The sequence below is a fragment of the Labrys sedimenti genome (assembly GCF_034424805.1).
Lineage (GTDB): Bacteria > Pseudomonadota > Alphaproteobacteria > Rhizobiales > Labraceae > Labrys > Labrys sedimenti.
Genome location: NZ_JAXOUF010000003.1, coordinates 56,240 through 168,155 on the forward strand (window position 1 = coordinate 56,240; position 111,916 = coordinate 168,155).

Sequence of the window (111,916 nt, forward strand, 5' to 3'; positions counted from 1 at the left end):
ACTATGTCCGTCCCGTCGTCGACACCTCGCTCGCCTTCGCCATCGAGGGCGGGCGCCATCCCGTGGTGGAACGGGCGCTGAAGCGTGAGGGCAAGCCCTTCGTCGCCAATGATTGCGAGCTCAGCGGCGAGGGCGAGGGCAGCAAGGCCGCCGGCAAGATCTGGCTGCTCACCGGTCCGAACATGGCCGGTAAGTCGACCTTCCTGCGCCAGAATGCCCTGATCGCCGTGCTGGCACAGATCGGTTCCTTCGTGCCGGCGAAGTCGGCCCATATCGGCGCGGTGGATGCGCTGTTCTCGCGCGTCGGCGCCGCCGACGACCTGGCGCGCGGGCGCTCCACCTTCATGGTGGAAATGGTGGAGACGGCGGCCATCCTCAACCAGGCCGGATCGCGTGCCCTCGTCATCCTCGACGAGATCGGCCGCGGCACCGCAACCTTCGACGGCCTCTCGATCGCCTGGGCGGCGATCGAGAATCTCTCGGCCGTCAATCGCTGCCGCGCCCTGTTCGCCACCCATTATCACGAGCTGACCCAGCTGACGAAGAAGCTGCCCCGGCTCGCCAACGCCACCATGCGGGTGACCGAATGGCATGGCGACGTCGTCTTCCTGCATGAGGTGGTGCCCGGCGCCGCCGACCGTTCCTACGGCATCCAGGTCGCCAAGCTCGCCGGCATGCCGGCCGCCGTGGTGGAACGGGCGCGAGCCGTGCTGGCGCAACTGGAAGCGACCGACCGCCAGGCTCCGGCGGCCCGCCTGGTCGACGATTTGCCTCTGTTCGCCGCGGCCCCGCGGGCACCGGCCCAGCCTGCGGTCAAGGTGCCGGATGAGGTCACGGAAGCCCTCGACGCGCTCGATCCCAATGACATGACGCCTCGCCAGGCGCTCGACGCCTTGTTTTCCTTGAAAGCCAAGCGCGATAGCGCCAAGAAGGGGTAATTGGAGCGCGGACATCTTGTCCGCATTGCCGCCATCCACGCCTGGTAACGCCGCATCCGCAGGATGGGAAGAGCGGACAGGATGTCCGCGCTCCGATACTCTCCTTCCTAGAGCAAAGTGTGTTTAAGTGTGAACGCCCATTTGCTCTAACTCCTTGTTCCAACGCGTCTTTGCGATTCGAGGTGACCCCCCGTCAAATCGCAAAACGCTATAAGGCCTGCAATGCTCGACAAGCCCGATCGTGAGCTCCACCTCGTCCTCGACCGCATGGCGCTCGAAGCCGAGATCGACGCCTTGGCGCTGGAGCATGAGGGCAATGCCGACGCCCTCAGGCTGGCGGTGGTCACCCTGCTCAAGGCCACCCTGCGCGACGGCCGCGAGACCATCCGCACCTGGTTCAGCGAGGACCGCCTCGGCACGGCCTGCGCCCAGCGCCTGTCCTGGCTCGAGGACGAGATCATCCGCGCCAGCTATGCCTATGTGACGCGCTACGTCTATACCACCCACAACCCCACCGCTGGCGAGCGCATGGCCGTCATCGCCGTCGGCGGCTATGGTCGCGGTACCCTCGCACCGGGCTCGGACATCGATCTGCTCTTCCTGTTGCCGGCCAAGCAGACGGCCTGGGGCGAGAGTGTCACCGAGGCCATCCTCTATGTCTTGTGGGACCTCGGGCAGAAGGTCGGCCATGCCACGCGCACGATCGACGAGTGCCTGCGCCTCGCCCGCGGCGACATGACCATCCGGACCGCCTTGCTCGAGGCGCGTCCGATCCTCGGCGACATGGGGCTGGCCAGCGAGCTTGCCGCCCGTTTCGACCGTGAACTCGTCCAGCTCACGGCGGCCGAGTTCGTGGCGGCCAAGCTCGCCGAGCGCGACGACCGCCTGATCAAGGCCGGCAATTCGCGCTACCGCGTCGAGCCCAACGTCAAGGAAGGCAAGGGCGGCCTGCGCGATCTCAACACGCTCTACTGGATCGCCAAATATGTCTATCGCGTCAGGGATGCCGCCGACCTCGTCGAGGCCGGCCTGTTCACCCGGCGCGAATATCGCCAGTTCACCCTGGCCGAGGACTTTTTGTGGGCGACGCGCTGTGCCCTTCATTTCCTCACCGGCCGCGCCGAGGAGCGGCTGACCTTCGACATCCAGCGCGAGATCGCGGCTTTTCTGGGCTATTCGGATCGCGGCGGCCTGCGCGGCGTCGAGCGCTTCATGAAGCATTATTTCCTGGTAGCCAAGGATGTCGGCGATCTCACCGCCATCGTCTGCGCCGCACTGGAGGCACGGCAGGAAAAGCCCAAGGCGATGCTGGATCGCTTCATCGCCCCCTTCCGCCGCAGTCAGCGCCAGGCCCTGATCGGCACCAAGGATTTCGTGATCGAGACGGGCCGGCTCAACGTCGCCAACGACCAGGTGTTCGCGCGCGATCCCGTCAACCTGATCCGCCTGTTCCACCTCGCCGACCTGCATTCACTCGCTTTGCATCCCGACGCGATGCGTCTCGTCACCCGCTCGCTCAAGCTGGTGAACGCTTCGCTACGCGAGAATGTCGAGGCCAACCGGCTGTTCCTGGAGATCCTGACCTCGCGCAATGCTCCCGAAACCGTGCTCCGGCGCATGAACGAGGCCGGCGTGCTCGGCCGCTTCATCCCCGATTTCGGCAAGGTCGTGGCGATGATGCAGTTCAACATGTATCACCGCTACACCGTGGACGAGCATCTCCTGCGTTCGGTCGGTGAGCTCGCCGACATCGATCGCGGCGAGGGCGGCGACGAGCATCCTCTCGTCAACGAGATCATGCCGACCATCCAGAACCGCACCGCCCTCTATGTCGCCACCTTCCTGCACGACATCGCCAAGGGCCGGCCGGAGGACCATTCGCTCGCCGGTGCCAAGATCGCCAAGCGATTGGGGCCCCGCCTCGGCCTGACGCCAGGCCAGACCGACACGGTGTCCTGGCTGATCGAGCAGCATCTGGTGATGTCGATGACGGCGCAGTCGCGCGACATCTCCGATCGCAAGACCATCGAGACCTTCGCCGGCACCGTGCAGACGCTGGAACGGCTGAAGCTGCTGCTCATCCTCACCGTGGCGGATATCCGGGCGGTGGGGCCGGGCGTGTGGAACGGCTGGAAGGGCCAGCTCCTGCGCTCGCTGTTCTGGGAGACCGAGCTGGTGCTGGCCGGCGGCCATTCCAATGTGGACCGGCGCGCCAGCGTGCAGCTGTCCCAGGACGAGCTGAGGGCAGGCCTGTCCGACTGGAGCACGGCGGAGATCGATGCCTATGTGGCGCGCCTGTATCCGCCCTATTGGCTCAAGGTCGACCTGCCGCGGCGGCTGCGCCATGCCCGCTTCGTGCGTGCCGTGCGCGAGCGCGGCGAGACGCTCGGCACCGAGGTCGCCACCGACGCCTTCCGCGGCGTGACCGAGCTGACCATCCTCGCCCCCGACCATCCGCGCCTGTTGTCGATCATCACCGGTGCCTGCGCCGCTTCCGGCGCCAACATCGTCGATGCCCAGATCAACACCACCACGGACGGTCTCGCGCTCGACACCATCTTCGTCAGCCGCGAATTTCCGCAGGATGAAGACGAGCTGCGCCGGGCCGGCCGCATCGCCCAGGCGATGGAGCAGGCACTCACCGGCACCATCCGCCTGCCGGATGCCGTGGCCAAGCGCAGTGCCATCAAGCCGCGGCAGAAGGCCTTCCAGGTCGCGCCCGAGGTGGTGGTCGACAATGAATGGTCGAACCGGCACACCGTGGTGGAGGTCTGGGGCCTCGATCGTCCCGGCCTGCTCTACGACCTCACCACGGCGATCTCGCGGCTCAACCTCAACATCGCCTCGGCCCATATCGCCACCTTCGGCGAGAAGGCGGTCGACGTGTTCTACGTCACCGATCTCACCGGGGCGAAGATCACGTCGGTACAGCGTCAGGACAGCATCCGCAACAATCTGCTGGCGGTGTTCCGGCGCGAGGGGAAATCGGGCTGAACGGGCTGCAGGCCGGCGCTGTGCAGCGGCCTTTCCGTGATTTTTGAGCGAAGTCCTTATTGCAGCCTCTGCACCAGTTGCTGGTAGAATTTCTGCGAATCCCTGCCCATCGGAAGGTCGTTCTGGGCATCGGGGCCAACCAGGTCGGCGGTGACCACGCGAGCCCGGTCGCGCAGGGCCGACCAGTCCGGCAAGGCCCATTGGGCCTGCGTGATGGTCGAGAGGATGTAGAGCACATTGTAGCGCCCCGTCAGCGTCAGGCTCTGGACGGCGGGTCGGGCCAGCATGTTGACGAGGGCGCCGACCAGCATGCGCTGGTCGTCGGGCGAGACCGTCCCGTCGCGCAAGGCCCGCACGAGATTGTCCGTGGTCGCCCGCCGCACGTCGCCATCGGGACCATCGATCAGGTTGACGTTGGCGAGCAGTTGCTCCCCGGCCGTCAGCTGGGGCATGGGTGGCGGCTTGTAGGCGCGGGACTGGTCGATGGCCTGCGTCAGCACGGCATTCGAATCGCGCAGATACATGTGCTGGGTTGGATTCAATGTCGGTGATGGTGTCTGAGCCAGGGCGAGCTTGGCCTGGGCTTCCTCGAGCGCGCTTTTCAGCGCCAGGAGCTGATCGTTGAGGTCCTTGAGTTCGGCTGCATGCTGAAATCGCTCGGTCTGGAGCCGAACGTCGGCCGCTAGGAAACGCTGGGCCCGTTTGTCATTGTCCGCCGACAATTCCTCGGCCTGTCCGCGCAGGCGATCGGCTTCCTTGCGTGCATCGTTCTCCCGAAGGAAGGAGATGAGCGCGAGGATGGCAAAGGCGACGGACAGGACGAGCGTGACGATGAAGCCCATGCGAATATGGCGCGTCCGGCGTTCGGCCGCCGCGCTCGCGCTGACGAAGGCCTCGATCTCAGGGTCCTTGTCGCGATATCCGGCGGCTTCCACCAGGGCATTGCCGGTGAGCAGGTAGCCGGGCGCCCGGTTCGATCGGCGCCATTGATAGGCCAGGGCGCCGATGCGAATCTGGGAGCGGGCATCCTGCGCCGTCGCTTGTCGCTTCGGTTTCCTGGCCGGTGGTGTGCTTGCTGGCGAGGGCGGTTCTGGCGAGTCGAGATAGGGCGCGAGCGGCAGGTCGAGATCCGGCCTCGCGCCGTTCGTCGACCAGGTCAGCAGTTGCGTGCTCCAATAGTCGATGATGCCCTGGGCGGCCTCGCGGTCCTCCTCCTTTCCAAGCCGCGCGCCGGCTGCCGCGATACCATCCCGGAAATCGGCAATGCGATCGCGAAAGGCCTCGATTGCTTCCGGGCTATCGTCATTGCGCTGGCTGCTGGACCTGAGCAGTTCGAGATGTTCATGGCTGATATCCGCGAGGCTTGCGAAATCGTTCGGCGGATGAGCAGGCGTCTCGGTCATGGCACGGCCCCCAGAATGCTCCTCAGGCGGTCGCTGATCTGGAAGATGCTATCGAAATCCGCCTTCAGCCGGCTGTCGAGCGCAAAGAACTGAGCGCTGGCATTCTTCTGGAAACCCGAAAAGGACCGCTGCAGAGCCCGGATCGCCGGGGCGCTCTTGAGGTTGAACGCGGTATCGCGCTGCGCGATCTCGACATCCTGCAGGCAGGCGTCGATCTTGTCGCAATCTTCCGCGTCCACGGTCAGGTCCGCCCGCTCCAGGCCGAGCACGGCCAGGTTCAGCAGCATCGCCCTGGTCTCCGGCCACAGCGCAGCGATCTCGTCCACGATCAGGACACCGGGATCGTCCAGGCAACTGGCGAGGATCGAGAGGTTCTGCTCCACTTTCTGCAAGCGATTATGGGTCGCGATCCGGCTCATCAAGCTACGCTGCAGGGCCCCGAGGGCGACGATGGCCTCGTCGAGCGCAGCCAGGAGGCCAGTGTCGGCTGCGCCGATTTCGACCAGGGCGCTCGCCAGTTCTGGCAAAGGCAGCTTCGTTGCTGCGTCGAAAATGCCCTTGTTCAACTGCACCGACTGGCTGTCGCTGATCGCGGCGATCTGCCGGATGGCGATGAGCACCGGCCCCGGCCTGTCGGCCTCGAGCCCCTCCTGGCAGCGCTGCGAACTGCTTTCCAGGTCGTCGACCCAGGAAAGGTCGAGGCCGGCCAGGATCTCGTCCGCACCCGGCCTGGCGATCTGGGTGCGGATGGCGATGACGGCGGCGCGCACCTGCGAGATATAGACCTGCACCGTCTCGTAGCTGATCGGATTGTCCATGCTCGCCACGGCCTGCAACAGGATGCGGGTGTGGTTGATCTGGATGTGATGGAGGCTGTCGTGCAACCCCTTGTAGGCGGCCAGCAGGTTGATGCGCTGGCCGATTTCGGCAAGCCGCTGCTTCGATATGCCTGCCTTCTTCCGAACCTCGTCCTTGGCCAGGTAGGCGGCGAGGCTGTCGAGGCCGGAGACGACGGTGCCGACCTGCGAGGCCACGCTCGGCGGCGCGGTCAGGGCATCGGGGATCAGTTGCGTGACCAGGTCCCTGAATGCGGTATTGTCATTCTTGGCATGCAGGACGATGGCGACGAAATTCGTCAGGATCCCGCATTTTTGTGCCCAGTCGACGCAATCCCGGGCGACCTTGCGCCGGGGCTGTTCGGCAAAGCTTACCCCGGTGATGGCGACCGACGTGCCGTAGCAGATCTGCATGAGGTCGCCGAGTTCGCGAAAGGTGCACAGGTCTCCGATGGCATTGGAAATCGAGATGACGCTCTGAGGGGGGAGTGTGACGACGCCCATGCCGTTCTCCCTTCCTCAGGCCGGCGGGATGGCCGCGGCGAAGCCGGCCGCCTCGATATCCGCCCGGATCAGGCCCGCCGGGACGCCCTGGTTGAATTTCGGGTCGCTCCAGGCCGGATCGCCGAAATGATGGAGAGCAAGAAGCTGCCACTCCATGCTCAGGCAAGGTGAGCCCGAAGAGCCCGGATCGGTGTTGGTGGCATAACGCAGCCTCGGCCGGCCCGGCGGGGCGGGCGTGGGCAGGATCGCCTCGGTGTCGATCGCCAGTTTGACGGGGCCGCCATGGGGATGCTGGGCGATGATCAGGGGCGAGCCTTGGCTCAGGGCCTCGTCCCGCTTCGGCAGGGCGAGCCAGCCGCGCTTGGTGCCGGCGGTCCCGGCGAGCTGCAGCAGCGCAAAGTCGAGCTCGGTCGTCGTGGGTGGCGGCTCGTCCGGCGCCTCGGTCATTTCGGCGGGCGCATAGGGACGATGGTGCAGCAGCGGCGTGGCGGACAAGGCGACCGCCTCGCCCTCGTTGAAGGAACCGTCGGCCTTGCGGGCATAGTCGAAGCGGCAGGAAATGGCGGTCATGCCGTTCTGTCCGGCGGCGGCCTCGACGACATGCCAGTTCGTCAGCACGGCCTGCGGCCCGACCAGGAAACCGGTGCCGGCCGGGCTGCCGTCGATCTCGATGCGGCAGACCCGGCGCAGCGTCTCGTTCATTTCGGCGATCCACAAGGCAGGATCGAGCATTCGCAGATGCGGCTTGACGTTGCGCTGCAGGCCGGGGCCCAGGGTCTCGGCGCTGGGCTGCGTGCCGCGATGATCCTTGTCCAGCACCACCAGGTCATAGGGGTTGGTCAGGGTTTCGGCCGCCGCTTCCGGCGCCAGCCTGATGATGAGCTGGCGAATATCGTCGCGATGCGGGCGGTTGACGTAGATCGCCTTGAGGAAATTGCCGGTCTGGCCTTCCTCTTCGAGGCGAATGACCAGTTCGCGCAGCACCGAGACCAGCGGCTGCCTCACATCGGTCCAGTAAACCTCGAGCTGATCGCCGGTCGCCACATAGACGAAATTGCCGAGATCATCGAGATTGACGGTTGTCGAGAGGGCCTTGGCCAGTTCGGAGACTTGCACGCCTGTGAGCTTGTCCACCTTCGCCCCCCTCTTGCCGCCTGGCGCTTGCCGCTCGCTCGACTGTCCCGATGTCGGCTCCGGGCTGAGCGCCTGCTTGCTCGAGCTCCCTGTTTCGACGCGCCCGTGCGGTTCCAGCTGTCTCCGTCCAATCGCGAGACGCTTTAGCATAATCGCGTGAGAGCGCCGTGAATCCCGGCAGGGGCCGGACTTCAGCATGGGGCGGAGGACGTCGAGAGGACTCCATGGCGCCAGATGTGGATGCCGGTGTTCGGTGAAGCCGAGACGGCAAGCGCCACAATGAGAACCGCCTCCGTCACGCATGTAACGGAGGCGGGAAGGCTTGAGGCCCCGGCGGATCGGTTCAGGTGCGGGCGCTGCCGGAAGAACGCAGGCGGTCGAGGGCGACGGCGCCGATGATCACCAGGCCCTTGATGATGAATTGCCAGATGTCGGAAATGCCGATCAGGATCAGGCCGTTGGAAAGCACGGCGATGATCAGGGCACCGATGAGGGTACCCCAGATCGAGCCGATGCCGCCGACGAAGCTGGTGCCGCCGAGGATCACCGCCGCGATGGCGTCGAGCTCGTAGGACTGGCCGAGTTGCAGGCCGTTGGCGGCATAGAGCTTGGCGGCCGACATCGCTCCGCCGAGGCCCGCCAGTAGGCCGGAAATGCCGTAGACGATGAGCAGGATCGACCAGACCTTGATGCCGGACAGCCGCGAGGCCTCGGCATTGCCGCCGATGGCGTAGATGCGCAGCCCCAGCACGGTGCGGCGCAGGATCAACCAGGATACCACCACCGTGGCGAGCGCAATCACCATCAGCCAGGGCACGCCGAAGATCGTGCCATTGCCGATGAAGGCGAAGGGCAGGTCGGGATTGAAGATCGTCTTGTCCGCGCCGAACAGGCGGGCGAGGCCGCGTACCGCCGTCATCGAGCCGAGGGTGACGATGAAGGGTGGCAGGCGCATGAAGGCGATCAGCGCGCCATTGGCGAGGCCGAGCAGGCCGCCGGTTGCCAGGGCGGCCACCACCCCCATCATGCCCCAGCCCGGGATCAGCGAGACGATCAGGGCGATCATCGCCGAGGCTGCGAGCACTGAGCCGACCGAAAGATCGATGCCGCCGGTGAGGATGACGAAGGTCATGCCGGCGGCGAGCACGGTGTTGATCGAGGCCTGCTGGGCCACGATCGACAGATTGTTCCAGCTCATGAAGCGGCCGCTGGTCCAGGACAGGCCGCCGGATTCGACATAGCCCGACAGGAGCTGAAACAGGATGGCGATCAGCACGAGGGCGGGCAGCATGCCTAGGCCCCGCAGGGTGCCCGATAGGGCGAATTTGCGGCGGGCGGTATCTGCGGTGGAAGGGTTGGTGGATGTCATCGCACAGTCCTGCCTGTCTTGGGGGCTGTCTCGTCTTGCCGGTATGTCGTGGTGCGGGATCGTCGGGTGGAAGCCGGGTATCTCATGCGGCATCCTTCGCGGCTGAGGTCGCGATGGCCATGATGTTCTCCTGGCTGACCGCTTCGGCATTACCGCCGCCGCCGAGTTCCCCGGCGATGTGGCCTTCGCGCATCACGATGACGCGGTCGCAGATGCCGACGATTTCTGGCAGTTCGGACGAGATCACCGCCACGCCGACGCCCTCGCGAGCCAGCCGGTCGATCAGGCGGTAGATTTCCGATTTGGCGCCGATGTCGACGCCGCGTGTCGGCTCGTCCAGGATCAGCACGCGCGGCTTGGTCTCGAGCAGGCGCGAGAGCAGGACCTTCTGCTGGTTGCCGCCCGACAGGCCGCCGACCGGCGCGTCGGGCGAGGCGGTGCGGATGCCGGTGGCCTGGATCGCCTCGGCCGTGCGCCTGCGGCCCTTGGCGAGGTTGAGGAAGCCGCCGGCCAGGGCGTCGCGGGCGATCACGCCGAGATTGATGTTCTCGGCCACCGACATGTCCAGCATCAGTCCGAGCAGCTTGCGGTCCTCGGTGAGATAGGCAATGCCGGCCTCGATGGCGTCCTGGGGCGAACGGATGCTGACTTCCTTGCCATCGACCGTCACGGTGCCCGATATCCTCGCGTCGGCGCCGTAGATCAGGCGGGCCAGCTCGGTACGGCCGGCGCCGACCAGGCCGGCAATGCCGAGCACCTCGCCTTCGTGGATGTCGAAGGAGCAGGGCTGGATGCGCCTGCCATCGGCGATGTCGCGCACCGAGAAGATGATCCGGCCGCGGCTTTGGTGGGCGTCGTGCTCCTTCTTGTAGAAGGAGGAGAGGTCGCGTCCCACCATCATGCGCACCACCGCGGCGGGGGTGATCGCCTCGCGGTCCAGGGTTCCGACATAGGTGCCGTCGCGCAGCACCGAGACGCGGTCGGAGAGCTCGTAGACCTCCTTCATGCGGTGGCTGATATAGACGATGGCGAGCCCCTCCTGCTTGAGCTGGCGCACCAGGGCGAACAGCCGCTCGGTCTCACGCTCGGAGAGCGTCGTGGTGGGCTCGTCCATGATCAAGACGCGCGAGCGGGCGTGGACGGCGCGGGCGATCTCCACCAGCTGGCGTTCGGCGATGGAGAGTTCGGCGACCTTGTCGCGTGCGCTGAAGGTGGCACCGAGGCGCTGCAGCACGCTCTCGACGCCGGCTACCATGGCGCTACGGTCGATCAGGCCGGCCCGGCTCGGTTCGCGGCCGAGATAGATGTTCTCGGCCACGGTGAGATTGGGTGCGAGGGCAAGCTCTTGGTAGATGATGGCGATGCCCAATTGCTTGGCCGCCATGGGACCCGAGATCGCCACCTTCTGTCCATCGATCAGGATTTCCGAGCCTTCATCCGGCGTGTAGGCGCCGGAGAGGATCTTCATCAGGGTCGATTTGCCGGCGCCGTTCTCGCCCATCAGGGCATGGATCTCGCCAAGCTTGACATCGAGCGATACGTTCTTCAGGGCCTGGACCCGGCCGAACGTCTTGGAAACATTGCGCATTTCCAGGAAGGGATGCGTCTGGCCTGGGTTCATCCTGCCCCCGTTCTCATGCCGTTATCTCAGCAGTTGCGCCAATGTTGCAGCTGTTCCCTGGCTTGCCAATGATTTTGACTGGATTTGGTAAGCGGCGACGAAGGCAGGGCTCTCGCGAAGGCCGAGGCCGGCAAAGGCCTCGATGTCGAGCACGGCCAGGGGATCGCCGCTTTTCAGTCGCTGCCAATCGGCTTCGCCGATGCGCGGCTCGAAGATGTCGAAGGCAACACCCTGATCATCCACGCCGCCGAGATAGCGGGCAAAGCAGGCAAGCAGGAAGGCTTCGCGCGCCAGGTCCGAGCCACCGGCGATCAACTGGCCGATGGTCTTGCCGTGGAAGACCACGATCTTGGAGGCACCGTCGCCGGCCACCCGGAGAAGCTGGTCCTTGATCGCGGGATTGGCGAAGCGCTCGATCACCGTGTCGGTGAAAGCTTTCGTCGAATAGCCCGCTGGCGGTTCGACCAGGCGGCGAACATCGCGCTCCCAGAAGGCGTGGAGCAGACGGGGAACGTCGGGATAGCGCATGCCTTCGTCGACCAGCCGCCCCCCCATCAGCAGGGATGGATAGCACATCAGCATGTGGGCGGCGTTGGAGAGCCTGCCCTTCACCGCGACATAGGCCGGCACTTCGCTGCTGAACACCACGCCGGCCCGTTCGAGCTCGGGGCGGCCGGCGCAGAAGCGATCCTCCACCACCCAGCTCGTATAGGGTTCACAGGTGGCGGCGACGAGATCCTCGACACCGATGCCGGCGGTGATGCGCCGGCGTTCGTCCTCCGGCACCTGCGGCGCGATGCGGTCGACCATCGAGTTGGGGAAGGCGCCGTTCGCCTCGATCCAGTCGGCGAGGCCGGGGTCGAGGGCGCGGGCAAAGCCGATCACTGCAAGGCGCGAGGTGTCGCCGTTGCGGGGGAGATTGTCGCAGGACATCACGGTGAAGGGCGGCAGGCCGGCCTCGCGACGGCGCGCCAGCGCAGCCGCGATGTAGCCGAACACCGTCCGGGGCGGGCCGCCCTTGAGATCGTGGCGGACGTCGGGGTGATCGAGACGAAAAGTGCCGGTGGTCTCGTCGATGTTGTAGCCGCCTTCGGTGATGGTGAGCGAGACGATGCGGGTAGCGGGATCGGCGAGACGGGCCAGCACGGCTTCCGGATCCGCCGGGGCATGCAGATAGTCGATCATCGCACCGACGATCTGCGTTTCCGTCGGAGCCGGGGAGGTGAGCTGCGTCACGGTGTAGAGATTGTCCTGCCGGCGATAGGCATCGGCCTTGGCCCGTGCGGCGGGGCCGTCGGTCAGCCCCACGCCGCAGATCGCCCAATCCTCATGCCCAGGATGATGCAGGCAGGCCTCGATGGCGATGGCCTGGTGCACGCGGTGAAAATTGCCGACCCCGAAATGCACGATCCCGGCCCGCAGCCGGCTGCGATCATAAGTCGGCCGGGTGACGGTCGGGCCGAACGAGGCAAGCGTCGATGTGTCGAGCGGAGGCATTTGCGTGCGCTTTCAGGCGTTGAAAAGGCCTCCCCCCGGGGGACGGGGGGAGGCTATGTTATGTCAGGTGGCGACGTCAGTCGTCGTGCTTGGCATTCCATCCCTTGTAGTCACCGACATTCTCGCGGGTGACCAGGGCGGAGGGAATCAGGATGACGGGTTTCTCGGGCTTCTTGCCGTTGACCAGGTCCATCGCGGTCTGGGCCGAGACCTTGGGAATGGCGTAGAAATCCTGGCTGGCGGAGGCCTTGATCATGTCCAGCGCCGGATCCTTCAAGGCGGCCTCGATGTCGGGAGAGCCGTCGACCGAGGTGATGAAGAACTCGCTGCGGCCCGCCTGCTTGGCGGCGAGCGCCGTGCCGATGGCCTGCGGATCGTTGATGGTGAAGATCGCGTCGATCTTGGGGAAGCGGGTCAGGTAGCCCTGCGCCACGGCCATGCCGCCGTCGCGCGATCCCTTGCCGTCCTGGTCGTCCGACAGGATCTTGATGTCGGGATATTTGGCCAGGACCTGCTTGCAGCCCACCACGCGGTCGATCACCGAGGAGACCTGCGGCCCGTTCTGGATGACGACATTGCCGGCGCCCTTGAGCTTATCGGCGATATACTGGCAGGAAACGCTGCCGGCCATGATGTTGTCGGTCATCACGATGGCATCCGCGCCCTCGGCACCGGTGTCGAAGGCGATGACCGGGATGCCGGCCGCCTGGGCCTTCTTGATGGCGGGCGTGATCGCCTTGGGGTCACCGGGGTTGAGCAGGATGAAATCGGCGCCGGCCGCGATGAAATTGTCGATCTGGTTGACCTGCTTGCCGAGGTCGTAGTCGTAGCCGACGGTGGTCACCTGCGCCTGGGGATAGGCCTTCTTGATGATCCGGGTCGCGGTGTTGGCGATGATCACGAAGCCGGGATTGCCGAGCGATCCCACCGATATGCCGACCGTCTTGACCTCCTTGGCCAGGGCAGGGGCCGATATGCCCGTGACCAGGGCCGCACCGGCCATGGCGATGCCGGCGAGGCATTTCAAAGCCTTCATGATTTCCTCCTCATGAATGAGATCGATCTCATTTTATTATAAAAACTTACAAAAAGATTGATGCACGAGAAGGTAGGCCTGTCAACGCTGGTCCGCGATCAAGGCGCGAGATCGAAGACCGATTCCCGGTCGATCAGGATGGTCGGCATCTCGACATCCCGGCCGGCTTCGCCGCCCTGAATCTGCCGAACCAGCAAATTGACGGCTGCGCGCCCCATTTCATGGATCGGACGCTGCACCACCGAGATCGCCGGCGTGAGGGCGCCCGACCACGGCGATTCGTCGAAACTGATGAGGGCGACATCCCGCCCCACCGCCAGGTTCAAGGCGCGGCAGGCGGCCAGCACCCCGATGGCGATTTCCTCGCATGTCGCCAAGATCGCGGTGGGCCGTGGATCGGCACTGAGAATCGACGTCGCAGCGTCGATGATCATCTGGGGATTGTTCGGCGTGTAGCGCAGCCAGTCCTTCGGCAGGTCGAGGCCGGCGGCCGCCAGGGCTTCGCGCGCACCGAGGACGCGATCGCGCGCGCTCGAGACGGCGCCCCGCGGCTCGCTTTGCCGATGCGAGGTGGCAGCCGCAGTCAAAACGACGAGGCCGATGCGGGTGTGTCTGCGGGCGATGAACAATTCCACGGCCTCGCGGGCGCCACCGCGGTCATCCGTGGTCACGGCGCTGACCGGAATGTCCGCGATGCGGCGGTCGAGCAGCACCATGCGTCCCTCGCCTGCGCCCGCCTTCTGCAGATGCTCGTTGTGGTCGGGCGAGGACGGTACCACGATCATGCCGGCGACGCGCTTCTCCATCAGGGTCTGCACGGCCTCGATCTCGGTCTTGAGATCGTCGTCCGTGTTCACGATCAGGGTCTGATATCCCAGGGAGGCGCAGGTATCGATGATCGCCCGGGCCGCGCTGGCGAAGAAGGAATTGCTGATGTCCGCGAGCACCACCCCGATGACCTGGGTGCGGCCCGCCCGCATGGCCCTGGCCGCCTCGTTGAGCCGGTAGTTCAACGTCCGGGCCGCCGCCGCGACGCGCTCGCGCGTCTCCTCGGTGACCAGGCCATAGCCGCCGAGAGCACGCGCCGCGGTCGCGCGGGAAACCTTGGCAAGACGGGCGACGTCCAGGAGGCGGGCAGGACGGGAAGGACCGGCTGGCGGGCTTTCCTCGTCGGCTTTCTTGTTTTGGGTCATGCCTCTACTTGGTGCAGGAGGCTTTCTTTGGCCAAATTGGAAAAGTATTTGCAGTCGCGGGAAGCCTGCCTACTCCCTTTACGGTAGAAAGGCAAACCATTCGCGTCTGCTGGAGGACGATCCCGCCCGGTCAAGATCAGGCCGCCGGCTGTTCAGCAAAGTTTGGAAATAGTCGGCCTTTTTAAAGTCATCGGTTCGCCGCGATGGCAGCGGACACCTCGCCGATACTGCCGCCGCCCTGAATGGGGGAGGCGATGGTGACGAAGCAGGACCTTGACCCTGCGCGGGTTGTTTTCAATCGTTTCGGCCTGGGACCTCGCCCCGGCGACCTGGCGAGGCTGGGCGGCGATCCGCGTGCTGCCCTGCGGGCGGAACTCGCCAGGCCCGATATCGCCCTGATCCCGGCTGCAGCCGATGCGAACCTCCTGCCGGGCAGCGCCGCGGCCATCCAGGCTGTCATGAACGAGAACCTGCAGCGTAAGATGGAGCGGATGGCAGTGCCCGCGGCCACCGTTCAGATGGGCCCGGAGGGCAATCTCGCCGCTCCCGTTCCGCAGGGGCCGATGAAGCCGGAGCAGCCCGTCGAGGCCCGGCTGCTGAAGGCGGAGGCGCAGGCACGCATTGCCAAGGCGATTGGGGCGGAAATCGGCTTCGTCGAACGCTTCGTCGCCTTCTGGTCCAACCATTTCTGCATCTCTGTCGCCAAGGACAACATCGTGCGGGCGGCTGCGGGCGCCTTCGAGCGCGAGGCGATCCGTCCTTTCGTGCTGGGCCGCTTTGCGGATATGCTAGTGGCCGTCGAGCATCATCCGGCGATGCTCTATTACCTGGACAACCAGCAATCCATCGGCCCGGACTCGCGGGCGGGACGCAACCGCAACCGCGGCCTGAACGAGAATCTCGCCCGCGAGATCCTCGAACTTCATACGCTCGGTGTCGGCAGCGGCTACAGCCAGGCCGACGTGACCGCCTTCGCGCGCATCCTCACCGGCTGGATGGTGGCGGGGCGGGAAGGGCGGCTCGGCGAGCCTGGCAGCTTCGTCTTCAATGCCAGCACGCATGAGCCGGGCGACCAGGTCTTCCTCGGCAAGACCTATCCGGCTGGCGGCATGGGCCAGGCCGAGGCCGTGCTCAACGATCTCGCTCGCCATCCCGCCACGGCCCGGCATATCGCCACGAAGATCGCGCGCCATTTCATCGCGGACGATCCACCGGCCCCGATGGTCGCGCGCCTGGCGGAGATTTTCATCAAGACGGACGGCGATCTTCGCACCCTTGCCATGGCGCTGGTCAACGCGCCGGAAGCCTGGTCGCAGCCCCTGGCGAAGATGCGCTCGCCTCTCGATTTCGTTCTCGCCTTGCGGCGCGGTATCGGCCCTGGCCCGGATGCTGATCCCGGCCAGACCCTCAATTGGCTGGCGGCGCTGGGCGCTCCCCTGTGGCAGCCGCCCGGCCCGAACGGCTTTTCCGATCTCGTCGATGCACAGGCGTCCCCGGCGGGCATGGCGATGCGCCTCGACATCGCCTGGCAGGCGGCGCGCCAGGCCAGGAGTCTTGCCGAGCCCGCCGATCTCCTGGATGCCCTCATCGGCCCCTCGGCATCGGCCGAGACGCGCCAGGCCGTCAGCCGCGCCGAATCGCGCCAGCAGGCGGTGGCATTGCTGTTGATGGCCCCCGAATTCCAGAGGAGATAGCCATGCATCCATTGTGCGAGCGTCCGCATCCCTCCCGTCGCGCTGTCCTGCTGGCCGGTGGCGCCCTCTTCGGCTGGGCCTATCTGCCGCGTTTTGCCCGAGCGGCGGGCACGAGGGATCCGCGCCTGGTCGTGCTCGTTCTGCGCGGAGCGCTGGACGGGCTCTCGACCGTGGCGCCGGTCGGTGATCCCGATTATCGCGGATTGCATGGCGATATCGCCCTGGCGCTCGATGGACCACATCCAGCCCTGCCCCTGGACGGGTTCTTCGCTCTCCATCCGGCCCTGCCGACCTTTGCCCGGCTGTTCCAGGCCCGGCAGGCGCTGGTGGTACACGCTGCTGCCACCGGCTATCGCGAGCGCTCCCATTTCGACGGGCAGGACGTGCTGGAGAGTGGCTTTCCGGGGGCAGGCCATACCGCGACGGGTTGGCTCAACCGCGCTCTCGCCAGCCTTCCTGCCGGCGACCGTGTCGCGCCGCAGGGCGGTCTCGCCGTCGGGCCTTCGACGCCCCTGGTGATGCGGGGCGCCGCACCGGTGCTCGGCTGGGCTCCGCAAGTGCTGCCGGATGCGGGCGATGATCTCGCGGCGCGCCTTCTCGATCTCTACGACCACCGTGATCCGATCCTCGCCTCCGCCTTGCGCAGGGGGCTCGAGGCTGAACGCATGGCGGCCGGGGATGGCATGGGCATGACCAAACGCAAGGGCGGGCTCGACAGCGCCGCCGGCATGCGCCAGGCGGCCGAGGGGGCTGCCCGCCTGATCGCGGCCGATGACGGTCCGCGCGTGGCGGCGCTCGCCTTCGATGGCTGGGATACCCATGTCAACGAAGGTGGAGCAACGGGCCGGCTCGCGACCCTGCTCGGCGGCCTCGATGGCGCTTTTGCAGCGTTCGAAAGCGGCCTGGGCCAGCATTGGCAGGATACGGTCGTGGTCGCCGTCACCGAATTCGGCCGCACCGCGCGCATCAACGGCACCGAAGGAACCGATCACGGCACCGGGACGATCATGCTCCTGGCGGGTGGTGCACTCAAGGGAGGGCGCGTCGTCGCCGACTGGCCGGGCTTGAAGATCGCCCAGCTTCACGAAGGCCGCGATCTCAAGCCGACCACGGATGTGCGCAGTGTGCTGAAGGGATTGCTCGCCGACCAGTTCGGCCTCTCGCCGATGGTGTTGGGATCGGCTGTCTTCCCGGATTCGCTGTCGGTTCAACCGCTGGCTGGGCTTGTTGCCTGAAGCGTCGGGGTCGTAATCAAATCAGTCAATCTGTTCAGGATTGTGGCTTAAATCTGTCTATTCGTCACAATAATTACTGATTTATTAGGAATAGATATTCAAAATAAACCATTGTTGTTCATCGAGCCTTAAGATGGATCGCGATATTTTACTGACAATGCTGGGGTAATCAAATCGGAGTTCCTGTTACAATGACGATGAAGATCTGCCTTTCAGCCGCAATGCTTTGCGTGACGACGGCATTGGCGGCCACGCCGGCCTCTGCAGGCGACGGCCGCACCGGCGCTTTTGTCGGCGGCGCAGCGCTTGGGGCGGTCGGCGGCGTCCTGCTCGGCCAGGCGCTGGCCGATCGTCCCGCCCCGCCGCCGCGGCCTGCACCGGTGTATGAGCCGGCCCCGGTCGCCTATGATCCCTATGTCGACCGCCTCGATCGTCTGCATGCAGGCTGCGACAGGGGCGACCGCCGGGCCTGCGTCCAGTTCGGCGAAATGATCGGCGCCCATCGCGAGCGCGTGTCGGAATGGCGCCGGACCCATCCAGACTTCTTCGAGTGGGAATAAGGCATTTTGCATCCCGGGAAACGGGCGTTTCGGAAACGCCCGTTTCCCAATTATCCATCCGATGCGAGCTGAAGAAAGTTCAGCCGGTCGGCCTCATCGTGATCATGCAGGCAATGCCGGGGCTCACCACGAAGCGCTGGTTGAGACAGCGGATGGTGGCGAAGCCCTCGGTAACGACCCGGGCCCTGCCGATATCGCCATCGGAATCGCCGCGCATCACGCCGAGATCGAGCGTGTCCTGCTCGATGTCGTAATCACTCTTCTCCGGCTCGATCGTGTGAAGCAGGCTTTCAAGGTGGGCGGTGAAGTTGATCAGGTCCGCCGGGCTAGCCCGGTCGCCCACCAGGCCGATCGAATCGATCGCATTGCCGGCGAGGACGATGGTCATCGAGGTGGGTGAACGGGACGTGCCGATCGAGCCGGTGACATCGCCCCTCGGCGTGATCGTCGTCAGATATTCGGCGTCGTCGAACGTGCAGGCATAGGACTCATCGTCCTTCCCTCGGCAGGCCCGGATCGGATCCAGCCCGTCCCGGACGAGGCGCGCATCGAACATGTCAATCAGGCGTCGTTCCGTCAGCGGTGCGGATTGGGCCTGGACTGCGCCGAACAGGGCGCTCGTAAAGAATATGGATAGCAGCAGGCGCATGGCCGTAGCGAACTCCGGCCCCCCGAGGGGATTAAGCACCTGCTGCCTTAAACATTGATGAAAGCGGCCGGTCGATGCCACTCGTCACAGGACCCCGCCGCCTCAGGCCGCGCGGACTTCCTGCACTTCGGGCACGAAATGGCGCAGCAGGTTCTGGATGCCGTTGCGCAGCGTGGCCGTGGAGGAGGGGCAGCCCGAGCAGGCGCCCTTCATGGCGAGATAGACTACGCCTTCGCGATAGCCGCGGAAGGTGATGTCGCCGCCATCGGCCGCCACGGCCGGGCGCACGCGGGTCTCGAGCAGGTCCTTGATGGTCTCGACCGTATCCTCGTCCGCCTCGTCGAAGAACTCCTCGCCTTCCTCCAGCGGCGCGACATCCGCATTGAGGATCGGCACGCCGGAGAGGTAATGCTCCATGATCGCGCCGAGCACGGCCGGCTTGAGGTGCTGCCACTCCACACCCGAGCGGGTGATGGTGATGAAGTCCGAGCCGAAGAACACGCCGGCGACGCCCTCGATGGAAAAGAGCTTCTGCGCCAGCGGCGATTGCACGCCCTCGGCGGCATTCGTCATGTGCAGCGTGGTGCCTTCGGGCAGCACTTCGCGGCCGGGCAGGAATTTGAGGGTCGAGGGATTCGGCGTCGCCTCGGTCTGAATGAACATCTTTCTCTCCGCTCCAGCAACCGGGTCAAGGCCGGTCAGGACCTCTCAATTATAGAAGGAGCTGCGATTTGGGCGCAATGCCCTCCACCGCTTCGACCAGCTTGTCGAGATCCTGCGGGCGCGACAGGCGATGGTCGCCATCCTTGATCAGCGTCACCGTCACGTCGTCCTCGGCCAGACTCTCGACCAGTGCCATGGCATGCTGCCAGGGCACGTCCGGATCCTCCATCCCCTGCAATATATGGACGGGGCAGCCGGTTTTCACCATGTCGCCGAGAAGAAGATGATTGCGGCCTTCCTCGATCAGCGCGCGGGTGATCGGATAGGGCTCGGGCGAATAGTCGGAGGGGCGCAGCCAGGCGCCCTTGTCCATGATCTCGCGCTTCACCGCATCGGGGAACTGGTTCCACATCAGCCGCTCGGTGAAATCGGCGGCGGGGGCGATCAGCACCATGCCGGCCGGTGCCAGCGGTGTGCCGGCCAGCGCCCGCGCAGCCAGCAGGGCGATCCAGCCTCCCATCGAGGAGCCGACCAGGATCGGCGGCGTCTGCACGCCTTCGCGGATCACGGCCAGGGCATCCTCGAGCCAGGAGCCGATGGTGCCCTCCTCGAAGCGGCCACCTGATTCGCCATGGCCGGAATAATCGAATCGCGTCACCGCCCGATGGTGACGTGCGCCCCACTCGGCCAGAAAACTGGCCTTGGTCGCCTGCATGTCGGAGCGGAAGCCGCCGAGCCATACCACATCCGGGCCGCGTCCGGGCTGGTGACGCCAGGCAATCGTGCGGCTGGACGGGCCTTCGCCGACACTGATCATGGCGGGGTTGCTGGTCATCCGGTCACTTCCTCTTGCTGGTGCGGCGGCGCGTTCTGGGGGGACGCCCGAAAAAATATGCAGGGCCGGCCCGAAAATCCTGCGCTGCATCACCTTTCATTTAGAACATGGGGCGCTCTATAGAGGGTGTCATGGACCAACGTCCATTGGCCACCCTCATCATCACGCCGAACCAAGCCGGAAAAATCTGCACCCATGTCCGATTTCTCGTCCAAAGCTCGCCCGGTCGGCCGACGGCCGAAGGAGGAACGCTTTGCCGGTATCACCGTGCTGCAGATCATTCCGGCTCTGGATGCCGGTGGTGCCGAGCGCACCACCATCGACATCGCCGATGCGCTGACGCGGGCGGGTGCTCGGGCCTTGGTCGCCACCGAAGGCGGTCGGCTGGTCGGCGAGCTGCAGGCCCGTGGCGGCCTTTGGATCCCGTTCAACGCCTCGACCAAGAATCCGCTGCGCATCTGGGGCAATGCCCGCCGGCTGGAACGCCTGGTCCGCGAGGAGAAGGTCGATCTCATCCATGCCCGCTCGCGCGCGCCGGCCTGGTCGGCCCGCCTCGCCACCAAGAAGCTCAACCTGCCCTTCGTCACCACCTATCATGGTGCCTATTCGGCGAGTTCCGAATGGAAGAAGCGCTACAACGGCGTGATGGCGCAGGCCGATGTCGTCATCGCCAATTCGAATTTCACCGCCGCCACCATCAAGGAAAACTGGCCGGAGGCGGCGGAGCGCCTGCGCGTCATCCATCGCGGTACCGACCTGACGGCCTTCACGCCCTCGGCCGTGTCTTTCGAGCGCGTGGAGACGTTGCGCCGGGCCTGGAACGTGGCGCCGCATCAGCGCATCGTGCTGCTGCCCGGCCGTCTCACCGGCTGGAAAGGCCAGCGCGTGCTGATCGACGCCGCCGCCCTCCTCAAGCAGAAGGGCATCGAGGATACCGTCTTCGTCCTGGCGGGCGATGCCCAGGGCCGGGATGGCTATGTCGCCGAGCTCGAGACGCGCATCGCCGAGCGCGGCCTCAAGGGGCTGGTGCTGCGCGTCGGTCATTGCTCGGACATGCCGGCCGCCTATCTCTCCGCGGCAGCGGTCGCCATTCCGTCCACCAGCCCGGAAGCTTTCGGACGCACGGCGGTGGAAGCGCAGGCCATGGGCTGCCCGGTGGTGGTGGCCGACCATGGCGCCACCTCCGAAACCGTGCTGGCTCCGCCGGAGATCGTCGGCAATCTGCGTACGGGCTGGCGCACGCCCGTGGGCGATGCCGAAGCCCTGGCCGAGGCCCTGCACGAGGCGCTGACCCTGGGCGCTTCGGCCCGCGATGGCCTTGCGGCGCGGGCCCGCGCGCATGTCGAGGCACATTTCTCGCTGGACGTGATGTGCAATGCCACGCTCGATGTCTATGCCGACCTTCTGATGAAGAGCCGCAAGCTCAAAGACGAGTGAGCCAAAAGCCGCGAATTGTTCGCCGCATGGCGAGCCCGTGACAGTCTATCGGGCTGATTTGTGATCTAAATTTCGCGCATCGGGCATGAAAGCGTTGACTTCCGGGCGCTTCGGCAACATCTTCCCGCATCCGGGCGCGGGCTTCGACGCGAAGCCGCCGGCTTGCCCAAATCAATTCATGGTAGAGGAGTTTACCGCCATTCGTCGCCCTATGAGGACAAACGCACCCGTCGTCAAGGACGGCCCGCGCATCAATGAGGAGATTCGGAACCGCGAAGTCATGCTGATCGATCAGGACGGGCAGAATCGCGGTGTCACCGACACCAGGGCGGCGATCGCCATGGCCTTTGAAGCCGGACTGGACCTGGTCGAGGTGGCCGCCAATGCCGAGCCCCCGGTCTGCAAGATCATGGACTACGGCAAGTTCAAGTTCAACGAGCAGAAGAAGGCCGCCGAGGCCCGCAAGAATCAGAAGACGGTCGAGATCAAGGAGATCAAGCTCCGGCCGGCCATCGACGATCACGACTATGACGTCAAGATGAAGGCCATGAAGCGCTTCTTCGAGGAAGGCGACAAGGTCAAGGTCACCTTGCGCTTCCGTGGCCGTGAAATGGCGCATCAGGAGATCGGCTATCGCCTGCTCAACCGCGTCAAGGATGACACCGGCCTGATCGCCAAGGTGGAATCCGATGCCTCGCTCGAAGGCCGCCAGATGGTGATGGTGCTGGCGCCGCGCTGATCGAGCCGGATAGATGGAGTGTCGACCTCTCAGCTCCATCGATCGATGGGTCTGAGAGGTCGACACGCCATATCCATGGCGGTTCCGGGCCGCCATCGTCGCGCCATGTTCCGGGCACAGGAACAGACAGTTCATCTGTTTCGTGCCGTCCCATGGTCCGTTCCCTGACATTCCGGCGTTTCGCCTTTCTGACCCTTCTCGCCGCGGGTGGCGTCTTTGTCGACGCAAAGGTCCTGCCGCGCTGGTTTCCGCAGGCTTTTGGCGGGGTCTGGGGTGGATTGGCCGCCCCCGACAATGCCAATGTGCCCGCCTCCTTGCGCGACCTGCCGGTCGTCGTGATCAAGGGCAAGCGCGATGACGGGCCGGTTGCGATCCTGCTATCGGGCAATGGCGGCTGGTGGGGCATCGACGACGGTATCGCCGAGGGACTTGCCCGCGCCGGCGTGACCACGATCGGCCTGAACAGCCTGGCCTATTTCATCCATCGCCGTTCTCCCGAGGAGGTTGCGGCCGCGATCGACAGGATGGCAGCCGCGATCGGCCCCGGCCGGCCGGTCGTCCTGGTCGGCTATTCCTTCGGCGCCGATATCGCAGCCACGATCTATGCGCGCCTGTCCGACGACCTGCGTGCGCGCATTCGCCAGGTCTCGCTGCTCGGCCTCTCGCGGGAAGCCGACTACGCCGTCGGCTTCATGAAGGTCGCCGGTGGGCGCAGGGGGACGATCCCAGCCGTCGCCGCCATAGACGGCCCCCATATCCAGTGCTTCCATGGTGCCGATGAAGGCGCGCGGTCGGGCTGCAACGATGTCGATGCCGGCAAGGTGCAGGTGGTCGAGGTGCCGGGCGGCCACCATTTCGACGGTGATTACGACAGGATTGCCAGCCTCATCCTTGACGGCATGCCGTCCCCGCCGCCCAACGATCCGATTCGCTATGCGGGGATGGACCGATTCGCCTGGCTGGCCCATCCGGCAGGGATGGACCTTCAGGCTGGAAAACACCGAAACGATTGAATCCCCCGGTCGCGCTATTTATGTGTGGGCAGCAGTTTCTTGTTTCCAAGCCAATTCGTCGGATTGGCTCGGGCGTCTTTGCGATTCCCGGTGACACCGTTCAATCGCAACACGCTCTGGCACAACGCGATAATGGCTCCAGGCGGGTCGATCCATGTCCACCACTCTCGTCGGCAAGCGCATCCTTCTGATCATCGGCGGCGGCATCGCAGCCTATAAGGGCCTCGAACTGATCCGCCGCCTGCGCGAGCGCGGTGCCGATGTGCGGGCGGTCCTGACCAAGGCCGGCGAAGCCTTCGTCACGCCGCTCTCCGTCTCCGCCCTCACCGGCGACAAGGTCTATACCGACCTGTTCTCGCTGACGGACGAGGCCGAGATGGGGCATATCGAGATGTCGCGCGATGCCGATCTGCTGGTGGTGGCGCCGGCGACGGCCGATCTCCTCGCCAAGATGGCGCAGGGGCTCGCCAATGATCTTGCTTCCACCACGCTTCTGGCGACCGACAAGAGCGTGCTGGTCGCCCCGGCCATGAATGTGCGCATGTGGCTGCATCCGGCGACCCAGCGCAACATCGCCCAATTGCGCGAGGACGGCGTGCTCTTCGTCGGCCCGAATGACGGCGAGATGGCTTGCGGCGAATACGGGCCGGGCCGCCTGGCCGAGCCCCTGGAGATCGTCGCTGCGATCGAGAAGGCGCTGGCGGGGCCGACCTTCATTCCGCTGCCGGGCTCGGTACGCGCCGATACGCGCCTGTTGCCGGCCCTGCCGCTCGCCGGCAAGCATGTGCTGGTGACGGCCGGGCCGACGCATGAGCCGATCGATCCCGTGCGCTACATCGCCAACCGTTCGTCCGGCAAGCAGGGCTATGCCATTGCCGCAGCGGCCCTGGCCGCGGGAGCGCGCGTCACCCTGGTCTCCGGGCCGGTTGCGCTGCTGCCGCCGCCCGGGGTGAACCTGGTGCCGGTGGAAACGGCGCGCGAAATGCTGGACGCCGTCAGCACCGCGCTGCCGGCCGACATCGCCATCTTTGCGGCGGCGGTGGCCGATTGGCGCGTGGCCGATGCCGGTGCCCAGAAGATCAAGAAGGGCGCCGAGGCCACGCCGAGCTTTTCGCTGGTGGAAAATCCCGACATCCTCGCCACCATCGCAAAGGACAAGGCGAATCGGCCGTCCCTGGTCGTCGGTTTCGCGGCGGAGACCGAGCACGTCGTCGAGCATGCCAAGGCCAAGCTCGCCCGCAAGGGCTGCGATCTCATCGTCGCCAACGACGTCTCGCCGGAGAGCGGCGTGATGGGCGGGGACCGCAATCGCGTCCATCTGGTCTCGGCCTCGGGCGTCGAGACATGGCCCGATATGGACAAGGATGCGGTCGCCCGGGCGCTGGTGGCCCGCTTTGGCGAATTGGCCGGCGCGCCGGTCGCCTGATCGCCTGATCGCCTTTTTCCTCCGCGTGCCCGCAGATTTCCTCCCCGAATGCCGGTTCCGTTCGATTGGATTGCCGATGGCGGACATCGGCACACAGCCTCTAGGATTGCCATGACCCTGACCATTCCCGTCAAGAGACTCGCCCATGCCGGTGACCTGCCGCTGCCCGCCTATCAGAGCGAGGGGGCGGCGGGTCTCGACCTGCCGGCAGCGCTGGGTCCTGGGGAAACCCTGGTTCTTGCACCGATGATGCGTGCTCTGGTGCCGACCGGGCTGGTTTTCCAAATTCCACAGGGCTATGAAGGACAAGTGCGCCCACGTTCCGGATTGGCTGTGAAAAGCGGAATTACCGTTTTGAACGCACCCGGTACGATAGACGCCGATTATCGCGGTGAGATTAAAGTCGCCCTGATCAATCTGAGTGTAGAATCCTTCGCCATCACCCATGGCATGCGAATCGCCCAGTTGGTCATTGCGCCGGTGACGTTGTCTGTCCTGGTCGAAACGGCGGAAGTCGATTCGACCGCTCGTGGCAGCGGCGGCTTCGGTTCGACGGGCACCGCAACCTAAAGCGTTTTGCGGTTCGAGAAAATCACTCGAATCACAAAGACGCGTCGAACAAGAAGTCAGAGCAAATGGGCATTCAGTCATGAACGCTCTTTGCTCTGAAATAGGACCGTATCAGGGGGTCGACATGCAATTGCTTTCGCGCCGTTCCTTGCTTGGCCTCGCCGCCGTGGTGGATATCGCCCATCATTCGAGGCCCACGCCGGTCGCGGCCAAGGCTCTTGCCTCCCGCCATGCCTTGCCGCCGCGCCATCTGGAAACCTTGCTGCAGACCCTGGTGCGCCACAACATCCTAAAGGGCGTACGCGGTCCCAGGGGCGGCTATGAACTGGCGCGCGAGAGACGACGCATCAGCGTCGGCGACATCGTGCGCGCCGCGATGACCGATGCCGCCGGCGAGGAGGATCCCGCGCCGGTCTCGACCTTGGTCGACCAGGTCATCGCGCCGGCGGTGAACCAGGCCTCGCAATCCTTCCTGGCCGAACTCGACCAGATCACCGTCGAGGATCTGTGCCGGGATGCCGAGCGAAAGCACGTCTTCGGCGGCACACCGGCCAATATCGACTTCGCGATCTGAAGATTTTGTCACCTAAAGAACATTTAATATCTGTAATTCAATATTAACCTCGACATTTTCGTGGATTAATGTTGAATTCCAGCCGCTTTCAATCAAGGACGTTCCCCATGGCGAATGCCAATCATGTGCCCGGCCGCGGCCGCATCTACCAGTCGATCACCGAGACCATCGGTGATACCCCGCTGGTGCAGCTCAACCGGCTGGCCAAGGCCAAGAACGTCAAGGCGCGTATCCTCGCCAAGCTCGAATTCTTCAATCCGATCGCCAGCGTCAAGGACCGCATCGGCGTCAGCATGATCGATGCGCTGGAGAAGTCGGGCCATCTCAAGCCCGATACCGTGCTGGTCGAGCCGACCTCCGGCAATACCGGCATCGCTCTCGCCTTCGTCGCCGCTGCCCGCGGCTATCGCCTGATCCTGGTCATGCCGGAATCGATGTCGATCGAGCGCCGCAAGATGCTGGCTTTGCTCGGTGCCGAACTCGTTCTCACCCCGGCTGCCCAGGGTATGCGCGGCGCGGTCGCCAAGGCCGAGGAGATCGTCAAGGAATTGCCGAGCGCCATCATTCCCCAGCAATTCCGCAATCCCGCCAATCCCGAGATCCATCGCCTCACCACGGCCGAGGAAATCTGGAACGACACCAAGGGTGACATCGATTATTTCGTCTCGGGCGTGGGCACCGGCGGCACCATTACCGGCGTCGGCCAGGTCCTGAAGCCGCGCAAGCCCGATCTCAAGATCGTCGCCGTGGAGCCGGAGGATTCGCCGGTGCTGTCGGGCGGCCAGCCCGGCCCGCACAAGATCCAGGGCATCGGCGCCGGCTTCGTGCCGGATGTGCTCGACCGCTCGGTGATCGACGACATCATCACCGTCGGCAACCAGACCTCCTTCGACACCGCCCGCCTGCTCGCCCGCATCGAGGGCATTCCCTGCGGCATCTCCTCCGGCGCGGCCGTTGCTGCCGCCCTGGAACTGGCGGCTCGCCCCGGCATGGACAACAAGTCCATCGTGGTGATCGTGCCCTCCTTCGCCGAGCGCTACATTTCCAGCGCCCTGTTCGAAGGGCTGTAATTGTCCCTGCATTCGGGCAGAGATGCCCCTTGTCATGCAAAAACCCCGACCATCTGGCCGGGGTTTTCTTATGAACGATCGCCCTTCATATCGGGCGGCGATCAGATCCAGCTGTCGTCGCTGCCGCCGGAATCGTCTGAATCATAGTCGCCATCATCGTCGTCGTCATTCGAATCGTAACTGGCGTCGCGCACATTGTCGTCGTTGTCGCGGCCCTTGTCGGCGCTTTCGTTGATGATGGTCTCGTTGATGGTGGTGTTGCCTTCGCCCCAGGGGGCCGAGCTGCCGCCACCGAACAGGCCGCCACCGCCACCGAACATCGAGCGCACGCCCTCGAACAGCAAGGCGCCGCCGGCGACACCGGCCGCCGTCTGCAAGGCACCCTGCAGGAAGCCGCCGCCACGCGCGGGCTGCTCGGCCTGCTGCGGAGGCACCTGGCCCGGCTGGGCCTGGTTGCGCTGGCCACCGAAGCCCTGCAGGGCCGAGCCGGCGCGCTCGAGGATGGATTGCGGCTGTGCGGGCTGCTGAGGCGCCTGCGGAGCTTGCTGGGCGGCCGTTTCGGCGGCCTGCACCTTGGCATGCGCCTCGCGCAGGGCGTGATCCTGCACCAGCACCGTCTGCACCAGCGCATAGGCGGCGCCCGGCGAACGGGCCATCTCGGCGGCGATGGCGGCTTCCGCCTCGTTGTCGCGCCCGGTGGGGGCGGAACTGCGCAGGCGATTGAACAGGTCCTCGATGAGGGCTTTTTCGTTGGGGGTCATCCTGACTCTCCTTCGCGGCTGCTTCCTGAGGGGGGTAGGCCGCAACGCCTCCCATGTGGGTGCTGCACCTCAATCCGACAAGAACCGGCCGGAATTGGGGCGCGTTACAAAGGAGTAATCGTAGGAGGCCCAGCTTCCCAATGTCATCCCGGACGCGCTGCGGCGCGCAGTGCCACTGCGCAGATCCGGGATCGCCTGCCGATAGGACGCATATTTCAACGCGGTTCCGCATCTGCGGTGCAGCACTGCGTGCGGAATGACCCGATAGCTCAATGCGCCTCTTCCCAATTGCCGGCGGCCCGCGCATCGACCTGCAGCGGCACCTTGAGTTGCAGGGCCGGGAGGGCCGCATGCTCCATCACCTGGGAGACCACGGGCAACGTGGCCTCGACTTCCTCCTCCGGCGCCTCGAAGACGAGTTCGTCATGCACTTGGAGCAGCATCTTGGCCGAGAGGCCGGCCGTGAGGAGGGCGGCGTCCATACGGCTCATGGCGCGGCGGATGATGTCGGCGGCCGAGCCCTGGATCGGCGCATTGATGGATTGCCGCTCGACGAAGGCCCGCTCGGAAGGGTTCTTCGATTCGATTGCCGGAAAATGCATTTTGCGGCCGAAGACGGTCTCGACATAGCCGTTCGCGCGGCATTCGGCCTTCATCCGGTCCATGTAATCGCGGATGCCGGGGAAGCGCTCGAAATATTTCTTGATATAGGCGCTGGCTTCCTCGCGCGGGATCGAGAGTTGGTTGGCGAGGCCGAAGGCGGAAATGCCGTAGATGATGCCGAAATTGATGGCCTTGGCGCGTCGCCGTACTTGGGGATCCATGCCTTGTACCGGCACGCCGAACATTTCGGAGGCCGTCATGGCGTGAATGTCGACGCCATCCTCGAAAGCCTTGGTCAGCTGCGGGATTTCGGCGACATGGGCGAGCACGCGCAGTTCGATCTGCGAATAGTCGGCCGAGATCAGCTTGGCGCCGGGGGCGGCGATGAAGGCCGAGCGAATCTTGCGGCCTTCCTCGGTGCGCACCGGGATGTTCTGCAGATTGGGCTCGGAGGAGGACAGGCGCCCCGTGGTGGTTGCCGCCAGGGAGTAGGAGGTGTGCACCCGGCCGGATTTCGGGTTCACATAGGTGGGCAGCGCGTCGGTATAGGTCGATTTGAGCTTGGTGAGCTGGCGCCAGGCCACGATGCGGCGCGGCAGTTCCAGGCCCTGGTCGGCCAGGTCCTCCAGGACCTGGGCCGAGGTCGCCCATTGGCCTGTTGGGGTCTTCTTGCCGCCGGGCAGGCCCATCTTGCCGAACAGGATGTCGCCGAGCTGCTTGGGCGAGCCGACATTGAAATTCTCGCCGGCAAGCTCGTGGATCTCGGCCTCGAGCCGGGCGGCGCTCTGGGCGAATTCACCCGACAGGCGCGCCAGGATCTGGCGGTCGATCATGATGCCGCGCGATTCCATCTTGGCGAGCACGGCGACGAGCGGGCGCTCCAGCGTCTCGTAGATGGTGACCAGGCCTTCGGCGACCAGGCGGGCCTTGAGCAGCAGCCACAGGCGCAGCGTGACGTCGGCATCCTCGGCGGCATAGGCGGTGGCGCGCTCGATGGTGACCTGGTCGAAGCCGATCAGCGACTTGCCGGAACCGCAGACCTCGGAAAAGGCGATCGGCTTGTGGCCGAAATGGCGTGACGAGAGTTCGTCCATGCCGTGATTGCCGCGCCCGCCATCGACGACATAGGACATCAGCATGGTATCGTCATAGGGCGCGACCCTGACGTTCTCCTCGCCCATCACCAGCGTGTCGTATTTGAGGTTCTGGCCGATCTTCAAGACGCCGGGGTCTTCGAGCAATCCCTTGAGCCGCTTCAGCGCCTCCGGCACATCGACCTGGCCGGCCATCATGCCGCCGCCGAACAGGTCTGCCTTGTCGCGATGGCGCAACGGCACATAGCAGGCCTTGCCCGGCTCGACCGACAGGGAGAAGCCGACGAGATCGGCCTGCAGGGCATCGAGCGAGGTGGTTTCGGTGTCGAAGGCGACATAGCCAAGCTCACGGGCCCTGCTGATCCAGCCATCGAGCGCTTCCAGGCTGGCGACGGTTTCATAGGAGCCGGCGTCGAAGGGGATGGCCGCGAGCCTGGCCTTGACGCTCTCCACCACGGCAGAGGGCGTGCCGGCCCCGGTGGCAACCGCCGGAGCAGGAACGGCGCCGTCGGCGCTCGGCCTGGGCGCCGGCGCCCGGGCAGGGGCGGGCGAGAAATCGCTGTCGGGGATCTTCAGGGCCTCGTCGGCCGGGATATCGGCGACGTCGAGGCCGGCATCCTCGGCGATGCGACGGGTCAAAGTTGAGAATTCCATCGCCTTCAGGAAGGCGATGGCGCCCTTGGCATCGAGCCCGGGGGCGATCAGGTCCTCGATCGGCGTTTCCAGGGTGACGTCGGTGACCAGCTTGACCAGTTCGCGCGAGATGCGGGCGAGCTTGACGTTTTCGGGATCGGTCAGGCTCTCGCGACGCTTGGGCTGCTTGATCTCGCCGGCCCGGGCGAGAAGCCCTTCGAGGTCGCCATATTCGTTGATCAGCTGCGCCGCCGTCTTGACGCCGATGCCGGGCACGCCGGGGACATTGTCGGTGGAATCGCCGGCCAGGGCTTGCACATCCACCACCTTGTCCGGCGTCACGCCGAACTTTTCGAGCACTTCGGGCTCGGCGATCAGGCGCTCGGGGCGCGAGCCCTTGGCCTTCTGGTCGCCCGAAGCGGGATCGAACATCACCACGCCCGGCCGGATCAGCTGCATCAGGTCCTTGTCGGCGGAAACGATGGTGACGTCGGCGCCGGCCTTGACGGCGATGTCGCAATAGGTGGCGATCAGGTCGTCCGCCTCGTAGCGCGTCTGTTCCACCGGCTTCAGGCCGAAGGCGCGCACGGCGACGCGCATCAGCGGGAATTGCGGCACCAGCTCTTCCGGCGGCGGCGGCCGGTGGCCCTTATAGGGCGGGTAGATCTCCTTACGGAAGGAATCTTCCGACTTGTCGAAGATGATGCCGAGATGGGTGGGCTGCTTGCCCATCACCCCTTCCTTGATCATCTTGTGCAGCACGTTGCAAAACAGGCGCACCGCGCCCGTCGGCAGGCGGTCGGAGCGGTAATTGTAGCGGGCGTCCTGGTTGATCGACTGGAAATAGGCCCGGAAGATGAAGGACGAACCGTCGACCAGGAAGACGTGGTCGCCCTTTCCGGGGGCGCGCGGAGCAGAAGTCATCGTGGCCTCGTCTTCGGTCTATTCAGGACTGATTCTTGGAGCGCGATCATACAGGCTCGCATCGAGAAGGCGAGCATGGGAGCAATGATCGGAGCGCGGACTTCCAGTCCGCTCTTTCTGTCCGCAAGCGTCGGGCGTGATAGAAAAGCAAGAGCGGATATCGCGACATGCAGGCATGTCGCCGAGAAGTCCGCGCTCCGATCATTGCGCCCTTTCGGGCAAGTATCTACATTTGCCCCATGGCATTCTCATCGCAAGAGCTGGAGCGCTACGCCCGGCATGTCGTCATGCACGAGGTCGGCGGCGCCGGGCAGCAGGCCCTGTCGCGGGCCCGCATCCTGGTGGTCGGCGCCGGCGGGCTCGGTGCGCCGGTGCTGCTCTATCTGGCGGCGGCGGGCGTCGGCATGCTCGGCATCGTCGATGACGATACCGTCTCGCTCTCCAATCTGCAGCGCCAGATCATCCATGCCACGCCCGATATAGGCCGGCCCAAGGTCGAGACGGCCAGCGAGGCGATCGCAAGGCTCAACCCGCATGTCACGGTGGTTCCGCATGCCCTGCGCATCGATCCTGCCAATGCGGCGGAGCTGATCGCCGCCTATGACCTGGTGATCGATGGCTCGGACAATTTCGACACCCGCTATGCCGTCTCCGATGCCTGCTTCCATGGCCGCAAGCCGCTGATCATGGGCGCGCTCGGCGTATTCGACGCCATGCTGACCACATTGAGGCCCTTCGAGACCAATGCCGAGGGGGAACCCAATCCGACCTGGCGCTGCCTCTTCCCGCAGAAGCCGCCGCCGGGGACCATTCCGAGCTGCTCGGAGGCCGGCGTGCTCGGTGCGCTCGCCGGCGTTGCCGGCTCGATGATGGCGCTGGAGGCGATCCGCGAGATCGTCGGCTTCGGTACCGGCCTCACCGGCCGCCTGATCCACCTCGATGCGCGCGACATGCGTTTCGGCGAGACCCTCTATGGCTGGGATCCCGACAATCCGCTGAATGGCAGGGTGGCGCCAGCAACGGGCGAAACGGCGATGGCCATTCCCGGCTGAGTGTGTCATGTCTCGCTGCCATGACCGAACAGCGATCCTATAGCCGCGTCTTTCTGCGCGCCCTCAATCTCGAAGCCCATATCGGCTATTACGAGCATGAGAAGGGCGTGACCCAGCCCCTGGTCGTCGATGTCGAGTTGACTTTGGCCGAAGCCCGTTTCGGCGACGACGATATCGAGGGCACGATCGACTATGACAAGATCGCCGCCATCGGGCGGGACCTGGCCGCTGGCCATGTCGACCTGCTGGAGACGTTCGCCGAGCGGCTGGCGCAGCGCTGCCTCGCCTTCGACCGCGCTGCTGCGGTGCGCGTGCATGTCGAAAAGCCGCGCGCCGTGCCGGGCGCCATGGCCGGTGTCGAGATCCTGCGCCTCAAATAGCCGGCTAGTCGGCCTTGGGCCGCGATACCCATCCGACTCGATTACAATTTGGCAAGGCTGGGTTCCCACGCCGGGCGCGTCCCTCTATTTTGCCCGCGATTGTTCAATCGGGTTGAGATTCCACATGGAAAAAATGATCGAGCGCTGCCTCGTCGCCTCGCGCTGGGTGCTGGCGCCCTTCTATATCGGGCTGGTTATCGCCTTGTTCGTCGTCCTGCTGAAATTCGGGCAGGAACTGCTCCATTATGTCGTGGGCGCCTATGGCTTCACGACCGAGGAAACGGTGATCGGCGTGCTGGAGCTGGTCGATCTGGCCCTGCTCGGCAGCCTGATCCTGATCGTCATCTTCTCGGGCTATGAGAATTTCGTCTCGAAGATCGATGGTACCGAACATCTGTCCTGGCCGTCCTGGATGACCAAGGTCGATTTCGCCGGCCTCAAGCTCAAGCTGCTGGCCTCGATCGTGCTGATTTCCGCTATCCAGCTCCTGAAGGGCTTCATGCAGATCGAGAAGCTGACCGACCGCGACCTCTACTGGCTGGTCGGCATCCACATGGTGTTCATGATCTCGGGCGTATTGCTGGCCTTTTCCGACTTGCTGCAGGCCAAGGCGGGCCATCCCGACGACTGACCTCGTCTCGCCCCGGGCACCGCCCGTTTCCTTGCGTGCGGCGCCGTGGACCTATGGCGCCGCAATCACCTGGCTGCAGGCGGCGGGCAGATCGCTCAGGGTGAGCTGGCGCGGCGGGTGCGGAGGCTTGGGGCGGGGCTTGGGATGCAGCACCGCATCCGAGAACCAGTAGTCGAGTTCCTTGCCGCAGCCCTCGTCGCCTGTCGGCGGCTTTTGCGGCGTGCAGGTCGGGCTGCCGCGCGGGCAGGTGATGCGGACATGGAAATGATAGTCGTGCCCATACATCGGGCGCACCTTGCCGAGCCAGGAGCGGTCGCCGGTGGCGTCGCGGCACATCGCCTTCTTGATGGCGGCGTTGACGAAGATGCGTTCGACCGCCGGATCCTGGGCGGCGGCGCGCACGATGCCCATCTGGCCGGCGGTCCAGGCGCGCGAGACGTCGAGCCGGTCCTGGCGTACCATCATCACAGCACTCTTGGTCTCACGCTCGGCGACGCTCAGCCGGCGGTTCGGCATGGGGGTCAGCCAGATGTCGGCGTCGAGGCCAATCTGATGCGAGGCATGGCCCGTCAGCATCGGGCCGCCGCGCGGCTGCGCCATGTCGCCGATCAGGATGCCGGGCCAGCCCGCCACGGTCGGGGCCTTGGCCGCGAGATTCTTCACCACCCGGATGACGGCAGCATTGCCCCAGGCGCGATTGCGCGAGGGGCGCATGACCTGCCAGGTCGGTCCATCGGCCGGCAGTTCCACGCCGTTCGACAGGCAGCCCTTGGCGTAGAAACCGATGGAGCCGAGGCCGATATTGGCCGGCGTCTCGGCGCGGCCGAAGAGCTGCTTGGCGGGGGTGGCAGCAGTCACCGCGCCGAGTGGCGGCAGTTTGTAGCCAGGCGGAGTAATGTCCTGCGCCACACCCGATCCCCCCATGGCCAGGAGCGGCAAGGCGGCCAGGGCCAAGCCGCATTTGAGCGACGGGAAGGTCCGGACGAAACGGCGCATGCGTGCTCCCGCGAAATGATTCGTGCCTGCATCCTATCCTGTCTTTTCCCAAACGGCAGCATCGACGGTTGGGGGGCGGGGGGCTCGATTCCGCAAACCAGCCCGCGGGAAGGCGAACCGAAACCGAAAATTAACCATGTTCGATTCATGCTTTGTTCGGTTTCGGATCGACTCGCATCCTGTGCAAAAGCGCATGGCGAATGAGGGCCCGGTACGGCCAATGTCAGCGAACCGCATTGAGGAACCTGTCATGCCTGCCCTGTATCTGAGCGCGAAATTCCGCTGGATCGCCGTTGCCTTCACGCTCTTCGCCGCCACGCTCTGCCAGCTGGCCCCGGCCTCCGCCGGCGTCGTGGCCAAGGTCGATATCGCAAGACAGCGCATGACCGTGATCGTGGACGGCAATGTCGAGGCGGTCTGGGCCGTGTCTACGGCACGGCGCGGCTACTATACCCCGCGCGGCGTCTACCGTCCCAAGCTGCTCAAGCGCATGCACTACTCCAAGAAATACGACAATTCGCCGATGCCCTATTCGGTGTTCTTCAAGGGCGGCTATGCGGTGCACGGCACCTATTCGGTGAAGCAGCTCGGCCGTGCCGCCTCCCATGGCTGCATCCGGCTGGCGCCATCCCACGCAGCGGCCCTCTACCAGCTCATCCGGCACCGAGGCATGTCGGATACGCGCGTGGTGATCGGCTAGCCCGCGGATTTCACCGGGCGAGGCCGGTAATAGCCACGAATCTGCATATCAGCCGTGCACATTCGCGCGAGAAGCCGTTCCGCTCCTTGACGCTGGGCCGGTGCATTCCTAGCTTGAGGGCAACGGATATTTGCATGGCGATTCCGCCATTCCCGCTGTGGAGATTCTCGAAATGGGTGCCAACACGATCAAGGTCACGGATGCCTCCTTCGCCAATGACGTGCTGAATTCGGCTGAGCCGGTCGTCGTCGATTTCTGGGCCGAATGGTGCGGCCCTTGCCGCATGATCGCGCCCGCCCTCGACGAGATCGCCACCGAGATGGCCGGCAAGGTCAAGATCGCCAAGCTGAACGTCGACGAGAACCCGCAGATCGCCTCGCAGTTCCGGGTGATGTCGATCCCGATGCTGATCGTCTTCAAGGATGGCAAGCCCGTCGCCCAGAAGGTGGGTGCCGCTCCCAAGGGCGAGTTGTCGCGCTGGGTTTCGGCTTCGGCGGCCTGAGGCGAGAATTCGCTTCACCATCTGTTCTGTGAATGAAGGCGGCCTCATGGCCGCCTTTTTTCATGCGGTCAGCGTCGCCGCACGCAGGGCATCCGCATCGCCGATCCTCAAGCCGGCAGCCTCGATGGCCTGCCGGGCCAGCGCCACCAATTCGGCATTGTCCCGGGCGAGCGTGCCGTCGGGACGATGGAGGTTGTTCTCGAAGCCGACACGGGCGTGCCCGCCCAGCAGGGCTGCGGCGGTGACGCAAGCCGCCTCCTGGGGCCCGAAGGCGCACAGGCTCCAGGGATCGAAGCGTGGCATGTCCTCGGCGAGGAAGGGCAGGAGATCGGCGGGGCGTGACGTCTGGTCCGTCATATAGCGGCCGAGCACATAAAGCACTGGCAGCTTCTCGTAGGGGATGAGGCCGCGCCGCTGCAGGTCGGCAAGGCGCCTGGCTTCGTCCGGCGTGTAGAGGATGATCTGCGGCACGGTGCCGATCAGCCTGAGAAAAAGCAGCAATTCGGCAAAGGCGGCTTCCTCGCCGGCATCGGGCACCAGTTCGCGCAGGGCGAGCGATACGGCTTCCGGCCGCGTTTCGCGGATGACGGCCCGTTGCTCCGCCGGCGAATAGAGGCCGAGCGCCTCCGAGGTGACCTGCACCACGAGATCCTTGCCCGTCGCGGCGGCAATCGCGGCGATGACGGCGCGATAGGCCTCGGCATCGAGCAGATGGCTGCCATCCCTACGCCGGACATGGACATGGATCATAGCCGCGCCGGCCTCGAGACAGCCTGCCGCCGTCTGCGCCAGGGCGGAGATCGTCATCGGCAGGGCGGGATGATCCGCCTTGGTCCGCCGGCCGCCATTGGGGGCGACGGCAATGAAACGCGGGGCGCAATCCAGCGTAGCCGACAAAATCTGTCTCCGAATAAGGATTCATTTGTATCAATATGATAGCATATGCTACGTTTGTTTCAATAATCCTTCCGACGGAGCGCAGGGCATGAACGGGCTTGTGGATCTCGACGGCCTAGCCGCGGAGATCGTCAGGGGCTTCGACGCGATGCCGGCGCAGATCAGGGCCGCTGCCCGTTACGTGCTGGAGAATCCGCGCGATGTCGCCCTTTTGTCGATGCGGGAACAGGCGCGTCGCGCCGGCGTGCAGCCGGCGACCATGATGCGTCTCGCCCGGCAATTGGGCTTTGACGGTTACGAGGCCCTGCGGGAACTGCATGCCGACACATTGCGGGAGGCGCCGACGGGCTTCGCAGGCAAGGCGGGAGACCACCTCACCCGGCAGGAGCGCGGTGGCGACGAAGACCTGGCCGCCGCCATGCTCGGCATGCTCGGCGCCCAGCTTGGCGGGCTTGCGGCAGCCAGGCCGCTTGCCGCATTCGCCGGTGCCGCGCAGGCTCTTGCTTCGGCTCGCCGCATCCATTGCCTCGGTCTCAGGGCGAGCCATCCCGTTGCCTGGCACCTGCACTATGCGCTCACCCTGATCGGCAGGCCCAGCGTGCTGCTCGACGGGATCGCCGCCATCGGGGCCGACGCCCTCGTCGATGCCGCTCCGGGCGAGGTGATGGTGGCCGTCAGCCTGCAGCCTTATACGCGCCTAACCCTCGAACTCGCCGAGCATGCCGCTTCGCGCGGGCTGTCCATCCTCGCCATCACCGACAGCGAGGTGGCGCCTCTGGCCAGGATCTCCCGCCATCATCTCGTCGTGCCGACGGCCAGCCCCTCCTTCCTGCATGCCGTGACGCCGGCCTTTGCCGCGGCCGAAGTGCTGGCCGCGCTGGTGGCGGGCCATGACGGCGAGGCGGCGCTCGCCGCCCTGCGGCGCGCGGATGCGCATCTGGCCGCCCTCGGCACCCATCTGACCCGACGTCCGCAGCCGAAACTTCCGGGAACCTCGCCATGAGCCATCTGCTCCATCGTGCCGCCAACGCCGTCATGCCGGTCGCCGTCGGTGGGCATGGCATCGAGCTGATCGATGCCGCCGGCAAGCGCTATATCGATGCTTCCGGCGGTGCCGCCGTCTCCTGCCTCGGCCATGGCCACCCGGCCGTGCTGGAAGCCCTGCACCGGCAGCTCGATAGGCTTGCCTATGCCCATACCTCCTTCTTCACCACCGAGGTCGCCGAACGGCTGGCGGATTGCCTGATCGCCCATGCGCCGGCCGGGTTGGAACGGGCCTATCTCGTCAGTGGCGGCTCGGAGGCGGTCGAGGCGGCCCTGAAGATGGCGCGGCAATATTTCGTCGAGAAGGGGCAGCCGCGGCGCCGGCATGTGATCGCCCGGCGCCAGAGCTTTCACGGCAATACGCTGGCGGCCCTCGCCGCCGGAGGCAATCAGTGGCGCAGGGCCCAGTTCCAGCCGCTGCTGATCGAGACCCACCATATCGATCCCTGCTTCGCCTATCGCTTCCAGGCGCCGGGCGAGAGCGACGAAGCCTATGCGGTGCGAGCCGCCCAGGCCCTCGAGGACAAGATTCTCGAATTGGGGCAGGACGAGGTCATCGCCTTCCTGGCCGAGACGGTGGTCGGCGCCACGGCGGGCGCAGTGCCGCCCGTCGCCGGCTACTTCACCCGCATCCGCGAGATCTGCGACCGCCATGGTGTCCTGCTCATCCTCGACGAAGTGATGTGCGGCATGGGGCGCACGGGCACACTGCATGCCTGCGAACAGGAGGGGGGGGCGCCCGACCTCATGACCATCGCCAAGGGCCTCGGCGGCGGCTACCAGCCGATCGGCGCCGTCCTGCTCAGCGGCGCCATTTTCGAGGCCTTCGCCGGAGGCTCGGGCTTTTTCCAGCACGGCCATACCTATATGGGCCATGCCATGGCTGCCGCGGCCGCACTGGCCGTGCAGGAGACAATCGCGCGCGATAATCTTCTCGCCAATGTCGCGGCCATGGGCGATCGCTTGCAGGAACGGCTGGAACAGCGTTTCGCCAACCATGCCCATATCGGTGACATCCGGGGACGCGGCTTGTTCCGCGCCATCGAGTTCGTCGCCGATCGCAACAGCAAGCAACCCTTCGACCCGGCGCTGAAATTCCACGCCGCCGTCAAGCGCGAGGCCATGGCGCGGGGGCTGATGGTCTATCCGATGGGCGGTACCATCGACGGCGTGCAGGGTGACCATGTCCTGCTGGCGCCGCCCTTCATCATCGAACGCAACCAGGTCGATGCCGTGGTCGAGCGCCTGGGCGATGCCGTCGAGGCCGCCTTGGCCGGGCTGCCGGCGGCAAGGGCCTGACCATCTTCCCGGCCGTGCGAAGGCCAAGGAGACAAAGCTCTATCGACGCAGGCCGGAATCCCGTCTAGCAATGAAGCCTTCGGAGCCGTGCGCTGCCGACAGGAGGGGAAAGCGGCCCACGCCGAGAAGGCCGGCACTCCGGAGAAAACCGGGGTGACTGGGGCCTGATTCGCTCGCCCCGTTCGAATCAGGCCATGAATTTCAAGGAAATCGGCGCGGCGTTCCGGCCTCGGGGGGCGGAAACCGCGCCAGTCAGAGGAGGAGCCTATGCACCGCGTCCGTCCGGTGACCGTCACCGGTCTTGTCGTCGCACTGACCTTCGCACCCCTTGCCGGGGCCAACGCCGCTTCGCCGGCGCCGGTGGAGGCCGAGCACGGCATGGTCGTCACCACCCAGCACCTGGCCACCCAGGCCGGCGTGGATGTCCTCAAGAAGGGCGGCAATGCCATCGATGCCGCCGTGGCTGTCGGCTACACCCTGGCCGTGGTCTGGCCGGAAGCCGGCAATATCGGCGGCGGCGGCTTCATGACCATCCGCACCAAGGACGGCAAGTCGACCTTCATCGATTTCCGCGAGCGGGCGCCCAACGCTGCCACCAAGAACATGTATCTCGACGACAAGGGCAATCCGGTGAAGGGCGCCTCCACGGACGGCTATCTCGCCGTCGGCGTGCCCGGCTCGGTGGCCGGCTTCGAATATGCCCGCGAAAAATATGGCTCGCTGCCGCGCAAGGATTTGATGGAAGCCGCCATCCGCTATGCCAAGGATGGCTATGTGCTCGGCCAGGGCGATGTCGCCTCCGTCAAGGAGAATGCCGACTGGCTCAAGCGCGACCCGAACGCGGCCAAGATCTTCCTCAAGGCCGACGGCACGCCCAATGCGGTTGGCGACACCTTCAAGCAGCCCGATCTCGCCGCCTCGCTCTCTGCCATCGCCGAGAAGGGCCAGGACGCCTTCTACAAGGGCGCGATCGCCGATGCCATCGTCAAGGCTTCCGCCGCCAAAGGCGGTATCCTGAAGAAGGAGGATTTCGAGCAGTACAAGGTTCGCGAGCTCGAGCCGGTGAAGTGCAATTATCGCGGCTACGACATCATCTCCTCGCCCCCGCCGAGCTCCGGCGGCGTGATCATCTGCGAGATCCTCAACGTGCTGGAGGGCTATCCGCTCTCCTATCTCGGCGCCGATTCGGCCAATACCGTACATCTGATGGTGGAGGCGATGCGCTATGCCTATGTCGACCGCAATTCCAGCCTGGGCGATCCCGATTTCGTCAAGAACCCTGTCCCGCACCTCCTCGACAAGAACTACGCTGCCGAGATCCGGGCCAAGATCAATCCCTACAAGGCCGGCGTCTCCAAGGAGCTGATGCCCAAGGGCATGGGCGAGTCCAAGGAAACCACGCATTATTCGATCATCGACAATGACGGCAATGCCGTCGCCGTCACCTACACCCTCAATGGCTCCTACGGCGCCGGCGTGGTGGCTGAAGGCACCGGCATCCTGCTCAACAACGAGATGGACGATTTCACCGCCAAGCCCGGCGTACCCAACCTCTACGGCCTCGTACAGGGCGAGGCCAATGCCATCGAACCCAAGAAGACGCCGCTCTCCTCGATGAGCCCCACCGTGGTCACCAAGGACGGCAAGCCCTTCATGGTGATCGGCAGCCCCGGTGGTTCGCGCATCATCACCATCACGCTGCAGGCCATCCTCAACGTGATCGACCACGGCCTCGACATCCAGGAAGCCGTCGATGCGCCGCGCATCCACCATCAATGGCTGCCCGACCAGATCTATACCGAGCCCCAGGCGCTCTCGCCGGACACGGTGAAGCTGCTGGTCGAGATGGGATATAAGGTGGACGAAGGCGATCCAGCCTGGCCGGTCTGGGGCAAGGCGGCCGGCATCCTGGTCGGCGGCAAGGATCTCGCCACCATCAAGAAGGGCGACGGCGCCCGCTACAACGGCGCCATGGACAGCCGCGTCGAGTCAGGCCTGGCGGCCGGCTATTGAGGCTGCGTTTCTTACCCTCCCCCTCCAGGGGAGGGTAAAACGCACTCCATACGTCGCCGTCGATCAGGCCTGCTTTTCGGCTTCGGCCGCCACCGGCTTCGGGCCGCCGCGGGCGACACCGACCATGGCCGGGCGCAGCACGCGCGAGCCGATCGAATAGCCGACCTGCACCACCTGGGCCACGGTGCCGTTGGGCACGGAGGGATCGGGCACCTCAAACATCGCCTGATGGAAGTTGGGATCGAAGCGTTCGCCCTTGGGGTCGAGCTTCTTGACGCCGTGCTTTTCGAGCGAGCGCAGCATTTCCTTTTCGGTGAGCTCGACGCCCTGCATCAAGGCCTTGACGGCATCGTCGCTCTCGCGTGCTTCGGCGGGGACGCTCGCCAGGGCACGTTCCATATTGTCGGCGACGCCGAGCATGTCGCCGGCGAATTTGGCGATGGCATATTGGCGCGCATCGTTGAGTTCGCGCTCGCCGCGGCGGCGCACATTCTCGACCTCGGCCAGGGTACGCAGCAGGCGATCCTTCAGCTCGGCATTCTCGGCCTGCAGCTTGCTGAGGACCTCGAAGGCTTCGTCGTTCGCCGCGGTCTGGTCGGCGCCGGCCTGTTCGCCACCAACCTGGCCCGTGCTGTCGGCCGTCGGCGCCGCCGTGGCGGCCGCCTCGGCCGCAGGGCGGGTCTCGGTTTCGGCTGCGGGTTTGGTCTTGCTGGTCATTTCACCTTTTCCAACTCATGTTCGGCCGGGATATCAGCGTCCTGGCCGATAAAATCAAGGGTTGATGCTGCGAGCAACCTCAATCCGCCCATTTTGAGTCAACGCCGATGGCGCTCGACCAGCGCCAGGGCGGCGGCGAAGGCGCTCTCGACATCGAGGGCGGTGGTGTCGAGCACATGGGAGTCGGGCGCTGGCTTCAGGGGAGCGTCGGCGCGGCCGGCGTCACGGGCATCGCGCTTGCGGATATCGGCGAGCACCGATTCGAAAGGGGGGGCATCGCCGCGCTTCACGAGCTCGAGATGGCGCCGGCGTGCCCGGATCTCGGCATCGGCTGTGACGAAGATCTTCACCTCGGCGCCGGGCGCGATCACCGTGCCGATGTCGCGGCCGTCAAGCACGGCCCCGCCGCGCTGATGGGCGAAGCGCCGCTGCAGATCGAGCAGGGCCTTGCGCACCTTGGGGTGGGCGGCGACCACGGAAGCCGCTTCGCCCATTTCCCGGCCGCGCAGCCGGTTCTCGTCGAGGCTGGCGACGTCGAGCCCGTCGGCGATCTCGGCGGTGGCGTCCGCATCCTCGAGATCGAGGCCACCATCGATGGCGGCCCGCCCGACGGCGCGATAGAGCAGGCCGGTGTCGAGATGGGGTAGGCCGAGATGGGCGGCGAGGCGCTTGGCCAGGGTACCCTTTCCGGAGGCGGCGGGGCCATCAATGGCGATGATCATGACGAGGCACCAGGATTACACATCAGCGGGAGTAAGGCGGTGTTTCCGCCGGCAGGGTGACGACCGCGGGCCGGAGCGTGGGGCGGCCTTGCAGCACGATACGGTGTCCGGAACCCTCGGGTGATGTGGCGACAGCCGCCCCGAAAAGCGGGAGCAGGTACCCGGCTGCCTCTCCGGCCCCTCGCGGTGCGATGACGCTGGTCTCGCCGGGCGCGTTGAGGCCGGCGAGCAGCACGGCCGAGGTTATCAGATCCGGCGTTACCGGTGACGAGGTGTCGCCATCGGGCACGCGCCAGAGGATCGGCACCGCGTCGACGGCGCCGCGTAGGGTCAGGGGCAGGCGCGTGCCCTCGGCCGAGGTGACGATCTCGGCGCCCATCCGCATCAGGGGCGCCAAGGCAGGCGTTATGGCACAGGCCCGCACTGCGGGCTCACCATCGAAACTGGCCGTGACGCCATGGCCTGCGACAACGCCCATCATCAGGACTGCGGCTGCCAGGGATCCTCCCAAATCGAGGCTACCTTCCGGGGAGAGCAGGCCGCCGACCCCGACGCCGTGAATGCGCCAGCTTCCCGCTCCGGCGCGCTCGATCGCCGCACCCAGCCTGCGGCAGGCTTCGGCCGTTGCCAGAATGCCATCGCTTTCGGGAAGGGTCTCGATGCGCGTCTCGCCCACGCTGAGGAGGCCGAGGATGATGGTAAGCAGACGGGCCGTATCGTCGCACGTCACCCGGGTCGCCTGAGCCGGCCCGGAGGACCGGCGCGCGGGAAGCGGAGCGGCTTGGGGGGGCGATGCGAGCAAGGAACGGCTCCGGACGGGCGGAAGAAATGTGCGGCAAGGCAGAATGCCGGTGGCGGGACTCTTGCTCCCGCATGAGCGAACCTCCCAGTCCACCCGGACACACGCCCTAGCATGGATGGCCCGGAGGGCAAAGCCGGCGGTGGGAGGAAATCTTGATTCAACCCCTTGCCAGATCGCGAAAAAACGCCATCTTTGCGATTCTGATTGACATGGGGCCTTCTAGTCTGTAGCGGCCTCGCACTTCGATTTCCGACATAAGGTACACGCCGTGGCCAGACCCGAACTTGGCACGAAACGCGTCTGTCCGACGACTGGGCGCAAATTCTACGATTTGAACAAGGATCCGATCATCTCGCCCTATACCGGCCAGGTGGTCACCATTGCAGCACCGCTCCTGCGCGGTGGCCGTCCGGACGTGGTCGCTCCGCGCGCCGCCGATCAGACCGAGGACGACAACGATCTCGATCAGAACACGGACGCCGAACTGATCAGCCTCGAAGAAGCCGATGACGAGACGAGTGCCGCCAAGGCCGTGGTCGGCGACGACGACATCGATGTCGAGGATGATCCGGTCTCCGACGACACCTTCCTCGAGGAAGACGAGGACGAGAATGACGACGTCACCGATCTGATCGGCGACGGCATCGAGGACGACGAGGAAAGCTGAGGCTCGCAACGGGCCCCTTCAGGGACGCGGAACCCGCCAGGAGCCGCGTCTTTTCCTCAATCGAAAGATTTTACAAAATTTCTTCACAAGACGTCTTGCATCGGGCCGCGAAACGTGACAAACGAGCGGCCCGTCGGCGGTGACGCCGAGGGACACCGAAGCAGCTCCCAGGCCGCTTCGCAAAAGTGGGGTCATAGCTCAGCTGGGAGAGCGCTACAATGGCATTGTAGAGGTCGGCGGTTCGATCCCGCCTGGCTCCACCACTTCTTCTCGGTCTTCAACGACAGAAGTCAGGTTCCACCAAGCCCGCCGGCATCGAGCGGGCTTTTTTATTGCGCGACGAAAGCACCCCGAAGGATTACATTGCCTGTGTCCTGGCGAACGCCTAGGGTTCGAGGGCATTCCGTTCGGTTATCTCGCATGCCGGTGGATCATCTCAGCTCGACTGCTGCTTGCCGAGGGCCGCTTTGCCCGGTGTTTCGTAGGCGATAGCCCGGATGAGCGGGATCAGTGAAGATAACCGAGGCAAGAGATGCCAAGCAAAGGGAGATAAAGCATGCGCTTTTCACTCAAGGCCTTGTTCGCTGTCGTCATGATGCTCGGCGGACTGGCTGTCACCTCGACGCCGTCTTCGGCGCTGCCGGTGGCGCCGGTCGAGCGGGCGGCCCCCATGGCGAACACCCTGGAAGGCACGGCCCAGGCCCAGCAGGTCCAGTATTATTACTACCGGCCACGCTACTACCGCCCCCGCTACTACCGGCCCTACCGGTACTACCGCCCCTATCGGCGCTATTATCGGCCGCGCTACTACTATTACCGGCCCTATTATCACCGCCGGTACTATTACGGCTATTGAGCCCATGGGCTTCGTCGTCGGGGGGCCCGCTCGCCGGGCCTCCTGATTCGACACGGAACCATGACCCGATCCATGCGTTCTCACCCCGGGACCAGCAGGGTCCCGCCTTGGTGCCATAGCGCCTTGCGGAACCGGCGTCCCTGTCGGCATTCGCAGGAATATGCCGTCAGCGGGCATGCTTGGCGCCAAGTCTGACAAAGGGGGGCAGTATGGAGAATCCGCAAGTGGGTTGGATCGGAGCCATCATCATCGGTGGCCTCGCGGGGTGGCTGGCCGAAATGTTCATGAAGAGCAATATGGGCGTCCTCATGAACATCATCCTCGGCATCGTCGGTGCGGCCGTTGCCAATCTGGTGCTGGGTATGTTTAGCGTGGTGCTCGGTGGCTGGATTGGTTATCTCATCGCCGGATTCATCGGAGCCTGTATCCTGATCGCGCTCGGAAGAATGCTGAAACGGTCCGCCTGAGGCGTCGGCGGCTGGCGCTCAGCTGTCACGGGGAACCGGTGCGGGGCACGGCCCAGCCAGCGAACGCTGCTGGAGAACCCGGCCGGGCCGTGGCAGGGCGAGAGAGAAGCCCGATGCCCGGCCATGCTATCTTTGGCTTGTGACAGTTTCGTAACAAGCGTGGCGGCGACGCCCGGCTTCAAGGGCTGCCGGCTTGCGCCATAAAGTGGTCGAGCTCGATGAAGCCAGCGCTTCCTTCCATCGGCCCCTGCACGGTCACGGTGTGGGCGCCGGCGGCATTGGCATAGCGCAGGGCCTCCGCAACCGGCTTTCCGAACCGGCGTGCCACCAGAAATGTCGCGCCAAAGCAGTCGCCCGCACCGGTCGGGTCAATTTCGGTCACCGCAAAGCCGGGCATGTCGGTGCGGCCCTCCCGGCTGAAATGGCTGGCTCCGCCGGCGCCGCGTTTCAGCACGATCTCCTTGACGCCCGCCGCCAGCAGGCCCGCCACCGCCTTGTCCTCGTCGCTCTCGCCGGAGAACAGTGACAACTCCTCGCCTGAGGGCAGGAAGAGATCGGTCGCTGCCAGCACGGTATGGAAGATCGCCTTGCTGCCGTCCCGCAGCGTCTCACGCCGGATGTTGGGGTCGAAGGAGACGGTGCCGCCGCGTGCCTTGAGCCCCGGCAGGGTCTTCAGGATCATGTCGGCGACCGCCGGCACCGGCAGTCCGGATCCCATGATGTGGAGATGGCCTGCTTCGGCAAGCACCGCCTCGGCCTCGGGCGTGGCGGCGATGCGCCCGGCGGCGCTGTCGCGCATGTTGTAGACGAAGGCACGGCCGCCATCCGGCCGGTAGCGCACGAAGGCGCTGCCGGTGGCCGCTCCCGCATGCACGGCCACGGCCGAGACGTCGACACCGTCGCGCCGCAGGCGCTCGAGGTTCAGCGTGCCGAAATCGTCGTCGCCCACGGCCGAGACGATCGCGGCGGGATGGCCGAGCTTGCCGACCTGGTCGATGAAGATTGCCGGCGCGCCGCTCGGAAAAGGACCGACCAGGGGTTGCGGCTCCAGGAAGCCGTTGCCGGTGGTGGTCGCCATGATCTCCACCAGGATCTCGCCGATGGTGACGATCTTGCCTGCAAGCATGGGAGGTTCCTCGATATCTGAGAAAAGGAGAGCGAGCCTAGGGCCTAGCTCTGGAACAGCGTGATCGGCTGTTCGCTGGCATAGATCGCGCTTTCGTCGATGGAGAACATGCGCTGATGCATCAGGAGGGCGCCGCCAAGGGCGGGGCCTTCGACGCCGAGGCCGGAAACCTCGATGCGCGGCAGCGGAAAGCCCTCGAGCAGTTCACGCTGCATGGCCTCGCTCACCTCGGTGGCGACATGAGGAAAGACCGCTGCGACAGAGCCGCCGAGGATGATCAGGCCGGGGTTGAGCACGCTGGTGACCTGGATCAGGCCGGCGGCGAGACGCTCGCCCCAAACCCGTGCTGTGGCGATCGCCGCCTCTTCTCCCCGCGCAAGACCTTGCAGCAGCCTGTCGAGATCGGCTTCGCCGCCCCGGATGCGATAGAAGCCGAGAATGGCGTCCTTGCCGATATAGCTTTCCAGATGGCCCGGCTTGGAGCGGCCGGCCGGGGCACTGTCGCCGCCGAGCACGATCTGGCCGAATTCGCCGGCAAAGCCCGCCGAGCCGCGCAACAGGCGGCCACCGATGACGATGCCACCGCCGGCACCGTTCTCGATCAGCAGGAAGGCTACGGTCTCCGAGCGATGCGTGGTGTCGCGATAGGTCTCGGCGATGGCGAAGGCATTGGCGTCGTTCTCGATCGAAATGGCGGGATCGAGCGAGGGGAAACGCCGCTTCAATCGATCGGTGACCATCTCCTTCAGCTTCACGTCGCGCCAGCCGAGCATGAGCCCGTTGATCACGGTGCCGTCAGAGGCGAGCAGGGCCGGCAGGGTAACGCACAGGCCGCGCAGGCGCTCAGGCCGGTCGAGGCTGTCGACGGCTTGCGCGATGAGCGCCACCATGCGGTCGATGCCGGCCTCCGAGGTTTCGCGATAGGTCGGGAAGGGCAAGGTGAGGCGCAGGATCTCCTTGGCCAGCATGTCGATGACGACAACGGTGAGCCGGTCGACGCCGATCTCCGCGCCCAGGAAGCTGGCGCCGGCAGGATCGATCTGCACCCGGATGCCGGGGCGGCCGGTCTTGCCGGCATTCTCGCTGCGCGGTTCGTCGCGGCGCTCGACCGCAAGGCCCTCCGTCATCAGGCCGGTGATGATATTGCCGGTGGTCGAACGGTTGAGGCCGAGCGCCCGGGCGAGGTCGGCCCGGCTCATGCCGGCGTCGCGGAACAGGGCATTGAGAGCCCTGATTTCATTGAGATGACGGACGGTTTGCGGCGTTGCCAAGATGGGGAGATCCGCTCGGAGGGGAGGGGGAGACTACAATGTCTTGCGACTCGATGGAATCGTCAAACCGCGCAAAGACACGTCGAAACAACGTGTTAGAACGGCGCTGTTCCGGTGGGTTCCATGAATGGTATGCGATGCAGACGGCCTGGACGAGCGCTGGAGAAGGCTGCGTTCCAAGCCATCTTCACGGTGTGCGGGCCGTCTCGGCCTTGCGTCGGGCTTCGGCGTAGCGATCGTCGATGAAGGCCTTGGCACGCTGGGCGAGCTCGACATTGTCGGTCCAGGTGTTGCGCCAGATCGCGCAGATGATCGAAAGGTCTTCGTCGACCACTTCGGAGGAAAAGCTCTCGAAGGTGATCCAGTCGTCATAGCCGCTGGCGACGAGGGCGTCGAAAATGGCGGGGAAGTTGATCACGCCCGAGCCGAGATAGCCGCGATTGCTTTCGCCGATGTGGAAATAGCCGAGCTTGTCGCCGGCGAGCCGGATGGCCTGCACGGGATCTGCTTCCTCGATGTTCATGTGGAAGGTGTCGAGATGCAGGAAGATGTTGTCCGAACCGGTGTCCTGGATGAAGGCGAGGCCCTGCGCGGTGGTGTTGAGCAGGTTGGTCTCGAAGCGGTTGACGATTTCAAGATTGAGGCTGACGCCGGCCTGTTTGGCCTTGTCGGCCAAGCGGGACAGCGTGGCGACGCTGTTGTCCCAGCCCTTGCGCGTCGGCAGGCTGCGATATTTGGTATGGGCCGAGAAGATGATGCCGCCGAGCTTGTGGCCGCCCAGATCGCGCGTGATGGCGACCGCATCGGCGAGGATCTCCTCGCCCCGGCGCACCACGGCCGTGTCCTCGCTCGAAATATCGCCTTCCAGCGGCAAGCCCATGGTGACGGTCACGGCGAGATCATAGTCCTTGAGGCGCCGCGCCAGCCAGGACACATCGAATTTGCGGGGGTCGAGACGGGGAAATTCGATCAGCTTGTAGCCGAGGCGATGCGACTTTTCCATCGCGCCTTCGAGATCCTGCTGCGTGGTGCCGCCCGTCCATACGAAGGAATGAATGCCGAGTTTGTCCATGGTAGATCCTGCCCTGTTGCGCCGGCCGGGTTCCGTCCGGAACGTGCCGGCTCGATCATGCTTTTTGGTCTTATTTTGTTGTGAGTAGCAGCAAACTGGCTTCCATTCAAGCAAGGCCGCCCGTCTCTTCTCGACGGCCCTATCCGATGGTCGTCACGCCCAGTCCCGGCCGCTCGGCGCGGGCGGCAACGAAACGAAGGCCCTCGCGCGCCCGATGAAGGGCGGGGTTGTCCCGCCGGGCGGCATGGAGCGCATAGATCGAATGGGAGAAGGCCGGCGCCCCCTTTACCAGCCGCAGGCGCCCATCGGCGAGGAAGGGCGTGACCGCGCCGGCGCGAAAATAGCCCGAGCCTCCCACCGAGAGAATGTGGGTCAACGCCAGGGGACCGAGCGAAATTGCCAGGGGGGCGGCGGCGAAATCGGGAAAGGCGGCGCGGTGGTTGAGGGCGAAAGCCGGTCCCCAATCGACCTGGATGTAGCTGTCCCGATCCACCGTGCCGTCGGTGGCGGTCGTCACCAGCACCAGTTGTTCCTCCACCACCAACTCGGCGACGATATCGCGATATTGCGGCGGGTTGTAGAGCGTGACCAGATCGAGCGAGCCTTCCCTGACGCGCTCGACCAGCCGGGATGGCGTATCGACCTCGACGCGCAAAGCGACGCGCGGGCATTCGCGGTGCATCCAGGCCAGCCAGTCGGCGAGCAGGGGATGCCAGAGGCTGAGCTCGCCGCCCAGGCTGATGCCCTCCTCCCGCCCGGGCGGCAGCGCCACCTCCTGCCGGGCGCGTTCCCAGACCTGAACCAGGGCGGCGGCGGGCCCGACGAAGCGCTCGCCGGCCGGCGTGAGCCGGGCTCCGGCCTTGTTGCGGACGAAAAGACGGCGGCCGATCTGCTGCTCAAGGGCCCGGATGCGCGCGCTGACCGCCGTCTGCGTCAGATTGAGGCGCTCGGCCGCGGCGGCGAAGCTGCCATTCTGCGCAATTTCCAGGAAGGTTCGTGCAAGCCCGATATCCATGAAAATAAGATTATGGATATTGCATTGAACTGCAATAACAATGCGTTTGTCTGAGGTCATTTCCGATGCCACAACTCCAGGACGACCGGATGCCGGCAGTACCGATCCGCCGCGCGGCGGGGTGTCGGCCCGGTATCAGGCCCGGCAGAAGCAAGACGCGTTTCGATCGAGGCGCGGTGGTATCGAGTGAAATGGCATGACGGACGACAGGTCTCCCGAAACGATTGCCGCCAGCAACGGCATGGCGGCCGACAAGGCCTTCCGCGCGGTGGCTCCGCCTCTCTACCTTGCCAGCTCCTATGCCTTTGGCGGCTTCGAACAGGCCGGCACCTACGAATATGGGCGTACGCGCAACCCGACGCGTGACCAGCTTGCCGAGACGCTGGCGGCGCTGGAAGGGGGGGCCGGTGCCGTGGTTGTCGCCAGCGGCATGGCGGCGGTCGACCTGGTGCTGTCGCGCCTCAATCCCCGCCAGACCATCCTGGCGCCGCATGACTGCTATGGCGGCACGCAACGCCTCCTGGCCATGCGGGCCAACAAGGGCCAGTTCAACCTCGCTTTGGTCGATCAGACCGACGAGAACGCACTCGATGCCGCCCTGGCCCGGCGTCCTGCCCTGGTGCTGGTCGAAAGCCCCAGCAATCCGCTGATGCGCGTCGTCGACATCGCCGCCATCGCCGGCAAGGCCCGTAGGGTGGGGGCAGCGCTTGCTGTCGACAACACCTTCCTCTCGCCGGCACTGCAGAAACCGATCGGCCTCGGCGCCGATTTCGTCATCCACTCCACCACCAAATATCTGAACGGCCATTCCGACGTGATTGGCGGCGCAGTCGTGGCTGCCAGGGCCGAGGACGTCACGGAGCTGGCTTTCTGGGCCAATATGATCGGTGTCACCGGTTCGCCCTTCGATGCCTATCAGACGCTGCGCGGCATCCGCACCCTGTTTCCGCGCATCGAGCACCAGCAGCGTTCGGCGGGCGCGATCGCGGCGTTCCTGGCCGGCCATGACGGCGTTGCCGCCGTGTATTATCCGGGTCTGACGGGCCATCCCGGCCACGAGATCGCCCGGCGGCAGCAGGCTGGTTTCGGCGCCATGCTCAGTTTCGAGATCGCCGGCGGCCCCCTGGCCGTCAAGCGCTTCGTCGAGGCCGTCAGGGTGTTCACCCTCGCCGAGTCGCTCGGCGGCGTCGAAAGCCTGGTTGCCCATCCCGCCACCATGACCCATCTCGGCATGGGTGAGGCCGCGCGGGCAGCCGCGGGAATCAAGGACAGCCTGCTGCGGCTTTCGGTAGGGCTGGAGGGCGAAGGCGACCTGCTGGCCGATCTCGCCCAGGCGCTGGACGCCGCTCGCCAGCCTGAGACTGGCCGGCAGCGGGCGTTTGGGACATGATAGCCGTACCTTCGATCAGGGAGCCGATGCCATGATGGAAGCCGATCGCGACGATGCCGACGAGGCTACGCATTCCTTCGCGTCGTCAGCCTGCTTCGCCCATGAGGTCGAGGGCGGCCAGCTCGATGCCGCCGCGCAGGTGCAGGTCGAGCGCCGCGCTGAGATCATGGCCTGGCGCAAGGGCGAGCGGGCCCGGCTGATTGCCGAGCGGCTGGCTATGCCTGTCGATCTGAGAACCGAGAAGGCCCTGGCCATCGCCGGGCATCTCGATAGCGTCGTCGGCGATGTCGCCGGGCGGGTGGTGAGCTTCTACTGGCCGTTGCGGGGCGAACCCAACCTGCGCGACTGGGCCGAGGCACTCGCTGCGCGGGGGGCGATCACGGCACTGCCCCTGGTGGTGGAAAGGAACACGCCGCTGGTGTTCCGCACCTGGCGGCAGGGCGAGAAACTGGTCAAGGGCTTCTGGAACATCCCGGTGCCGGAGGGCGGGCGGAAAGTGGTGCCCGACATCTGCCTGGCGCCGGTGGTCGGCCATGATGCCCGCGGCTTCCGGCTCGGTTATGGCGGCGGCTATTTCGACCGCACGCTGGCAAGCCTGCCGGCGAGCGTAGTGGCGATCGGCGTCGGCTATGCCGAGGCGGCGATCCGTACCATCCACCCCCTGGCGCACGATATCCCGCTCGACGCCATCGTTACGGATCGGGGCGTACGGCGCTACCCCAGCGATTGAAGACAGGCGCCCGTTCGGTGGGAAGCGGCGATTTCATCGGGAACCTTTGGAGGCGGGACGCATCCAATCACGCGTCCCTGACGAGGTATCGATTCCGATGTCCCATCCCGGTTTGCAGATTCATCCGGTCGACGACCTGATCGACAGGGCGATCCGGCGTGAGCCCGAGGCCATCCGCACGATTACGACGCAGCACAATCGCCGTCTCTATCGGATCGCCCGCAGCATCCTGCGTGACGACGACGAGGCGGAGGAAGCCTTGCAGGCCGCTTATATGCGAGCCTTTGCGGGGCTGCCGGCCTTTCGCCGCGATTCCAGCCTGGCGACCTGGCTGACGCGTATCGTCATGAACGAGGCGCTCGGCCGCGTACGGGCAAGGCGTCCTGCCATCGGGATCGAGACGGGCAGGGCCCTCCTGGCCGGCGAGGTGATCCCCTTCCCAATCCAGGCCGTGGCGGCCGATCCGGAGCGGACCATGGCCCAGAGACAGATCCAGTCCCTGCTGGAAATGGCGATCGACGAGTTGCCGACGATCTACCGGGTCGTCCTGATGGCACGGGTGGTCGAGGAGATGAGCCTGGAGGAGACGGCGGCATTGCTCGGCCTCAGGCCCGAAACGGTGAAGACGCGCCTGCACCGGGCGCGCCGCCTGTTGCGCGAGGCACTGGAGCGGCAGGCCGGCCCGCATCTGATGGACGCCTTCCCGTTCGATGGCTGGCGCTGCGAACGCATGACGCGAGCCGTGATCGAAAAAATTCTGTCCAATCCCTGAAGCGGCGGGAACCAGGTCGCGGCGCTGGCATCCAATCTCCTGCAAACGTCTACGCACAGGAGAAATGCCATGTTGATTGCGAGGCTTGCGGGAACAGCAGCCGTTCTCGCCATTCTGATCGCCGGCGCGCCGGCCCGGGCCGGCGGCCTTACCGATCCGCAGATCGCCCATATCGCCTACACGGCGGGCGTGCTGGACATCGAGACAGCCAGGCTTGCGCTGAAGAAATCGAAGAACAAGGAGGTCGTCGCCTTCGCCCGGAGCATGGTCCATGACCATGAAGCCGTGAACGGCAAGGCGCTGGCCCTGGTCAAGAAGCTGAAGGTCACGCCCGAAGACAACGATGTCAGCAAGGGCCTGGTCAGCCAGGCCGAAGCCAGGCGCGCCAGCCTTGCTGCCCTCGAGGGACCGGCCTTCGACAAGGCCTATGCGGACAATGAGATCGGCTATCACAAGACCGTCAATGCCGCCCTTGCCGATACGCTCATTCCAGCGGCCGGCAATGCCGAGCTCAAGAGCCTGCTGCAGACCGGGCTCAAGATCTTCCAGGGCCATGAACTGCATGCCGAACATCTGGCGGGCGCGCTGAAATGAGGCGCCACTCCAAGGCAGGAGCATCGCGCCGTGCCGTGCTCGGCATTGCAGCCGGCATGATACTCCTCTGGGGCGGAACGGCACGCGCCGCCACGATCGCGATCACGGTCAGCGATCTTGCCTTCGAGCCTGCCGTCGTCGAAGCCCGAGTCGGCGACGTCATCGAATGGCGGAACGCCGATTTCGTCGACCACACTGCGACAGACCGTAGCGGGCGATGGGACGTCGCCTTGCCGGAGGGAAAGAGCGGGAGCATCCCTGTGACTAGGCCTGGTGTGATGTCCTATTTCTGCCGGTTTCATCCGCAAATGACCGGCATTATCCGGGTGAAGCCGAAGCTGTGACGGCCAGACAGTGCCGGCAAAAGCGCCGGCATTGTCTTTTCTCCCCCTACGGGCGAGAGGCGGGCCTCGCCTTGCAGCCTGGCTCCCGCGGTGACATGCTGGGCTGCTGCCTATTCTCCGCGCAAGAAACGCACTTGCGCCGGCAGCCCTGGCATTCTATGTAAAATGCCCTAATTACACATTTTCCAATGTGAAAAGGGCCCATAGGCGCCAATGTCCCGCACCCTCTCCCCTCATCTCAAGCGGCTCGAAGCCGAGTCGATCGGGATCATCCGCGAAGTCGCGGCCGAATTCGCCAATCCGGTGATGCTCTATTCCATCGGCAAGGATTCGGGGGTGATGTTGCATCTGGCCCTGAAGGCGTTCTATCCCTCCAAGCTGCCTTTCCCGCTGCTCCATGTCGACACGACCTGGAAATTCAAGGACATGATCTCGTTCCGCGACGAGATCGCCAAGCGCTACGGGCTCGACCTGATCGTGCACATCAACCAGGACGGTGTCGAGCGCGGCATCAACCCGATCACCTCCGGTTCCTCCCTGCACACCCAGGTGATGAAGACGGAGGGGCTGCGCCAGGCCCTCGACAAATACAAGTTCGACGCAGCCTTCGGCGGAGCCCGCCGCGACGAGGAGAAGAGCCGCGCCAAGGAGCGCATCTTCTCCTTCCGCACCGCCAACCACACCTGGGACCCACGCAACCAGCGCCCGGAATTGTGGTCGCTCTACAACACCAAGATCCGGCAGGGCGAATCGATCCGCGTCTTCCCGCTGTCGAACTGGACCGAGCTCGACATCTGGCAATATATCTTGGAAGAGGACATTCCGATCGTGCCGCTCTACCTCGCCAAGGAGCGCCCGGTGGTGTTTCGGTCGGGCACCATGCTGATGGTCGATGACGAGCGCCTGCCGCTGGAGCCCGGCGAGGCTCCTCAGATGCGCCGCGTCCGCTTCCGCACGCTCGGCTGCTATCCCTTGTCCGGCGCCATCGATTCCGAGGCGACATCGGTCGCCGACATCGTGCGCGAGATGCTGACCGCCCGCACCTCCGAGCGCCAGGGCCGCCTGATCGACAATGACGAGTCGGCCTCGATGGAAAAGAAGAAGCGCGAGGGCTATTTCTGATGAACGCTGCTGCCCCCCAGACCCAGCTCTCGCTCGCCGAAATGCTCAAGCCCCGCGAAAAGGGGCTGTTGCGTTTCCTCACCTGCGGCTCGGTCGATGACGGCAAGTCGACCCTGATCGGCCGGCTCCTCTATGATTCCAAGCTGATCTTCGAGGACCAGCTTGCCACGCTGGAAAAGGATTCCAAGCGCCACGGCACCACGGGCGAGGACATCGACTTCGCCCTGCTGGTCGACGGGCTGGAGGCCGAACGCGAGCAGGGCATCACCATCGATGTCGCCTATCGCTTCTTCTCCACCGCCAAGCGCTCCTTCATCGTGGCCGACACGCCCGGCCACGAGCAATATACCCGCAACATGGCGACCGGCGCTTCCACCGCCGATCTCGCCGTCTTGATGATCGATGCCCGCAAGGGCGTGCTGGTGCAGACCAAGCGCCATGCCACCATCTGCTCGCTGCTCGGCATCCGCCACATCGTGGTCGCGGTCAACAAGATCGACCTGGTGGATTATGATCGTGTCGTCTTCGAGAAGATCGTCCACGATATTCTGGCTTTCACCGCCAATCTCGATTTCACCTCGGTAACCCTGATTCCGATCTCCGCGCGCTTCGGCGAGAACGTCTCGATGCGCTCGACCCATATGGACTGGTATCACGGACCGATCCTGATCGAGCATCTGGAGACGATCGACGTCGCGTCCGACGCCGTAAAGAAACCTTTCCGCTTCCCGGTGCAATGGGTGAACCGGCCCAATCTGGATTTCCGCGGCTTTTCCGGCACGGTCGCCTCCGGCGCCATTCGTTCGGGCGACAGCGTCACGGTGGCGGCGTCGGGCAAGACCTCGGTGGTCACGCGCATCGTCACCCAGGACGGCGACCTCGAGGAGGCCGTTGCCGGCGATGCGGTGACCCTCACGCTCGCCGACGAGATCGATGCCGCGCGCGGCGACGTGTTCTCCCGCACCACCGAACGGCCCGATGTCACCGACCAGTTTGCCGCCCACCTGATCTGGATGTCGGAGGACGCCCTGCTGCCGGGCCGCTCCTACATGCTGCGCATCGGCACCAAGTTCGCACCGGCGACCATCACCTCGATCAAGCACAAGATCGACGTCAACACACAGGAGCATCTGGCGGCTCGTACGCTGCAACTCAACGAGATCGGCGTCGTCAATGTGGCGACCGGCGTGCCGGTGGCGATCGACTCCTATGTCGACAACCGCGAGACCGGCGCCTTCATCCTGATCGACCGCGCTACCAACCAGACCGCGGCCGCCGGCATGATCGATTTCGCCTTGCGCCGGGCCACCAACATCCACCGCCAGTCGCTCACAATCGACAAGCTCGCTCGTTCAGCGCTCAAGCACCAGAAGGCGGCGATCGTCTGGTTCACCGGCCTGTCGGGCTCGGGCAAGTCCACGATCGCCAATCTGGTCGAGGCCGAGCTTGCCCATGCCGGCCATCACACCATGCTGCTCGACGGCGACAATGTACGCCACGGCCTCAACCGCGACCTCGGCTTTTCCGACGCCGACCGCGTCGAGAACATCCGCCGCGTCGGCGAGGTGGCCAAGCTGTTCGTCGAGAGCGGCACCATCGTACTGTGCTCCTTCATCTCGCCCTTCGAGGCGGAGCGCGCCCTCGTCCGCTCCCTGGTGGAACTCGGCGAGTTCGTCGAGGTCTTCGTGGACACCCCGATCGAGGATTGCATCAAGCGCGATCCCAAGGGCCTCTACGCCAAGGCCCTGGCGGGCGAGATCAAGCACTTCACCGGCGTCAGCAGCCCCTATGAACGGCCTGAGAATGCCGAGATCGTGCTGAAGACCGTCGGCGAAAAGCCCCGGGCGCTGGCCGAAGCCGTGGTGAAGGCCCTGCGCGAGCGCGGCCTGCTCGACCACCAGGACGATTGGGGGCTGTAATCTATTTTCGAATTGGCGCTGGTGCCGGATACCGCCGCGATCTAGCATAGGCTGGCTCATCGTGATGAGATTCTCACATGAGGAGCCGGCCCGTATCGGGCCGGCCCGGGGATCCGGCAAGGCGTTGTCGGGCCGGCAGCGTTGGTTATGAGGCGTGATGGCTGGTTTGTTTTCCTTCAAGGGCCGCATCGGCCGGCACGCCTACCTTCTCGTTACGGTACCATTGGCCTTCGTTTATCTGGTCTGGGTTGCCTGGTGGCTGTTCGCCACCTCCAGCTTCGACGACGAGGGGCCTGCCAAGATTTTCCGCATGAGTGCTATCGGCTGGGTCGTCTGCGCTTGGCCCTATCTGGCCGCCGGCTTCAAGCGTTGTCATGACCGCGGTAAATCCGGCCTGTGGTATGTTGGCTGGACTGCGGGCTGCCTCGGTTTCTGGATCGCGGCGATCATAGTTCAGCCCTGGCTGGCCTGGCTGGGCAACCTCATCGCGCTGTGGACGCTGGTCGAGATGGGGTTCATCAGGGGAACGCCGGGCCCCAACCGCTTCGGCCCACCCGCCGACGAATGGCCCCCGCAAGCATAGATCCTCGCGATTTGACGGAATTGCTGCCGGGCAGGCGGGGCGCCGAAATCTCTCCCACTACAGGTTGCAGGCAGTTGGCGCTGTATGGCTCCAAGTGTATCCTGACCGGGAAACGCTAGGCGCGACGAATGCAACATGGCACAGGCCGGTGCAAATGATGGCGGCATGACCGTCGGGCGAATGTTGCTCAGCCCGAGAGGACGCATTCCTCGCTTCGACGCCCTGTTCGCCTATGCCTGCCTGTGCATGATGTTCGCGGCGGCTGCCTTCGTCTGGGGCGGATGGGTGTTCGCCTATTACCGCCGCGATCCGGCAGCGGCGTTGCAGGTGATGCCCTGGCTTCCGCTCGGTGGGCTCAGCCTGTTGGCGGGCTGGATGGGCTTCTGCATCTTGGCCAAGCGCTGCCATGATCGCGACCATTCAGCCTGGTTCCTGCTGATCGGACTGATCCCGCTTGCCAATCTCTGGCTGCTGGTCGACCTGTTTTTCTGGCGCGGTACCCGCGCTGCCTATCGCTTCGGCCCCGAACCGGAAGGCATGGCCAGCCAATGGCGGGCAGCAAATGAGGATCGTTGAAGTCAAACCGACGGCCAAGGTCCAGGAATGCTGGAGAGGTTTCCAGCCTATGGTCTGGAACGCCAAGGTGAGATGAAGACTATGGTTTGTATTGCGACAGTTTGCTGAATTGTAAAATATTCCCAATCCGAGCGCTTAGCCCGCTGTTCTTCTGTCACGCCGGAAACACGCTTCTCCATTGATCGGGATTGATGCCTTGTTTTCAATCGGCCGCACTGATAGGCCGGCAGCATTGAAATCGCATGAGCTTGTGATCAAGGGGGTTGAGCGCGATGAATGAACCGACGCTTGTGGAGAAATTGTTCAGTTTTCAGGGCCGGCTGCGTCGCAGCAATTACTGGATCTATCATCTCCTGCAATGGGTCGCCCTGTGTGTCATCGTGGGAATCTTCTATGGCCTGGCGCTGACCGTTACGCCGGACAATCCGCTGATCTATGTGCTGGGCGTGATCGGTGTCGTGCTCTATGTCGGCTTTGTCTGGTCCGGGCTTTCCATCGGGGTTCGCCGCTGCCATGACCGCAATAGGAGCGGCTGGTTTCTGCTGGTCAGCTTCATTCCCCTCGTCGGCGCCATCTGGGTTCTCATCGAACTCGGCTTCCTCGACGGCACCCAGGGTCCCAACCAATATGGTCCCTCGCCCAAGGGCATCGGCGGCAACGAAGTTGCCGGCGTGTTTTCCTGAACAGCAAAGGGGCCGAACCCGTTCGGCCCCTGGTTTTCGGCGCTGGAGTGTTTTGCCCTGAAGCATCGTGCCGAAAAGTGGAGGCCGATTTTCGGCACGATGCGACAACAATAACCTATGGCATCAGATCTGATTCCGAAATCGGATCTGACGCTGTAGATGATGCCGTCGCCTACGCCGCTGCGCTCAGACCAGTTTCCACGCCAAATAGAGCGCGGCGAGAGCGATCAGCCACAGGGCGGCATTGCCCCAGCGATTGCGACGGGCCTCGGCCTTGCCGATCGCCTCGATGCTGTCGGGCAGCAGGGCAAAGCCCCTTTCCGCCGCCTCGTTGAGGCGTTCGGCCAGGGTTTCGGCGCGATTGAGCAGGCTCGGCAGCAAGGTGAACGACTTGCCCGCCTCCAGCGTCTGCTGTCCCAAATCGCCGAGCTTGCCCAGAGGCCCGAGATTGCGCTCGATCCAGTCGCGCACCACGGGGTCGGCCGTCGCCCACATGTCGAGCTTGGGATTGAGCCGGCGGGCGACACCCTCGACCACCACCATGGTCTTCTGCAGCAGGATCAATTCGGGCCGGGTCTTCATGTCGAAGAGCTCGGTGATCTCGAACAGCAGCGTCAGGAGCTTGGCCATCGAGATCTCGTCGGCCCGCTTCTGGTGGATCGGCTCGCCGATGGCGCGGATGGCCTGGGCGAAATCGTCAATCGAATGGCTCCGAGGCACGTAGCCCGCCTCGAAATGCACTTCGGCCACCCGCCGGTAGTTGCGGGTGATGAAGCCGTGCAGAATCTCGGCAAGGAAGCGGCGCTCCTTCAGGCCGGCCCGGCCCATGATGCCGAAATCGACCGCCACCAGCTGGCCCGAGGCGTCGATCATCAAATTGCCCTGGTGCATGTCGGCGTGGAAGAAGCCGTCGCGGATGGCATGGCGCAGGAAGGACTGGATGATGATGCGGCCGAGATCGACGAGATCGAAGCCGGCCGCCGTCAGCCTGTCGATGTCGGACAGGGGAATGCCCTCGATCCACTCCAGCGTCAGCACGGTGCGGGCGGTGCGGTTCCAGTCCGGTGCGGGGATGCGGAAATCGGGATCGTCGACGATATTCTCCGCCATTTCCGACAGGGCAGCCGCCTCCAGGCGCGAATCCATCTCGAAGGCGACGGTGCGCGCCAGCATGTCGACCGTCTCGACAGGCTTGAGGCGCTTGGAGCGCGGGTCGAGCCGCTCGATCGTACGCGCGGCGAAATAGAAGGTGGAGAGGTCGGAGCGGAAACGCCGATCGACGCCGGGACGCAGTACCTTCACCGCCACTTCGCGCTCGCCGTCGGCGTCGCGGATGACGCCCTTGTGTACCTGTGCCACCGAGGCGGCAGCGACAGGCTCGGAAAGCTCGGCGAAGAACTGATCCAGCGGGCCGCCCAGCGCCCTCTCGATCTCGGCGATGGCGACGGCGCGTCCGAAGGGCGGCATGCGGTCCTGCAACTCTTCCAGGTCGCGCGCCACGGCAAAGCCGACGACATCCGGCCTGGTGGCGAGGAACTGCCCGAGCTTGACCCAGCTCGGCCCGAGCTTCACCAGGGCAGCCGCCAGGCCCTTGCCGCCGCTGACATTGCGTTTTTCGACCAATCGGCCGAGGCGCACCGCCAATCGCGCCGGTGCCGGCAGATCATGGATGTCGACGAGGCCGAGCGCGCCTTCGCGGGCCAGCGTCCAGCCGGCGCGCATGAGACGAAAAGGGTCGAGGAAAGAAGCCAAGGGTACCAGCCGAATGAATTCGCGGGGAGGTCGATAGCACGCGCAGCCGCATTGGCAAACCTTCTCCCGGTTTGGGCTTCAAGCTCTTCTCCCTCTTGCACATCGTCTTGCGAGGGTTCTATTTGCGATCTGACCCAATGATATCGAGTTCAGGAAGCTTCCGTGACCATTCGCTACCACCGCGGCGATCTGCCCGACCTGTCCCGCTACACCACCAGCGCCGCCATCGATACCGAGACCATGGGCCTCAACCCCCATCGCGACCGGCTCTGCGTGGTGCAGCTCTCGCCGGGGGATGGCACCGCCGATGTGGTGCAGATCGCCCAGGGCCAGAAAAGCGCCCCCAATCTCGAGCAATTGCTGGCCAACCCCTCGGTCACCAAGATCTTCCACTTCGCCCGCTTCGACATTGCCGCGCTGCAGAACGCCTTCGGCGTGGTGACCAAGCCCGTCTATTGCACCAAGATCGCCTCCAGGCTCACGCGCACCTACACCGACCGCCACGGCCTCAAGGATCTTGTGCGCGAACTGCTGGGCATCGACCTCTCCAAGCAGCAGCAATCCTCCGACTGGGGCGCCGACACGCTCACCGACGCCCAGCTCGCCTATGCCGCTTCGGACGTGCTCCATCTGCATGAGCTCAAGGCCAAGCTCGACGCCACCCTGGCGCGGGAGGGACGTTCGGACGTGGCACGCGCCTGTTTCGACTTCCTGCCGACGCGGGCGCTGCTCGACCTCAATGGCTGGCCGGAGACCGACATCTTCGCCCATAGCTGAGGCCAGCGTCGCGCCTCGCTCCAGATCTGCGCCCGTCCGGGAGGCCTGGCGGGTGACGGCGGCGTGACGCGTTCCCCTCGGCACATTCCCCCTGCGCCTGAAATCTGCTATGAGGGCGCACCTGTTGCGATTTTCACCCAAAGTTGAGGAATTGCAGACAGGGATGGACGGCGCCTGTGGCGCCGGGTTGACGTCTCCACTTCGCATCGCAATATGATGGTCGGTGGCGATGGTTTCCCGCCGTTAGCAGCGTTTGGATAGGTATTCGTTTGGCCGATATCATGGATGCGCGGGTCAAGATCCCACAACCCGCCATGCCTTCGCGTGAAAGCGCTTTCAAAGCTGCCCGCGCTCACAGCAGGCTGGTGCGTTTCCTGAAGTTTGCCGTGCCCGCAATAGCGGTGGCCGGAGCGGGTATTTTTGTGTTTCTGGCAGTGTTCAACCCCTTCGCGCCGCTGCCCATCGTCGTTCCCGATCCGGTCAAGCCGTCCGGCGAAGGCATCCTGGCCGTCGAAAGGCCGCACCTGACCGGCTCCAACAATCGCGGGCAGAAATACGATGTCACGGCCACGGGCGGCACGCAGAAAGTCAACGTGCCCGGCGTGGTCAGCCTCACCGGATTGAAGGCCGTGATCACCGCGCCCGACCAGAGCGATGCCACGCTGAGCGCCGAAACCGGCACCTTCGACACGGTTGGCCAGCTTCTCGATCTCAAGGGCGATGTGCGCGTCAAGTCGACCAAGGGCTATGACGCGACCTTGAAGAGCGCCAGCATCGACCTCAAGGCCAGCACGGTGAACAGCACGGAGCCGGTCACCGTCAATCTCACCTCCGGTACGATTTCGGGCAATGGCCTGAGCATCGTGCAGGGCGGTTCGAAAATCCTGTTCAAGGGCGGCGTCAGCGCCAGCTTCAATGTACCCTACAAGCCGGATACGGAAGACGGCGCGGACAGTGCGGACACCCCCGCTACGCCGTCCGACGATGCTCCGGCTCCTGATGCTGCGGCTCCGCATGCCACTCCCCCGAATCCAGCCAACCCAGTGCAGGGAAATCCCACCCAATGACGATGAAAATCCGCCGCCTGGTGCCTCTCGCGGTGCTGCCGCTCGCTTTGGCCCTGACGGCTGCCGATGCCGGCGCCGCACCGAAGAAGGCGGCCAGCCCCTTCCAGGGCTTCTCCTCCGACAGTGGCAAACCCGTCGACGTCAAGTCGGACTCGCTCGAAGTGCATCAGGACGAGCAAAAGGCGGTGTTCACCGGCAATGTGGTGGCGACGCAGGGTGAATCCGTTCTGCGCACCAATGAGTTGACGGTCTTCTACGAGAATGTCGACAACAACAACGCCAAGGACGGCGCTGCCAAGGACGGCAAGGCCAAGGACGCCAAGTCGGGCGATGCAAAGCCGGCCGATGCCAAATCCGCGGATGCCAAGCCTGCCGACCCCAAAGCCGCCGATGCCAAGCCGGCAGACGGCCAGCCGGCTGGCGATGCCAAGGCTGCCGAAGCAAAGCCCACCGAAGCGAAGCCTGCCGACGCGAGCAAGGCGCCGGCCTCCGGTTCCGGCACGCCGGCCAGCTCCATCAAGAAGCTGGTCGCCCGCGGCAATGTCGTGGTCACCTCCAAGGACCAGAAGGCGACCGGCGCCAATGGTGTGATGGACATGGCCACCAATGTCGCCACGCTGACGGGCGGCGAAGTGGTGATGATCCAGGGGCCGAACGTGCTCAAGGGCACCAAGCTGACCGTCAACCTCAAGACGGGCATCGCCAGGGTCGAAGGCGGTGGCACCGGCGGTGTCTCGGGAGTCTTCACCCAGGGCAGCCAGAAGAAGAACAGCAACTGAGGGAGCAGGCCCGTGATGATGCGACCCAGCCCGACGTCTCGTCGCCTCGCTCCGGCGCTGTTGCTGCCTCTGGCATTGCTCGTTTCATCATTGGCCTTGCCGGCCGGTGCGCAGGAGAAGAAGCCTTCCACGCCTTTCCAGGGCTTCTCCTCCGACAATGACAAGCCGGTGAACATCAAGGCCGATCAGCTCGAAACCCATCAGGACGAGCAGAAGGCGATCTTCACCGGCAATGTGGTGGCGACCCAGGGCGAGTCGACGCTGACCTCGGAGGAGCTGACGGTCTTCTACGAGGCCGCGTCCCTGCCTGGCAAGCAGCCGGCCGATGCCGCCGGTACCAGCCCGGCCCAGCCGGCGGCCCCCTCGGCCGCACTGCCGGCCGATGCCTCCTCGACCGCGGAAGCCGCCGATGCCGACACGGCTCCGGCACCTGACAACAAGGTCAAGAAGCTGGTGGCCAAGGGCAATGTCGTCGTCACCGCCCCGGACCAGAAGGCCACCGGCGATGATGGCATCCTTGACATGGAGACCAACATCGCCACGCTGACGGGCCAGGAAGTGGTGATGACCCAGGGCTGCAACGTGCTGCGCGGCAAGAAGCTGGTGGTCAACACCCAGACCGGCCGAGCCACCGTTACCGGCGGCACCACGGGCCATTTCGTCTCGGGCGACCAGAAGTGCTGATCCAGGGACGTGCCGTCCCCAGAGCGTTTTCCAGAAAAGTCGATAGGCTTTTCGATAAAGAAAACGCGTCAAAACAAAGAGCTAGAGAGAAAATGCGATTCGGAGAAATCGCGCTTGGCTCTGGAGCAAAACGCTATAGGCGGCATGTTTTTGCCCGATGAACGAGATATTCACCGGCGTGCGGCAAAGCTGTGATTGGACACCGGAATGCGCAATGCAGGCCGGTTTTCCGTATGGGCAGCGTGATAACAGAAAAACGCGGCATCGGGCCCGATGCCGCAGGAAGAGTGCGGGCCAGACATGAACGAGATGGTGCAATATGCGGCTGACGGCGATGAAGCAGGGCCGGCCGTCAGTATCGAGGGCACGCTCTCGGTGGTGTCGATCGCCAAGACCTATGGCAAGCGCACGGTCGTGAGCGATGTCAGCCTGGAGGTCCGGCGCGGCGAGGCCGTCGGTCTACTCGGTCCGAACGGCGCCGGCAAGACCACGGTCTTCTACATGATCACCGGCCTGGTGCCGCCGGATCATGGTCGTATCGAACTCGACGGCCATGACGTAACGGCGCTGCCGATGTATCGGCGCGCCCGGCTCGGCATCGGCTATCTGCCGCAGGAAGCCTCGATCTTCCGTGGCCTGAACGTCGAGGAGAATATCCGCGCCGTGCTCGAGATCGTCGAGCCCAACAAGGCCGAGCGTGAGCGCCAGCTCGACGAACTGCTCGACGAATTCAAGATCGGCCGCTTGCGCAAGACCGCCTCGATCGCGCTCTCGGGCGGCGAACGCCGGCGCGTGGAAATCGCGCGCGCTTTGGCTGGCCGCCCGTCCTTCATGCTGCTCGACGAACCTTTTGCCGGCATCGATCCGATCGCGGTGGGCGACATCCAGACCCTGGTGCGCCATCTGACCAATCGCGGCATCGGCGTGCTGATCACCGACCACAATGTGCGCGAGACGCTGGCCCTGATCGACCGGGCCTACATCATCCACTCCGGCCATGTGCTGACCCAGGGCACGCCGCAGGAGATCATCGACAATCCCGAAGCCCGCCGGCTCTATCTGGGCAGCGAATTCAGGATGTGAGGCGGCCACGCGGTCATCCCGGACGCGGTGCGGCACATCGTGACGCTTCGCAGATCCGGATCGCTTGCAGAATACGGCTTTTAATCGTCCTGCGGTCCCGTGTCCGCACCGCAACACTTCGTGTTGCAGCGCGCACGGGATGACAATCGCCCTGATTCTCCTCTAGGTTCGACAGGCCAAACCGGAACGTCGATTTGCTCGCCTATGTCCTGCGCCGCCTCGCGCTGATCGTGCCGACCTTGTTCGGTATCATGCTGATCTCCTTTGCCATCATCCAGATCGTGCCCGGCGGTCCGGTGGAGCGCATGGTGTCGATGCTATCGGGCAATGCCGGGGGCGGGGGCGATCTCGGCGGGCCCGCGCCGAGCTTCAATGCCGGCGCCTCGCAATATCGCGGCTCCCAGGGGCTCGATCCAGCCTTTATCGCCAGCCTGCGCAAGCAATATGGCTTCGACAAGCCGGTCTATGAGCAATTCTGGCTGATGATCAAGAATTACGCCACCTTCAATTTCGGCCAAAGCTATTTCCGCGATACGCCCGTCACCACCCTGATCGCCGAGAAATTGCCGGTCTCGATCTCCATCGGCCTGTGGGTGATGCTGCTCTCCTATGCGATCTCGATACCGCTGGGCATCCGCAAGGCGGTCAAGGACGGTTCCTTCTTCGACGGCTGGACCAGTGCGGTGATCGTCATCGGCTATGCCATTCCCGGGTTCACCCTCGGCATCCTGTTGATCACCCTGTTCGCCGGCAGCGCCTTCTGGCAGATCTTTCCCAATGGCCGGCTGGTTTCCGACAATTGGAACGAATTGTCGCTGTGGGGCAAGATCGCCGACTATGCCTGGCACATGACGCTGCCGCTGATCGCCATGGGGGTCTCGGCCTTCGCCACGCTGACGATGATGACCAAGAACGCCTTCCTCGACGAGATCCGCAAGCAATATGTGCTGACGGCCCGGATGAAGGGCCTGTCGCCGCGCCGGGTGCTCTATGGTCATGTCTTCCGCAACGCCATGCTGATCGTGATCGCGAGCTTTCCCGCTGCCTTCATATCGGCACTGTTCACGGGATCGCTGCTGATCGAGCAGACCTTCGAGCTCAACGGCCTGGGACGGCTCAATTATGAATCGGTCATCAACCGCGACTATCCCGTGGTGCTGGCCTCTATCTACATCCTGGCGCTGGTGGCCCTGGTCATCAACCTGGCCACCGACCTGATCTACATGTTCGTCGATCCGCGCATCGACTTCGAAGCGCGTGAGGTTTGAGATGGCGGCTGCCACCCAGACCCGGCGAGGCTGGCTGAATCTGTCACCTCTCAACCGGCGGCGCCTCAACAATTTCAAGGCCAATCGGCGCGGCTACTGGTCGTTCTGGCTGTTTCTCACCCTCTTCATCCTGTCGCTGTTCGCCGAGTTCATCGCCAATGAAAAGCCGCTGCTGATCGTCGACAAGGGGCAGGTCTTCACGCCGGTTTTCGTTGACTATGACGAGACCGATCTCGGCGGGGACCTGCCGGGGCCGGCAAATTTCCGCGATCCCTACCTCGTCAAGCTGCTGGCCGATCGCGGCGCCTTCGTGCTCTGGGCGCCGATTCGCTATGGACCGCAGACCATCAACAAGAACCCGCCGGCCGGCGGCGTGCCCTCGCCGCCCACCTGGGCCCTGCGCGACGACCAGTGCCGTGATGCCGCCCAGACCGTGGGCGGTTCCACCTGCCGCGACATCGAGTGGAACTGGCTCGGCACCGACGATACCGGCCGCGACGTGTTGGCCCGCATCATCTACGGTACCCGGATTTCCCTGCTCTTCGGCCTGATCCTCACCTTTTTCTCCTCGCTCATCGGCGTGGCCGCCGGCGCGGTGCAGGGCTATTTCGGCGGCTGGGTCGACCTGATCTTCCAGCGTGCCATCGAGATCTGGACCAGCATTCCATCGCTCTACCTGCTCATCATCATCTCGGCGGTGCTGGCGCCGGGCTTCTGGGTGCTGCTCGGCATCCTCCTGTTGTTTTCCTGGATGGCGCTGGTGGCGGTGGTCCGTGCCGAGTTCCTGCGCGCTCGCAATCTCGAATATGTCCGGGCGGCCAAGGCCCTCGGCTTGTCCGACACCACCATCATGGTCAAGCATCTGCTGCCCAACGCGACGGTGGCGACGCTGACCATGCTGCCCTTCATTCTCTCGGGCGCCATCTCGACGCTGACGGCGCTGGACTATCTCGGCCTCGGCCTGCCCCCCGGCACGGCCTCGCTCGGCGAATTGCTCAAGCAGGCCCAGGCGAGGCCCAATGCCTATTGGCTCACCATCTCCGGCTTCACCGTGACGGCGTTGCTGCTGTCGCTGCTGATTCTGGTGGGCGAAGCCGTGCGCGACGCACTCGACCCGCGCAAGACCTTCGGCTGACCCCAGGAGAAAATCGCATCGGACGAAATCGCATCGGGCGATTGCAGGATGCGGAGCGATCGGCTAGAAGGACAAGCGAAGCACCCATAGCTCAGCTGGATAGAGTGTTGCCCTCCGAAGGCTGATGTCAAGCGGAACGATTGTGAGAAGGAGGTCGAAAAACACTTGAAATACAGCGCTTTGAGAGCACCGAGGTTGGCGCTTTCAACTCTCAGATTTTTCGCGTAAGCACCGCGTAAGCATAATGCACCCGTAGCTCAGCTGGATAGAGCGCCACCCTCCGAAGGTGGAGGCCACACGTTCGAATCGTGTCGGGTGCGCCACGCCCCTCAGGGCTGGCGCAATGGGTTAGAGCGAAGCTCCCCAGTGTCGGCTAAGACGGAAAGATTTCAGGCAGGTTCGTAAGTTCGCGATCAGCGACTTTTTGCTGTCGTGTCTCGTGCCGGTTGGATCACCTTTACGACGCTCAGCGTGCGTTCGTGTCCATCGCGATCTGGCCAAAGTATTGAGTCACCTTCGCGCAAGCCGATGAGCCCGGCGCCGACAGGTGTGATTACGGAGATCCGGTTCGCAGCAATATCGGCCTCGGCAGGGTAGACAAGTTCGACGGTACGACGGGTGCCGGTTGCCTGATCGACAAACTCGACCGTCGAACGCATGGTCACGACGTCAGGAGGAATGTCCTCGGCGGTGTGAATCCTGGCGCGTTCGATCTCGGCCATCAACAGGCGGCTAACATCTGACTGGCGGGCGTGGGCACGCATTCCGAGATCGGACAGCGCATCGGCTTCGGTGTCGATCATATGAATGGGAGGGCGCGCGGCAGCTTTAACAAGGGTCATGACGAAGGCTCGTAGTGTGAGGGTTGCGAACGCTGGCGAGGCGTGGCGGATCGGGCTATGCCCTTACCCCGAACCCAGCACGCGAACGTCCGGACCCGGGGCTAACAGCCCGACATGAGCTGGCACCCGCGATTGCAGAATCGGACGTGAGCCTTCGACGCTTGCATAACCAAGCGACCATGGGCTGCGGCCCTAGCCCCGTCAATCGCCCCGCGAGCCTCAGAGCGATGTGTTACGTAACCCGGTGAACCCGATTTGGCTGAGAACGGCGAGCGCACGGCCTTAGCTGACCAGCATTCTGAGTGCCGCGGAGCTGATCAGCATCAGGAGCAACATGGCGAAGACGTGATCCCACATGCAGAGGCTCGTACGCGAAACTGGCTGTCGCGTGACCAGCGCCACCCCAACGAGAACGAGCGCGGATGCAGCAAACATTAAATGCACGAAGAACAGGAAAAGAAAGGGCGGCCGATGATCGAGCGCAAAGGTTGGTGCGCAGAGTAGGAGGATCAATCCGACTTGCCCGCAAAACGCGCGGAGATGTATCCGCGAGCGGCTGTCCTGCTCACGCAACAACCTCATCCACCGGAATCGCGTGACCGCTTCCCACATGGTCGGCGAGTGCCCTATCATTGCTCCAAGGCTCGCCGGTCACGGCCGCGCGAGGCCAATGCAACGAACGGTAGCTCGACCGACATGAGGATGGCGTATGATCGGGCCAAACCGCGCAAATATTGCGTTAGGGCAGATTAGCGTCGTCTAAGACCTTCCCTTTCAGTCTTTCTCGTCCTGAGATCCTTTAAGTCGACCTCGATCTCCAGCTAGAGGTTCTTTTGGAGCCTCGGTTACCGACCGATCTTTGGCTTTGTTGATGAGCCGAGACTTCGCGAGCGTGTCGAGCTTCGCCATTATGCCTCGTGTGACTTGGCGTCGCCGTACGAACAACGCCACTAGCGACACGAGCAAAGCGAATCGCGCGAGCATGAGGATCCAGTCGCCGATATCAGGGTGAAAGCTGTTCAACGCCATGGACGGCGACCAAGGAAGGAGCGCCCGCTTCGTTTCCCCGGGATCAGAACGTAGATGATCCCGAGCGCAAGAAACCAAAGCAAGGCGACCGCGCGCAACGGCGTCGCGGCCGCTGGTATATGATGAGCCGCCACGAGCAGGCCGATCAGGCCTGAGACGCCGATGATCTTAACGGCCGCGGAAAGAATGCTGAGGGGCGGCATCCTATAGCACCCTGGGCGAGGTCGGTGCAAAAGCCTTATGAGCCGAAGGAAGCTCAGGCGGCGGCGCGCAGCATGGGTTGACGGGGCGATCACTCCACCGCTCCCTGACGGCCTTCGGCCTGGGCATAGGCGAGCAGAACTGAGGCCTCTGGCGAGAGGGTCTCCGGCCTCCATATTGCGTAGACCGCAGCGTGAGGCTCCGGAGCGCTGATCGGTCGGTAGATGACGCCGGGATAATAAACGCCTAGCGCGCAAGAGCGTGTCAGCGCGATCCCGAACCCCAATCCTACGAGATGCATGAGAGTGTCGCGATGGACCTGGGTTGGAATGATCAACCGTGGCCGGCCTTCGAGTATTGTCGCTATTTCGTTCGCCGTGCGGATGACGCGTGTTTCATCGATCGCCATCAGAAACGTTTCGCATCTGAGTGCTTCGCGATGAAGGGCGTGGTGACCGGCGAGCCGATGACCCTCCGGCAAGGCCACTACGATCGTCTCGTTCCAGCAGTGTTCGGACACGATGGACGCTTTATCCACCCGCTCTTGTATGAAAGCGACGTCAATTGTTCCGCGCGCAACTTGATCGGCGATATCGTCGCCGTCACCCTCGACAAAACGTACATCTATTGCTGGTTCTGTTTTTTGGAGCCGAGCGAGCACGTTTCGAAGCGGGCCATAGCTCAGGGAGGCGTCCAGTCCGATCCGAAGCGATGCCGATGTGCTGCCGCCGGTGAAATGACTGCAAGCGTCGCGCAGGCTATGTGAGAGCCTCTTTTGAGGCCCACCGGAAGGGGCGGACAACTTGAGAAAGCGGCGATTGTTGCTTGGCTCAAACGTTGTAGGGCATGTTCCAACTGGTCTATCCATACGTGGAATGCCTTCGGCTTTTTCGCTCGCGGGGACCGGCGGTCGGCGCTCCGGGCGAAGCAACAGGCGTGCTGCAATCAAGAGCACTGCCAAGAAGATGATGAGGACGGACGCGCCAGACATTGGTCATTCCGTGAAATCGAGCGGACGGTCAATCGAAGCCGCGACGTTGATCGAAGTTCGCTTGCTCTCAGGTTGATCGCGGCTGCTCCAATCATGTTTGCGATTTTTTCAGGCGGAGCGTTCCTCCGATCCGCGGTCTTTTGTTGCTTTGCGCCTGTCCCGGCGGCTCGCCAGAAGCAGCTTTACGCGGAGGTAGATGTTCAACCACAGCAACCCGCCGATGATGAGCAGGAGCATCAGGAGGCCTTCTGGATTCATCATTGTGCCTCATCGTGCTCCCCGCAGCAGAACCCGGTTGCTGGCGCGCGGCGGGCGCGGAGACACCGATGATGGATTGGCGGGCGCCACGGTCCATCTCATTGCGTCCGAGGCCTCCTCGGAGGGAATGTGGAGAGGTGTCGCCGGGGAGCGCCTCGGTAGCTCGATCTGATCAAAGATGTGGCGACCGAGCACGAGCAAGGCGCTGCCCGCGCTCATGCCGACGAAGCCCAACGCCGCCAGAAGCATCTCAAAGGGCGTGGCTTCATGCAGCGGAAGCACATGGACAAGTGCGTACAGGCGGCTCAACGCAAGTACGGCAATGATCACGCCCAGCAAGCCCGCTAGTCGTAACCCTGCATCCCTTGCATCAGTTGCTGCGATTGGCATGCCGCCCTCCATGGTGGCGGCAATCCAACTAACGGCACGATCATAAAGATTCGAGATCAGATTTTCGGGCTAGACGTAAAGATGGTGTATATATGCGACTTACTTCCTAAGTCGGCAGCCGTGAGGTATGCCGCGTCTTTGGCCTCAAGTAGTGTGGGCTATAGCCATCCAGTTTTTCGGAAGCGCCGGTAGAGTGTGAGGCATATCACGGCGATGATCGACATAACCGCAGGGTAGCCATAGACGGAATGCAACTCGGGCATATGCTCGAAGTTCATCCCGTAAATGCCAGCCAAGGCAGTCGGCACGGCCAGGATCGCCGCCCATGCCGCCAGTTGGCGGGTGATGGCGCCAGTGCGTTGTTGCTCCATCAGATTGCTGAACTCGAAAACGGAAGTCAGCACCTCGCGGAGACCAGTGTTCATCGTCTCCACCCGCCGCACGTGATCCAGCACATTGCCGAAATAGTGGCGAGCCTCGGCATCGATGCAAGGATGGTTGGTCTGAGCTAACTTACGGGCCACCTCCTCCATGGGTATCAGGATGTGTCCAAAGCGAGTGAGCTGACGCCGAAGCGTGAATATTCGGGCGATCTCGGTTCGACCCAAGAAGGCGTCGAGCGTGTGCTGCTCCATAGCCGAGACTTCTTCCTCGAGCGACTCGACCAGTGGAATGTACCCGTCGACGATGAAATCCAGCACTGCGTGCAACACATAGTCCGTGCCTTGGCCGAGGAGATCTGGCGACTCTTCCAGGTGCTTGCGCAGCGGAAGGTGTGATCGGGTTGAGCCTTGCCGCACCGTGATGATGTGACTGTGACCGAGGAACACGGCGGTCTGTCCGTAGGCAATAACGCCGTCGTCCAGTTGCGCGGTGCGCGCGATCAGGAACAACTGATCGCCGTAGATATCGACCTTCGGCAACTGGCCGTCTTTGAGCGAGTCTTCGACCGCGAGTGGGTGAAGATTGTAGAGGGCCTGTAACGCCATGACGTCCTCCGCGCATGGGTCCGACAAGCCTATCCAAACGAACTCGGAGCGATCCGTCGGGCAATCAACCCGTTCGCCGATGTCGACTTCGCGAACCCGACGACCGTCGCGGTAGAGATACGCTGCGATGACTGGCATCAGTCCTCTTTCTGTATGAGGAGGTGCGGCCCGAGCTTAGTCGCCTGACCTGCAGTCGTCATCGCGATGACCGGCGATTGTGTGCGGCTACAGCGCTTGTGACGTGCGGCTGATTGGCTCGCCGTGGTTCTAAGCGGCGCGGACATTGCGGTCGATGCCGGCTTGGGGAGCACCTCTGGTCGGGGCTTGACCTCGGTCTCGACGGCCGGCGGTAAAATCATGTTCGACCGATTGGATGACTCGCCTCGACGTCTCGCGCAGCCAACTCGCGGCGCGTTGCATATCGCGCGGCGAGATCGAGATGAAGTCTCTTGACCGCTACATCTGAAGCGTTGGCCGCTAACTCCAGTTCCTGTGCCGCCCGGCGGGCGAAGTATGCTTCGTCCGATACCGGATCGACGCTCCTCGCGTCGGTGCTCCGGACCGAGGAAGCAGTCTCCGATGGGCTGGCGGGGACGGGCTCTTCTTCAGCCGCCATGGCGGCGCAACCAGGCCCGTGCAGCCTCTTCGTCGCTAGCCGCGAAATGACGGGCTTCCATCTTGAGCAGCGGATCGAAGAGGTTGGTGAGGCGACTTATCCAATCGGGCCCGCCGACGAGCGCATATCGCTCGATATGGCGTAACAGCCCGATCTTCAGTTCGAGCAGCCTCGTATCAACGAGCAGCGACGGCTCGAAGCCGTCGTAGTGACGGACGATGCCGAGGAGGCGGCGACCGCCCCCGCTGCTGAACGCGGCCGAAAGCCTCTCGGCGAGATTTCGCGCATCCGCGCTGGTGATGCGGCCGTCGATCTCGAAGGTGAAAATATCGGAATCACCGTTCTCTAAGACCCGCAGGCTTTCAGGATGCGCGCAATCGACGTCACCGCGAACCCAGGCGAGGGCGTGCTCCCGACGATCGTGCGTATAGGACTGATACCTGACATAGGGCAGCAAGGCGTTTTCGATCCGGGCGGCGTTACGGATGCAAGCCTGGTCGCTGACGATGGCGATCCGTCCGAATTGTCTGAGCCGTGCCAAGTAGCGGAACGCGTTGCCAAGATCGCTACGCCACGCCTCCGAGGACATGCCCTTGAAGTTGCGGACTTCCGCGAAGACATGGACGGTGTCGCCGCGCTTAAGCGCCGTATCAAGCTGCCGCATGGCGGTTTCGACGTCAGCTTTCTCGATACGGCCGTCGGTGGCCAACTCGATGACAGTTTCATTCTGATTTTCGGCCATGATCTGGTCCTTGCGGATTGTCGGATTGATCCGGTTGTTCAGCGTCAGCTATGACCTGTCTCGGCGGCCTCCAGGCCGGACAAGCGGTATCCGACCTGCAATTCCGTCAGGAGGTGCTGGGGCTGCGACGGCTCCTCTTCGAGCTTTTGCCTGAGCTGCGCCATGTAGATGCGGAGGTAGTGGGCGCGTTCCGAGTATCCGGGACCCCACACCTCCATAAGCAGTTGGCGGTGGGTTAGCACCTTGCCGTGGCCACGGACCAACGCCGTCAGAAGTCGAAACTCGTTGGGCGTGAGATGGACGGGTATGCCCGCGCGCGCAACTTCGTGCGTGGCAAGATTGATGGTGACCGACCCGAACTTGGCTACGGGCGACGCTGCGCCGCCGTTCGATACGGTGCCGGCGCGCCGCAGTTGTGCCCGCACTCGCGCCAGGAGTTCGGGCACGCCAAACGGCTTGACCAGATAGTCGTCGGCGCCGGCGTCAAGCGCCTCCACCTTTTCGGTTTCCTGCTCGCGCGCGGAGAGTACGAGAACGGGCGCTGACATCCAGCCGCGCACTTCCCGGATCAGCGTCTTGCCGTCGCCGTCGGGTAGTCCGAGATCGACGATCATCAGGTCGGGCTTGCGACTGCCCGCATTCAACCGCGCCTCTTCGGCCGTGGCCGTCTCGAAGACATTCATGCCCTCTTTTTCCAGCGCCATGCGGATAAAGCGCCGAATATCGGCTTCGTCTTCAACGATCAGAATGCGCGGCTTGATCATGGATCGGTTCACTTTCGATCGCAGGCGGCGTCCCAAGCGGCAGTCGTATCTCGAACGCGGCTCCGTTTGGTTTGCGCTGTTCGGCTCGGATGCTTCCGCCGTGAGCCGTGATGATACTGCGGCAGAGCGCGAGCCCCAATCCAACGCCGGCGACCGACGACTCCTTCTGCCCGCGCGCGAACGGCTCGAAGAGCGTTTCCGGATCCCGCACGGGGAGCCCGGGGCCATTATCTTCAACGATAAGATACATGGTGTCCGCCGTAGCACCGGCCCGAACGTTTATCGTGCTATCGCGCGGCGTATACTTGGCGGCGTTGTCGAACAGATTGATCAGAACGCGCTCGATGAGCGTGGCATCGGCCTCTATGAGTGGAAGATCCGCCGGCAGATTGGTGCGAACCTTGCGAGGTTCGAGGATCGCGCGCGATTGTAACACGGCGCTGCCGACTATCTCGCTCAAGGAATTCCATTCCTTGTTGAGCCGCACGCCCTCGCTTTGCATGCGTGCCAGGTCGAGCAGGTTGGCAACGAGGCGCTTGAGCTCGTCGGCCTGAACCCGGATCGAGCGCGCCAGGTCACTGCGATCTTCGACTGGAAGCTCTTTGCGATGCTCGAGCGTCTCGGCCAGGCCGCGGATCGCGGTCAGCGGCGTCTTGAGGTCGTGCGATACGGCCGACAGCAGCGCGTTGCGGAGCTTCTCACCCTCCATCCGGACCAGGGTTTCCTGTGCGACTTCCATGAAGTGGATGCGCTCGAGCGTGAGGCCAATGGTCGAGCAGCAGGCATCAAGCAGACGGCGATCGTCCGGATCGTCGGGCAGCGGCGCGCCGACCGGCACGACCGCCAGCACTCCGCGCATGGCCATCGACGCTTTCAAGGGAAGGTACAGGGCGTGGGCGGCGCTCAAGGTCTGAGTGCCAAGGCCCGCTTGCTGTCCATGATCGAAAGCCCATTGTGCGGTCGATGTATCGACAAGGCCGGGGTCCTCGGTAGGCATCAAGCGCTCGTTCTTGTCGGGAACCAGAAGGATGATCCGCGCTTCGAACAGTGGTGTCAGCGCTTCCCGGCAAATCGCGACAACTTGGTCTATCTTGATCGCGCTTGAGAGGTCGCGGGCGATCCTGGCCAAGGCCGACGCCCTTCGTTCTCCGGCACGGGCTACACGAGCTTCCGATCGGAGCCGCGCCGCGAGTTGGCTGATCACGACTGCGACTACCAACATAAGCGCGAAAGTGAATATGTATTGCGTGTCGGTGACCGCGAACGAGAGCTTCGGCTCGACGAAGAAGAAGTCAAAGCAGCCCACCGAAAGCAGGGACGCCCACGCCCCGGCGAGGCGGCCGAGTCGCAAGGCGATGAACACGGTCGTCACCAGGAAAAGCATGACGACGTTGGAAAGATCGAAAAAGCCTACGAGCTGGGAGGCGAGGAAGGTCGCTGCGCCGCATGCGAGCGTGGCGATGCCAAGCGCCGCGATCTGCGTCTGCGGCTCCTCCGGTATCCAACGAACTCGGCGGGTCGCCCGGACTTCGTCAACGCTCAGCAGCAGGAGCCCAATTTCCGGATTGGCGCGGGCAAGCCGTTCCTGCAATCGACGTTTGAACGTAAATATGCGTCGGCGAGCTGTGTTTCCGATGATGAGCTTGGTGGCGTTGCGCTTTCGAGCATAGTCGAGGATCGCCTCGGTAATGTCTTGGCCAGGGACATTTGCAAACTCCGCGCCGGCTGATTGGGCCGTCTTGGCGATGACGAGCAGCGCCTCCCGGGATCGCGCATCATTATTTTGATAGGGCTGATCGACGTGGACGACGATCCATTTGGCCTGAAGCCGCTGGGCGAGGCGCCCGGCTTCACGGACGAGCTTTTCCTGGGACCGATCCGCGCTGACGCAGACCATGAGCAATTCCTGCGTCGGCCAGACCGTCGTGATCGCGTGCGAGACGCGGTAGGTCCGGACATCGGCGTTGACCCGGTCGGCGACGCGGCGGAGCGCAAGCTCGCGTAGCGCGATCAGATTGCCGCGGCGGAAGAAGTTCTGACGCGCGCGCTCGATTGACACGGGCAAGTAGACCTTGCCGGCGTTCATGCGGGCGAGCAGATCGTCCGGCGGCAGGTCGACCAGCACGACATCGGTCGCGGAATCGAAAATGCGATCGGGAACGGTTTCACGGACGCGAATGCCGATAATGCCGCCGACGATGTCGTTGAGGCTGTCGAGGTGCTGTACGTTGAGCGCGGTGTAGACATCGACGCCGGCGTCGAGCAGCTCTTCGACATCTTGCCACCGCTTGGCATGGCGGCTGCCGGCGACGTTCGTGTGGGCAAGCTCGTCGACCACCAGCAGCTTGTAGTCGGACGCCAGGGCGCCATCGAGATCGAACTCGGTGACAGGCCTGCCATTGCCCGGCAACGTCTTGCGCGGGAGAATGGCAAAGCCGTCGATCAGCGCCTCGGTTTCCTTGCGGCCGTGCGTCTCGACGATGCCGATCCCGACGCGCACGCCCTCAGCCTGAGCCTGCCGCGCCGCTTGAAGCATCGCAAAGGTCTTCCCCACCCCAGCGCAGGCCCCGAAGAAAATCTTGAGCTGTCCGCGTTTGGAGTGCTCTGCGTTACCTCTTACGGCCTCCAGAAGAGCGTCCGGATCAGGTCGCTGATCGTTCATCGTCTACTGCCTCACGCCAGTGCCGCACGCCGTTCGTCTAAAAGAACGGCGTGAGCACGAGGTCGATGAGCTTTATACCTATAAATGGCACGATAATCCCGCCTAATCCGTAGATGAGCAGGTTCCGACCGAGAAGCCGCGCCGCCGGTTCGGCGCGATACTTCACCCCGCGTAGGGCGAGCGGGATTAGCACGACGATGATCAGCGCGTTGAAGATGACCGCAGAGAGGATCGCCGAGGCTGGGCTGTGCAGTCCCATCACGTTGAGCGCGGCGAGCGGCGGATAGGTCGCGACGAAGGCGGCGGGAATGATCGCGAAATACTTGGCCAGGTCGTTTGCGACGCTAAAGGTCGTGAGCGCGCCGCGCGTCATGATCATCTGCTTGCCGACTTCGACGACGCGCAGCAGCTTGGTTGGGTTGTTGTCGAGATCGACCATATTGCCGGCTTCCTTGGCCGCCTGCGTACCGCTGTTCATCGCGACGGCGACATCGGCTTGGGCGAGCGCGGGCGCGTCGTTGGTGCCGTCGCCGGTCATCGCGACGAGCCGTCCCTCAGCCTGATACTGGCGAATAAGACGGAGCTTGTCCTCCGGCGTCGCCTCAGCCAAGTAATCGTCGACGCCGGCTTCGGCCGCGATGGTCGCTGCCGTCAACTGGTTGTCGCCGGTGATCATCACGGTCTTGATGCCCATCGCGCGAAGCTCGGCGAAGCGCTCCTTGATCCCGCCTTTGATGATGTCCTTGAGCTCGATCACGCCCAGGACATTGGTTCCGTCGCTAACGACGAGCGGTGTGCTGCCGCGGCGAGAAACTTCTTCGACGGTCGTGGTCACTTCCTTGGGGAAGACACCGCCCATCGCCTCGACATGGGCGCGGATCGCACTGGCCGCACCCTTCCGGATCTGGCGGCCGTCGATGTTGATGCCGCTCATTCGGGTTTGCGCGGTGAAACCGATTGTCTCCGCGCCCTGCAGCTCGCGGCCGCGGATGCCGAAAGCGTTCTTGGCCAGGATCACGATAGAGCGCCCTTCGGGCGTCTCGTCGGCAAGGGATGCGAGCTGCGCCGCGTCGGCCAGCGCGGGCTCTTTGATGCCGGGCGCGGGATGGAACTTCGTCGCCTCGCGATTACCGAGCGTGATCGTGCCGGTCTTGTCGAGGAGGAGGACGTCGACATCACCCGCCGCCTCGATCGCGCGGCCAGAGGTGGCCAGCACATTGGCCTTCATCATCCGGCTCATACCGGCGATGCCCACGGCTGAGAGCAGTGCTCCGATCGTCGTCGGGATGAGGCAAACGAGAAGCGCAATGAGCACCGTGATCGTCACCACCGTGCCCGAGCCGTTGATGATCGTGCTGAAGCTAGAGAACGGCAGGAGGGTGACGCAGACGAGCAGGAAGATGATCGTGAGTGCGACCAATAGGATCGTCAGTGCGATCTCGTTGGGTGTCTTGCCACGCTTAGCGCCTTCGACCATCGCGATCATGCGATCGAGGAAGGCCTCGCCCGGCTTGGCAGTGACCTCGACAACAATCCAGTCCGAAAGCACGCGTGTGCCGCCCGTCACGGATGCGAAGTCGCCGCCTGCCTCGCGGATGACGGGGGCGGACTCGCCGGTGATTGCGGACTCATCCACCGAAGCTGCGCCTTGCAGCACTTCGCCGTCGGCCGGGATGATCTCGCCGGCCTCGACAAGCACGTATGCTCCCACACCCAATTCGTCGCTCGCCTGAGGCCAGGATTCGGCGTCACGTCGCGGCTCCTTGAGCATCCGGGCGAGAACGCGCTGGCGGGTGGCGCGCAGCGCATCGGCCTGCGCCTTGCCGCGGCCTTCCGCCATCGCCTCGGCAGCGTTGGCGAAAAGGACCGTGAACCACAGCCATGCAGCGATTGCGAAGATAAAGGGAGCCGACGCTTCGCCTTTGCCGGTCACGGCCTGAATGAAAAGCAAAGTTGTGACGATGCTACCGAGAAACACGACGAACATCACCGGGTTCTTGATCTGAACGCGCGGTGACAGCTTCTTGAAGGCTTCCGCGGCCACTGAGGGCCACGGCACTTGCTTGACGTTTCCGCCGAGGACGGCGGCGCTCTGCGCCGTAGGAGTCTCTAGATCGGACATGATGCCACCTCGGTTTTATTGGGCAGCCGGACGGGCCGGCGCGGCAGCCGCGTCGAGCGCGAGATTGAGTGCAAGGACGTTGACGCGTGGATCGCCGAACAGACCGAACTGCGGTCGATCGACATTGTCATTGATCAGCGCCAGGACGCGGTCCATCGCCAGCCCTCGGGCGCGAGCGACCCGCTGCGCCTGGATGTTTGCGTTGGCGATCGAGATATGCGGGTCGAGACCTGAGCCGGACGCCGTCACGGCGTCGACCGGAACGGCGGCGTTGGCCGCCAGTCCGTTTTCCTGACGGTAGGCGATGGCGCGCTCTTCGACTGCGGTGAGGAGCTTCTTGCTGAGAACACCCTGGTTGCTCGCGGCGCTGGCTCCAGCGTTATACGGCTGGTCGACCGTCTTGGAGGGGTCCTGCGGGTCGGGACCGGACGTGGCGCTTGGCCGACTATGGAAATATTCCGGACGGGCAAAATATTGTCCGATCTGGCGAGACCCGATGGCCTGCCCGTTCCTCTCGATCAGGCTTCCCTGAGCCTGGCTCGGGAAGAGCAGATTGGCGACGCCGGTCGTCGCCAGCGGATAGGCCAGACCTGTCACGACCATGAACAGCAGGGCTGAAACAAGCACCGGCCGGGCGATGCCCTTGAAGGCGGGGGCGGCAGAGAGGTCGGCGGATGTCGATTGATCGTATTGCATGGCGATGTCCTCAGAATGTCGTGCCAGACAGCATCAGCAGATGCTCGACGATCGGGCCGAGCGCGAGCGCGGGGAGGAAGGTCAGACCCCCGACCACCAGCACCACGAACACGAGAAGCCCTGTGAACAGCGGCGTTGCGGTCGAGAGCGTCCCTGGGCCGGCCGGCACCGTCGTCTTCGCCGCCATCACGCCCGCGACCGCCAGCATCGGCAGCAAGGTCAGATAGCGCCCGACCAGCATCGCGAGCCCAATGGTTGTGTTGAAGAAGGGCGTGTTGGCGTTGAAGCCGGCGAAGGCCGACCCGTTGTTGGCGGTGCCCGAGGTATAAGCGTAGAGCACTTCGCTGAAACCGTGGGGCCCCATGTTCGCCAGACTGTCGACGGTGGACGGCATGACGCATGCGAGCGCCGTGAAACCTAGGATGCTGAAGGCATGGGCCAGAACAGCCAGCATCACGAACTTCATCTCGCGCGCCTCGACCTTCTTGCCGAGGAATTCGGGCGTTCGCCCGATCATCATGCCGACCAGGAAGACGGTCAGGATCGCATAGGTGACGAGATTGATGAGGCCGACGCCATCGCCGCCGAACACGTTGTTGAGCATCATCTGGGCGATCGGGACGAGGCCGCCAAGCGGCGTCAGCGAGGCATGCATCGAGTCGACCGATCCCGTCGTCGCCGCCGTCGTGGTGGTCACGAACAGGCTGGTCTGCGCGATGCCGAAGCGAAGCTCCTTACCCTCCATGTTGCCGCCGCCGAGAGTTGCGGTCTGCGCCTGATCAATCCCCAGCGGCGAAAGCATCGGATTGCCCGCATGCTCGGCGCCGTAGACCAGCGCTAGGAAGCCGAGGAACATGACGAAGAAGGCGGCGAAGAACGACCAACCCTGCTTGCGGTTGGCGATCATCGATCCGAAGACGTAGGTCAGGGCCGACGGGATCAACAACATGCTCAGGATGTGCAGCGTGTTGGTGAGCGGTGTCGGGTTCTCGAACGGATGCGCGGCGTTCATGCCGAAGAAGCCACCGCCGTTTGTGCCGATGTGCTTGATGGTCTCGAGACTGGCCACCGGCCCGATGATGAGTTGCTGGCGAGCGCCTTCGAGCGTCGTGACCACCGTGTCGGCCGTCAGCGTCTGCGGCACGCCCTGCCACACATAGATGAGCGCAAGGACGAAGCAGACCGGGAGCAGCAGGCGGTAGGTGACGCGCGTGAAGTCGACCCAATAATTGCCGATGTCGCCGGCGCTCCTGCGGCTAAGGCCCCGGATGAAGCCGCCCGCGGCGGCAACGCCGGTCGCTGCGCCGACGGTCATCAGGAAGGTGATGACCGCCATCTGCGACAGGTTCGAGAGGCTCGTTTCGCCAGAATAGGCCTGCCAGTTGGTATTGGTGATGAACGAGGCGACGGTGTTGAACGCGAGGTCGGGTGTCTGCGAAGAGCGACCGAGCGAATCGCCGGGCAGAAGTTGCTGGATGCGCAAAATCAGGTAGCCGAGCAGCATCATGGCGGCGTTGCTGAGGAGCAGCACCGCGCCATACCGTTTCCAAGACATCGGCTCGGCGGGATCGACGCCCAGCAACCGGTAGGTGCCGCGCTCGATAATATTGTGTCCAGGCGCGTTGAAGATGCGCGTGAGCCACGGGCCAGTCACAAAGACGAGGCCCGTCATGATCGCCAGAACGACGATGAATTGATTCAGATCGTATCCCATCAGAGCCCCCTCAAATTCGATCGAGGGCCACGATGAACCCTGCTGTGATTGCGAAGAATCCGAGCGTTACCGCTACGAAGATGAGGTCGCCCATATTTGCCACCTGCCGGTTAGAATGGATCGTTGACGCTCAGAAGCGCTCAGGCTTCATGAGGGCGTAGAAAAGGTAGATGAAGAGGCCGACCGCGCAGGCGCCGGCCAGAACAATCACAAGGGTTGCGGTCACGAGGGTTCTCCAAACAGCGCGACGACGCCGAACGATCGTCTCTTCGTGCGAGAGCGCGGACGCACGCGGCTCAGTAGACGCGCAGATCTCGGCTCCTCGGCCAGAAAGTTGCTGAGCATTTTGGCTGCAGCTCCAGTTTAGTGTCAGTCTGCGGGACGCCTTTAAGACGTTGCACGTAAAGGCGGCGCTGAGTTTTTATGCCCGTGTATAAGGATGGCGTAAGGAAGCATGTCACAGCCACCGCCCGCGACGTTTCTTGGCCGACCATGAATAGATGAATGCGAGTGAAGTGGAGTACGCACTGGAACTGGCGAATGAGGGTTGCGTTTACGCGGTCTTTGCGGTCGCCCCTCGAAACTCTACGTGATCCTTATGTCACCCGGGGTAAGCAGCGTTCTATAGCATCGCGTTCGACTCGACGCGTTCCAATTACAGGTAACGCCGAGATGCGCTGTAGCTTCCATCCCCACCGACATCGCTGCGTAGCCCGGCCCTTCTGGCGGTGAAGGCCTTTGAGCTAGAGCTTAGGCACATACGATACGTTGTGACGGCCGCCCGGTTCGGAAGCTTTCGCAAGGCATCCTCACGCCTTGGCGTGCGGGAGTCGACGATCAGTCGGCAGGTCAGAAACTTGGAAGACGGGTTAGGCTCCAGCTTATTTCTTCGCAAAAGGTCCGGCGTTTCGCTAACGCAAGCTGGGTCTATTTTTGTCGAGCATGCCCAAGCCGCGCTGAACGAGATTGATCGTGCGGTAGGCGATGTCGGCACGATCGGTCGCGGCAGGTCCGGTACGGTTCGCGTCGGCCTGTCATCTCCGCTCGCAACCGGGTTCCTCGGGGAGCTGCTTATTCGCTTTTGTCATCAACATGAAGCAGTGCAGCTTGAGTTTGTGGAAGGCACACATACACATCTCTTCGAGGACTTAGAGCGCGGCAATCTCGATATCGCGTTCATGGCCGCGCCGCTTGACACTGGCAGCCTCGCCACCAAACGGCTGTGGACCGAGGATGTGTTTGTCGTCTTGTCGGAGAATGATGCACTCACGAAAAAGAGCGAAATCGCGTGGAGTGACATCAGGCTGAAGCAGTTTCTGGTGACCGAAGCTGCGCCGGGACGCGATATCGAAGCGTTCGTTTTCCGGCACCTCTCATCCATTGGATATTCGCCACGGATACAGCGTGACCGCGTGTCGTCACAGACCCTGATGCAGTTGGTTGCGATCGGCAGAGGCATCTCGATAGCGAGCCAATCGGTCGCGGAGACGTCGTTCCCCGGCATCACCTATCGGAAGCTCGAAGGTTGCGCGCTGCCCTTCTCCGCGGTTTGGTCGACCGAAAACGATAACCCGCCCTTTCGTCGGCTGCTGAGCTTGACGGCCGGGCAAGCCGCTACCGCATAATGGTCGAAGTCGCCCGTGCTGAGGTTCGTTACCGCCAGGCGGTCTAAGCCGCGTCAAACAGTGCGGACGCTGCTCAAATATATATGCAATCCTTACGGCTCAACGTCAGATAAAGCGCCGACTTTATACGCGTAAAATTAGTGCTTCGCTGCATCTGCCCAAGCAAATGGGGATGCATATATGCCCGGACGTGCCGATTTCTCTGCTATTCGCAAGTCGACGCCGCGACACAAACGGTGGTTGACATCGCCCTCGACCCTGGCGCTTGGAGTGGCGTGCGCTACGCTCTTCGGCGCGAGCGCGGCATATGCAGATCCGGTTCCGTCACCGAGTTTTGCTGGCCCCCTCGTCCCTAATCCTGACGCCATCGCGCTTGAGGCAGGACCGTTCGGTCAGATTCTGGTGTCGGGCCAAGTGACGGGCATTGGCGTCGCGCAGACCAATGCAACGCACGCCGGCGGGATCGGCAACCGCGATGGCTTCGTCGATATCAGCAACGCGCAAGTCCAGTTTCAAACGACCCGGGGCCCTCTACAGTTCTATGTTCAGACGGGCATTTACTCCATCCCTTCGCTGGGTACGTCTTACCTGAAGGCAACCGAAGCGACGGAACAGCTTTTTGGTCCGGTTCCAGTGGCGTACGCGAAAGCGGTGATATCGCCCGAACTATCCGTGTCTGCCGGATTACTGCCGACGATGGTCGGCGCGGAGTCGACGTTCACCTTCCAAAACGTCAATATCGAGCGCGGCTTGCTGTGGAATCAGGAGCCGGCCATCAGCCGCGGCGTCCAAGTGAACTACGCCAAGGGAGCCGTCAGTGCAGCGGTCTCGCTTAACGACGGCTACATTTCGGGAAAGCTGAACTGGCTCTCGGGCACGCTTTCCTACGCGTTTGATTCCTCGAATTCGCTGAGCTTCGTCGGCGCTGGTGCGCTATCGCGTAATGACAAATCCTCCTTCGCGACGCCTTTGGCGCAGAACAATAGCAGCATTTTCAATCTCATTTACACCCATACGAGCGGTCCGCTCACGCTGACGCCGTATCTCCAATACAGCCACGTTGGCCGCGATGATCAGCTCGGCATCAATCGTTCCGCAGATACCTACGGCGGGGCGCTGCTCGTTAAATACGCGATCGACAAGGAGTGGTCGCTCGGCGCGCGGGCTGAGTATCTGAAGACTAGCGGGGGAAGATGCGGATCGGATGCGTCGTGTGCGCCAACGAACTTGCTTTATGGTCCCGGAAGCAGTGCCTGGTCGCTGACCTTCACGCCGACTTATCAGAAAGGCATATTCTTCGCGCGAGGAGAGGTGTCGTACACCCGGATCGGGAACCTCGAGGCGGGCTTTGGCTTCGGTCGTGACTTCGATCGACGCGATCAGGTGCGCGCGCTGATCGAGACAGGCATACTTTTTTGAAGGCCGCACCGCGCTATCGCGCACGTGCGAGCTGATCGATGGGACCCGCGAACGCATAGTTGGCGCGATGATGGCAGCGAGCATTCATGATGCCGCATCTAGACGCGGAGTCGCGCCTGACGCTCCGACGCTTCGCTACAAAACTCTGCGTCTCCTCTATTATTGGGCTATACAGCCGGGCGCATTATTTCCCAATGGTGTCGCTCGTACTCTCGCTTTACTCGATCTGTAGCGTCGTCTTTGCGATCACGCTCGGTGAGAAATTCCTGAGGCGTGATGGGTTCAACCATTGGGACGAGGCGCTGTGGCTGCTTTTGGTTAGCACCGCTGTTCGCGTCATACACGGAATATACTGAGGGGTCGTCCCCGTCAGTCCGGAGCTGACTTCCTGGCGGCTGTGAACGCGCGATCGGTCGCGATGAAACGCTGCAACATCGGCGCTATGAGCTTGATCGGATCTGAAATGGTTTGCCCCTGTTCGCGCCCCAGGACCTCCGCGTAGAGCACCAAGTCGCGATGCAGCGAGGCCGGCAGTTCGAGCGACACCTTAACAGCCTTGTCTTCCAAGAGCGCGCCAAGCTTGAGCTTCGCCATGATCACCCTCCATATGGTTCGAGTACCAGATCCAGCGTCACGATCACCCTGACCGGGAAGCCCGGCCGGATCGTGAGCGTCGGAGCGACGTTAAGCTGGCGGCGAACGATCTGCTGACCGGCATCGTTGATCGTGTCTTGGCCACCGTTGCGGATGGCTCGCAGCAGCCGGTCTTGATCATCGACGGCAAGTTCAGCACCGACGTTGAGGAGTGTGGACAGACCAGCGGCCTTGGCGAGATCCCACCAGTGGTAGTCCACGCCATCTTGAAGGCCGGCAAATCCTTGGGAGTCAGCTCCGGGTTGGCGTTCTAGCACGATCGAACGACCGTTCGGGAAAATCAGCCGGTTCCAGACCAAGAGCACGCGGCTCTGTCCGAATTGCACGCTGTTGTCGTACTGGCCCACGACGCGCGTGCCCTGCGGCACGAGAAGGATTCGCCCGGTCGGGCTGTCGTAGATGTTCTCGGTCACCTGCGCCGTGATCTGTCCAGGTAGATCGGAACGAATTCCGGTGATGAGCGCAGCCGAGATGACGGCGCCGGCTTGCAGAACGTTCGGAGATGGCGGCGCGACGACTCGATCGGGCGCCACCGTCCTGCGATCGGGCGCGGCATTGAGGAAGGCGTTCTGACGATCCTGGGCCGAAGGCGTTGCCGGCGGCGGCGCGAGCCCGAGGCTGGCGAGGTTTGGCGTCGGCGGAGGCACGACGGCCGGCGTTGTTGCGGGGGCACCGGCGCGGGACTCCGACCCGGAGAACAGCCGGCTGGTCCGGGCGGTTTCGATTTCCTGAAGGCGCCGCTGCTCCTCTTGACTAAGCCCGGGATTCGGAGTCGCGATGCCAGGGGCCGGAACAGGCTGTCCGCCGTTCGCCGGGCTGAGCATCGGCCGGCCGAGATCGCCGGGAAGCGGTGGACCAAGCCGAGGAACACCGCTGTAATCGCGCGGCAGGCCCGCGAGCCCGTCAGCCGTCGAGCGATTCTCGGTCGAGTAGAGTTCCTCATTGGGTCGGCCGCTGTCGCGGGTTTGAAGCGCGTAGATCAAGGCGCCACCGAGGCCGAGGCTCGCGACCAGGCCCACGCCAGCCAGGACCTTGCGCGATAGCCGGGTGACGCGGGGTGGATCCGCGCGCAGCCGCATCGGCGCCGCGCTGGCCGGTTCGCCGGTCAACGGCTGCGCGTCGTCGTCGGGCGCATCCTCATTCCGGAGAGGGTTCTCGCTCACGAAGTCGGCCTCCCGTCGGTGCGGGTGATGCGAACGCGCCGCTGCCGATCGCCGGAACCAAACCGCAGTTCAGCGGCGGCGAAGAGGCGGTCGACGATCATGTGGTGCCCGCGCACGCGGTAGTTCACCAACTCTGAGGTGTCGCCTTCCGCGCCAACGACGAAGAGCGGCGGCATTTCGCCCTGACCGATGCCGCGGGGAAACTCGATGAAGACCTGGCGACCATCATCGAAAGCGCGCAAGGGACGCCAGGGTGCCCGATCACCATCGATCGCATAGCGGAAGTTGACGTTGGCAAGATCGACACCGCTCGCCACAGGCTGCGCCGCCTGAGCCTCGGCGTTCTGCCGGCGCAGCGCAATGAGCTGGTCCTGCGGGTACTGCCAGGAGACCGATGCCATATAGGTGCGCTCGGTCGACCGAAGCTCCATGTGGTACGTGCGCATGTTGGTGTTGATGACGAGGTTGGTCATCAGTTCGGCGCGGGTCGGCTTCACCAAGATATGGATCTGCCGCGTCGCACCCGCGCCGCTCTCGGTGTCGCCGATGATCCAGCGCACGGTGTCGCCGGCGGCGACGGGGCCGGAGCCGACGAGCTGCTCGCCCGGCTGCAACGCGATATCGGTGATCTGACCGACGGCGGTATAGACCTGATAGAGCGCGCCTTGGGTGAAGGGATAGACCTGCATCGAATTGATGAAGCCATCGCGCACCGGCTGAATGCGCGCGGCGGCGTTGGCCTGGTTCACTCGCGCCGTCGGATCAGCGGGCTCGGCCGGACGCCGCGATGGCTCGACGCGCTGCAACTGGCCGGGCAGCGGCAGCGGGCGCGGCAGCTCGACCACGGTGACAGGTGCAGGCGAATCGACAGTCTGCACGGCGGGAGCCGCGTTGTCGTAGGAAATCTCGGGCGGCGGCGTGGTAGTGGCGCAGCCAGCGAGGGCGGTCGTCGCCAGCAGGATCGCCGGGATTGCGGCTCTGCGGAGAGCCGGAAATGCGAGACTGTGTGAAGCCGGGTTTCCGGCTTTACGGAAAGACGGCTTCATTGCCCAAGCTCCCGTGACCAATTTATTGCGTTGACGTAGATGCCGAGCGGGTTCGCCCGGAGGCGATCGGCGTTGCGGGGGATCTGGACCACGATCGTCAGGATCGCGGTCCAGCGCGTGGTCTCGGCGAGTTGGCCGTTTTCGTAGCGGCGCTCGACCCAGGCAACGCGAAAGCTGTCGGGTGACGCGCGAATGACGCTGGAGACATCGACGGCGATCTGCTGGCGGCCTACCTTCGCGAACGGGTCGTTCGACCGCGCGTAGTCGTTCAGGGCCGCAGCGCCGCGATCGGTCGTGAAATCGTAAGCTCGCAGCCAGTTTTGGCGGACGATGATGGCGTCCGCGGGAATCGATCGGACCTGCTCGATGAAGCGCGCGAGGTGAAAGGCGATTTGCGGATCGGTCGGACGATAGTCCGCCTGAGCGGGGGCAACCGCTTGCGCCTGGCCGAGCCGGTCGACTTGGACCACCCAGGGCACGATGGTCCCGCGGGCTGACTGTACGACGAGCGCGGTGGCGAATCCGGCTGACAGGAGCAACGAGCCAAACGCCATCAATCGCCAATTTTTGGCCTGGATGCGTGATGCGCCGATGCGCTCGTCCCAAACTTGGGCGGCGCGCTGATAAGGCGTCTCCGGCTCGGGGGCCTTGCCGTAATGGGTAGAGGGTCGTTTGAACATCAGCGATCGCCTTCGGACAGGTTGACGGACGAGCCACCGCCATGTGCGTCGCCTGAGCGAACGGCATGGGCTGTGGCCTGCGCGGCGTGGGTCATGTGTTGGGAGCGCCGCATGCGTTGCGCCCAGGCCGGAGCGCCGCCAGCGCTCGCGGGCGCTGCTCCGTCGCCGGCGGCATCACCGCCAATCGAGCCCATGGTGGAAGTTCCGCCTGTGGCCCCGAATGCCGCCTTGCCGCCAGCGCTGAAGCTGGAACGCATGCTTTCGGCAGCGCGCGACGCGGCACGGCGCAGCGGCGACACGGCGGCGCTGCCGCCGGCGCGGGCGACCCCGCCGAGCCCGGAAGCGACGCCGGCTGCACCGGACTGTCCGGCTGCGCCAAGGCTATATGCGGTCGATGCGCCACCCGCGAACGCGGCGCCGCCCCGAGCGGCGGCGGCGGCGCCACCAGCCAGTGCGGCACCGCCGGATGCGGCCGCGCCGACGGCGCCGGCGCCGAGAGCGACCATGCCACCGGCGGCAAGGCCCGTCCCGACGGCGGCGCCGGCGCTGAGTTGAGGACCGCCTGAGACGATCCCGCTGGCGATGCCGGGACCGAAGATGCCAAGACCGAGTAGCGACAGAGCGGCCAGCACGATCGCCATCGCTTCATCAATCGAGGGGTTCTGGCCGCCGAAACCGGACGTGAATTCGGAGAAGAGCGTCGAGCCGATGCCGATGATGACGGCCAGCACCAAGACCTTGATCCCGGACGAGATCACGTTGCCAAGCACTCGCTCGGCCATGAAGGCCGATTTGCCGAACAGGCCGAACGGGATCAGCACGAAGCCGGCGAGCGTTGTCAGCTTGAACTCGATGAGCGTGACGAAGAGCTGGATGGCGAGGATGAAGAAGGCGAGAAGCACCAGCGCCCAGGCCAGGAACATGCAGGCGATCTGGATGAAGTTCTCGAAGAACGACCAGTAGCCCATCAAGCTGGAAATGGAATCGAGCAGCGGCCGGCCGGCGTCCAGACCCGTCTGTGCGACCTTGCCCGGACGCAAGAGATCGGCCGTGGTGAAGCCTGTTCCACTGGCTTTGAGGCCGAGGCCCGCGAAGCTTTCGAAGATGATGCGGGCGAGGTTGTTCCAGTTGCCGATGATGTAGGCGAAGACACCGACGAACAGCGTCTTTTTGACCAGCCTGGCCAAGATGTCGTCCTCGGCGCCCCAGCTCCAGAACAGCGCGGCCAGCGTCACGTCGATCACGATCAACGTGGTCGCAATGAAAGCGACCTCGCCGCTGAGCAGTCCGAAACCGCTGTCGATGTAGCGGGTGAAGACCTCGAGGAAATGGTCGATAACGCCGGTGTTGCCCATGACGTTACCGAGCCTCGTCGAGCTGTGGGGTGAGGGTTGGCGCGGCGGGCGGCGGCATCGGAGGGTTGCGCTCATCAGGCTGAGGGGTGAGGCTCTCTCGCGGCGCGGACGGCATGTCCGGCAAACGCTCGGCCGGGCGGGCACCGGGCGCGAGGAAGCGGTTTCGGTTCTCGGCCCATGCGCGGCGGCACGCCGGATCGCGCGGTCCGTCTTCGCCGAGCGCCTGGCAGCGGATCAGGGCGTCGCGCAGCGGATCGACCCGCGCTTGAACGGCGCGGCCTGACGACCAAGACGCTGGCGCCTCCTCTTTCCGCGTCATCTCGATCGCGGTCGCGGTGATCGCGACGGCGACGAACACCGCCGCGCCGATCCTTGCGAGCATCTTGCCGTCCATGGCCGCGGTCTCAGTTGCCGTTCGGGAACATGCGGGCGTTGCCCGGCTGGTAGCCGCTGCCAGGCGTCAGGAAGCGACGGCGTTGCTCACGACCCTGCTCGGCCGCGGCCGCACGCTCGGCCTCGGACAGACTCTGCGCACGGCCGTTGGCGGCCACGACCGCGGTGAGGTCGGCAAGCTGCTGCGCCTGCAGGGCGAGAAGCTGGTTGCCGGCCTGGGTCGCCTGCAGCGCACCGGTCGCGCCCTGGCTCTGCCCGACAAGCGCGGACATCTCGCTACGGTTGGTGTCGATGTTGCCGACAACGCCGGCCTGGACGCGCATGGCGTCCTGCAAACCGCCGACGGTGTTCTGCCAGCGTTCACGCGCCTGCGCGACAAGCGCCTGATCGGAAGCCGACATCGATGCATTTCCGTAGGTGGTCTGGAACGCGCGATCGATTTGCTGGACGTTGAGGGCGATGCCCTGCGCCTGTTGCATGAGCTGCTGCGTGCGCTGTACCGATTGCTGAAGCTGCTGAAGCGACGAGTATGGCAGGCTCGCAAGGTTGCGGGCCTGATTGATCAGCATTGTCGCTTCGTTCTGAAGCTGCGTGATCTGCTGGTTGACCTGCTGGAGCGTCCGCGCAGCCGTCAGCACATTCTGCGCGTAGTTCGTCGGATCGTAGACGATGCCGCCGAATTGGGCCGCAGCTGGCGTGCTGATAAAGAGCGAGATAGCGACTGGTGTCGCAGCGATGATCGTGGCGAAACGCAGTGCGCGAGAGCGCGAACGGAATGAGCGTGTCATGAGAATACCTCCTGATGGGCTTGGGGGATGACGTTGGTGAGGTTGGGAATGAGATCGGCAGCCCAGGCGAGCCGGCTCGAGATCAGCCATTCGGAGAGGAAGCCGTCGGTGCCGCTTCGCGCGTGAACCTCGGCGATCAGCGCTTGGTGCTGCTTGGATGAGGCTGCGCACAGCGCCAGCGCGACATCGGATAGTCCGAGCTCGAACAGGCGGTTGCCGCGCCGCGACTGGCAGTAATACTCGCGCTTCGGCATGGCGCGGGCGAGGATCTCGATCTGCCGGTCATTGAGACCGAAGCGGCGATAGATGGCGGTGATCTGCGGCTCGATCGCGCGCTCGTTCGGCAGAAGGATGCGTGTCTGGCAGCTCTCGATGATCGCCGGTGCAATCGCCGAGCCGTCGATGTCGGAGAGCGACTGGGTGGCGAAGATGACGCTGGCGTTCTTCTTGCGCAGCGTCTTCAGCCATTCGCGGAGCTGGCCGGCGAATGCCTCATCGTCGAGCGCGAGCCAGCCTTCATCGACGATCAGGAGCGTCGGCCGTCCGTCGAGGCGGTCCTCGATGCGGTGAAAGAGATAGGCGAGCACGGCGGCGGCGGCGCCGGTTCCGATCAGTCCTTCAGTCTCGAACGCCTGGACGTTGGCCTCGCCGAGATGCTCGGCCTCTGCGTCGAGGAGGCGGCCATAGGGTCCGCCGACGCAGTAGGGTCGCAACGCCTGCTTCAGGTCGTTGGACTGGAGCAGGACGGACAGGCCGGTCAACGTGCGCTCGGAGACCGGCGCCGACGCCAACGAGGACAGCGCCGACCACAGGTGTTCCTTGACCTCGGGCGTGACGGACACGCTTTCGCGCGCCAGGATTGCGATCAGCCAGTCCGAGGCCCATGCGCGCTCTGCGACGTCGTCGATCCGGGCAAGCGGCTGGAGCGACACGCTGTCTTCGGCGCCTTCGGTGAGGCCGCCGCCGAGATCGTGCCAGTCGCCGCGCATCGCGAGCGCCGCGGCCCGGATCGACCCGCCGAAGTCGAAGGCGAAAACCTGGGACTGCGGATAGCGCCGGAATTGCAGCGCCATGAGCGCGAGCAGTACGGATTTGCCGGCGCCGGTCGGACCGACGATCAACGTATGGCCGACATCGCCGACATGGATGGAAAGCCGGAACGGGGTCGAGCCTTCGGTTCTGCCGTAAAGCAGTGGGGGTGCATCGAAGTGCTCGTCCCGTTCCGGTCCCGCCCACACCGCTGACAGCGGGATCATGTGGGCGAGATTGAGTGTGCTAATGGGGGGCTGGCGGACATTGGCGTAGACATGGCCGGGCAAGGAGCCGAGCCAGGCGTCTACGGCATTGATGGTCTCCGCCATCGCGGTGAAATCGCGCCCCTGAACGACCTTCTCGACCAGCCGCAGCTTCTCGGCGGCGATGCGCGGATCGTCGTCCCATACGGTGATGGTGGCGGTGACATAGGCTTGGCCGGCATAGTCGGCGCCGAGTTCCTGCAGCGCCATGTCGGCGTCGGCCGCCTTGTTGGCCGCATCGGTGTCGACGAGCGCCGAGGCTTCGTTGGTCATCACCTCCTTGAGAATGGCGGCGATGGACTTGCGCTTGGCGAACCATTGCCGACGGATCTTGGTCAGCAGCTTGGTCGCATCGGTCTTGTCGAGAAGGATGGCCCGCGTCGACCAGCGATAGGGAAAGGCCAACCGGTTCAACTCGTCGAGAATGCCGGGCGTCGTCGCGGTCGGGAAACCGACGATGGTGAGGATACGCAGGTGCGTTTGCCCGAGGCGGGGTTCGAGTCCGCCGGTCAGCGGTTGATCGGCCAGAAGAGCGTCGAGATACATCGGCGTCTCAGGGACGCGGACACGATGACGCTTCGTCGAGATGGTCGAATGCAGATAGGTGAGTGTTTCGGCGTCATCGAGCCACGCGCATTCCGGCATGAAGGCGTCGATCAGGTTCAAGATACGATCGGTACGATCGACGAAACCGCGCAGCACTTCGCGCGCGTTGACGCCGCCGTGGTCGCGACCCTCGTATAGCCATGCTTCGGCACGCGCCGCGTCTTCGGCCGGCGGCAGATAGAGGAAGGTGAGGAAATAGCTGGACTCGAAGTGCGCGCCTGCTTCCTCGAAGTCGGCCTTGCGTTCGGCGTCGACCAGCGCAGAGGCGCTGTCGGCGAACAGGCTGGAGGGATAGGTCGCGGCGTCGTGGCGTTGCGCTTCGACGAAGATGGCCCAGCCGGAGCCGAGACGTCGGAAAGCGTTGTTGAGCCGGCCCGCGACTGCGACCAGCTCGGCCGGCACGGCGCTGTCGAGGTCAGGACCGCGGAAGCGCGCAGTACGCTGCAGGCTACCATCCTTGTTGAGGACGACGCCTTCTCCGACCAGGGCGACCCAAGGCAGGAAATCGGCAAGCCGCGTATTGCGATTGCGATATTCGGCAAGGTTCATCATCGCGTCGTTCCCTCAGACCGACAGGTGACCGGGGACGCGTAGATGCTTGCGCACGACGTCGACGAACTGCGGATCGCGTTTGGCCGCCCAGACCGCCGCGAAATGCCCCACAGCCCAAAGCCCGAGGCCGACTAGCCATAGGCGAAGGCCGAGGCCGAGCGCGGCCGCCAGCGTGCCGTTGAGGATGGCGAGCGAACGCGGCGCGCCGCCGAGCAGGATGTGCTCGGTCAGCGCCCGGTGTACGGGAACGGAGAAGCCCGGCAGCTCGCCGCCATGATCCGCGCCGTCAGCCATCAGACGAGCGCCCCGCCGCCAAACGAGAAGAACGACAGGAAGAAGCTCGACGCCGCGAACGCGATCGACAGGCCGAACACGATCTGGATCAGCTTGCGGGCGCCGCCCGACGTGTCGCCGAACGCGAGCGTCAGACCAGTGATGATGATGATCATAACGGCGATGATTTTCGCGACCGGCCCCTCGATCGATTCGAGGATTTTTTGAAGCGGCGCCTCCCAGGGCATGGACGAGCCCGAAGCGTGGGCGGCGGGTGCCAAAGCGAGCGAAAGAAAAATCATGCACACCGCTGAGGCGATGTGCCGGCGGATACGCAAAGCGTGTTTGATCATGACGGGTCTCCTGCGGAGGGCTGGCTTGCGGGGGTGATACGGTAGTCGCCCTCAGGGCCGAGACCTTCGACGCGGGCGAGTTCGGCCAGGCGACGCGAGGCGCCGCGGCCGGAGAGCACGGCGACCAGATCGATCGTCTCGGCGATCAGCGCGCGCGGGACGGTGACGACGGCTTCCTGGATTAGTTGTTCGAGACGCCGCAGCGCTCCGATCGCGGTGCCGGCATGGATCGTTCCGACGCCGCCTGGGTGCCCGGTGCCCCATGCCTTCAACAGGTCGAGTGCTTCGGCACCGCGGACCTCGCCGATCGGAATGCGATCCGGCCGCAGGCGGAGCGAAGAGCGGACCAGATCGGAGAGCGAGGCGACGCCGTCCTTCGTCCGCATCGCCACCAGATTGGGCGCAGCGCATTGCAGCTCGCGCGTATCTTCGATCAGGACCACGCGATCCGAGGTCTTCGAGACCTCGGCGAGCAGAGCGTTGGTGAGCGTGGTTTTGCCGGTCGAGGTGCCGCCGGCGACGAGAATGTTGCGCCTGTCGGCAACGGCTTGACGGAGGGTTTCGGCCTGACCAGCCGACATGATCCCGGCCGCCACATAGTCGTCCAGGGTGAACACCGCGACGGCGGGCTTGCGGATCGCGAAGGCCGGCGCGGAAACGACCGGGGGCAACAGCCCTTCGAACCGCTCTCCTGTTTCGGGCAGCTCGGCCGAAACGCGTGGAGCGCCGGGATGCACCTCGGCGCCGACATGATGCGCGACCAGGCGAATGATGCGCTCGCCATCGGCGGGCGACAGTCGTTCACCCGTATCGGAAAGACCTTCCGACAGCCGGTCGACCCAGAGCCTCCCATCGGGGTTGAGCATCACCTCGACGATCGCGGGATCTTCGAGAAACGTGGCGATCGCAGACCCGAGGGCTGTGCGCAGCATTCGCGCACCGCGAAGAATCGCTTCCGATTTCTGGTGAGTTGCCGCCACGTCGTCCCCGTTCTCTTGCGGGTCCGCGATGTGCGGCCCTGGATCGGGGATGAGTAGAAGAGGAAGAAATCATGGCCTGACAACAACCGTCATGTGGTCGTCGTACTGTGGCGTACAAAGACAGGAGAACGGCGGAACGCTCGAATACTTGCGGCGCGCGCGTCAATGATTATTCCGCGTCGCGCGCGGGCGGGATGTCTTCCGAAATCTCCTGTCTGAGCTTCGGTCCTGTTGCGAGTCGACGGCCGAGCGCGGTCACGAAGTCATCATAGCGCTCCCCCGCCTTGGCGCGCGCCGCAAGCTGGGCCGGCTCGGGCAAGGGCGGATTGGACGTCAGCCAAAAGCGGATGAATACGGCGAGCGTCTCGACCGATATGCCGAGATCGCGCTCCATGCGCGCCATACGCCGGTCGAGCTGGTCGAGCCGCTTTGTCGTCGCCGCTTCCTGCCGCTCCGCAGCGTCGGGTGATAGGAAAGACGCGATGCCGGCCTCGGCGACCAGCGAAAGGGACACGTCGCGCCGCGCGGCATGGACAGCGAGCGCCTTCATGACGTCCGGATCGAGATAGACGGAAAGACGCTGCTTCTTCGGAGGCTTGCTCATCGGCGCCTCCTAAAGCTCGATGCCGTCGCCCGGATCCAGCGACGCCTGTCGAGCGACCTGGCGCATGGTCTGGGTCATGCGGCTGAGGCGAGCGGCGTCCTCCTCGACTTCATCGCGAGGATCGATCTCGAACTCGTTCTCGATGACCGGCTTACGCTCGACCGTCTTGGTGCGGCTCAGCTCAGGCTGGTGCCGCCGCTCCGAATCCGTGGGATCATCATCTCCTGCATCCTCCGCAGCGACGGGCGTGTTCAGCACCGGGCGTTCGGGCAAAGCCAGCGTGCTCCAATCGTCGGCCCTCGCGGTTGTCGGCTTGGTGAGTGCGGGCGGCGTCAGGATACGTTCCTGAAACCTGCGATCCTCGTAGTAGCGCGCCTTCTTGGCGCGGATCGGTGGAATGCCGGCGACCATGACGATCTCGTCCGACGGCGGGAGCTGCATGATCTCGCCCGGCGTGAGCAGTTGCCGTGCGGTTTCCGAGCGCGACACCATCATGTGGCCGAGCCATGGCGACAGACGATGGCCGGCATAGTTCTTCATCGCCTTCATCTCGGTGGCAGTGCCGAGCGCATCCGAAACGCGTTTGGCGGTTCGCTCGTCATTGGTGGCGAAGCTCACCCGCACATGGCAGTTGTCGAGGATCGAGTTGTTCGGGCCGTAGGCCTTCTCGATCTGGTTCAGCGATTGCGCGATGAGGAAGGCCTTCAGGCCATAGCCTGCCATGAAGGCAAGCGCGCTCTCGAAGAAGTCCAGGCGGCCGAGCGCGGGAAACTCGTCGAGCATCAGCAGCAGACGATGGCGCTGGCCCTTGGCGTGCAGGTCCTCGGTCAACCGGCGCCCGACCTGATTCAGGATGAGACGGATGAGCGGCTTGGTCCGGTTGATGTCGGAAGGCGGCACGACGAGGTAGAGCGTGGTCGGATGCTTGCCGCCGACCATGTCGGCGATGCGCCAATCGCAGCGGCGGGTGACCTCGGCGACGACGGGATCACGATACAGGCCCAGGAACGACATCGCGGTCGACAGCACGCCGGACCGCTCGTTGTCGGATTTGTTGAGCAGCTCGCGGGCCGCGCTGGCGATGACGGGATGCGGGCCGGCCTCGCCGAGATGGGCGGTTTTCATCATCGCCGCGAGCGTCGACTCGATCGGCCGCTTCGGATCGGACAAGAATGCGACGACGCCGGCCAGGGTCTTGTCAGCCTCTGCATAGAGAACGTGAAGGATCGCCCCGACCAGCAAGGCATGGCTGGTTTTTTCCCAGTGGTTGCGCTTCTCAAGCGATCCTTCCGGATCGACCAGGATGTCGGCGATATTCTGCACGTCGCGGACTTCCCATTCGCCGCGCCGCACCTCGAGCAGAGGGTTATATGCGGCCGACTTCACGTTGGTCGGATCGAACAGCAGCACGCGACCGTGGCGGGCGCGATAGCCGGCGGTCAGCGTCCAGTTCTCGCCCTTGATGTCGTGAACGATCGCCGAGCCCGGCCAAGTCAGCAGCGACGGCACGACGAGTCCGACGCCCTTACCGGAGCGGGTCGGCGCGAAGCACAGCACATGCTCCGGACCGTCATGGCGGAGGTAGTCGCGATCATGCTTGCCGAGGACGACGCCATCCGGCCCCAGCAATCCTGCGGCTTTCACCTCGTCAGGGCGGGCCCAACGGGCAGAGCCATAGGTTTCGACATTCTTCGCTTCGCGCGCGCGCCACACCGACATGCCGATCGCGACGGCGATGGAGATGAAGCCGCCTGATGCGGCGATGTAGGCGCCCTCGACGAAGATGGGCGGGGCATAGGCGTCGTAGAAATACCACCACCAGAAGAAGGATGGCGGATAGTAGATCGGCCAGCCCGCCAATTCAAACCAGGGGCCCCCGAGTTGAGGCTGAAAGCCCAGACGATAGGCGGTCCACTGTGTCGCGGCCCAGGTGGTCATCAGCACGATCAGGAACACGGTGAGGATCTGGCCCCAGAGGATTTTCGTCGCCGACATGGCAGGCACTCCGTTCTTGGTTGGGCTACATGCCGAGGCCGCGATTGCGACCGAAGCTCCAGTCGACGCCGCCAGCCCCGCGCGAGATGCCGGATACGTGCTGGCCGATGTGGCGTTCGAGGGATGGCGACCAGGGGACGAGCTGGAAGCCGAGGCCGTCGTCGATCATGGCGAAGCGGCCCGATGCGAGCGCGAAGCGCTGGCGATAGGTGCCCGCGACATACTCGCCCGCTCCAGCCTTCGAGAATGGCCGGCCGGTCTCGGCCGCGAGTTTTTGCCCCAGCGCTTCGACCTCACGTTGGCGCAGCGCTTCGATCAGTCCCGACGAGAAACTGACGCCCCGGCTCTGCCGCTCGGCGAGCCCTTCGCTGATGAGATGGTCAGCCCGCCGGTCCATCGCCTGACGCACCTCGGCGCCGAAGCCGCCGCCGCCAAGCGCGACCGGCTCGCGGGCGATGGCCTGCCGGTCTAGCCAGGTGGCGCCGGTCGCATGAACCTGCCGCTCGATGTCGAGATCGGAGCGGACGGCGAGCGCGACGCGGCGACGGCCCTGCGCGTCGTCGAACTTGCGCAGCTCGACGATCGAACCTGGGGCGCTGTCGCCGGCTGCGTCGAGATCGGGAAGCTTGATGTGATGGGTGCGCCCGTCGGTGCCGTCGACCACGGCGTAGGCTGTCCCCTTCAGCTCGTCGTCGAGGCCGCGATCGACCAGCCGACCGATGAGGGGATCGTCAACGCTCTCGCCGGCGAGCACATAGCTGGCCGCCCCGCGTTCGATACCGCGCTCGCTCAGGCCGCGATGAATGCGCTTGATAATGTCGCCGCGCTCGCCCAGCTCGCGCAGCGTCGCCTCGGCATTATCCGAGACGACCCATTGGCCGGGGCCGATCTGATCTGCAAGGCCGAGCGTCTCCAGCTTCCGCAAGCGGCCAACCTTCATCGCATGGAATTCGTCCGGCTGGCGGTCGGGATGCGGGGCGAGGTCGACGACGCCGGTGCGATAGGCATCACGCGAAAGCTGGCGGTCTAGGTTGGTCCAGCGCTCTGCGCCGACCTGCCGCTCAAGGTTGCGGCGGATCTCGTGGTCGGTGCGCGGCCCCAGCTCCTGGGTGACGAGATCCTGCGCGCGGGCGCGCATGCCTTCCTTGATGTAGTCGCGGGAGATGACGAGGTCCTGGCCGTCGTCGGTCCGACCCCGCAGGATGATGTGGACGTGGGGATTGTCGGTGTTCCAATGATCGACGCCCACCCAGTCGAGTTTCGTGCCGAGATCCTTTTCCATCTGCCCCATCAGGTCGCGGGCGTAGGCCTTGAGGTCGGACATCTCCGTGGCGTCCTCGGGCGAGACGATGAAGCGGAAATGATGACGATCGTCATGGGTCCGCTCGGCGAAGGCCTTCGGGTCGGCGTCCTCGGTCTCGGAACCGAACAGGCGAGCCTTCTCTCCATCCCGGGTCACGCCCTCGCGCTTGAGATAGCTGAGGTGCGCGCTGAGCGGCGCGATCCGAGCGCCATGACGGACGACTCGCGTCTTGATCACCGTGTTGCGCGATCGGCTGGTGAGCAGCCGGTTGGCCTGGACGGTCGCGCGCTGACCGCGCCCGAACCGCGAGCGGTTGCTCGAGCTGATCTTGCCGGAGCGGGAGACGCTGCCGCCGGCCCGCTGCGCGGCCGCCAAGGCCTGCGCGATGAAGGGCCGCGCCTGCTGAGCCCGGGTGGAGCGGATGCGACCAGGCCGGATGCGGAAATCGTCCTCGCCGCTCATGGCCGAGGCCCCGCACATCGCGCGAAGGCGCCGAAATTCTTGCGGAAATCGGGAAAGCGCAGGCTGTGCCGATCAGGCGCACCTCGCGCGGACGCGGAATAAGTCACTGAAAACACACGACCGCACCAAGCCGCACCTCGCGCGCTTTTATCTCGCCATCGTGCGGTTGTGCTGACTGCTCCTCCTGCGCGGACCGCCTTCCGTCCGCGAGACCACGCTATGGTGCGATGCGGCACGAACGCGATCATCGGGGGCCTCCATAGGCATTGCGCGCCACGAAAAGCCCATCGGATTGGGATGCGATCGCGCCCGGATCGGTCGTTGCGGCGTCGCCGGGCGCGCTTCCGCGACGCACTGGCGTTGCAGTCGCGCTGCTGGCAGACTGCACGACGAAGAGCGGCGCCCGCGTCCATGCGAGCGGATCGGCTGCAGCCACCCTGACGGGCCCGGCGAGTTCGCCGCCGCCGACAACGGGGGCGAGCGCGGCGACATAGGCGCGCGTTTCGGCAGGTAATAGTCGGCCGGCGAGATACTCCTCGTAACGACCGGGACCGGCGTTATAGGCCGCCAGGAAGCCGGGCGAACCGTAGCGATCGTGCATCTCGCGCAAATACGCCGCTCCGGCCAGGATGTTGTCGCGCGGGTCGTAGGGATTGCCGCCGAGCCGATGCCGGACGCGGAGTTCGGCCCAAGTGGCGGGCATTATCTGCATCAAACCCATCGCGCCGGCCGACGATATCGCGCGCAGATCGCCCGCGCTTTCGACGCGCATCACTGCACGAATCCACGTTTCGGGAACGCCGAACCGCTGTGCGGCCTCGGTGATGTAGGTGGCGTACGGCTCGCTTTGCGACGACCGCTCTGCCGGCGTTTTTTGCGCGCTGGCGGGGCCGGTTACCGGCATCGCTAATAACAGGCCGGAAAGGAGGAGGAAGGTTGTACGTCGGAGGGCGATCCTCCCCCCGACGACAGGTTGAATGCGGGCAGCGGACATCGCTCAGTCCCGCTCGCCGCGCTTTGGCGGGCGGTTCCAGTGCAGGCCCCAGGCGGATTTGTCGTCGGCCGACTGAAACAGGTTGGCGCGGATCGGATGTTCAAAGGTCGGATCGTCGAGTTGCAGCGATACGTACTCGCCAGCTTTCTCGCCGGTGCGCTTCCAGCCGGCGCCGATCTCCGCGCCGGTCTCGTTGCTGTTGGTGTCGAGCACATGGACGCGGAAGTCTGGCGCGTTCTCCGCATCGGACGGTTCGGCCGCGACGATGATGACGTCTTGGTGTAGAGACAGCGTCGTCAGGTGGCCGATGAAGCCGTCATTTTCGCGTATGAATTGACCGATCACGGGCATTGGTCGTCTCCTTCAGATTGCGGTGGACAGGGTCATGGGCGCGCCGTCACCGCGTCGGCGCGCGCCAGACGAAGCGGCCATCGCCGTCCTCGTCGGTGTAGAGAGGGGTGGCCCGGCCGATCACGGCGGAGGCCGGAAGCGGGCCGAAATAGCGACCGTCGAGGCTGTCGCGGACTTGCCAGTTCATCAGGAACAGTTCGCCGGCCGCGACCGAGCGGCAGCCCTGCCACACCGGGAGCGGGCGACCGCGACGATCGCGATCGAGCGCGTCGCCCATCGGCACGCCGTCGACGGTGATGGCGAGCCCGGTCCGGCAAACGCGCTGACCCGGGACCGCGGCGACGCGCTTTAAAAGCGGCACGCCGCGCGGCAGGTAGCCGCCATCGGACAGGAAGGTTGCGAGCGGCTCGGGCGCGTCTACGGCCACCAGATCGGTCACGTCGACCGCGCCCACATCGCCGATCGTGTAGAAGCCGACCGGCGTGCTGGCGGACGCGTTCCAGATCAGGCGCGGCGCGAACGAAGCGATCGAAGCTACGCCGATAAGCGAGACGGCCGCCGTCGTGATGACGGCGTAGGAGAGCCGGGTCATGCGCCGATCCTCCGACGCAGGAGAAAGGCGCGATGCTGGCGCGGACCATAGGCGCGCGGTGTTTCGCCGACGGTCATTCGGTTGTGGACGTGGCGCCAGTGGTCCGGCGAGACCTCGATCGGGTCGATGCCGCGCGCTTCGATGGCGTCGATGAGCTGGAGCATGCGCTCAACCTTCGGCCAGCCATCGACGTGCAGCAGGACCTCTGCGCCAGGCGTCACCGTCGGGACCGTCTGACACGGCGCGTCGCACTCGACTGTGCGCAGGATGTCGAGGCGCGAGACGACGGTGCCGTGTTCGTTCGCCGCCCAGCGCACCAGCGCGAGGACGTTGCCGGGAGGGAAGAAGAGGATGCGGCGGCGGCGGTCGAGGATCTGCTCGCGCTGCTCGCGACCGAAGCGAATCCAGTGTTCGGTCTGCTTCTCGACCCAGACGAGTTCGACTTGGGTGAACGCTTCGGGCGGCGGCTCGGCGGCAGCACGGCCGACGCGCATTGGCGCGGCGACGAGGCCGGTCATTGTCCTTCTCCTGACGGGGGTGGGAATTCACGCTCGAACAGCGCGCGCAGCATGTCGGCGACGGTCTGGCCGCGCTGGAAGGCGGCGATTTTGATGCGGCCCCGCATGTCCGCGGTGACGTCGATCGTCAGCCGCGCCGAGAAATCCTCGCTGGGGTGAGCCCGAAGGGAATGACGGCCGGGCGCCTTGATCCAATCTTCGGGATCGGCAGGACGTGCCGCAAAGCTGCGCTTGGAGGACCGCTCGCTCATGCACCGACCCTCGCGACTTCCGCCGCGAGCGCGGTGATCTCGCGCGCGCCAGGGCAATCCTCGTCCTGCTCGGCGGCGAGCCGACCGGTTTGCACGACGTCGGCAAACACGATGCGCTGGCCGATCGTGGTCGAGAGCAAAGGCGGGTGTTGATCCGCCAGCGTCTCGGCGGTCTCGCGGGCCAGGATCGTGCGAGCGGCGCAGCGGTTCAGCACGAAGCGCGCGGCGAGCTGCGGGCGATAGACGCGCGCCTCGCCGAGCAGCGCCAGCATTTCGGCCGACGCCCAGCCATCTAGCGGCGACGGCTGCACCGGGATCAGCACGAGATCGGCAGCAAGCAGCGCCGAGCGCATCAGGCCGGCGACGCGCGGCGGTCCGTCGATCACGACGTGGTCGACATCGCGCGCCAGCTCCGGGGCTTCTCGGTGGAGCGTATCGCGGGCCAGACCCACGACACCGAACAGCCGCTCCAGGCCTTCCCGGGCGCGCTGCTGCGACCAGTCGAGCGCTGAGCCTTGTGGATCGGCGTCGACCAGTGTGACACGCTGCCCACGTCGAGCCCATTCACCGGCCAGATGCAGGGCGAGCGTCGTCTTGCCGACGCCGCCCTTCTGGTTGAGCAGCGCCACGATCATGACGGTCTCCCGGCGATCGGGAACTCGTCCACAGCGGCCGAAAAACGCGGTCGCGTTAGAAAGATTCCGTAGGAATCTAGGTTAGATAAGTTACGGGGCTCGCAAGCTGCTGATTCAGCGCGAGGAATCGACGATTTCGGTCCCCGATAGCACGAGAGTCCGGTCCCCGATGGCACGATAGTGCCGGTCCCTGATAGCACGAGGCGATTCACAGCTTATCCCCAGGGTAAGATTTGGCGCGGCGACGGCGGCGCGGGATGCCAAGGGAATCCGGATCGGTCGGCACGAAGGAGAGGATTTCCGGACCGCCGAGGCACTGCTCGATCGTCAGCCGGTAACCGGGCAGCGGCTGGCGCTTGACGATGTCCCGCAGGTCGTAGGCAAAATGCTTGAGCGGCGAGAGGCTGCCCGACTTGGCGTGCAGATGGGGGAAGTCGAAGCTCCAGCCGAACTCCTGCTTGCCACCATGTTTGCGCACCAGGCGGTACAGCCAGCGTTCGAGGCCGCCGGTCAGGCCGAAGTAATTGCGGTCGATCGTCAGCACGAGTGCGTCGTCGAGCACCGCGCCATAGAACCAATCGGGCACGATCAGTTCGATACCGAGCGGGCGGCCGCGATGATCGGCGCGCTCCTTCCATTCGTTGATCCAAGAGAAGCGATGCATTCGCCGCTCGGTCGGCTGGCGAATCGAGGTCGCGACGGTGGTCGACTGGAGCCGGTCGAGCGCTGCCTTGAGGCGGTCGTAGTCGCGCAGCGACACGCCGCGGCCGATGAAGTTGAGAATCTCGTAAGGGGTGGTCGCCATCAGACGCGACGGGCGGAGCCCAACGTCGCGCGCCTCGACGATCTGTGACGCGGCCCAGATCAGGACGTCGGCGTCCCATATGGTCGCCATGCCATGCTCGGCGACGGCTTCGACGCGAATCTTCACCGCGCCGGCCTTGAAGTCGATCGGCGCCAAGCGCTTCGACTTGGCGAGCGAAAAGAACGGATAGGCCATGAGATCCTGCGCGTCGCGGGGCGCGAGATCGCCGGGCAGCGCCCGGAACAGATCGAGTTGCGCGCGCTCGCCGCTGTGATGCTGATGACTGGGCGACATGCGACCGTCTCAGCGCAGTGTGCGGCCTACGACGAGCGACGCGGCCTTCTGGGGCTTGGCGGGTGAAACGTTTCCGCTCGGATCGGAGGTCGAGGTGACGAGACCACGATCTGCCCAGGCTTGAAGGTCGTTTATGGAATAAACGACGCGGCCGCCCAGCTTGCGATAGGTTGGACCAGTGCCATACGTACGATGCTTTTCAAGGGTGCGCTCCGATAGGTTCAAGAAGCGCGCTGCTTCCTCGGTGCGCAGGTATCGTGGCGGTAGATTGGCGGCTTCCTCGCCCATGATCGAACCTCCGTGCTCTCGCGGCGGCCGCTACGGATGAGCGGCGGCCTGCGGGTACGGTGGCGAAAGAAGGCCGGGCAGTTGTCGTGGAGATTTGGGGGGAGCCTAATTCCCACACCGTGATCGGATCGTCGTCCGAGGCCGGCGGTCTGCGGCGCATCGCATGGCGGGCTGAGCCGGTTAGCCGCGGCGGTGGCGATGCCGAAGGAGTTTACGGTAACCACCCTCGATCATGCGTCTAGCTTCGCGTAGCAGAGACATGGTTGCATGTCGGCGCGACGAGGCTTGCCATTCGTCGCGACTGACATCGCCGATATCGAAGATCACCTGCGCAATTGACTGCTGCGTGGCGCCGTAGCGGAAACCGTCGAATGCTTGGAGCATTCTGCGAGCTCTGGCACGTTGCTGGGCTGTCAACCGCGTGTCTGGTGGCACGGCGCGGTGATGAAGCGTCGCGAGAAGGCGTTCAACCGACTCCAGACGGTCGAAGCCGCTGATGTCGAGCGGGATGACCGCGACCAACGGGGTGATCGTCGCCGACTCGCCGATCTGGATAAGCTGCAGCGATGGGACGTCAGCGTCATGCAGTCTGAAATCTGCGCCGATTGAATCAGATGCAAGCGGCGGCGGTAAGATCGCCGCTGTTGTCGTCGTCGCGAGAAGGTCTGGCGCCGTGTCGAGAATAACAGTGCTGGTATCGTCCGTAGGCGACCAAAGCACGGGAGCGGCCGGCGGCGGATCCAGCGGATCGACAGGGAAATCGCAACCCCCAACGGAGTCGGAAGTCTTCTAGATCTTGTTCGGGAGAGATGTCGCGATGCAGGAGCGCCGTGAAGTCACGGTCGTAGGCGTCATTGCGCCGAAGCCACTCCCAAGCAAGGTCAGACGCGCTCAGTCTATCGACGTGATCATAATTTGCCGAGGCTCGCCACTGAGAGGGATCCGGCGTCACAGCTTTGCTCCTCATCGTCTTCCGATCGAGTTCGGACTGACAATGATTACCGTGAGTTGCGTTGCGCGGAAGTCCAGGTTGAAGCAACAGGTGTTGCTCCCGAGGCATCGCGGGCGCTAACGGGCAAGGCTCTCTCTCGCGACTTCGCGGTAGCCGTGCTCGGACATCCAGCGCGCCCGTGCGAGGTGTGTCGCATGAACGCGACGGCAACGCTCCGGATCAGCGTCAGGATCGAGGCCGAACAACGTGCGTGTGGCTTCTCTCCAGTCGGCTCCGTCGCGCCATGAATCGATCAGGCGCAGGTACAAGGCCATATGCGCCCGGTCGTACGGCGTGAGAGCCGATCCCGTTGGTGCTTCATCCTTGAAGTCGTGCGTCGTCACCGCATCCCCCTGATGTCCGAAATATCCACTGTGGAGGGATTTGTTAACGATGATCTGACGCCGTTACGAATGCAAGCCGTGTCGCCGGACAATCGCGTCACGGCGGCGATATGCCGATAATCAGCGACGAACCTTATGATCGACAAGCATGACCCCTACGCCTTGGTCGGAGCTCAAGAAGACGATCCCATCTCGTTCCAAGGCTCGTCTCACCTCGTCGCGCGTGCTTTCGTAGATCCCGAGATTGCTCTCGGATTCCAATCGCTTGAGTGCGGTGAGGGATACACGGGCCTTGTCCGCGAGCGTCTCCTGTGTCCAACCCAGCAAAGCGCGTGCGGCCCGCGATTGTCGGGCGGTGATCATGCATGATCACCTCCCACTTGGACCTACGCGCACGCCAGAACTACGGCTATAATAGTCGCCTCTTAATGATACTTCCATCCGAATCGTGCTCTCGCGCCTGCCCGCGAGGCACTTTCACGGTGACTGATTCGGTCGCCTTTGGACGCCGAAGGCCCCGGCCTTTCGGCCGGGGCCTTGCGCCGGGCGTCAGTCGCCCCGGCGCCCGTTGGGGCGGGACCAGATCAGCGAGAAGGTGTCGCTGTCCTCGTCGTCGAAGAGGTTGGCGTAGATCGGGGCGTTGAAGCTCGGATCGTCGAGCTTGAGGCCCAGATAGTCGCGGCCCTCGTTGGAGCGCTTGGACCAGGCGGCGCCGATTTCGGCGCGGCCGACCAAGACCCGGTGGCTGGGGGCGTTCTCGCCGGTTGCGCGCTGGTCGGGAACGATGCGCACGTTCTTGGCCTGGACGCTGAGGGTGACGATTTCGCCGGTGAACTCGTTCGAGCCGGTCTTCTTGAAAGTGCCGATGGTCGCCATTGTAAGTCTCCGTTTTCCGTTTCCGAGCCCGCACCATTGCGGCCTCGATGGCGATCGGTTGGCCGGAGGCGATCGACGGCGCACCCCGCAGGGGCCTGACAGCTAAGGAGGGCTTTCTTGTCTCGCGAGGAATGGCGGCGCAGCCGGCAGGGGAAGAAAGTTTGACGCGGCTGTTGCGTCATAGGCGATCGGGGCTTTAGCCGGCCTTCGGCCAGATCAGGCCATTGAAGAGGCCGTTTGGAGCGGTCGAGACACGGTCACATGACGGAAGAGATGGCGGCCGTCCTGCATCGACAAACCGGCGCGTCGGCATGTCACCGGCTTCGTCCATCTCACGACAGGGGCCAGCACTGCTCTATCCTGACCTTCAGCCGCCGTTCGCAGGGGAGTGCCTCACCGGGTATTCTCTCGGCCGCTAAGACACGGGTCGCACGCAGGCAGCGCTTCAATGAGGGCCGTTTCTTCAGGACAGCGCCGATCCGCGCTTCATCGACCTATCGTCGCAAGAGGAGATGACGAAGAGGCCCCCCCGTAGCTCTGGCCCCTTGACGGGAATATGGGAGATCAGGCCCGTGCAAGGCCTCGGCCGGAAGGACCCGGGGCCGCCGCCATTCCCGCAACTCGTACAAGCGCGGTGATGCCGACAGCGACAGCGCCGATGACCGAGAACGTGATCTGCCATGCCTCAGATGGCATGAGGTGTTTCACGATGCCGTGGGTGGCGTGGAAGCCGGCAACAGCGGCAGGGGCGACGAAGACGATCGCTACGGTAAGCTTCAGCCACATCGGTTTGACGAAGGTGATCAGGAGCTGACCAGCGGCGAAGGTCGCGGCCGCGGCGACGAGGCCGACGGCGATCCCGCCGAGAACGCCTGCGCCGCTGCCGTGCGCCCACATTCCCACGGTTGCACCTACGAAGGTCGGCAGGGCGAAAATAGCCAGCGTGAATAGCAGCCAGCAGAGCACGCCGATTGCTGCGAGCGATCCGAGTATTCCGAGGATGATCATGACGGTGGCCTCCGTTCGAATAGGTTCAACGGTTTCGCCTGCCACCACCACCACGGCGCGATCGCACAATAGCGAAAGATAAAGGACGCCGGGAGCGGAAATCGCGAGCGACTTCCGCCTGGGGCAGCCAATTTTGCGGGGTCAGGGGGCAAACGGATCAATTTCATGGACAATCTCCGAAGCGCTGCCGTCGTATTCGCTGGCGGGCGTAACCGAAAGAGTGCCGTCACCGGCCTGGAAGATGACGATGGCTGCCATGAGCGTGGTGGCGAGGCTGAAGGCGAAGGCTTGGGCTTCGTTCGGGGACATCGGATCGGCTCCTGTCTTCGAGCGGAGGACCCTCCCCCGCTGACAGGCGCCCGAAGTGTCGGACTGGTCGCTGCAATCACCGCGCAGGCGCAGCCGGAGCGGCGGCATGCGCGCATAGCCGACCCTTTACGGGTTGATGGCGCCAAGCGACCCGTCCGGCCAAGGATTAGCGCATAGAAGCGGGGTGGTCCGCTCCGATCAGAGCGAGGTCGTGGTCGATGTTCACGCGAATGCGTTCCGAAGAATTGCTATCGCGAGAAACAGAGCGCCAATGGAAAGCACTACCGATCCTGAGACATAGGCGCACGCCGCAAGGTGCTGTCCGCGTTCGATCAGAAGTGCTACCTCAAGCGAGAACGCCGAGAAGGTGGTGAACCCGCCGATGATGCCTGTCGTGAGAAACAGGCGCGCATGCTGGGATAGCCCGCTGCGGAGCGCGAAATACTCGACGACGATCCCCATCAGGAACGAGCCGAGGACGTTGATGGTCAGCGTTCCGAACGGAAAACTGCTTGAGCCGAGCGTGCGAAGGGCCGTGACGTTGATCGCGTGCCGGGCCATGCCGCCGAGTCCCGCGCCGATGAAACAATCAGATAGTTCATGGTTGCCCTGTGCATGCGGCAACCAACAAGTCGAAGGCGAACACCTACCATCGACAGGCGGGTTGCCTGTGTTGGTAGGAGTCATCAGCCGGAACGGCGGTTATCGGGGAACTCCATCCCCGTCACCGTGCATGATATCGAAAGAGATCGGCTCTTGGTAGAGGTCGGGGCGGCGCTTACGCGCCGCCGAACCTCCAGACCGGGATGCCGAGCTTCTTGGCCTTGTCGGCGAGGTTGTCGTTGATGCCGGTGCCCGGGAAGTGGATCACGCCTTTCGGCACGATCTGCAGCATCTCGTCGTTGCGTTTGAACGGTGCGGCCCGGCCATGTTTCGTCCAGTCGGGTGCAAAGCCGATCTGTGGAACGTTGCGGGTCTTTGCCCAGAGGGAGGCGATCTTCTCGGCCCCTTTGGGGGATTTGCCGTGGATCAGCACCATGTCGGGATGCTTCGCGTGAACCTGATCGAGCTTGGCCGAGATGAGCTGGTGATCGTTGAAGTCCAGCCCGCCGGTGACGGCGATCTTCGGACCGGGAGGGAGGAGCACTTGCTGATCGGCGCGCTTCTTCGCCATCAGGAAGTCGCGGCTGTCGATCATCGCCGAGGTCAGATTGCGATGGTTGACCTTCGATCCGCTGCGCGGGAGCCATGACTTGCCGACGTGGCGTTCGTAATGTTCGGCAGCCTGGTCGCGCATCAGCTCGAAGGCGTTCTGGCGCTCGATCAGCGTCATGCCTTCGGTGATCAGGCGCTCAAGTTCGACCGACTTCACTTCGCTGCCGTCCTGTTCCCGCTGCGCCCGCTTCTGGGCCTGCTCGTTGTCGTCCAGTTCCCGACCGATCCGGTCGGTGGCGCGGTGAAATACGTTGGTGGTCGACCAGAGGAGATCGTCGAGGTCGGGTTCGAGGCGTGTGTCCTCCAAGGTGCTAATCAGGGCGTCGAAGATGTCGGCGACGGCGCCCGCGACTTGGTTGCCGTCGGGCAGAAGCCGTTGATCGGGCTCGTCGGCGAAGGGTCGGTAGCCGTGGAGCTGGAGTTCGTTGAGGACATGGTCGGTGGGTGAGGCTTCGTGGTGGGGTTCGTAATCGTCGTGATCACGCATGGGATGCTCCGTCGGTTGGACCGCGACCGTCGCGGCCTTCATGGCGACGAAGCCCACGGGCCGGACGGCCGGGCACCCGGAGCGCAAGCGCAGGGCTTGATGGCTAAGGCCGGCTATTTTGCCTCGCGATGGAAAGCGGCCTTCAGGCCGCGCCGGAAAATAGTCGGCCGCCGCCATTGCCCGGTTGGCCGGCTTGTGGGCCGATCGCCCTCTCGAAGGCCGAGGCGCGGTCCCCTCCGATGGATTGCCGCATCCGCTGAGCACGACGGCTAACCGCAGGCCCGTTCTCCTGCCGGCTATGCCGCCAATGCCATGAAGCGGACGACGTCCTGCGGCGCGACCTGCAAACGGGCTTCCATGCGCAGTGCGTTCAGGCCGAGCGTACGCAGATCCTCGTTGAAGTCTCCCAGCTCCGGCGAGATGACGATCGCTTCGATTCCGGCTGCGTGCGCTCGTTCGATCAGGGTGTCGCGCGCGCCGTCACCGGCCGGATCGTTGTCGCGGACGATGTAGAGCCGCCGCAGCGTGTCGGGGAACAGGATGGCGGCGAGGTGTGCCGCCGAGAGCGCTGCCAACATCGGCATGTCGGGTATAACTTGCCGGAGCGACAGGACGGTCTCGATGCCTTCGCCAGCCGCCATCACCTCGCCAGCGATGCCGAAGCGCACAGCGTTGCCGAGAAGATCGCCCATCGCCCGCCTCGGCGTGTCGATCGGCGCCTTGTCGCAGCGGCGGGGATCGAGCCAGGTGCGATGCGCCCCGGTGATCTTGTCGTCGAGGTCGGTGACGGACGCGATCATCGCCGGCCAGGTCTCGGTCGCTGCATGCTCGTCAGGGCGGTAATAGCAACGCGGGTGGAAATGCAGGCTTCCGGTTCCGCGTAAATCCGTAATGGCGCGTTCACGTAAATACGCTTGTACGAGCGTGCCGTAGATTGGCTGTGACATGTGAACGAGCCGGCGCGCCGCCTCGGGCGAACCATGCGGCGCCGGACTATGCCGCTGGTGTTCACGTTCTTTCGGCTCCGGGGGCGGCAAGCTGAGGAAGGTCCGCGCTTCGTCGACAACGTCCTTGAAATCGATCAGGCCGCAGCTTGCGCGGATGACGTCGAGAAGATCGCCATGCTCGCCGGTGGCTGCGTCAGTCCATTTTCCGGCGAGACCCTTGGGCGAGTCCTTGAGCCGGACATACATTGAGCGGCCGGGCGTGTTGCGCACATCGCCCACCAGCCAATAGCCGCCCTCGCGCCGGCCACTGCCGAGATAGTGGCGGCACACCGCCTCGGCTTGCCGGCCGAGACGATGCGAAAGATCGGAAGCATCCTGACGTGCCATCACGCAGCCTCCCGCTCGGAGATGCGCGCCACGGGGAAGGTGTCGAGCAGCTTGGCGAGGACGCCCGGGCCGGTGGCGTCCGCAGGCACGAAGAAGCGGAGCTTCCACGAGATGATCTCACTGAACAGGCCGTAGGCGCGCAGGCGATCCCGCATGGCCTCGGTGAAACCGGTCAGTTCTAGCCGATAGGCGCTCATGACGCGCGCGCGGCGAAGCTGAAGGCCATCGGCAAGATCGAGAATCGTCGTGCCGTCCATCAGCGCGGCGAAGGCCTGCTCCGTAGTCAGTGACGCGGCGCCCGTCGTCACAGCGTTCGCCGCCCAGGCGGGCGAGACGCGGCGACCGATGATGCGCTCGCCGGCATCGGTCTGGAGCCGGTAGACGCGTGTCGATTCGTTCGGCAGGCGCTTCCAGATCGGCAGCAACAGGCCGGCGACGATGTGGATCGTGCTGTCGGCAAATTCCGGCAGGTCGTTCACCTCCGCCCACCACGCTGCGGCGAAGACGGCGCGATCGGCTTCCTCCCAATGGCTCTCGTCCATCATGCGCAGCGGTGCGTAATGCTGCTCCATTGGGCGGAGCAGGCACACGCGTCGTTCGATTTCGCCATCGTCGAGCATCATTGACGGTGCGGGGATCTGCACGGCGGCGCGTCCCGAACGGCCGTTGACGAGGAGCCGCGCCCGGGGATCTGAAAGGTGATCGAGCGCGTCCGCCAGGCTCGTCGGCCGATTGCGCTCGCGCCGGGTGATGGTGAGCAGCCGCGTTTCCGCCCCGGTGCCCGGATGGGTATGGATCACCTCGCTGCCGGTGATGACGAAGCTCTCGGCCTGCAGCGTCTCGAGCCCGACGTCGTAGACGCCGCTGCGGATGGCGCCTTCGATCTTCGCCGTCAGGAGCTGCTCGAACGCGGTGAAGAGCACGCCCTGCAGATCGATGGTGAGCGCCAGCAGCCGATTGAGAAAGGTGGTGATGGGAGGCAGCTCGTCCTTGATGCCGTTGTCGTCCGTCAGCTTGAGCCCGGTGGCGGATTCGAAGCGGTGGAGCGAGCAGCCGTCGACCTTTCCCCGAACCAGCAGCAGATAGAGCTGGCGGAGCGCATTACGCGCGTAGGAGCTTTCGAGATTGTCCTCGGGCCGGAACAGGCCCTGTCCCCCGGTCTGGCGCTGGCCGCGCGTGATGGCGCCCAGCGTGTCGAGCCGGCGCGCGATCGTCGAGAGGAAGCGCTTCTCGGCCTTCACGTCGCTGGCGATCGGTCGGAAGAGCGGTGGCTGCGCCTGATTGGTCCGATTGGTGCGGCCAAGACCCTGGATCGCCGCGTCGGCCTTCCAGCCCGGTTCCAAGAGATAATGGATGCGCAGGCGCTGGTTTCGGGCGGCGAGATCGGCGTGATAGCTGCGACCCGTGCCGCCGGCATCCGAGAAGATGAGAACGCGCTTCTGGTCGTCCATGAAGGCGGCCGCCTCGGCGAGATTGGCCGATCCGGCCCGGTTCTCGACCGCGAGGCGCTCGCCCTTGCGCACCACGCGCCGCGAGCGTCCCGTCACTTCGGCGACGACGTCCGTCCCGAAGCGCTGGACGATCTGGTCGAGCGCCCCCGGGACCGGGGGCAGCGATGCGAGCCGCTCGATCAGCTCGTCGCGGCGGGCGACGGCCTCGCGGCTCTCGACGGGCTGGCCATCCCGATAGACCGGACGCGACGACAGATTTCCCTCGCTGTCGGAGAAGGGCTCGTAGAGCTGCACCGGGAAGGAGTGGGCGAGATAGTCGAGGACGTATTCGCGCGGCGTGATGTCGACCCGCACGTCGTTCCATTCGTCGGTCGGGATCTCGGCGAGGCGCCGCTCCATCAGCGCTTCGCCGGTCGAGACGATCTGGATGACGGCGGAGTGGCCGTCGGCCAAATCCTGCTCGATCGAGCGCACCAGCGTCGGCGTCTTCATGCTGGTCAGAAGATGGCCGAAGAAGCGCTGCTTGGCGCTCTCGAAGGCCGAGCGCGCGGCCGACTTCGCCTGCCGATTCAGCGTGCCGCCGTCGCCGGTGATATTGGCGGCTTGCATCGCCGCGTCCAGATGGTTGTGGATGATGGCGAACGCCCCGGCATAGGCGTCGTAGATGCGCGTCTGCTCGGGCGTGAGCTGATGTTCGACCAGCTCGTATTCGACGCCGTCATAGGAGAGCGAGCGGGCCGTGTAGAGGCCAAGCGCCCGCAGATCGCGCGCGAGCACTTCCATCGCCGCGACGCCGCCATTGTCCACTGCCTCGATGAATTCGGCGCGATTGGCGAAGGGGAAATCCTCGCCGTCCCACAGGCCGAGCCGCTGGGCATAGGCGAGATTGTGGACGGTGGTCGCACCCGTCGCCGAGACGTAGACGATCCGGGCGTTCGGAAGCGCGTGCTGGAGCCGCAGCCCCGCACGTCCTTGCTGCGATGGGGCGACGTCGCCCCGTTCACCCTTGCCGCCGCCGGCGTTCTGCATCGCGTGGCTCTCGTCGAAAATGATCACTCCGTCGAAGTCGGAGCCCAACCATTCGACGATCTGCTTGACGCGCGAAAGCCTTTCGCCGCG

111 protein-coding genes, 2 tRNA genes and 1 riboswitch (2 of these 114 cut by a window edge) are annotated in these 111,916 nt (G+C 64.5%); of the genes, 44 read left to right on the forward strand and 69 right to left on the reverse strand.

Annotation, left to right across the window (positions count from 1 at the left end):
- Together mutS and U1R88_RS11835 are read left to right on the forward strand one after the other, a co-directional pair.
- Positions 1–938: the end of a DNA mismatch repair protein MutS gene (gene mutS, locus U1R88_RS11830; protein ID WP_322431424.1), read on the forward strand. Its footprint begins 1,792 nt before the window's first position; 938 of the gene's 2,730 nt are visible here — the last part of the coding sequence; its start codon lies beyond the left edge, outside the window; its stop codon occupies positions 936–938.
- Positions 939–1,160: 222 nt separating this feature from the next.
- Positions 1,161–3,932, forward strand: coding sequence for a [protein-PII] uridylyltransferase (locus tag U1R88_RS11835; protein WP_322431425.1), 2,772 nt, complete (start codon positions 1,161–1,163; stop codon positions 3,930–3,932).
- Between the two features lie 56 nt (positions 3,933–3,988).
- On the opposite strand, the gene U1R88_RS11840 is transcribed toward U1R88_RS11835, so the two are convergent.
- From U1R88_RS11840 to U1R88_RS11875, 8 genes are all read right to left on the reverse strand, one after another.
- Positions 3,989–5,335, reverse strand: a complete 1,347-nt coding sequence (locus U1R88_RS11840) for a hypothetical protein (protein ID WP_322431426.1) — start codon at positions 5,333–5,335, stop codon at positions 3,989–3,991.
- On the reverse strand, positions 5,332–6,675 hold the full coding sequence (locus U1R88_RS11845; RefSeq protein WP_322431427.1) for a hypothetical protein: 1,344 nt from the start codon (positions 6,673–6,675) through the stop codon (positions 5,332–5,334). Before U1R88_RS11845 ends, U1R88_RS11840 begins: the two co-directional genes overlap by 4 nt.
- A 15-nt stretch (positions 6,676–6,690) precedes the next feature.
- Positions 6,691–7,809 carry a trypsin-like peptidase domain-containing protein gene (locus U1R88_RS11850; protein ID WP_322431428.1) on the reverse strand — a complete coding sequence of 373 codons (1,119 nt, stop codon included), beginning with the start codon at positions 7,807–7,809 and terminating at the stop codon, positions 6,691–6,693.
- 343 nt (positions 7,810–8,152) lie between these two features.
- Entirely contained in the window at positions 8,153–9,178 is a 1,026-nt protein-coding gene (locus U1R88_RS11855; protein WP_322431429.1) for an ABC transporter permease subunit, read from the reverse strand.
- 82 nt (positions 9,179–9,260) lie between these two features.
- Positions 9,261–10,799, reverse strand: coding sequence for a sugar ABC transporter ATP-binding protein (locus tag U1R88_RS11860; RefSeq protein WP_322431430.1), 1,539 nt, complete (start codon positions 10,797–10,799; stop codon positions 9,261–9,263).
- 21 nt (positions 10,800–10,820) lie between these two features.
- On the reverse strand, positions 10,821–12,296 hold the full coding sequence (locus tag U1R88_RS11865; protein WP_322431431.1) for a mannitol dehydrogenase family protein: 1,476 nt from the start codon (positions 12,294–12,296) through the stop codon (positions 10,821–10,823).
- A gap of 76 nt (positions 12,297–12,372) precedes the next feature.
- Positions 12,373–13,332: an ABC transporter substrate-binding protein gene (locus U1R88_RS11870; protein WP_068292631.1), complete on the reverse strand. Its 960-nt coding sequence runs from the start codon at positions 13,330–13,332 to the stop codon at positions 12,373–12,375.
- 98 nt (positions 13,333–13,430) lie between these two features.
- Positions 13,431–14,525: a LacI family DNA-binding transcriptional regulator gene (locus tag U1R88_RS11875; RefSeq protein WP_322431432.1), complete on the reverse strand. Its 1,095-nt coding sequence runs from the start codon at positions 14,523–14,525 to the stop codon at positions 13,431–13,433.
- Positions 14,526–14,779: 254 nt separating this feature from the next.
- Here U1R88_RS11875 and U1R88_RS11880 point away from each other — a divergent pair, with 254 nt between their 5' ends.
- The 3 genes from U1R88_RS11880 to U1R88_RS11890 all read left to right on the forward strand — a co-directional run bounded on the left by U1R88_RS11880 (position 14,780) and on the right by U1R88_RS11890 (position 18,014).
- The gene (locus tag U1R88_RS11880) at positions 14,780–16,219 is read left to right on the forward strand and encodes a DUF1800 domain-containing protein (protein ID WP_322431433.1); all 1,440 of its coding nucleotides are present in this window, start codon (positions 14,780–14,782) and stop codon (positions 16,217–16,219) included.
- Between the two features lie 2 nt (positions 16,220–16,221).
- Positions 16,222–17,454, forward strand: a complete 1,233-nt coding sequence (locus U1R88_RS11885) for a DUF1501 domain-containing protein (RefSeq protein ID WP_322431434.1) — start codon at positions 16,222–16,224, stop codon at positions 17,452–17,454.
- A 191-nt stretch (positions 17,455–17,645) separates the two neighbouring features.
- Positions 17,646–18,014, forward strand: coding sequence for a hypothetical protein (locus U1R88_RS11890; protein ID WP_322431435.1), 369 nt, complete (start codon positions 17,646–17,648; stop codon positions 18,012–18,014).
- Between the two features lie 79 nt (positions 18,015–18,093).
- On the opposite strand, the gene U1R88_RS11895 is transcribed toward U1R88_RS11890, so the two are convergent.
- From U1R88_RS11895 to U1R88_RS11905, 3 genes are all read right to left on the reverse strand, one after another.
- Positions 18,094–18,663: a hypothetical protein gene (locus U1R88_RS11895; protein WP_322431436.1), complete on the reverse strand. Its 570-nt coding sequence runs from the start codon at positions 18,661–18,663 to the stop codon at positions 18,094–18,096.
- Between the two features lie 102 nt (positions 18,664–18,765).
- On the reverse strand, positions 18,766–19,326 hold the full coding sequence (locus U1R88_RS11900) for a NifU family protein (protein ID WP_068292648.1): 561 nt from the start codon (positions 19,324–19,326) through the stop codon (positions 18,766–18,768).
- Between the two features lie 49 nt (positions 19,327–19,375).
- Positions 19,376–20,161, reverse strand: a complete 786-nt coding sequence (locus tag U1R88_RS11905; RefSeq protein ID WP_322431437.1) for an alpha/beta hydrolase — start codon at positions 20,159–20,161, stop codon at positions 19,376–19,378.
- 195 nt (positions 20,162–20,356) lie between these two features.
- On the opposite strand from U1R88_RS11905, the gene U1R88_RS11910 reads away from it, so the two are divergent.
- The 7 genes from U1R88_RS11910 to cysK all read left to right on the forward strand — a co-directional run bounded on the left by U1R88_RS11910 (position 20,357) and on the right by cysK (position 26,990).
- Entirely contained in the window at positions 20,357–21,598 is a 1,242-nt protein-coding gene (locus U1R88_RS11910) for a glycosyltransferase family 4 protein (RefSeq protein ID WP_322431438.1), read from the forward strand.
- 199 nt (positions 21,599–21,797) lie between these two features.
- Complete coding sequence (gene infC / locus U1R88_RS11915) at positions 21,798–22,337, forward strand: translation initiation factor IF-3 (RefSeq protein WP_371260377.1); 540 nt, start codon at positions 21,798–21,800, stop codon at positions 22,335–22,337.
- A 152-nt stretch (positions 22,338–22,489) separates the two neighbouring features.
- Positions 22,490–23,350, forward strand: coding sequence for an alpha/beta fold hydrolase (locus U1R88_RS11920; RefSeq protein ID WP_322431439.1), 861 nt, complete (start codon positions 22,490–22,492; stop codon positions 23,348–23,350).
- A gap of 154 nt (positions 23,351–23,504) precedes the next feature.
- Positions 23,505–24,776, forward strand: a complete 1,272-nt coding sequence (coaBC, locus tag U1R88_RS11925) for a bifunctional phosphopantothenoylcysteine decarboxylase/phosphopantothenate--cysteine ligase CoaBC (protein ID WP_322431440.1) — start codon at positions 23,505–23,507, stop codon at positions 24,774–24,776.
- A 111-nt stretch (positions 24,777–24,887) separates the two neighbouring features.
- A complete protein-coding gene (dut, locus tag U1R88_RS11930; RefSeq protein WP_322431441.1) occupies positions 24,888–25,346 on the forward strand; it encodes a dUTP diphosphatase in 459 nt (152 codons plus the stop codon).
- Between the two features lie 124 nt (positions 25,347–25,470).
- Positions 25,471–25,920: an RrF2 family transcriptional regulator gene (locus U1R88_RS11935; RefSeq protein ID WP_068292671.1), complete on the forward strand. Its 450-nt coding sequence runs from the start codon at positions 25,471–25,473 to the stop codon at positions 25,918–25,920.
- A 107-nt stretch (positions 25,921–26,027) separates the two neighbouring features.
- On the forward strand, positions 26,028–26,990 hold the full coding sequence (gene cysK, locus U1R88_RS11940; RefSeq protein ID WP_068292673.1) for a cysteine synthase A: 963 nt from the start codon (positions 26,028–26,030) through the stop codon (positions 26,988–26,990).
- 101 nt (positions 26,991–27,091) lie between these two features.
- On the opposite strand, the gene U1R88_RS11945 is transcribed toward cysK, so the two are convergent.
- Positions 27,092–27,751: a DUF2076 domain-containing protein gene (locus U1R88_RS11945; RefSeq protein WP_068292676.1), complete on the reverse strand. Its 660-nt coding sequence runs from the start codon at positions 27,749–27,751 to the stop codon at positions 27,092–27,094.
- Positions 27,752–28,020: 269 nt separating this feature from the next.
- Positions 28,021–31,005: a DNA polymerase I gene (gene polA, locus U1R88_RS11950; RefSeq protein ID WP_322431442.1), complete on the reverse strand. Its 2,985-nt coding sequence runs from the start codon at positions 31,003–31,005 to the stop codon at positions 28,021–28,023.
- Between the two features lie 239 nt (positions 31,006–31,244).
- Between polA and U1R88_RS11955 the strand changes: the two genes are divergently transcribed.
- The 3 genes from U1R88_RS11955 (at position 31,245) to U1R88_RS11965 (ending at position 33,068) form a co-directional block, all read left to right on the forward strand.
- Positions 31,245–32,057, forward strand: a complete 813-nt coding sequence (locus tag U1R88_RS11955) for a HesA/MoeB/ThiF family protein (protein WP_322431443.1) — start codon at positions 31,245–31,247, stop codon at positions 32,055–32,057.
- A gap of 20 nt (positions 32,058–32,077) precedes the next feature.
- The gene (folB, locus tag U1R88_RS11960; RefSeq protein ID WP_068292684.1) at positions 32,078–32,437 is read left to right on the forward strand and encodes a dihydroneopterin aldolase; all 360 of its coding nucleotides are present in this window, start codon (positions 32,078–32,080) and stop codon (positions 32,435–32,437) included.
- 124 nt (positions 32,438–32,561) lie between these two features.
- Positions 32,562–33,068: a TIGR00645 family protein gene (locus U1R88_RS11965; RefSeq protein ID WP_068292686.1), complete on the forward strand. Its 507-nt coding sequence runs from the start codon at positions 32,562–32,564 to the stop codon at positions 33,066–33,068.
- A gap of 51 nt (positions 33,069–33,119) precedes the next feature.
- Here the strand turns inward: U1R88_RS11965 and mepA are convergent, their stop codons facing one another.
- Entirely contained in the window at positions 33,120–34,064 is a 945-nt protein-coding gene (gene mepA / locus U1R88_RS11970; RefSeq protein WP_322431444.1) for a penicillin-insensitive murein endopeptidase, read from the reverse strand.
- A gap of 250 nt (positions 34,065–34,314) precedes the next feature.
- Here mepA and U1R88_RS11975 point away from each other — a divergent pair, with 250 nt between their 5' ends.
- Positions 34,315–34,764 carry a L,D-transpeptidase gene (locus U1R88_RS11975; protein WP_322431445.1) on the forward strand — a complete coding sequence of 150 codons (450 nt, stop codon included), beginning with the start codon at positions 34,315–34,317 and terminating at the stop codon, positions 34,762–34,764.
- 172 nt (positions 34,765–34,936) lie between these two features.
- Complete coding sequence (gene trxA / locus U1R88_RS11980; protein WP_068292695.1) at positions 34,937–35,266, forward strand: thioredoxin; 330 nt, start codon at positions 34,937–34,939, stop codon at positions 35,264–35,266.
- A 60-nt stretch (positions 35,267–35,326) separates the two neighbouring features.
- On the opposite strand, the gene U1R88_RS11985 is transcribed toward trxA, so the two are convergent.
- A complete protein-coding gene (locus U1R88_RS11985) occupies positions 35,327–36,163 on the reverse strand; it encodes a beta-keto acid cleavage family enzyme (protein WP_425545413.1) in 837 nt (278 codons plus the stop codon).
- Between the two features lie 100 nt (positions 36,164–36,263).
- Between U1R88_RS11985 and U1R88_RS11990 the strand changes: the two genes are divergently transcribed.
- From U1R88_RS11990 to ggt, 3 genes are all read left to right on the forward strand, one after another.
- Positions 36,264–37,166, forward strand: coding sequence for a MurR/RpiR family transcriptional regulator (locus tag U1R88_RS11990; protein ID WP_425545429.1), 903 nt, complete (start codon positions 36,264–36,266; stop codon positions 37,164–37,166).
- A complete protein-coding gene (locus tag U1R88_RS11995) occupies positions 37,163–38,506 on the forward strand; it encodes an aspartate aminotransferase family protein (protein WP_322431446.1) in 1,344 nt (447 codons plus the stop codon). Before U1R88_RS11990 ends, U1R88_RS11995 begins: the two co-directional genes overlap by 4 nt.
- Positions 38,507–38,773: 267 nt before the next feature.
- Positions 38,774–40,519, forward strand: coding sequence for a gamma-glutamyltransferase (gene ggt, locus U1R88_RS12000; protein WP_322431447.1), 1,746 nt, complete (start codon positions 38,774–38,776; stop codon positions 40,517–40,519).
- A 63-nt stretch (positions 40,520–40,582) separates the two neighbouring features.
- On the opposite strand, the gene grpE is transcribed toward ggt, so the two are convergent.
- From grpE to U1R88_RS12015, 3 genes are all read right to left on the reverse strand, one after another.
- Positions 40,583–41,236 carry a nucleotide exchange factor GrpE gene (gene grpE, locus U1R88_RS12005; RefSeq protein WP_322431448.1) on the reverse strand — a complete coding sequence of 218 codons (654 nt, stop codon included), beginning with the start codon at positions 41,234–41,236 and terminating at the stop codon, positions 40,583–40,585.
- A gap of 98 nt (positions 41,237–41,334) precedes the next feature.
- Positions 41,335–41,958: a (d)CMP kinase gene (gene cmk / locus U1R88_RS12010; RefSeq protein ID WP_322431449.1), complete on the reverse strand. Its 624-nt coding sequence runs from the start codon at positions 41,956–41,958 to the stop codon at positions 41,335–41,337.
- 22 nt (positions 41,959–41,980) lie between these two features.
- Positions 41,981–42,688 (reverse strand): 3-phosphoshikimate 1-carboxyvinyltransferase, encoded by a 708-nt coding sequence (locus U1R88_RS12015; protein ID WP_322431450.1) that lies wholly within the window; start codon positions 42,686–42,688, stop codon positions 41,981–41,983.
- A gap of 340 nt (positions 42,689–43,028) precedes the next feature.
- Here U1R88_RS12015 and U1R88_RS12020 point away from each other — a divergent pair, with 340 nt between their 5' ends.
- The 4 genes from U1R88_RS12020 (at position 43,029) to U1R88_RS12035 (ending at position 44,750) form a co-directional block, all read left to right on the forward strand.
- Positions 43,029–43,427, forward strand: a complete 399-nt coding sequence (locus U1R88_RS12020) for a TIGR02300 family protein (RefSeq protein WP_322431451.1) — start codon at positions 43,029–43,031, stop codon at positions 43,425–43,427.
- A gap of 187 nt (positions 43,428–43,614) precedes the next feature.
- Positions 43,615–43,690, forward strand: a tRNA-Ala gene (locus tag U1R88_RS12025).
- Between the two features lie 293 nt (positions 43,691–43,983).
- Positions 43,984–44,283 (forward strand): hypothetical protein, encoded by a 300-nt coding sequence (locus U1R88_RS12030; RefSeq protein WP_322431452.1) that lies wholly within the window; start codon positions 43,984–43,986, stop codon positions 44,281–44,283.
- A gap of 209 nt (positions 44,284–44,492) precedes the next feature.
- Positions 44,493–44,750, forward strand: a complete 258-nt coding sequence (locus tag U1R88_RS12035; protein WP_322431453.1) for a GlsB/YeaQ/YmgE family stress response membrane protein — start codon at positions 44,493–44,495, stop codon at positions 44,748–44,750.
- 178 nt (positions 44,751–44,928) lie between these two features.
- On the opposite strand, the gene U1R88_RS12040 is transcribed toward U1R88_RS12035, so the two are convergent.
- The 4 genes from U1R88_RS12040 to U1R88_RS12055 form a co-directional block, all read right to left on the reverse strand.
- Positions 44,929–45,876 carry a tagatose kinase gene (locus U1R88_RS12040; RefSeq protein ID WP_322431454.1) on the reverse strand — a complete coding sequence of 316 codons (948 nt, stop codon included), beginning with the start codon at positions 45,874–45,876 and terminating at the stop codon, positions 44,929–44,931.
- A gap of 44 nt (positions 45,877–45,920) precedes the next feature.
- The gene (locus U1R88_RS12045) at positions 45,921–47,147 is read right to left on the reverse strand and encodes an ROK family transcriptional regulator (RefSeq protein ID WP_322431455.1); all 1,227 of its coding nucleotides are present in this window, start codon (positions 47,145–47,147) and stop codon (positions 45,921–45,923) included.
- Positions 47,148–47,334: 187 nt separating this feature from the next.
- Positions 47,335–48,219 carry a sugar phosphate isomerase/epimerase family protein gene (locus U1R88_RS12050; protein WP_322431456.1) on the reverse strand — a complete coding sequence of 295 codons (885 nt, stop codon included), beginning with the start codon at positions 48,217–48,219 and terminating at the stop codon, positions 47,335–47,337.
- A gap of 139 nt (positions 48,220–48,358) precedes the next feature.
- Positions 48,359–49,234, reverse strand: a complete 876-nt coding sequence (locus tag U1R88_RS12055; RefSeq protein WP_322431457.1) for a LysR family transcriptional regulator — start codon at positions 49,232–49,234, stop codon at positions 48,359–48,361.
- 196 nt (positions 49,235–49,430) lie between these two features.
- Between U1R88_RS12055 and metB the strand changes: the two genes are divergently transcribed.
- From metB to U1R88_RS12105, 10 genes are all read left to right on the forward strand, one after another.
- Complete coding sequence (gene metB, locus U1R88_RS12060) at positions 49,431–50,624, forward strand: cystathionine gamma-synthase (RefSeq protein ID WP_322431458.1); 1,194 nt, start codon at positions 49,431–49,433, stop codon at positions 50,622–50,624.
- 31 nt (positions 50,625–50,655) lie between these two features.
- The gene (locus U1R88_RS12065) at positions 50,656–51,354 is read left to right on the forward strand and encodes a 5-formyltetrahydrofolate cyclo-ligase (protein WP_322431459.1); all 699 of its coding nucleotides are present in this window, start codon (positions 50,656–50,658) and stop codon (positions 51,352–51,354) included.
- A gap of 97 nt (positions 51,355–51,451) precedes the next feature.
- A complete protein-coding gene (locus tag U1R88_RS12070) occupies positions 51,452–52,126 on the forward strand; it encodes an RNA polymerase sigma factor (RefSeq protein ID WP_322431460.1) in 675 nt (224 codons plus the stop codon).
- Between the two features lie 69 nt (positions 52,127–52,195).
- Entirely contained in the window at positions 52,196–52,720 is a 525-nt protein-coding gene (locus U1R88_RS12075) for a DUF4142 domain-containing protein (protein ID WP_425545414.1), read from the forward strand.
- On the forward strand, positions 52,717–53,064 hold the full coding sequence (locus tag U1R88_RS12080) for a cupredoxin domain-containing protein (protein ID WP_322431461.1): 348 nt from the start codon (positions 52,717–52,719) through the stop codon (positions 53,062–53,064). The genes U1R88_RS12075 and U1R88_RS12080 overlap by 4 nt, the downstream gene beginning before the upstream one ends.
- A 213-nt stretch (positions 53,065–53,277) precedes the next feature.
- Positions 53,278–54,186: a sulfate adenylyltransferase subunit CysD gene (gene cysD / locus U1R88_RS12085; protein WP_322431462.1), complete on the forward strand. Its 909-nt coding sequence runs from the start codon at positions 53,278–53,280 to the stop codon at positions 54,184–54,186.
- A complete protein-coding gene (gene cysN, locus U1R88_RS12090) occupies positions 54,186–56,105 on the forward strand; it encodes a sulfate adenylyltransferase subunit CysN (protein WP_425545415.1) in 1,920 nt (639 codons plus the stop codon). Before cysD ends, cysN begins: the two co-directional genes overlap by 1 nt.
- 157 nt (positions 56,106–56,262) lie before the next feature.
- Complete coding sequence (locus tag U1R88_RS12095) at positions 56,263–56,688, forward strand: DUF805 domain-containing protein (protein ID WP_322431463.1); 426 nt, start codon at positions 56,263–56,265, stop codon at positions 56,686–56,688.
- Positions 56,689–56,853: 165 nt separating this feature from the next.
- The gene (locus tag U1R88_RS12100) at positions 56,854–57,264 is read left to right on the forward strand and encodes a DUF805 domain-containing protein (RefSeq protein WP_322431464.1); all 411 of its coding nucleotides are present in this window, start codon (positions 56,854–56,856) and stop codon (positions 57,262–57,264) included.
- 272 nt (positions 57,265–57,536) lie between these two features.
- Positions 57,537–57,947, forward strand: coding sequence for a DUF805 domain-containing protein (locus U1R88_RS12105; protein WP_322431465.1), 411 nt, complete (start codon positions 57,537–57,539; stop codon positions 57,945–57,947).
- Between the two features lie 186 nt (positions 57,948–58,133).
- Here U1R88_RS12105 and ubiB read toward each other — a convergent pair whose 3' ends face one another.
- A complete protein-coding gene (gene ubiB, locus U1R88_RS12110) occupies positions 58,134–59,669 on the reverse strand; it encodes a 2-polyprenylphenol 6-hydroxylase (protein WP_322431926.1) in 1,536 nt (511 codons plus the stop codon).
- 192 nt (positions 59,670–59,861) lie between these two features.
- On the opposite strand from ubiB, the gene U1R88_RS12115 reads away from it, so the two are divergent.
- From U1R88_RS12115 to U1R88_RS12150, 8 genes are all read left to right on the forward strand, one after another.
- Positions 59,862–60,476 carry a ribonuclease D gene (locus tag U1R88_RS12115; protein ID WP_322431466.1) on the forward strand — a complete coding sequence of 205 codons (615 nt, stop codon included), beginning with the start codon at positions 59,862–59,864 and terminating at the stop codon, positions 60,474–60,476.
- 269 nt (positions 60,477–60,745) lie between these two features.
- On the forward strand, positions 60,746–61,543 hold the full coding sequence (lptC, locus tag U1R88_RS12120; protein ID WP_322431467.1) for an LPS export ABC transporter periplasmic protein LptC: 798 nt from the start codon (positions 60,746–60,748) through the stop codon (positions 61,541–61,543).
- Positions 61,540–62,322, forward strand: coding sequence for an LptA/OstA family protein (locus U1R88_RS12125; RefSeq protein WP_322431468.1), 783 nt, complete (start codon positions 61,540–61,542; stop codon positions 62,320–62,322). The genes lptC and U1R88_RS12125 overlap by 4 nt, the downstream gene beginning before the upstream one ends.
- A 15-nt stretch (positions 62,323–62,337) precedes the next feature.
- On the forward strand, positions 62,338–63,006 hold the full coding sequence (locus U1R88_RS12130) for an LptA/OstA family protein (protein ID WP_068292777.1): 669 nt from the start codon (positions 62,338–62,340) through the stop codon (positions 63,004–63,006).
- A 273-nt stretch (positions 63,007–63,279) separates the two neighbouring features.
- Positions 63,280–64,089 carry an LPS export ABC transporter ATP-binding protein gene (gene lptB, locus U1R88_RS12135; RefSeq protein ID WP_425545416.1) on the forward strand — a complete coding sequence of 270 codons (810 nt, stop codon included), beginning with the start codon at positions 63,280–63,282 and terminating at the stop codon, positions 64,087–64,089.
- Positions 64,090–64,283: 194 nt separating this feature from the next.
- A complete protein-coding gene (locus U1R88_RS12140) occupies positions 64,284–65,357 on the forward strand; it encodes a microcin C ABC transporter permease YejB (RefSeq protein WP_322431469.1) in 1,074 nt (357 codons plus the stop codon).
- 1 nt (position 65,358) lies between these two features.
- Complete coding sequence (locus U1R88_RS12145) at positions 65,359–66,492, forward strand: ABC transporter permease (protein WP_322431470.1); 1,134 nt, start codon at positions 65,359–65,361, stop codon at positions 66,490–66,492.
- A 246-nt stretch (positions 66,493–66,738) separates the two neighbouring features.
- Positions 66,739–66,815, forward strand: a tRNA-Arg gene (locus U1R88_RS12150).
- A gap of 90 nt (positions 66,816–66,905) precedes the next feature.
- Here U1R88_RS12150 and rnk read toward each other — a convergent pair.
- The 13 genes from rnk to kdpF form a co-directional block, all read right to left on the reverse strand.
- Positions 66,906–67,334: a nucleoside diphosphate kinase regulator gene (gene rnk / locus U1R88_RS12155; RefSeq protein WP_171131327.1), complete on the reverse strand. Its 429-nt coding sequence runs from the start codon at positions 67,332–67,334 to the stop codon at positions 66,906–66,908.
- Positions 67,335–67,616: 282 nt separating this feature from the next.
- Positions 67,617–67,907: a hypothetical protein gene (locus tag U1R88_RS12160; RefSeq protein ID WP_168074461.1), complete on the reverse strand. Its 291-nt coding sequence runs from the start codon at positions 67,905–67,907 to the stop codon at positions 67,617–67,619.
- A 748-nt stretch (positions 67,908–68,655) separates the two neighbouring features.
- Positions 68,656–69,555 carry a LysR family substrate-binding domain-containing protein gene (locus tag U1R88_RS35655; protein ID WP_171131325.1) on the reverse strand — a complete coding sequence of 300 codons (900 nt, stop codon included), beginning with the start codon at positions 69,553–69,555 and terminating at the stop codon, positions 68,656–68,658.
- A 108-nt stretch (positions 69,556–69,663) separates the two neighbouring features.
- Positions 69,664–69,816, reverse strand: coding sequence for a hypothetical protein (locus U1R88_RS12170; RefSeq protein WP_171131323.1), 153 nt, complete (start codon positions 69,814–69,816; stop codon positions 69,664–69,666).
- Between the two features lie 6 nt (positions 69,817–69,822).
- Complete coding sequence (locus U1R88_RS12175; RefSeq protein WP_171131321.1) at positions 69,823–70,203, reverse strand: hypothetical protein; 381 nt, start codon at positions 70,201–70,203, stop codon at positions 69,823–69,825.
- Between the two features lie 158 nt (positions 70,204–70,361).
- Positions 70,362–71,330: a magnesium and cobalt transport protein CorA gene (locus U1R88_RS12180; protein ID WP_171131319.1), complete on the reverse strand. Its 969-nt coding sequence runs from the start codon at positions 71,328–71,330 to the stop codon at positions 70,362–70,364.
- A gap of 467 nt (positions 71,331–71,797) precedes the next feature.
- Positions 71,798–72,550: a SpoIIAA family protein gene (locus U1R88_RS12185; RefSeq protein WP_322431471.1), complete on the reverse strand. Its 753-nt coding sequence runs from the start codon at positions 72,548–72,550 to the stop codon at positions 71,798–71,800.
- Between the two features lie 44 nt (positions 72,551–72,594).
- A complete protein-coding gene (locus U1R88_RS12190) occupies positions 72,595–73,314 on the reverse strand; it encodes a response regulator (protein ID WP_171131315.1) in 720 nt (239 codons plus the stop codon).
- Positions 73,286–75,976, reverse strand: a complete 2,691-nt coding sequence (locus U1R88_RS12195) for a sensor histidine kinase (RefSeq protein WP_171131313.1) — start codon at positions 75,974–75,976, stop codon at positions 73,286–73,288. Before U1R88_RS12195 ends, U1R88_RS12190 begins: the two co-directional genes overlap by 29 nt.
- 37 nt (positions 75,977–76,013) lie before the next feature.
- Complete coding sequence (gene kdpB, locus U1R88_RS12200) at positions 76,014–78,035, reverse strand: potassium-transporting ATPase subunit KdpB (protein ID WP_425545430.1); 2,022 nt, start codon at positions 78,033–78,035, stop codon at positions 76,014–76,016.
- Positions 78,036–78,113: 78 nt separating this feature from the next.
- Entirely contained in the window at positions 78,114–78,794 is a 681-nt protein-coding gene (kdpC, locus tag U1R88_RS12205; protein ID WP_171131309.1) for a potassium-transporting ATPase subunit KdpC, read from the reverse strand.
- A gap of 10 nt (positions 78,795–78,804) precedes the next feature.
- Positions 78,805–80,508 carry a potassium-transporting ATPase subunit KdpA gene (gene kdpA, locus U1R88_RS12210; RefSeq protein ID WP_171131307.1) on the reverse strand — a complete coding sequence of 568 codons (1,704 nt, stop codon included), beginning with the start codon at positions 80,506–80,508 and terminating at the stop codon, positions 78,805–78,807.
- Positions 80,509–80,638: 130 nt separating this feature from the next.
- Entirely contained in the window at positions 80,639–80,734 is a 96-nt protein-coding gene (kdpF, locus tag U1R88_RS12215; protein ID WP_163540569.1) for a K(+)-transporting ATPase subunit F, read from the reverse strand.
- A gap of 502 nt (positions 80,735–81,236) precedes the next feature.
- On the opposite strand from kdpF, the gene U1R88_RS12220 reads away from it, so the two are divergent.
- Together U1R88_RS12220 and U1R88_RS12225 are read left to right on the forward strand one after the other, a co-directional pair.
- Entirely contained in the window at positions 81,237–82,133 is an 897-nt protein-coding gene (locus tag U1R88_RS12220; RefSeq protein WP_322431473.1) for a LysR family transcriptional regulator, read from the forward strand.
- Between the two features lie 180 nt (positions 82,134–82,313).
- On the forward strand, positions 82,314–83,552 hold the full coding sequence (locus tag U1R88_RS12225; protein WP_171131303.1) for an outer membrane beta-barrel protein: 1,239 nt from the start codon (positions 82,314–82,316) through the stop codon (positions 83,550–83,552).
- 369 nt (positions 83,553–83,921) lie between these two features.
- Here the strand turns inward: U1R88_RS12225 and U1R88_RS12230 are convergent, their stop codons facing one another.
- The 33 genes from U1R88_RS12230 to U1R88_RS12390 all read right to left on the reverse strand — a co-directional run.
- The gene (locus tag U1R88_RS12230) at positions 83,922–84,146 is read right to left on the reverse strand and encodes a DUF2274 domain-containing protein (RefSeq protein WP_099957423.1); all 225 of its coding nucleotides are present in this window, start codon (positions 84,144–84,146) and stop codon (positions 83,922–83,924) included.
- A 2-nt stretch (positions 84,147–84,148) separates the two neighbouring features.
- Positions 84,149–85,369 carry a TraB/TrbI/VirB10 family type IV secretion system protein gene (locus U1R88_RS12235; RefSeq protein WP_322431474.1) on the reverse strand — a complete coding sequence of 407 codons (1,221 nt, stop codon included), beginning with the start codon at positions 85,367–85,369 and terminating at the stop codon, positions 84,149–84,151.
- Complete coding sequence (gene trbG, locus U1R88_RS12240; RefSeq protein ID WP_171131298.1) at positions 85,366–86,415, reverse strand: P-type conjugative transfer protein TrbG; 1,050 nt, start codon at positions 86,413–86,415, stop codon at positions 85,366–85,368. The genes U1R88_RS12235 and trbG overlap by 4 nt, the downstream gene beginning before the upstream one ends.
- Entirely contained in the window at positions 86,412–87,095 is a 684-nt protein-coding gene (gene trbF / locus U1R88_RS12245) for a conjugal transfer protein TrbF (protein WP_099957426.1), read from the reverse strand. The genes trbG and trbF overlap by 4 nt, the downstream gene beginning before the upstream one ends.
- Complete coding sequence (gene trbL / locus U1R88_RS12250; RefSeq protein ID WP_171131297.1) at positions 87,095–88,450, reverse strand: P-type conjugative transfer protein TrbL; 1,356 nt, start codon at positions 88,448–88,450, stop codon at positions 87,095–87,097. Before trbL ends, trbF begins: the two co-directional genes overlap by 1 nt.
- Positions 88,451–88,454: 4 nt before the next feature.
- Complete coding sequence (gene trbK-alt, locus U1R88_RS12255; RefSeq protein WP_171131295.1) at positions 88,455–88,844, reverse strand: putative entry exclusion protein TrbK-alt; 390 nt, start codon at positions 88,842–88,844, stop codon at positions 88,455–88,457.
- Positions 88,845–88,854: 10 nt separating this feature from the next.
- Positions 88,855–89,631: a P-type conjugative transfer protein TrbJ gene (gene trbJ, locus U1R88_RS12260; protein WP_171131293.1), complete on the reverse strand. Its 777-nt coding sequence runs from the start codon at positions 89,629–89,631 to the stop codon at positions 88,855–88,857.
- Positions 89,628–92,084: a conjugal transfer protein TrbE gene (trbE, locus tag U1R88_RS12265; protein ID WP_171131291.1), complete on the reverse strand. Its 2,457-nt coding sequence runs from the start codon at positions 92,082–92,084 to the stop codon at positions 89,628–89,630. The genes trbJ and trbE overlap by 4 nt, the downstream gene beginning before the upstream one ends.
- Positions 92,085–92,096: 12 nt before the next feature.
- Positions 92,097–92,378, reverse strand: a complete 282-nt coding sequence (locus tag U1R88_RS12270; protein ID WP_099957431.1) for a VirB3 family type IV secretion system protein — start codon at positions 92,376–92,378, stop codon at positions 92,097–92,099.
- Positions 92,378–92,710, reverse strand: coding sequence for a TrbC/VirB2 family type IV secretion system protein (locus U1R88_RS12275; protein WP_168074010.1), 333 nt, complete (start codon positions 92,708–92,710; stop codon positions 92,378–92,380). Before U1R88_RS12275 ends, U1R88_RS12270 begins: the two co-directional genes overlap by 1 nt.
- Positions 92,707–93,642, reverse strand: coding sequence for a P-type conjugative transfer ATPase TrbB (gene trbB / locus U1R88_RS12280; RefSeq protein ID WP_217352833.1), 936 nt, complete (start codon positions 93,640–93,642; stop codon positions 92,707–92,709). The genes U1R88_RS12275 and trbB overlap by 4 nt, the downstream gene beginning before the upstream one ends.
- Positions 93,643–93,859: 217 nt before the next feature.
- Positions 93,860–94,294 carry a CopG family transcriptional regulator gene (locus U1R88_RS12285; RefSeq protein ID WP_171131287.1) on the reverse strand — a complete coding sequence of 145 codons (435 nt, stop codon included), beginning with the start codon at positions 94,292–94,294 and terminating at the stop codon, positions 93,860–93,862.
- Positions 94,295–94,303: 9 nt separating this feature from the next.
- On the reverse strand, positions 94,304–96,289 hold the full coding sequence (locus U1R88_RS12290) for a conjugal transfer protein TraG (RefSeq protein WP_171131285.1): 1,986 nt from the start codon (positions 96,287–96,289) through the stop codon (positions 94,304–94,306).
- A gap of 25 nt (positions 96,290–96,314) precedes the next feature.
- A complete protein-coding gene (locus U1R88_RS12295) occupies positions 96,315–98,054 on the reverse strand; it encodes a relaxase/mobilization nuclease domain-containing protein (protein ID WP_171131283.1) in 1,740 nt (579 codons plus the stop codon).
- A 244-nt stretch (positions 98,055–98,298) separates the two neighbouring features.
- Entirely contained in the window at positions 98,299–99,048 is a 750-nt protein-coding gene (locus U1R88_RS12300) for a lytic transglycosylase domain-containing protein (protein WP_171131281.1), read from the reverse strand.
- 3 nt (positions 99,049–99,051) lie between these two features.
- Positions 99,052–99,399: a DUF736 domain-containing protein gene (locus U1R88_RS12305; protein ID WP_171131279.1), complete on the reverse strand. Its 348-nt coding sequence runs from the start codon at positions 99,397–99,399 to the stop codon at positions 99,052–99,054.
- 46 nt (positions 99,400–99,445) lie between these two features.
- The gene (locus U1R88_RS12310; RefSeq protein ID WP_099957439.1) at positions 99,446–99,991 is read right to left on the reverse strand and encodes a S26 family signal peptidase; all 546 of its coding nucleotides are present in this window, start codon (positions 99,989–99,991) and stop codon (positions 99,446–99,448) included.
- Positions 99,988–100,509 (reverse strand): DUF2840 domain-containing protein, encoded by a 522-nt coding sequence (locus U1R88_RS12315; RefSeq protein ID WP_171131277.1) that lies wholly within the window; start codon positions 100,507–100,509, stop codon positions 99,988–99,990. The genes U1R88_RS12310 and U1R88_RS12315 overlap by 4 nt, the downstream gene beginning before the upstream one ends.
- Positions 100,506–100,760 carry a hypothetical protein gene (locus tag U1R88_RS12320; RefSeq protein ID WP_171131276.1) on the reverse strand — a complete coding sequence of 85 codons (255 nt, stop codon included), beginning with the start codon at positions 100,758–100,760 and terminating at the stop codon, positions 100,506–100,508. The genes U1R88_RS12315 and U1R88_RS12320 overlap by 4 nt, the downstream gene beginning before the upstream one ends.
- Positions 100,757–101,395: a ParA family partition ATPase gene (gene parA, locus U1R88_RS12325; RefSeq protein ID WP_171131274.1), complete on the reverse strand. Its 639-nt coding sequence runs from the start codon at positions 101,393–101,395 to the stop codon at positions 100,757–100,759. Before parA ends, U1R88_RS12320 begins: the two co-directional genes overlap by 4 nt.
- A 208-nt stretch (positions 101,396–101,603) precedes the next feature.
- Positions 101,604–102,494: a replication initiator protein A gene (locus U1R88_RS12330; RefSeq protein ID WP_171131272.1), complete on the reverse strand. Its 891-nt coding sequence runs from the start codon at positions 102,492–102,494 to the stop codon at positions 101,604–101,606.
- A gap of 9 nt (positions 102,495–102,503) precedes the next feature.
- Positions 102,504–102,782, reverse strand: a complete 279-nt coding sequence (locus U1R88_RS12335) for a helix-turn-helix transcriptional regulator (protein WP_322431477.1) — start codon at positions 102,780–102,782, stop codon at positions 102,504–102,506.
- 180 nt (positions 102,783–102,962) lie between these two features.
- A complete protein-coding gene (locus U1R88_RS12340; protein WP_322431478.1) occupies positions 102,963–103,502 on the reverse strand; it encodes a DUF2285 domain-containing protein in 540 nt (179 codons plus the stop codon).
- Entirely contained in the window at positions 103,393–103,842 is a 450-nt protein-coding gene (locus U1R88_RS12345; RefSeq protein WP_322431479.1) for a transcriptional regulator domain-containing protein, read from the reverse strand. Before U1R88_RS12345 ends, U1R88_RS12340 begins: the two co-directional genes overlap by 110 nt.
- An 8-nt stretch (positions 103,843–103,850) precedes the next feature.
- Positions 103,851–104,117 carry a DNA -binding domain-containing protein gene (locus U1R88_RS12350; protein WP_099957446.1) on the reverse strand — a complete coding sequence of 89 codons (267 nt, stop codon included), beginning with the start codon at positions 104,115–104,117 and terminating at the stop codon, positions 103,851–103,853.
- Positions 104,118–104,237: 120 nt separating this feature from the next.
- The gene (locus U1R88_RS12355) at positions 104,238–104,480 is read right to left on the reverse strand and encodes a helix-turn-helix domain-containing protein (RefSeq protein ID WP_168073986.1); all 243 of its coding nucleotides are present in this window, start codon (positions 104,478–104,480) and stop codon (positions 104,238–104,240) included.
- 186 nt (positions 104,481–104,666) lie between these two features.
- Complete coding sequence (locus tag U1R88_RS12360) at positions 104,667–104,993, reverse strand: DUF736 domain-containing protein (protein ID WP_099957448.1); 327 nt, start codon at positions 104,991–104,993, stop codon at positions 104,667–104,669.
- Between the two features lie 564 nt (positions 104,994–105,557).
- Positions 105,558–106,001 (reverse strand): hypothetical protein, encoded by a 444-nt coding sequence (locus tag U1R88_RS12365; RefSeq protein ID WP_168073983.1) that lies wholly within the window; start codon positions 105,999–106,001, stop codon positions 105,558–105,560.
- A gap of 141 nt (positions 106,002–106,142) precedes the next feature.
- Positions 106,143–106,310 carry a hypothetical protein gene (locus U1R88_RS12370; RefSeq protein ID WP_168073981.1) on the reverse strand — a complete coding sequence of 56 codons (168 nt, stop codon included), beginning with the start codon at positions 106,308–106,310 and terminating at the stop codon, positions 106,143–106,145.
- A gap of 222 nt (positions 106,311–106,532) precedes the next feature.
- Positions 106,533–106,871, reverse strand: a complete 339-nt coding sequence (crcB, locus tag U1R88_RS12375) for a fluoride efflux transporter CrcB (protein ID WP_322431927.1) — start codon at positions 106,869–106,871, stop codon at positions 106,533–106,535.
- 109 nt (positions 106,872–106,980) lie between these two features.
- Positions 106,981–107,042: riboswitch (Fluoride riboswitch) on the reverse strand.
- Positions 107,043–107,088: 46 nt separating this feature from the next.
- Positions 107,089–108,012, reverse strand: a complete 924-nt coding sequence (locus tag U1R88_RS12380; protein ID WP_171131568.1) for a DUF2493 domain-containing protein — start codon at positions 108,010–108,012, stop codon at positions 107,089–107,091.
- A gap of 296 nt (positions 108,013–108,308) precedes the next feature.
- A complete protein-coding gene (locus U1R88_RS12385; RefSeq protein ID WP_171131266.1) occupies positions 108,309–109,346 on the reverse strand; it encodes a DUF7146 domain-containing protein in 1,038 nt (345 codons plus the stop codon).
- Positions 109,346–111,916, reverse strand: the 3' portion of a protein-coding gene (locus tag U1R88_RS12390; RefSeq protein ID WP_322431486.1) for a strawberry notch-like NTP hydrolase domain-containing protein. The gene runs 1,752 nt beyond the window's last position; only the last 2,571 of its 4,323 coding nucleotides appear in the window; the start codon falls outside the window, past its right edge — the gene reads right to left on this strand; its stop codon occupies positions 109,346–109,348. Before U1R88_RS12390 ends, U1R88_RS12385 begins: the two co-directional genes overlap by 1 nt.

Excerpts from the sequence above, each read along its gene's own strand:
- U1R88_RS12175 (WP_171131321.1), bottom strand. The coding sequence starts at position 70,203 with ATGCCAATCGCAGCAACTGATGCAAGGGATGCAGGGTTACGACTAGCG.
- U1R88_RS12040 (WP_322431454.1), bottom strand. The coding sequence starts at position 45,876 with ATGCTTGCAGGCAAGATCGTCACCATCGGCGAGATCCTGGTGGAGATC.
- rnk (WP_171131327.1), bottom strand. The coding sequence starts at position 67,334 with ATGACCCTTGTTAAAGCTGCCGCGCGCCCTCCCATTCATATGATCGAC.
- U1R88_RS11905 (WP_322431437.1), bottom strand. The coding sequence starts at position 20,161 with ATGACCAGCAACCCCGCCATGATCAGTGTCGGCGAAGGCCCGTCCAGC.
- U1R88_RS12225 (WP_171131303.1), top strand. The coding sequence starts at position 82,314 with ATGCCCGGACGTGCCGATTTCTCTGCTATTCGCAAGTCGACGCCGCGA.
- U1R88_RS11945 (WP_068292676.1), bottom strand. The coding sequence starts at position 27,751 with ATGACCCCCAACGAAAAAGCCCTCATCGAGGACCTGTTCAATCGCCTG.
- U1R88_RS12290 (WP_171131285.1), bottom strand. The coding sequence starts at position 96,289 with ATGTCGGCGACGAAAATCCTCTGGGGCCAGATCCTCACCGTGTTCCTG.
- U1R88_RS11920 (WP_322431439.1), top strand. The coding sequence starts at position 22,490 with ATGGTCCGTTCCCTGACATTCCGGCGTTTCGCCTTTCTGACCCTTCTC.
- trbL (WP_171131297.1), bottom strand. The coding sequence starts at position 88,450 with ATGGGCAACACCGGCGTTATCGACCATTTCCTCGAGGTCTTCACCCGC.
- U1R88_RS12335 (WP_322431477.1), bottom strand. The coding sequence starts at position 102,782 with ATGGGCGAGGAAGCCGCCAATCTACCGCCACGATACCTGCGCACCGAG.
- U1R88_RS12145 (WP_322431470.1), top strand. The coding sequence starts at position 65,359 with ATGGCGGCTGCCACCCAGACCCGGCGAGGCTGGCTGAATCTGTCACCT.
- U1R88_RS12370 (WP_168073981.1), bottom strand. The coding sequence starts at position 106,310 with ATGTCCCCGAACGAAGCCCAAGCCTTCGCCTTCAGCCTCGCCACCACG.
- coaBC (WP_322431440.1), top strand. The coding sequence starts at position 23,505 with ATGTCCACCACTCTCGTCGGCAAGCGCATCCTTCTGATCATCGGCGGC.
- trbF (WP_099957426.1), bottom strand. The coding sequence starts at position 87,095 with ATGTTCAAACGACCCTCTACCCATTACGGCAAGGCCCCCGAGCCGGAG.
- U1R88_RS12035 (WP_322431453.1), top strand. The coding sequence starts at position 44,493 with ATGGAGAATCCGCAAGTGGGTTGGATCGGAGCCATCATCATCGGTGGC.
- folB (WP_068292684.1), top strand. The coding sequence starts at position 32,078 with ATGACCGAACAGCGATCCTATAGCCGCGTCTTTCTGCGCGCCCTCAAT.
- kdpA (WP_171131307.1), bottom strand. The coding sequence starts at position 80,508 with ATGGGATACGATCTGAATCAATTCATCGTCGTTCTGGCGATCATGACG.
- U1R88_RS11875 (WP_322431432.1), bottom strand. The coding sequence starts at position 14,525 with ATGACCCAAAACAAGAAAGCCGACGAGGAAAGCCCGCCAGCCGGTCCT.
- U1R88_RS12310 (WP_099957439.1), bottom strand. The coding sequence starts at position 99,991 with ATGACCCGGCTCTCCTACGCCGTCATCACGACGGCGGCCGTCTCGCTT.
- U1R88_RS12065 (WP_322431459.1), top strand. The coding sequence starts at position 50,656 with ATGATGGAAGCCGATCGCGACGATGCCGACGAGGCTACGCATTCCTTC.
- trxA (WP_068292695.1), top strand. The coding sequence starts at position 34,937 with ATGGGTGCCAACACGATCAAGGTCACGGATGCCTCCTTCGCCAATGAC.
- U1R88_RS12170 (WP_171131323.1), bottom strand. The coding sequence starts at position 69,816 with ATGATGAATCCAGAAGGCCTCCTGATGCTCCTGCTCATCATCGGCGGG.
- U1R88_RS12275 (WP_168074010.1), bottom strand. The coding sequence starts at position 92,710 with ATGATCAAACACGCTTTGCGTATCCGCCGGCACATCGCCTCAGCGGTG.
- U1R88_RS11975 (WP_322431445.1), top strand. The coding sequence starts at position 34,315 with ATGCCTGCCCTGTATCTGAGCGCGAAATTCCGCTGGATCGCCGTTGCC.
- U1R88_RS12270 (WP_099957431.1), bottom strand. The coding sequence starts at position 92,378 with ATGGCTGACGGCGCGGATCATGGCGGCGAGCTGCCGGGCTTCTCCGTT.
- dut (WP_322431441.1), top strand. The coding sequence starts at position 24,888 with ATGACCCTGACCATTCCCGTCAAGAGACTCGCCCATGCCGGTGACCTG.
- trbJ (WP_171131293.1), bottom strand. The coding sequence starts at position 89,631 with ATGACACGCTCATTCCGTTCGCGCTCTCGCGCACTGCGTTTCGCCACG.
- U1R88_RS12195 (WP_171131313.1), bottom strand. The coding sequence starts at position 75,976 with ATGAACGATCAGCGACCTGATCCGGACGCTCTTCTGGAGGCCGTAAGA.
- U1R88_RS12300 (WP_171131281.1), bottom strand. The coding sequence starts at position 99,048 with ATGTCCGCTGCCCGCATTCAACCTGTCGTCGGGGGGAGGATCGCCCTC.
- U1R88_RS12080 (WP_322431461.1), top strand. The coding sequence starts at position 52,717 with ATGAGGCGCCACTCCAAGGCAGGAGCATCGCGCCGTGCCGTGCTCGGC.
- U1R88_RS12130 (WP_068292777.1), top strand. The coding sequence starts at position 62,338 with ATGATGCGACCCAGCCCGACGTCTCGTCGCCTCGCTCCGGCGCTGTTG.
- U1R88_RS11890 (WP_322431435.1), top strand. The coding sequence starts at position 17,646 with ATGACGATGAAGATCTGCCTTTCAGCCGCAATGCTTTGCGTGACGACG.
- U1R88_RS11870 (WP_068292631.1), bottom strand. The coding sequence starts at position 13,332 with ATGAAGGCTTTGAAATGCCTCGCCGGCATCGCCATGGCCGGTGCGGCC.
- U1R88_RS35655 (WP_171131325.1), bottom strand. The coding sequence starts at position 69,555 with ATGTCTGGCGCGTCCGTCCTCATCATCTTCTTGGCAGTGCTCTTGATT.
- U1R88_RS11935 (WP_068292671.1), top strand. The coding sequence starts at position 25,471 with ATGCAATTGCTTTCGCGCCGTTCCTTGCTTGGCCTCGCCGCCGTGGTG.
- polA (WP_322431442.1), bottom strand. The coding sequence starts at position 31,005 with ATGACTTCTGCTCCGCGCGCCCCCGGAAAGGGCGACCACGTCTTCCTG.
- U1R88_RS12295 (WP_171131283.1), bottom strand. The coding sequence starts at position 98,054 with ATGAGCGGCGAGGACGATTTCCGCATCCGGCCTGGTCGCATCCGCTCC.
- cysN (WP_425545415.1), top strand. The coding sequence starts at position 54,186 with ATGAACGCTGCTGCCCCCCAGACCCAGCTCTCGCTCGCCGAAATGCTC.
- kdpC (WP_171131309.1), bottom strand. The coding sequence starts at position 78,794 with ATGCAATACGATCAATCGACATCCGCCGACCTCTCTGCCGCCCCCGCC.
- U1R88_RS12190 (WP_171131315.1), bottom strand. The coding sequence starts at position 73,314 with ATGATCAAGCCGCGCATTCTGATCGTTGAAGACGAAGCCGATATTCGG.
- U1R88_RS12070 (WP_322431460.1), top strand. The coding sequence starts at position 51,452 with ATGTCCCATCCCGGTTTGCAGATTCATCCGGTCGACGACCTGATCGAC.
- U1R88_RS12125 (WP_322431468.1), top strand. The coding sequence starts at position 61,540 with ATGACGATGAAAATCCGCCGCCTGGTGCCTCTCGCGGTGCTGCCGCTC.
- U1R88_RS11965 (WP_068292686.1), top strand. The coding sequence starts at position 32,562 with ATGGAAAAAATGATCGAGCGCTGCCTCGTCGCCTCGCGCTGGGTGCTG.
- trbK-alt (WP_171131295.1), bottom strand. The coding sequence starts at position 88,844 with ATGGACGGCAAGATGCTCGCAAGGATCGGCGCGGCGGTGTTCGTCGCC.
- U1R88_RS11845 (WP_322431427.1), bottom strand. The coding sequence starts at position 6,675 with ATGGGCGTCGTCACACTCCCCCCTCAGAGCGTCATCTCGATTTCCAAT.
- U1R88_RS12305 (WP_171131279.1), bottom strand. The coding sequence starts at position 99,399 with ATGCCCGTGATCGGTCAATTCATACGCGAAAATGACGGCTTCATCGGC.
- U1R88_RS11880 (WP_322431433.1), top strand. The coding sequence starts at position 14,780 with ATGGTGACGAAGCAGGACCTTGACCCTGCGCGGGTTGTTTTCAATCGT.
- U1R88_RS12105 (WP_322431465.1), top strand. The coding sequence starts at position 57,537 with ATGAATGAACCGACGCTTGTGGAGAAATTGTTCAGTTTTCAGGGCCGG.
- metB (WP_322431458.1), top strand. The coding sequence starts at position 49,431 with ATGACGGACGACAGGTCTCCCGAAACGATTGCCGCCAGCAACGGCATG.
- U1R88_RS12100 (WP_322431464.1), top strand. The coding sequence starts at position 56,854 with ATGACCGTCGGGCGAATGTTGCTCAGCCCGAGAGGACGCATTCCTCGC.
- trbE (WP_171131291.1), bottom strand. The coding sequence starts at position 92,084 with ATGATGAACCTTGCCGAATATCGCAATCGCAATACGCGGCTTGCCGAT.
- U1R88_RS12315 (WP_171131277.1), bottom strand. The coding sequence starts at position 100,509 with ATGACCGGCCTCGTCGCCGCGCCAATGCGCGTCGGCCGTGCTGCCGCC.
- U1R88_RS12320 (WP_171131276.1), bottom strand. The coding sequence starts at position 100,760 with ATGAGCGAGCGGTCCTCCAAGCGCAGCTTTGCGGCACGTCCTGCCGAT.
- U1R88_RS11840 (WP_322431426.1), bottom strand. The coding sequence starts at position 5,335 with ATGACCGAGACGCCTGCTCATCCGCCGAACGATTTCGCAAGCCTCGCG.
- ubiB (WP_322431926.1), bottom strand. The coding sequence starts at position 59,669 with ATGCGCGCCGGCTGGACGCTGGCCCGCGAAGGCGCGCTCGGCCTCGTC.
- U1R88_RS12230 (WP_099957423.1), bottom strand. The coding sequence starts at position 84,146 with ATGGCGAAGCTCAAGCTTGGCGCGCTCTTGGAAGACAAGGCTGTTAAG.
- U1R88_RS12185 (WP_322431471.1), bottom strand. The coding sequence starts at position 72,550 with ATGGCCGAAAATCAGAATGAAACTGTCATCGAGTTGGCCACCGACGGC.
- parA (WP_171131274.1), bottom strand. The coding sequence starts at position 101,395 with ATGATCGTGGCGCTGCTCAACCAGAAGGGCGGCGTCGGCAAGACGACG.
- U1R88_RS12355 (WP_168073986.1), bottom strand. The coding sequence starts at position 104,480 with ATGATCACCGCCCGACAATCGCGGGCCGCACGCGCTTTGCTGGGTTGG.
- U1R88_RS12075 (WP_425545414.1), top strand. The coding sequence starts at position 52,196 with ATGTTGATTGCGAGGCTTGCGGGAACAGCAGCCGTTCTCGCCATTCTG.
- U1R88_RS12365 (WP_168073983.1), bottom strand. The coding sequence starts at position 106,001 with ATGATCATCCTCGGAATACTCGGATCGCTCGCAGCAATCGGCGTGCTC.
- U1R88_RS12050 (WP_322431456.1), bottom strand. The coding sequence starts at position 48,219 with ATGGACAAACTCGGCATTCATTCCTTCGTATGGACGGGCGGCACCACG.
- U1R88_RS11955 (WP_322431443.1), top strand. The coding sequence starts at position 31,245 with ATGGCATTCTCATCGCAAGAGCTGGAGCGCTACGCCCGGCATGTCGTC.
- U1R88_RS11895 (WP_322431436.1), bottom strand. The coding sequence starts at position 18,663 with ATGCGCCTGCTGCTATCCATATTCTTTACGAGCGCCCTGTTCGGCGCA.
- trbG (WP_171131298.1), bottom strand. The coding sequence starts at position 86,415 with ATGAAGCCGTCTTTCCGTAAAGCCGGAAACCCGGCTTCACACAGTCTC.
- U1R88_RS11855 (WP_322431429.1), bottom strand. The coding sequence starts at position 9,178 with ATGACATCCACCAACCCTTCCACCGCAGATACCGCCCGCCGCAAATTC.
- U1R88_RS12055 (WP_322431457.1), bottom strand. The coding sequence starts at position 49,234 with ATGGATATCGGGCTTGCACGAACCTTCCTGGAAATTGCGCAGAATGGC.
- cysD (WP_322431462.1), top strand. The coding sequence starts at position 53,278 with ATGTCCCGCACCCTCTCCCCTCATCTCAAGCGGCTCGAAGCCGAGTCG.
- U1R88_RS12380 (WP_171131568.1), bottom strand. The coding sequence starts at position 108,012 with ATGCGTGATCACGACGATTACGAACCCCACCACGAAGCCTCACCCACC.
- U1R88_RS11900 (WP_068292648.1), bottom strand. The coding sequence starts at position 19,326 with ATGTTCATTCAGACCGAGGCGACGCCGAATCCCTCGACCCTCAAATTC.
- U1R88_RS12180 (WP_171131319.1), bottom strand. The coding sequence starts at position 71,330 with ATGCCAGTCATCGCAGCGTATCTCTACCGCGACGGTCGTCGGGTTCGC.
- U1R88_RS12385 (WP_171131266.1), bottom strand. The coding sequence starts at position 109,346 with ATGGCACGTCAGGATGCTTCCGATCTTTCGCATCGTCTCGGCCGGCAA.
- U1R88_RS12030 (WP_322431452.1), top strand. The coding sequence starts at position 43,984 with ATGCGCTTTTCACTCAAGGCCTTGTTCGCTGTCGTCATGATGCTCGGC.
- U1R88_RS11885 (WP_322431434.1), top strand. The coding sequence starts at position 16,222 with ATGCATCCATTGTGCGAGCGTCCGCATCCCTCCCGTCGCGCTGTCCTG.
- trbB (WP_217352833.1), bottom strand. The coding sequence starts at position 93,642 with ATGCTGCGCACAGCCCTCGGGTCTGCGATCGCCACGTTTCTCGAAGAT.
- mepA (WP_322431444.1), bottom strand. The coding sequence starts at position 34,064 with ATGCGCCGTTTCGTCCGGACCTTCCCGTCGCTCAAATGCGGCTTGGCC.
- U1R88_RS12285 (WP_171131287.1), bottom strand. The coding sequence starts at position 94,294 with ATGAGCAAGCCTCCGAAGAAGCAGCGTCTTTCCGTCTATCTCGATCCG.
- U1R88_RS11860 (WP_322431430.1), bottom strand. The coding sequence starts at position 10,799 with ATGAACCCAGGCCAGACGCATCCCTTCCTGGAAATGCGCAATGTTTCC.
- cmk (WP_322431449.1), bottom strand. The coding sequence starts at position 41,958 with ATGATCATCGCCATTGATGGCCCCGCCGCCTCCGGAAAGGGTACCCTG.
- U1R88_RS12330 (WP_171131272.1), bottom strand. The coding sequence starts at position 102,494 with ATGTCGCCCAGTCATCAGCATCACAGCGGCGAGCGCGCGCAACTCGAT.
- U1R88_RS11865 (WP_322431431.1), bottom strand. The coding sequence starts at position 12,296 with ATGCCTCCGCTCGACACATCGACGCTTGCCTCGTTCGGCCCGACCGTC.
- U1R88_RS11910 (WP_322431438.1), top strand. The coding sequence starts at position 20,357 with ATGTCCGATTTCTCGTCCAAAGCTCGCCCGGTCGGCCGACGGCCGAAG.
- U1R88_RS11835 (WP_322431425.1), top strand. The coding sequence starts at position 1,161 with ATGCTCGACAAGCCCGATCGTGAGCTCCACCTCGTCCTCGACCGCATG.
- U1R88_RS11995 (WP_322431446.1), top strand. The coding sequence starts at position 37,163 with ATGAGCCATCTGCTCCATCGTGCCGCCAACGCCGTCATGCCGGTCGCC.
- U1R88_RS12095 (WP_322431463.1), top strand. The coding sequence starts at position 56,263 with ATGGCTGGTTTGTTTTCCTTCAAGGGCCGCATCGGCCGGCACGCCTAC.
- grpE (WP_322431448.1), bottom strand. The coding sequence starts at position 41,236 with ATGACCAGCAAGACCAAACCCGCAGCCGAAACCGAGACCCGCCCTGCG.
- crcB (WP_322431927.1), bottom strand. The coding sequence starts at position 106,871 with ATGGCCCGGCACGCGATCAACGTCACGGCCCTTCGCACGCTCGGCTCA.
- U1R88_RS12360 (WP_099957448.1), bottom strand. The coding sequence starts at position 104,993 with ATGGCGACCATCGGCACTTTCAAGAAGACCGGCTCGAACGAGTTCACC.
- U1R88_RS12345 (WP_322431479.1), bottom strand. The coding sequence starts at position 103,842 with ATGCCTCGGGAGCAACACCTGTTGCTTCAACCTGGACTTCCGCGCAAC.
- cysK (WP_068292673.1), top strand. The coding sequence starts at position 26,028 with ATGGCGAATGCCAATCATGTGCCCGGCCGCGGCCGCATCTACCAGTCG.
- ggt (WP_322431447.1), top strand. The coding sequence starts at position 38,774 with ATGCACCGCGTCCGTCCGGTGACCGTCACCGGTCTTGTCGTCGCACTG.
- lptB (WP_425545416.1), top strand. The coding sequence starts at position 63,280 with ATGCCGCAGGAAGAGTGCGGGCCAGACATGAACGAGATGGTGCAATAT.